At 57.5% G+C, this 115,343-nt stretch carries 99 protein-coding genes (1 of these 99 running past the window's edge); 32 read left to right on the top strand and 67 right to left on the bottom strand.

Going from position 1 to position 115,343, the window contains the following annotated elements; genetic code table 11:
• Positions 1 to 47: 47 nt before the first annotated feature.
• The 6 genes from AVCG78_RS19005 to AVCG78_RS18980 all read right to left on the bottom strand — a co-directional run bounded on the left by AVCG78_RS19005 (position 48) and on the right by AVCG78_RS18980 (position 6,403).
• On the bottom strand, positions 48 to 1,148 hold the full coding sequence (locus AVCG78_RS19005) for an ABC transporter ATP-binding protein (protein ID WP_071206791.1): 1,101 nt from the start codon (positions 1,146 to 1,148) through the stop codon (positions 48 to 50).
• The gene (locus AVCG78_RS19000; RefSeq protein WP_071206792.1) at positions 1,145 to 1,972 is read right to left on the bottom strand and encodes a carbohydrate ABC transporter permease; all 828 of its coding nucleotides are present in this window, start codon (positions 1,970 to 1,972) and stop codon (positions 1,145 to 1,147) included. Before AVCG78_RS19000 ends, AVCG78_RS19005 begins: the two co-directional genes overlap by 4 nt.
• Positions 1,969 to 2,871, bottom strand: coding sequence for a carbohydrate ABC transporter permease (locus AVCG78_RS18995; RefSeq protein WP_071206793.1), 903 nt, complete (start codon positions 2,869 to 2,871; stop codon positions 1,969 to 1,971). Before AVCG78_RS18995 ends, AVCG78_RS19000 begins: the two co-directional genes overlap by 4 nt.
• A 238-nt stretch (positions 2,872 to 3,109) precedes the next feature.
• The gene (locus AVCG78_RS18990; protein ID WP_071206794.1) at positions 3,110 to 4,342 is read right to left on the bottom strand and encodes an ABC transporter substrate-binding protein; all 1,233 of its coding nucleotides are present in this window, start codon (positions 4,340 to 4,342) and stop codon (positions 3,110 to 3,112) included.
• Between the two features lie 75 nt (positions 4,343 to 4,417).
• Positions 4,418 to 5,350 carry a sugar phosphate isomerase/epimerase family protein gene (locus AVCG78_RS18985; protein WP_071207234.1) on the bottom strand — a complete coding sequence of 311 codons (933 nt, stop codon included), beginning with the start codon at positions 5,348 to 5,350 and terminating at the stop codon, positions 4,418 to 4,420.
• 12 nt (positions 5,351 to 5,362) lie between these two features.
• Positions 5,363 to 6,403 carry a Gfo/Idh/MocA family protein gene (locus tag AVCG78_RS18980; RefSeq protein WP_071207236.1) on the bottom strand — a complete coding sequence of 347 codons (1,041 nt, stop codon included), beginning with the start codon at positions 6,401 to 6,403 and terminating at the stop codon, positions 5,363 to 5,365.
• A 355-nt stretch (positions 6,404 to 6,758) separates the two neighbouring features.
• Between AVCG78_RS18980 and AVCG78_RS18975 the strand changes: the two genes are divergently transcribed.
• The 6 genes from AVCG78_RS18975 (at position 6,759) to fucP (ending at position 13,505) form a co-directional block, all read left to right on the top strand.
• A complete protein-coding gene (locus tag AVCG78_RS18975) occupies positions 6,759 to 7,796 on the top strand; it encodes a LacI family DNA-binding transcriptional regulator (RefSeq protein WP_012653769.1) in 1,038 nt (345 codons plus the stop codon).
• Between the two features lie 253 nt (positions 7,797 to 8,049).
• Positions 8,050 to 9,006, top strand: a complete 957-nt coding sequence (locus tag AVCG78_RS18970) for a sulfate ABC transporter substrate-binding protein (protein ID WP_409065499.1) — start codon at positions 8,050 to 8,052, stop codon at positions 9,004 to 9,006.
• A gap of 27 nt (positions 9,007 to 9,033) precedes the next feature.
• The gene (cysT, locus tag AVCG78_RS18965) at positions 9,034 to 9,891 is read left to right on the top strand and encodes a sulfate ABC transporter permease subunit CysT (RefSeq protein ID WP_012653767.1); all 858 of its coding nucleotides are present in this window, start codon (positions 9,034 to 9,036) and stop codon (positions 9,889 to 9,891) included.
• Complete coding sequence (gene cysW / locus AVCG78_RS18960) at positions 9,878 to 10,747, top strand: sulfate ABC transporter permease subunit CysW (RefSeq protein WP_012653766.1); 870 nt, start codon at positions 9,878 to 9,880, stop codon at positions 10,745 to 10,747. The genes cysT and cysW overlap by 14 nt, the downstream gene beginning before the upstream one ends.
• 14 nt (positions 10,748 to 10,761) lie before the next feature.
• Positions 10,762 to 11,799, top strand: coding sequence for a sulfate/molybdate ABC transporter ATP-binding protein (locus AVCG78_RS18955; RefSeq protein WP_012653765.1), 1,038 nt, complete (start codon positions 10,762 to 10,764; stop codon positions 11,797 to 11,799).
• Between the two features lie 431 nt (positions 11,800 to 12,230).
• Positions 12,231 to 13,505, top strand: coding sequence for an L-fucose:H+ symporter permease (fucP, locus tag AVCG78_RS18950; RefSeq protein WP_012653764.1), 1,275 nt, complete (start codon positions 12,231 to 12,233; stop codon positions 13,503 to 13,505).
• A gap of 60 nt (positions 13,506 to 13,565) precedes the next feature.
• Here the strand turns inward: fucP and AVCG78_RS18945 are convergent, their stop codons facing one another.
• Entirely contained in the window at positions 13,566 to 13,961 is a 396-nt protein-coding gene (locus AVCG78_RS18945) for an SgcJ/EcaC family oxidoreductase (RefSeq protein ID WP_234617674.1), read from the bottom strand.
• A gap of 372 nt (positions 13,962 to 14,333) precedes the next feature.
• Between AVCG78_RS18945 and AVCG78_RS18940 the strand changes: the two genes are divergently transcribed.
• Genes AVCG78_RS18940 through AVCG78_RS18925 form a run of 4 tightly spaced genes read left to right on the top strand, consistent with a single transcriptional unit; the run spans position 14,334 to position 18,754 of the window.
• Entirely contained in the window at positions 14,334 to 15,239 is a 906-nt protein-coding gene (locus tag AVCG78_RS18940; RefSeq protein WP_156601493.1) for a sensor histidine kinase, read from the top strand.
• Positions 15,240 to 15,276: 37 nt separating this feature from the next.
• Positions 15,277 to 15,927 carry a response regulator gene (locus AVCG78_RS18935; RefSeq protein ID WP_012653761.1) on the top strand — a complete coding sequence of 217 codons (651 nt, stop codon included), beginning with the start codon at positions 15,277 to 15,279 and terminating at the stop codon, positions 15,925 to 15,927.
• On the top strand, positions 15,924 to 18,281 hold the full coding sequence (locus AVCG78_RS18930) for a PAS domain S-box protein (protein ID WP_234665024.1): 2,358 nt from the start codon (positions 15,924 to 15,926) through the stop codon (positions 18,279 to 18,281). Before AVCG78_RS18935 ends, AVCG78_RS18930 begins: the two co-directional genes overlap by 4 nt.
• The gene (locus AVCG78_RS18925) at positions 18,278 to 18,754 is read left to right on the top strand and encodes a response regulator (RefSeq protein ID WP_071206798.1); all 477 of its coding nucleotides are present in this window, start codon (positions 18,278 to 18,280) and stop codon (positions 18,752 to 18,754) included. The genes AVCG78_RS18930 and AVCG78_RS18925 overlap by 4 nt, the downstream gene beginning before the upstream one ends.
• 18 nt (positions 18,755 to 18,772) lie before the next feature.
• Here the strand turns inward: AVCG78_RS18925 and AVCG78_RS18920 are convergent, their stop codons facing one another.
• From AVCG78_RS18920 to AVCG78_RS18880, 9 genes are all read right to left on the bottom strand, one after another.
• Complete coding sequence (locus AVCG78_RS18920) at positions 18,773 to 20,347, bottom strand: ABC transporter substrate-binding protein (RefSeq protein WP_071584476.1); 1,575 nt, start codon at positions 20,345 to 20,347, stop codon at positions 18,773 to 18,775.
• A gap of 41 nt (positions 20,348 to 20,388) precedes the next feature.
• Positions 20,389 to 21,465, bottom strand: coding sequence for a DUF917 domain-containing protein (locus AVCG78_RS18915; protein ID WP_156601495.1), 1,077 nt, complete (start codon positions 21,463 to 21,465; stop codon positions 20,389 to 20,391).
• A gap of 2 nt (positions 21,466 to 21,467) precedes the next feature.
• On the bottom strand, positions 21,468 to 22,592 hold the full coding sequence (locus tag AVCG78_RS18910) for a DUF917 domain-containing protein (RefSeq protein ID WP_087729935.1): 1,125 nt from the start codon (positions 22,590 to 22,592) through the stop codon (positions 21,468 to 21,470).
• The gene (locus AVCG78_RS18905; protein WP_071206801.1) at positions 22,589 to 24,154 is read right to left on the bottom strand and encodes a hydantoinase/oxoprolinase N-terminal domain-containing protein; all 1,566 of its coding nucleotides are present in this window, start codon (positions 24,152 to 24,154) and stop codon (positions 22,589 to 22,591) included. The genes AVCG78_RS18910 and AVCG78_RS18905 overlap by 4 nt, the downstream gene beginning before the upstream one ends.
• A 25-nt stretch (positions 24,155 to 24,179) precedes the next feature.
• Positions 24,180 to 25,847: a nickel ABC transporter ATP-binding protein NikE gene (nikE, locus tag AVCG78_RS18900; protein ID WP_071206802.1), complete on the bottom strand. Its 1,668-nt coding sequence runs from the start codon at positions 25,845 to 25,847 to the stop codon at positions 24,180 to 24,182.
• Positions 25,848 to 25,849: 2 nt separating this feature from the next.
• Positions 25,850 to 26,710, bottom strand: coding sequence for an ABC transporter permease (locus AVCG78_RS18895; RefSeq protein WP_071206803.1), 861 nt, complete (start codon positions 26,708 to 26,710; stop codon positions 25,850 to 25,852).
• A complete protein-coding gene (locus AVCG78_RS18890) occupies positions 26,707 to 27,735 on the bottom strand; it encodes an ABC transporter permease (protein ID WP_071206804.1) in 1,029 nt (342 codons plus the stop codon). The genes AVCG78_RS18895 and AVCG78_RS18890 overlap by 4 nt, the downstream gene beginning before the upstream one ends.
• Before the next feature lie 169 nt (positions 27,736 to 27,904).
• Positions 27,905 to 30,220: a helix-turn-helix transcriptional regulator gene (locus AVCG78_RS18885; protein WP_071584477.1), complete on the bottom strand. Its 2,316-nt coding sequence runs from the start codon at positions 30,218 to 30,220 to the stop codon at positions 27,905 to 27,907.
• Positions 30,221 to 30,294: 74 nt separating this feature from the next.
• Entirely contained in the window at positions 30,295 to 30,945 is a 651-nt protein-coding gene (locus tag AVCG78_RS18880; RefSeq protein WP_071207244.1) for a GntR family transcriptional regulator, read from the bottom strand.
• A 168-nt stretch (positions 30,946 to 31,113) separates the two neighbouring features.
• On the opposite strand from AVCG78_RS18880, the gene AVCG78_RS18875 reads away from it, so the two are divergent.
• The 3 genes from AVCG78_RS18875 to AVCG78_RS18865 all read left to right on the top strand — a co-directional run bounded on the left by AVCG78_RS18875 (position 31,114) and on the right by AVCG78_RS18865 (position 35,598).
• Positions 31,114 to 32,511: a malonyl-CoA decarboxylase gene (locus AVCG78_RS18875; RefSeq protein ID WP_071206806.1), complete on the top strand. Its 1,398-nt coding sequence runs from the start codon at positions 31,114 to 31,116 to the stop codon at positions 32,509 to 32,511.
• Between the two features lie 97 nt (positions 32,512 to 32,608).
• On the top strand, positions 32,609 to 34,123 hold the full coding sequence (locus AVCG78_RS18870) for a malonate--CoA ligase (RefSeq protein WP_071584478.1): 1,515 nt from the start codon (positions 32,609 to 32,611) through the stop codon (positions 34,121 to 34,123).
• A 128-nt stretch (positions 34,124 to 34,251) separates the two neighbouring features.
• Positions 34,252 to 35,598: an SLC13 family permease gene (locus AVCG78_RS18865; protein ID WP_071206808.1), complete on the top strand. Its 1,347-nt coding sequence runs from the start codon at positions 34,252 to 34,254 to the stop codon at positions 35,596 to 35,598.
• 91 nt (positions 35,599 to 35,689) lie between these two features.
• Here AVCG78_RS18865 and AVCG78_RS18860 read toward each other — a convergent pair whose 3' ends face one another.
• Together AVCG78_RS18860 and AVCG78_RS18855 are read right to left on the bottom strand one after the other, a co-directional pair.
• A complete protein-coding gene (locus AVCG78_RS18860; protein WP_071206809.1) occupies positions 35,690 to 36,427 on the bottom strand; it encodes a PspA/IM30 family protein in 738 nt (245 codons plus the stop codon).
• Positions 36,424 to 36,870 carry a YjfI family protein gene (locus AVCG78_RS18855; protein ID WP_071206810.1) on the bottom strand — a complete coding sequence of 149 codons (447 nt, stop codon included), beginning with the start codon at positions 36,868 to 36,870 and terminating at the stop codon, positions 36,424 to 36,426. The genes AVCG78_RS18860 and AVCG78_RS18855 overlap by 4 nt, the downstream gene beginning before the upstream one ends.
• Before the next feature lie 279 nt (positions 36,871 to 37,149).
• On the opposite strand from AVCG78_RS18855, the gene AVCG78_RS18850 reads away from it, so the two are divergent.
• The 4 genes from AVCG78_RS18850 to AVCG78_RS18835 are packed head-to-tail and all read left to right on the top strand — an operon-like array spanning position 37,150 to position 40,007.
• Positions 37,150 to 37,809 (top strand): YjfK family protein, encoded by a 660-nt coding sequence (locus tag AVCG78_RS18850; protein ID WP_071206811.1) that lies wholly within the window; start codon positions 37,150 to 37,152, stop codon positions 37,807 to 37,809.
• A 27-nt stretch (positions 37,810 to 37,836) separates the two neighbouring features.
• A complete protein-coding gene (locus tag AVCG78_RS18845) occupies positions 37,837 to 38,238 on the top strand; it encodes a DUF350 domain-containing protein (protein ID WP_071206812.1) in 402 nt (133 codons plus the stop codon).
• Between the two features lie 10 nt (positions 38,239 to 38,248).
• On the top strand, positions 38,249 to 38,851 hold the full coding sequence (locus AVCG78_RS18840; protein WP_071584479.1) for a DUF1190 domain-containing protein: 603 nt from the start codon (positions 38,249 to 38,251) through the stop codon (positions 38,849 to 38,851).
• A 1-nt stretch (position 38,852) separates the two neighbouring features.
• Positions 38,853 to 40,007, top strand: coding sequence for a glutathionylspermidine synthase family protein (locus AVCG78_RS18835; protein WP_071206814.1), 1,155 nt, complete (start codon positions 38,853 to 38,855; stop codon positions 40,005 to 40,007).
• Between the two features lie 27 nt (positions 40,008 to 40,034).
• Here the strand turns inward: AVCG78_RS18835 and AVCG78_RS18830 are convergent, their stop codons facing one another.
• The 12 genes from AVCG78_RS18830 to AVCG78_RS18775 all read right to left on the bottom strand — a co-directional run bounded on the left by AVCG78_RS18830 (position 40,035) and on the right by AVCG78_RS18775 (position 55,204).
• Positions 40,035 to 41,870, bottom strand: coding sequence for an ABC transporter ATP-binding protein (locus tag AVCG78_RS18830; protein WP_071206815.1), 1,836 nt, complete (start codon positions 41,868 to 41,870; stop codon positions 40,035 to 40,037).
• A 43-nt stretch (positions 41,871 to 41,913) separates the two neighbouring features.
• A complete protein-coding gene (locus AVCG78_RS18825) occupies positions 41,914 to 43,698 on the bottom strand; it encodes a gamma-glutamyltransferase family protein (RefSeq protein ID WP_071206816.1) in 1,785 nt (594 codons plus the stop codon).
• 47 nt (positions 43,699 to 43,745) lie between these two features.
• A complete protein-coding gene (locus AVCG78_RS18820) occupies positions 43,746 to 44,615 on the bottom strand; it encodes an ABC transporter permease (protein ID WP_071206817.1) in 870 nt (289 codons plus the stop codon).
• The gene (locus AVCG78_RS18815; RefSeq protein WP_012653737.1) at positions 44,612 to 45,559 is read right to left on the bottom strand and encodes an ABC transporter permease; all 948 of its coding nucleotides are present in this window, start codon (positions 45,557 to 45,559) and stop codon (positions 44,612 to 44,614) included. Before AVCG78_RS18815 ends, AVCG78_RS18820 begins: the two co-directional genes overlap by 4 nt.
• Positions 45,560 to 45,659: 100 nt before the next feature.
• On the bottom strand, positions 45,660 to 47,168 hold the full coding sequence (locus AVCG78_RS18810) for an ABC transporter substrate-binding protein (protein ID WP_071206818.1): 1,509 nt from the start codon (positions 47,166 to 47,168) through the stop codon (positions 45,660 to 45,662).
• 51 nt (positions 47,169 to 47,219) lie between these two features.
• The gene (locus tag AVCG78_RS18805; protein WP_071206819.1) at positions 47,220 to 47,936 is read right to left on the bottom strand and encodes a FadR/GntR family transcriptional regulator; all 717 of its coding nucleotides are present in this window, start codon (positions 47,934 to 47,936) and stop codon (positions 47,220 to 47,222) included.
• A gap of 116 nt (positions 47,937 to 48,052) precedes the next feature.
• On the bottom strand, positions 48,053 to 49,198 hold the full coding sequence (locus AVCG78_RS18800) for a M24 family metallopeptidase (protein WP_071206820.1): 1,146 nt from the start codon (positions 49,196 to 49,198) through the stop codon (positions 48,053 to 48,055).
• A 20-nt stretch (positions 49,199 to 49,218) separates the two neighbouring features.
• Positions 49,219 to 50,193 carry an ABC transporter ATP-binding protein gene (locus AVCG78_RS18795; protein WP_071206821.1) on the bottom strand — a complete coding sequence of 325 codons (975 nt, stop codon included), beginning with the start codon at positions 50,191 to 50,193 and terminating at the stop codon, positions 49,219 to 49,221.
• Entirely contained in the window at positions 50,190 to 51,242 is a 1,053-nt protein-coding gene (locus AVCG78_RS18790) for an ABC transporter ATP-binding protein (protein WP_071584480.1), read from the bottom strand. The genes AVCG78_RS18795 and AVCG78_RS18790 overlap by 4 nt, the downstream gene beginning before the upstream one ends.
• Positions 51,214 to 52,167, bottom strand: coding sequence for an ABC transporter permease (locus AVCG78_RS18785; RefSeq protein ID WP_012653731.1), 954 nt, complete (start codon positions 52,165 to 52,167; stop codon positions 51,214 to 51,216). Before AVCG78_RS18785 ends, AVCG78_RS18790 begins: the two co-directional genes overlap by 29 nt.
• An 8-nt stretch (positions 52,168 to 52,175) precedes the next feature.
• On the bottom strand, positions 52,176 to 53,255 hold the full coding sequence (locus tag AVCG78_RS18780; RefSeq protein ID WP_071206823.1) for an ABC transporter permease: 1,080 nt from the start codon (positions 53,253 to 53,255) through the stop codon (positions 52,176 to 52,178).
• Positions 53,256 to 53,584: 329 nt separating this feature from the next.
• On the bottom strand, positions 53,585 to 55,204 hold the full coding sequence (locus tag AVCG78_RS18775) for an ABC transporter substrate-binding protein (protein ID WP_071206824.1): 1,620 nt from the start codon (positions 55,202 to 55,204) through the stop codon (positions 53,585 to 53,587).
• A 230-nt stretch (positions 55,205 to 55,434) separates the two neighbouring features.
• Here AVCG78_RS18775 and AVCG78_RS18770 point away from each other — a divergent pair, with 230 nt between their 5' ends.
• From AVCG78_RS18770 to AVCG78_RS18760, 3 genes are read left to right on the top strand one after another with little or no spacing between them, the layout of a single operon-like run.
• A complete protein-coding gene (locus AVCG78_RS18770) occupies positions 55,435 to 56,163 on the top strand; it encodes a FadR/GntR family transcriptional regulator (RefSeq protein WP_071207246.1) in 729 nt (242 codons plus the stop codon).
• Entirely contained in the window at positions 56,160 to 57,332 is a 1,173-nt protein-coding gene (locus AVCG78_RS18765) for a PLP-dependent transferase (protein ID WP_071206825.1), read from the top strand. Before AVCG78_RS18770 ends, AVCG78_RS18765 begins: the two co-directional genes overlap by 4 nt.
• A gap of 42 nt (positions 57,333 to 57,374) precedes the next feature.
• Positions 57,375 to 58,781, top strand: a complete 1,407-nt coding sequence (locus AVCG78_RS18760; RefSeq protein WP_071584481.1) for a M20/M25/M40 family metallo-hydrolase — start codon at positions 57,375 to 57,377, stop codon at positions 58,779 to 58,781.
• On the opposite strand, the gene AVCG78_RS18755 is transcribed toward AVCG78_RS18760, so the two are convergent.
• The 5 genes from AVCG78_RS18755 to AVCG78_RS18735 form a co-directional block, all read right to left on the bottom strand.
• Positions 58,768 to 59,496 carry an SDR family oxidoreductase gene (locus tag AVCG78_RS18755; RefSeq protein ID WP_071206827.1) on the bottom strand — a complete coding sequence of 243 codons (729 nt, stop codon included), beginning with the start codon at positions 59,494 to 59,496 and terminating at the stop codon, positions 58,768 to 58,770. The genes AVCG78_RS18760 and AVCG78_RS18755 overlap by 14 nt on opposite strands.
• Before the next feature lie 40 nt (positions 59,497 to 59,536).
• Complete coding sequence (locus AVCG78_RS18750) at positions 59,537 to 60,286, bottom strand: ATP-binding cassette domain-containing protein (protein ID WP_012653724.1); 750 nt, start codon at positions 60,284 to 60,286, stop codon at positions 59,537 to 59,539.
• The gene (locus AVCG78_RS18745; protein WP_071207248.1) at positions 60,276 to 61,322 is read right to left on the bottom strand and encodes an ABC transporter permease subunit; all 1,047 of its coding nucleotides are present in this window, start codon (positions 61,320 to 61,322) and stop codon (positions 60,276 to 60,278) included. Before AVCG78_RS18745 ends, AVCG78_RS18750 begins: the two co-directional genes overlap by 11 nt.
• 121 nt (positions 61,323 to 61,443) lie before the next feature.
• The gene (locus AVCG78_RS18740) at positions 61,444 to 62,433 is read right to left on the bottom strand and encodes an ABC transporter substrate-binding protein (RefSeq protein ID WP_071206828.1); all 990 of its coding nucleotides are present in this window, start codon (positions 62,431 to 62,433) and stop codon (positions 61,444 to 61,446) included.
• 111 nt (positions 62,434 to 62,544) lie between these two features.
• The gene (locus AVCG78_RS18735) at positions 62,545 to 63,486 is read right to left on the bottom strand and encodes a sugar-binding transcriptional regulator (RefSeq protein ID WP_071206829.1); all 942 of its coding nucleotides are present in this window, start codon (positions 63,484 to 63,486) and stop codon (positions 62,545 to 62,547) included.
• 275 nt (positions 63,487 to 63,761) lie between these two features.
• Here AVCG78_RS18735 and AVCG78_RS18730 point away from each other — a divergent pair, with 275 nt between their 5' ends.
• From AVCG78_RS18730 to AVCG78_RS18720, 3 genes are all read left to right on the top strand, one after another.
• Positions 63,762 to 64,676: a tagatose-bisphosphate aldolase gene (locus tag AVCG78_RS18730; protein WP_071206830.1), complete on the top strand. Its 915-nt coding sequence runs from the start codon at positions 63,762 to 63,764 to the stop codon at positions 64,674 to 64,676.
• Between the two features lie 14 nt (positions 64,677 to 64,690).
• Entirely contained in the window at positions 64,691 to 66,127 is a 1,437-nt protein-coding gene (locus tag AVCG78_RS18725) for an ROK family protein (protein ID WP_071206831.1), read from the top strand.
• Between the two features lie 227 nt (positions 66,128 to 66,354).
• Positions 66,355 to 67,830, top strand: coding sequence for an aldehyde dehydrogenase family protein (locus AVCG78_RS18720; protein ID WP_087729903.1), 1,476 nt, complete (start codon positions 66,355 to 66,357; stop codon positions 67,828 to 67,830).
• Between the two features lie 117 nt (positions 67,831 to 67,947).
• Here the strand turns inward: AVCG78_RS18720 and AVCG78_RS18715 are convergent, their stop codons facing one another.
• A complete protein-coding gene (locus AVCG78_RS18715) occupies positions 67,948 to 68,748 on the bottom strand; it encodes a phosphodiesterase (protein ID WP_071206832.1) in 801 nt (266 codons plus the stop codon).
• On the opposite strand from AVCG78_RS18715, the gene AVCG78_RS27225 reads away from it, so the two are divergent.
• Positions 68,719 to 68,841 (top strand): hypothetical protein, encoded by a 123-nt coding sequence (locus AVCG78_RS27225; RefSeq protein ID WP_267889531.1) that lies wholly within the window; start codon positions 68,719 to 68,721, stop codon positions 68,839 to 68,841. The two genes, AVCG78_RS18715 and AVCG78_RS27225, sit on opposite strands and share 30 nt — an antisense overlap.
• 8 nt (positions 68,842 to 68,849) lie before the next feature.
• On the opposite strand, the gene AVCG78_RS18710 is transcribed toward AVCG78_RS27225, so the two are convergent.
• Genes AVCG78_RS18710 through AVCG78_RS18695 form a run of 4 tightly spaced genes read right to left on the bottom strand, consistent with a single transcriptional unit; the run spans position 68,850 to position 73,108 of the window.
• On the bottom strand, positions 68,850 to 70,145 hold the full coding sequence (locus tag AVCG78_RS18710; RefSeq protein ID WP_071206833.1) for an ABC transporter substrate-binding protein: 1,296 nt from the start codon (positions 70,143 to 70,145) through the stop codon (positions 68,850 to 68,852).
• 43 nt (positions 70,146 to 70,188) lie between these two features.
• Complete coding sequence (locus tag AVCG78_RS18705) at positions 70,189 to 71,010, bottom strand: carbohydrate ABC transporter permease (RefSeq protein ID WP_071206834.1); 822 nt, start codon at positions 71,008 to 71,010, stop codon at positions 70,189 to 70,191.
• Complete coding sequence (locus AVCG78_RS18700) at positions 71,010 to 71,936, bottom strand: carbohydrate ABC transporter permease (protein ID WP_012653715.1); 927 nt, start codon at positions 71,934 to 71,936, stop codon at positions 71,010 to 71,012. Before AVCG78_RS18700 ends, AVCG78_RS18705 begins: the two co-directional genes overlap by 1 nt.
• Positions 71,933 to 73,108 carry an ABC transporter ATP-binding protein gene (locus tag AVCG78_RS18695; RefSeq protein ID WP_071206835.1) on the bottom strand — a complete coding sequence of 392 codons (1,176 nt, stop codon included), beginning with the start codon at positions 73,106 to 73,108 and terminating at the stop codon, positions 71,933 to 71,935. The genes AVCG78_RS18700 and AVCG78_RS18695 overlap by 4 nt, the downstream gene beginning before the upstream one ends.
• Before the next feature lie 370 nt (positions 73,109 to 73,478).
• Here AVCG78_RS18695 and AVCG78_RS18690 point away from each other — a divergent pair, with 370 nt between their 5' ends.
• The 6 genes from AVCG78_RS18690 to AVCG78_RS18665 all read left to right on the top strand — a co-directional run bounded on the left by AVCG78_RS18690 (position 73,479) and on the right by AVCG78_RS18665 (position 82,019).
• Positions 73,479 to 75,083 (top strand): inorganic phosphate transporter, encoded by a 1,605-nt coding sequence (locus AVCG78_RS18690; RefSeq protein WP_071206836.1) that lies wholly within the window; start codon positions 73,479 to 73,481, stop codon positions 75,081 to 75,083.
• A 162-nt stretch (positions 75,084 to 75,245) separates the two neighbouring features.
• Complete coding sequence (gene katE, locus AVCG78_RS18685; protein ID WP_071584482.1) at positions 75,246 to 77,402, top strand: catalase; 2,157 nt, start codon at positions 75,246 to 75,248, stop codon at positions 77,400 to 77,402.
• Positions 77,403 to 77,644: 242 nt separating this feature from the next.
• Positions 77,645 to 77,848 (top strand): hypothetical protein, encoded by a 204-nt coding sequence (locus tag AVCG78_RS18680; RefSeq protein WP_071206838.1) that lies wholly within the window; start codon positions 77,645 to 77,647, stop codon positions 77,846 to 77,848.
• 69 nt (positions 77,849 to 77,917) lie between these two features.
• A complete protein-coding gene (locus tag AVCG78_RS18675; protein WP_234902117.1) occupies positions 77,918 to 78,271 on the top strand; it encodes a hypothetical protein in 354 nt (117 codons plus the stop codon).
• A gap of 119 nt (positions 78,272 to 78,390) precedes the next feature.
• Positions 78,391 to 80,670 carry a glycosyltransferase family 4 protein gene (locus tag AVCG78_RS18670; protein WP_071206839.1) on the top strand — a complete coding sequence of 760 codons (2,280 nt, stop codon included), beginning with the start codon at positions 78,391 to 78,393 and terminating at the stop codon, positions 80,668 to 80,670.
• Positions 80,671 to 80,705: 35 nt separating this feature from the next.
• The gene (locus tag AVCG78_RS18665) at positions 80,706 to 82,019 is read left to right on the top strand and encodes a glycoside hydrolase family 130 protein (protein WP_071206840.1); all 1,314 of its coding nucleotides are present in this window, start codon (positions 80,706 to 80,708) and stop codon (positions 82,017 to 82,019) included.
• 17 nt (positions 82,020 to 82,036) lie between these two features.
• Here the strand turns inward: AVCG78_RS18665 and AVCG78_RS18660 are convergent, their stop codons facing one another.
• The 10 genes from AVCG78_RS18660 to AVCG78_RS18615 form a co-directional block, all read right to left on the bottom strand.
• Positions 82,037 to 83,167 carry a PQQ-dependent sugar dehydrogenase gene (locus tag AVCG78_RS18660; RefSeq protein ID WP_071206841.1) on the bottom strand — a complete coding sequence of 377 codons (1,131 nt, stop codon included), beginning with the start codon at positions 83,165 to 83,167 and terminating at the stop codon, positions 82,037 to 82,039.
• Between the two features lie 176 nt (positions 83,168 to 83,343).
• Complete coding sequence (locus AVCG78_RS18655) at positions 83,344 to 84,195, bottom strand: fumarylacetoacetate hydrolase family protein (RefSeq protein WP_071206842.1); 852 nt, start codon at positions 84,193 to 84,195, stop codon at positions 83,344 to 83,346.
• A 15-nt stretch (positions 84,196 to 84,210) separates the two neighbouring features.
• Positions 84,211 to 84,984, bottom strand: coding sequence for an acetoacetate decarboxylase family protein (locus AVCG78_RS18650; protein ID WP_409065497.1), 774 nt, complete (start codon positions 84,982 to 84,984; stop codon positions 84,211 to 84,213).
• A 332-nt stretch (positions 84,985 to 85,316) separates the two neighbouring features.
• Positions 85,317 to 86,216, bottom strand: coding sequence for a VOC family protein (locus AVCG78_RS18645; protein ID WP_012653705.1), 900 nt, complete (start codon positions 86,214 to 86,216; stop codon positions 85,317 to 85,319).
• A 12-nt stretch (positions 86,217 to 86,228) separates the two neighbouring features.
• Positions 86,229 to 86,819 carry a glutathione transferase GstA gene (gene gstA / locus AVCG78_RS18640; protein ID WP_071207252.1) on the bottom strand — a complete coding sequence of 197 codons (591 nt, stop codon included), beginning with the start codon at positions 86,817 to 86,819 and terminating at the stop codon, positions 86,229 to 86,231.
• 72 nt (positions 86,820 to 86,891) lie between these two features.
• The gene (locus AVCG78_RS18635) at positions 86,892 to 87,311 is read right to left on the bottom strand and encodes a nuclear transport factor 2 family protein (RefSeq protein ID WP_012653703.1); all 420 of its coding nucleotides are present in this window, start codon (positions 87,309 to 87,311) and stop codon (positions 86,892 to 86,894) included.
• A gap of 62 nt (positions 87,312 to 87,373) precedes the next feature.
• Positions 87,374 to 88,753 (bottom strand): carbohydrate porin, encoded by a 1,380-nt coding sequence (locus AVCG78_RS18630; protein ID WP_071206844.1) that lies wholly within the window; start codon positions 88,751 to 88,753, stop codon positions 87,374 to 87,376.
• Positions 88,754 to 88,779: 26 nt separating this feature from the next.
• Positions 88,780 to 90,102, bottom strand: coding sequence for an MFS transporter (locus AVCG78_RS18625; RefSeq protein ID WP_071584483.1), 1,323 nt, complete (start codon positions 90,100 to 90,102; stop codon positions 88,780 to 88,782).
• Between the two features lie 72 nt (positions 90,103 to 90,174).
• The gene (locus tag AVCG78_RS18620; protein ID WP_012653700.1) at positions 90,175 to 91,458 is read right to left on the bottom strand and encodes an acyl-CoA dehydrogenase family protein; all 1,284 of its coding nucleotides are present in this window, start codon (positions 91,456 to 91,458) and stop codon (positions 90,175 to 90,177) included.
• 220 nt (positions 91,459 to 91,678) lie between these two features.
• Entirely contained in the window at positions 91,679 to 92,224 is a 546-nt protein-coding gene (locus AVCG78_RS18615) for a flavin reductase family protein (RefSeq protein ID WP_071206847.1), read from the bottom strand.
• A gap of 321 nt (positions 92,225 to 92,545) precedes the next feature.
• On the opposite strand from AVCG78_RS18615, the gene AVCG78_RS18610 reads away from it, so the two are divergent.
• Complete coding sequence (locus tag AVCG78_RS18610) at positions 92,546 to 92,899, top strand: MarR family winged helix-turn-helix transcriptional regulator (protein ID WP_234617656.1); 354 nt, start codon at positions 92,546 to 92,548, stop codon at positions 92,897 to 92,899.
• A 96-nt stretch (positions 92,900 to 92,995) separates the two neighbouring features.
• On the opposite strand, the gene AVCG78_RS18605 is transcribed toward AVCG78_RS18610, so the two are convergent.
• The 17 genes from AVCG78_RS18605 to AVCG78_RS18525 form a co-directional block, all read right to left on the bottom strand.
• Positions 92,996 to 93,766, bottom strand: a complete 771-nt coding sequence (locus AVCG78_RS18605) for an SDR family NAD(P)-dependent oxidoreductase (RefSeq protein ID WP_012653697.1) — start codon at positions 93,764 to 93,766, stop codon at positions 92,996 to 92,998.
• Positions 93,763 to 94,758, bottom strand: a complete 996-nt coding sequence (locus AVCG78_RS18600) for an ABC transporter permease (RefSeq protein WP_071584569.1) — start codon at positions 94,756 to 94,758, stop codon at positions 93,763 to 93,765. The genes AVCG78_RS18605 and AVCG78_RS18600 overlap by 4 nt, the downstream gene beginning before the upstream one ends.
• A 61-nt stretch (positions 94,759 to 94,819) precedes the next feature.
• The gene (locus AVCG78_RS18595; protein ID WP_071206849.1) at positions 94,820 to 95,860 is read right to left on the bottom strand and encodes a sugar ABC transporter substrate-binding protein; all 1,041 of its coding nucleotides are present in this window, start codon (positions 95,858 to 95,860) and stop codon (positions 94,820 to 94,822) included.
• Positions 95,861 to 95,896: 36 nt separating this feature from the next.
• Positions 95,897 to 96,664 (bottom strand): ATP-binding cassette domain-containing protein, encoded by a 768-nt coding sequence (locus tag AVCG78_RS18590; RefSeq protein WP_071206850.1) that lies wholly within the window; start codon positions 96,662 to 96,664, stop codon positions 95,897 to 95,899.
• A gap of 133 nt (positions 96,665 to 96,797) precedes the next feature.
• Positions 96,798 to 97,925 carry an ROK family transcriptional regulator gene (locus AVCG78_RS18585; RefSeq protein ID WP_071206851.1) on the bottom strand — a complete coding sequence of 376 codons (1,128 nt, stop codon included), beginning with the start codon at positions 97,923 to 97,925 and terminating at the stop codon, positions 96,798 to 96,800.
• Between the two features lie 233 nt (positions 97,926 to 98,158).
• Positions 98,159 to 99,049 (bottom strand): ABC transporter permease, encoded by an 891-nt coding sequence (locus AVCG78_RS18580; protein ID WP_071206852.1) that lies wholly within the window; start codon positions 99,047 to 99,049, stop codon positions 98,159 to 98,161.
• A gap of 32 nt (positions 99,050 to 99,081) precedes the next feature.
• Positions 99,082 to 100,032, bottom strand: coding sequence for an ABC transporter permease (locus tag AVCG78_RS18575; RefSeq protein ID WP_071206853.1), 951 nt, complete (start codon positions 100,030 to 100,032; stop codon positions 99,082 to 99,084).
• Between the two features lie 175 nt (positions 100,033 to 100,207).
• Complete coding sequence (locus AVCG78_RS18570) at positions 100,208 to 101,887, bottom strand: peptide ABC transporter substrate-binding protein (protein WP_071206854.1); 1,680 nt, start codon at positions 101,885 to 101,887, stop codon at positions 100,208 to 100,210.
• Positions 101,888 to 102,090: 203 nt separating this feature from the next.
• The gene (locus AVCG78_RS18565; RefSeq protein ID WP_071206855.1) at positions 102,091 to 103,422 is read right to left on the bottom strand and encodes an NAD(P)/FAD-dependent oxidoreductase; all 1,332 of its coding nucleotides are present in this window, start codon (positions 103,420 to 103,422) and stop codon (positions 102,091 to 102,093) included.
• A gap of 66 nt (positions 103,423 to 103,488) precedes the next feature.
• Positions 103,489 to 103,968, bottom strand: coding sequence for a MarR family winged helix-turn-helix transcriptional regulator (locus AVCG78_RS18560; RefSeq protein ID WP_234796108.1), 480 nt, complete (start codon positions 103,966 to 103,968; stop codon positions 103,489 to 103,491).
• A gap of 366 nt (positions 103,969 to 104,334) precedes the next feature.
• A complete protein-coding gene (locus tag AVCG78_RS18555) occupies positions 104,335 to 105,984 on the bottom strand; it encodes an ABC transporter ATP-binding protein (RefSeq protein WP_071206857.1) in 1,650 nt (549 codons plus the stop codon).
• Between the two features lie 86 nt (positions 105,985 to 106,070).
• Positions 106,071 to 106,955 (bottom strand): ATP-binding cassette domain-containing protein, encoded by an 885-nt coding sequence (locus tag AVCG78_RS18550; RefSeq protein ID WP_071206858.1) that lies wholly within the window; start codon positions 106,953 to 106,955, stop codon positions 106,071 to 106,073.
• Complete coding sequence (locus AVCG78_RS18545; protein ID WP_071206859.1) at positions 106,952 to 107,785, bottom strand: ABC transporter ATP-binding protein; 834 nt, start codon at positions 107,783 to 107,785, stop codon at positions 106,952 to 106,954. The genes AVCG78_RS18550 and AVCG78_RS18545 overlap by 4 nt, the downstream gene beginning before the upstream one ends.
• A complete protein-coding gene (locus tag AVCG78_RS18540; protein WP_071206860.1) occupies positions 107,782 to 108,630 on the bottom strand; it encodes an ABC transporter permease in 849 nt (282 codons plus the stop codon). The genes AVCG78_RS18545 and AVCG78_RS18540 overlap by 4 nt, the downstream gene beginning before the upstream one ends.
• Positions 108,627 to 109,550, bottom strand: a complete 924-nt coding sequence (locus AVCG78_RS18535; protein ID WP_071584484.1) for an ABC transporter permease — start codon at positions 109,548 to 109,550, stop codon at positions 108,627 to 108,629. The genes AVCG78_RS18540 and AVCG78_RS18535 overlap by 4 nt, the downstream gene beginning before the upstream one ends.
• Before the next feature lie 55 nt (positions 109,551 to 109,605).
• Entirely contained in the window at positions 109,606 to 111,159 is a 1,554-nt protein-coding gene (locus tag AVCG78_RS18530) for an ABC transporter substrate-binding protein (RefSeq protein ID WP_071206862.1), read from the bottom strand.
• Positions 111,160 to 111,199: 40 nt separating this feature from the next.
• On the bottom strand, positions 111,200 to 112,621 hold the full coding sequence (locus AVCG78_RS18525; RefSeq protein WP_156582597.1) for an amidase: 1,422 nt from the start codon (positions 112,619 to 112,621) through the stop codon (positions 111,200 to 111,202).
• A gap of 180 nt (positions 112,622 to 112,801) precedes the next feature.
• On the opposite strand from AVCG78_RS18525, the gene AVCG78_RS18520 reads away from it, so the two are divergent.
• Positions 112,802 to 115,343: the 5' portion of a LuxR C-terminal-related transcriptional regulator gene (locus AVCG78_RS18520; protein ID WP_071584486.1), read on the top strand. Its footprint extends 44 nt past the window's final position; the window shows 2,542 of its 2,586 coding nt (coding positions 1-2,542); its start codon is at positions 112,802 to 112,804; its stop codon lies off the right edge, out of view.

Below are 115,343 nucleotides of genomic sequence, written 5' to 3'. Positions count from 1 at the left end.
CAAAAAATAAGCGCTCTAATAAAGAGAACACAACAAGCGGAAAATTCTTATCGCGCTCCCTCGAAATCCAGCCGCAAACCGGTCTGCGCATCATAAAGATGCACGGTCTGCGGATCGATCCGGACACCCAGCCGGTCGCCGGAGCGAAGGCCGCGACCGCCCGAAACGACAATGGTCAATTCCGGCTCGGTTCTGGTCGTCACATAGGTTGACGATCCCGTCGATTCGACCAGCGCCACCTCGACGTCGAACGCGCCTTCGCCGGGAGGCGTCAGCGACAGGTGTTCCGGCCGCAGGCCAAGGGTTAGTGGCTGGCCTGGCGCAAGGCCATCAGTCATTCCGGCTGCAAATTTCAGAAGCTCCGCCTTCCCGACAAAATCAAGTTCCAGACCAAGCCCATCCGTCGAGACCCGCGCGGGAATGAAATTCATCGCCGGGGAACCGATAAAACCGGCAACGAAGCGGTTTGCAGGCCGGTCGTAAAGGTCCAGAGGTCGGCCCTGCTGCTCGATGACGCCATCGCGCATCACCACAACATGATCGGCCATGGTCATCGCCTCAACCTGATCGTGGGTGACATAGACGGAGGTGGCCTTCAACCGGTCATGCAGCAACCGGATCTCTTTTCGCATGTGCACCCGCAAGGAGGCATCGAGATTGGACAGCGGCTCGTCGAACAGGAAGGCCTTGGGATTGCGGATGATCGCCCGGCTCATGGCGACGCGCTGGCGCTGACCGCCGGACAACTCACGCGGATAGCGTTTCAACAGCGGCATCAGCCCGGTCGTTGTCGCCACCGCCTCGGCGGCCTGGCGCGCCTCTGCCTTGCCGACCCCTTTAATGCGCAGGCTATAGGTCAGGTTTTCCTCAACTGTCATATGCGGATAGAGCGCGTAGGACTGGAACACCATGGCGATGTCGCGCTTGCGCGGCGGCACATTGGTCATCAGGTTTCCAGCAATCTTCATTTCACCGGCGGAAATCTTTTCCAATCCGGCCAGTGACCGCAACAGTGTGGACTTGCCGCAGCCGGATGGGCCAACCAGGGCGACGAAACTGCCCTTTTCGATGGCGAGATTGATATTCTTCAGGGCATGGAAAGCGCCATAATGCTTGTTGACGCCATTCAATTCGATCTGGATGGTCATTTCAGGGCTCCCGAAGTGAGGCCGGAGACGATGCGGCGCTGTAAAAGAACGAAAATGGCGAGGATCGGCGTCACATAGATCGAGGCATAGGCCATGATCCCGTTCCATTCATTGGTATTGGGGCCCATGAAACTGTTCAGCCCGACGCTGGCCGGTTGCAGGTCCACCGATTGGATCATTGATTTGGAATAGACGAATTCCCCAAAGGCCTGCATGAAGATCAGGATGGCGCTGACGAGAATACCATTGCGGGCCAGAGGAAGGACGATGCTGAAAAACGCCCCGATCCGCGAATTGCCATCGACCATGGCCGCTTCCTCCAGCTCGATCGGCACCGTCATGAAGCTGGAACGCACCAGAACCACGAAGAACGGCATGCTTTTCGCCGCCACCGCCAACATCACGGCAAAGCGCGGCGTGTTCAGCAGGCCAAGCTGCGAAAAGCCGACGAAGATCGGGGTGATCATCAGCGAAGCCGGCAGAACCTGCAGCATCAGGATCAGGAACAGCCCGGCATCGACCCAACCATTGCGATAGCGCGCCAGCACATAGGCGCAGCCTGTCCCCAGGGTGCAGATGATACTGACCGAACCCAGCGCGATCACGGTCGAATTCCACAGATATCGGCCCATATTGCGGCTTTGCCAGACGTCGCTATAGACACCCCATTGCGGATCGTCAGGCCAGAAATGCGGCGGGGTGGCAAACATTGCCGAGCCGGTTTTCAGTGCTGTGACATACATCCAGTAGAGCGGGAAGAGATAGATCGCTGCCATGACGAGGGCGATGGCAAGCATCAGGCGGTTACGAACTGTTTCGCTCATCCGCGCACCTCATGACGTGTGGAGCGGACATAGACGAGCGATGCCAGAAGCACGAAGACGGTCATGATCACTGAAACAGTCGCCCCCTTGGCGAAGTCATATTGCCGGAAAGACAGGTCCCAGGCCCAATATTGCGCGACATTCGAGGCATTCGCCGGTCCGCCGGAGGTAATGGCGGCAAACAGGTCGAATTGCTGCAAGGTAAAGATCAGCCCCAGCGACACCAGCGCACCGATGGACGAGCGCATCATGGGCAGGGTGATGGTGTAGAACCGTTGCAACACGGTCGCGCCGTCCAGTTGCGCCGCTTCATACAGATCCTTGGGGATGCCTGATAGCCCGACCGACAGCAGGATCATGTTGAAGGACGTCCCAAGCCAGATATTGGCGATAATCACCGCCCACAGCGCATAGGCAGGGTCGGACCGCCAGAAGATATTGGCGCTGATCAGCCCGGTTTCGCGCAACATATAATTGAACACACCGAAATCGCCTGAGAGGATCCAGTTCCAGGTCGCGCCGACGACGAGGCCGGGCATGATCCAGGATACCAGGAACAGGCCGCGCAACCAGGAGGAACCGGGGAATCCCACCCCGAAAAACAGCGCCAGACCAAAGCCCAGAAGGAATTGCCCGGCAATCGACGCCACGACGAAAATCGCCGTATTAATAAAAATAGGCAGGGTTTCCGGCTGCGCCATCAAGTCGATATAGTTCTGAAAACCGACAAAGGGACGGGAGAAGGTTCCAAGGCTGAACATATCAACCTCCTGAAAGCTCATCACGATATTATAGAGCAGCGGCAGACCCGACATGACCAGCAGAAAGGCCAGCGGCACCCCGGCAAGACCGAAGTCAAAGCCACGCCCATCGACAATACTCGACATGATCCGTTTCATGAGACCTCTTTCTCCATTCGGAGCGCCGTCCAGGGGCCGCATTCTCACAGGAGACATGCAGCCCCGGCCGGGAGGAAAGGATAGTCATGCCACCCGGATTTTAAGCGAATGGCATGAACGCGGGATGGGCTTAGAGTTTGTCAGGGAAAAGTGGACTCCGGTTTTCCCGAAAAGACAAACGAAAACAAGAGAATCTAGAGTCTGTCTGGTTCAATCTGAACCTGACAGACTCTAGAGTTCAACCCAGGGCGGCTTTGATCTTTTTCTGCGCCTGGTCCAGCGCATCCTTGGGCGTCATCTGGCCGGTCAATGCGGCCTGGATCGCATCCTGGATCGCCTTGGAGATTTTCGGCCAGGCTGGATGTGGTCCGCGCGGTTTGGCATATTTCATCTGCTCGAGAAACACTTGCAGCGCCGCATCCTTCAGGGGCGAGCCCGTCGGCGGAATGGCGATATCGGACCGGGCTGGCAGCTGTCCGAAATTCTTGAACATATCCTTGTCCTGCGAGGCGAAGAACTCCAGCGCCTTGAAGGCTTCCGCCGGATGCTTGGTGCTGGAAAAGATCGCCCAGTTGAAGTCACCCATGCCCGACGACCGTTCAGCACCCGGACTTGGCACCGGCAACAGAGCGACACCCCAGTCGAATTTGGCCTCTTTCAGCATCCGGTCCAGCTCCCAAGGACCCGAAATCGCCATGGCGGCATTGCCGGAATTAAACGTGCCGGTCGAATCCCACTGGCCGCGCGTTAGCGTATCCGGCGAGGCCAGTTTTTCGGTCATGATGGTTTTCCAGGTCTCCAGCGCCTTTACCGCGCCCGGAGCATTGATATGGTCATAACCGCCGCCACCCATCTGCGCCCAGGGCAGGAACTGGAACGTTCCCTCTTCACTGGCCTTGGCGGAAAAAGCGAGGCCGTAGACATTCTTGGCCGGGTCGTTCAGCTTGCGGGCAGCGGCCAGAAGTTCGTCCCAGGTCTGCGGTGGCTTGAGTGGATCGAGACCCTTAGCCTTGAACATATCGCGGTTATAGTAGAGCGCGATGGTGTTGGTGGCTTTCGGCACGCCGAAATAGCGGTCTTTCCAGGTCACAGACGCCAACGGCCCCGGAAAATAGTTCGCGGGCTTGATCACATCCGACTTGGCGATCATGTCGGTAAGATCAAGGAAGGCGCCCCGTGAGGCAAACAGCGCATGTTCCGGATTATCGACCGCAATGATATCTGGCGCCTGACCGGTTGAATAGGCGCGCATCGCTTCCGTCACGACATCGTCGAACTGAAGGAGCCGATACTCGATCTTGATGCCATTGTTGAGCGCGTTGAATTGCTTGACCAGATTGGGTGCCGGCTGAATATCCTTGTCGAGCGACCAGAGATTGAGCGTAACATCTTCCGCCCGGGCGGTCGATGCAAGCGGGCAAGCCGTGGCAAGAGCCAGCACAGCGATCAAGGCACGTCTGTTGATGATCATGGGTTTCCTCCTCCGTTTCTATATCGTCCTCCAATCGCCCCACACCTCCATGCCGGACGATCTCGAGGCCTCATGCTATTTCAGCGAGGGATCGCCTCCGCCATAAGCTGCCATCTCGTCGATAAAATCGCCGCCACGCGCCTGTTTCAGATGGTTTAGGGCATGCACCTGACCGGTCATTTCCAAGGCATCGCGGTAGACCGGATCGTGCCAGCCTTCGATATCGATAGAGCCGCTATAGCCAGCCAGCCGTAATTCGCTGATCACATTGGTCCAATTGCTGTCGCCAAAGCCCGGTGTGCGCATGAACACGAACGGCTCCTTGCCGAAAATGCCGTGTTCACGAATAACGTCCCAGCGAATGGTGGCGTCCTTGCCATGCACGTGGAAAATCTTGGATGCCCATTTGCGGATCTGCGGCAGGGGATCAATCAGATAGACCATCTGATGGCAGGGTTCCCATTCAAGGCCGACATTGTCATCAGGCGTCTCGTTGAACATCAATTCCCAGGCGTCGGGGTTATGGGCGATATTCCAGTCGCCGCTCTGCCAATTGCCGTCCATGGCGCAGTTTTCAAAGGCGATGCGAATGCCCTTGTCGGCAGCGCGCTTCGCCAACTCGCTCCAGATTTCGCGGTAGCGTGGCAGGCTGTCCGTCAACACCTTGCCTCGCAGCCGCCCGGTAAAGCCTGCAACGCAACTCGCACCGAAATGATGGGCATTATCGATACACTGTTTCCAGCCCTCCAGCGTCTCAAAGTCGATGTCGGTTTCCTCAAGCGGATTGCCGAACATGCCGAGCGTCGAAATGGTGATATCGCGGTCGCCGATGGCATCGACGCAGCGCTTGCCAAGTTCGGCAAGGTTCTGGCCCTTGGTCGTCTGCCAGAAAAACGGCTCAAAACTTTCAAAGCCAAGACCGGCAATTTCCCGGATGCGGGTGGCCGCATCGCCGTTATTGCCGCTGATCATGGTGCCGATACGAATGGATTTTGCAGGATTGCTCACAGTCATGGTCCCTTATAGCGAAGCTGAAATGTCGATACGCTTGCCGCTCTTGGCGCTTTCGATGGCGGCAAACACCATGGCAAGACTGTTGATATTGTCGAAACCGGCAGTCTCAGGCGGCTCGCCACCGGCAACCGCTGCAATGAAGCTTTCCAGCACGCTGGCATGGCCATGCGTCTCAGCTGGCGCAACGTCATCAGAAACGTTTACGGTCGTATATCCACGTAACAGGCCGGGCTCGTCTGCGGCAATGGAGGCCTCAAACGCCTCTTCTCCGTCCCAGGTCAGCATGCCTTTGCTGCCGACCAGCCGCCACGCACTTTCCCAACTGGTCCTGCGCCCTTCAGCGCACCAGGAGCCGCGATAGGTGAAGACCACGTCGTCCGTGAACTCGAAGATCGCATTGGCGCTGGCGCCATGGGCATACCAGGAACCATGCGGATTGCGCTCCACGCAATAGGCCGCCAGCGGCTGACGATTGGCAATGAAGCGCGCCGCATCGAAGGTGTGAATTGCCATGTCGAGCAGCAGGACATGCTCCATCTCGTCCCGGAACCCACCGAAATGCGGCGCCAGGAAAAAATCACAATGCACTGCCGTCAACTCACCGATGGCACCGCTGTCCAGGAATTGCCGCATCCGGCGAACCCCTTGAATGAAGCGGCGGTTCTGCACAACGGCGTGGATACGCCCGGTCTCCGTGGCAAGCCTAATCAGGGCTTTCGCCTCTTGCAGCGAATTGGCCATGGGCTTTTCGCTGAGCACGTGGCATCCGGCTTTCAGCGCGGTGGAGACGATATCGAAGCGGGCAGCCGGGATGACGACATCGAAGACCAGATCGGCTGCCGTCCGCTCAAGAACATCGGCAAGAATACTGCCCTTCACCGCACCTTCAAGGCCGAATTCCTCTGCAAGGGACTCGGCTGCCGAGATGTTGACGTCAACGAGCCCGACAACGGAAATCCGCTCGGCAAGCGAGGGCGTGTCGGCAATGGCCCGAAGCCAGCCTTTGGCCATCGCTCCGCACCCGCATAAAACGGCTTTGAATTGCAAGATATCCTCCCTTGCATCCCATCCGGTCGCTATCGCGCCAGACATGGTTTCAGTTTCCGGTTTTCGATAGGCCGAAACAGCAAACGCTCTTTCGATAGCCTCAGCCGCGCAAACTCCTCTTTGCATCGACTTCCGTAAACGTTTACGATACTAATCGTGGTTTTCGTCTCATGTCAATACGCGACGCCGTTATTGCACTCGGCAGCACGATAAACCGCGCCAAGTTCAAGGGAAAAACCGATTCCTGCTTGCGAAATTTTGCAGTACACCGGACAAGGCAGAGCATGGAATTTACAACCCGCTTGCTATTCATAGCGTCACTTGGTGAGGTCGCTTCAGGGAGAGATTATCTGACATGAAGGGCATACATCAGCTTGCAAAACATCTCGACATCTCTATCGGGACCGTGTCGCGCGCGCTGAATGGACGCCCCGACGTCAACGCGGAAACGCGACGGCGGGTACTGGAGGCCGCTGAGGAACTGGGCTATGTCGCCAATCAGTCGGGCCGCAGCCTGCGCAAGGGGTCAACCAACGTCATCGGACTGATGATCGAGTCCGGCAAGGACAATGCCGACAACAGCGACAACTTCTTTTTCGGCGTCATGGACGGTTTGCAGACGGTGTTTGCCCGGCACAATCTCGACCTCGTCCTGCTCCCCTGCCCTGCCGACGAAGACCCCCTGGAATATCTTCAGCGCATGGTGGCCCGCCGCCTGGTCGATGCGATGATCATTTCGGCTACGCAGAGGGTCGATAAGCGTATTGATCTGTTGATCAAAACCAAAATACCCTTTGTAACCTTGGGGCGCAGCACGTCGGGCGGCAGCCATACCTGGATCGACCTGGATTTTGCCGGTGTCGCCAATTCCGCCGTGGATCGACTGGTGTCGAAAGGTCACCGTCGCATCGCCATCGCCGCCCCCTGCACTGATATCAACCTCGGCACCGTGTTTACCGACGCCTATCAGGCCGCGCTGGAGCGCAACGGCCTGGCCTTCGATCCGGCCTTGGTGCTGCGGGCGAAATCCAGCGAAAGCGGCGGCTATAGCGTGGGCAGCGAGCTGCTGGCGCTCGATCCGCGCCCGACCGCCATCATCCTGATTTACGAACTCATGGCGATCGGCCTCTACAGGCGGCTGGCTGAGGCCGGCGTCATCCCCGGCCGGGATATGGCCGTTATCGGGTTTCGTGAAGCGCCCCGCGCCCGGTTTCTGCAACCCGCTCTGACCTGCTACCGCCTTTCCCTGGAGGATCTCGGGGTGGAACTGGCCGAAACCTTGCTCGCCTCAATGCCGGATTATGCGGAAACATACAGAACCCATGCCCGCAATCGCCTCTGGCCACTAGAACTGGTTCCGGGCGAAAGCGATGCCTTCGACCTGCTGACATAGACCTGCCATAAGACTGTGCCTTGAGATCATCCTTGACCGTGCCGCAAAAATCCTCCCCGCCTCGCTGGAATTACGCTTGAAATTGCTAAGTTAGCAGCGGCCAGGGGCATGTTCTCTCTCGAATTGGCCTTGGCCGTTGACATACTCTACAACCTCAATAGATTTTGAAGTCTTAGGGGTTAAGGAGATCGCAATGTCCCGTTTTCGTACCGTGAAGATCATTGCCACGCTGGCGATAGCCGCAAGCCTCGCCATGCCCGCTGTTGCGGCCAATGTGACATTGCTCAACGTCAGCTACGACCCGACGCGCGAGCTGTACAAGGATTTCAATCCGGCATTCGCCGCCTATTGGAAGCAAAAGACCGGCGACAGCGTTTCTGTGAGAATGTCGCATGGCGGTTCGGGCGCCCAGGCCCGCTCGGTGATCGACGGTCTTGAGGCCGACGTGGTGACGCTGGCATTGGAAGCGGATATTTCCGCCATCGCCGAAAAGACCGGCAAGATCCCCGCCGACTGGAAAACCAAACTGCCAAGCAGCAGTTCGCCCTATACATCCACCATCGTCTTCCTGGTGCGCAAGGGCAATCCGAAAGGCATCAAGGACTGGGCCGACCTTACCAAGGACGGGATTGAGGTGATCACCCCCAATCCGAAAACCTCGGGCGGTGCCCGCTGGAACGTGCTGGCCGCTTGGGGCTGGGCGCTGAAAGCCAACAATGGCGATCAGCAGAAGGCCAAGGAATACCTGAGCGCCCTGTTCAAGCATGTGCCAGTGCTGGATACCGGTGCGCGCGGCTCCACTACCACCTTCGTGCAGCGTGGCATCGGCGATGTTCTGCTTGCTTGGGAGAACGAAGCCTTCCTATCGATTGATGAACTCGGCCCTGACAAATTCGACATCATCGTGCCGTCCGTTTCGGTCAAGGCGGAGCCGCCGGTCGCCGTCGTCGAGGGCAATGCCAAAGCCCATGGGACAGAAGCGGTCGCCAAGGCCTATCTCGATTATCTCTATTCCGACGCCGGACAAAAGATCGCTGCCAAGCATTACTATCGCCCTGCAAAGCCTGAATTGGCCGATCCTGCCGACTTGAAGCGGTTCCCGTCGGTTGATCTCGTCACCATCGAGGATTTCGGTGGCTGGGCAAAAGTGCAGCCGCAATTCTTCGCTGATGGTGGCCTGTTCGACCAGATCTACCAGCCCGGAAAGTAAGACTGCTCAGAAAGTAAGAAAATCAGAATGGCCCATAGTCCTGTTCAAGGCAGGTGGCAATTCCGTCAGCCGAGCGTTCTTCCCGGATTCGGGTTGACGTTCGGCTTTACGGTGTTTTACCTCGCCCTCATCGTTCTCATTCCCCTGTCCGGTCTGGTTTGGCGTTCCGCCGAATTGGGCTGGGCGGATTTCTGGCATATCGCGTCCGACCGCAGGACGCTTGGCGCCCTGAAGGTCAGCTTCGGCTCGGCCATCCTGGCGGCTATCCTCAATGTCGTATTCGGCGTGCTGGTCGCCTGGGTGCTGGTGCGCTACAATTTCTGGGGGCGGCGGATCATCGACGCGATGGTCGATCTGCCGTTTGCGCTGCCGACCGCCGTTGCCGGTATCGCCCTTGCCTCGCTCTACGCGCCAAACGGTTGGATCGGCTCGCTTCTTGCGCCGCTTGGCCTGAAAGTCGCCTATACCCAGGCTGGCATCGTCGTTGCCATGGTGTTTATCGGCCTGCCCTTCGTGGTGCGCACCGTGCAACCGGTCATGGAAGAAATCGACCGCGACGTGGAGGAAGCCGCGGCAACGCTGGGTGCCAGCCGCTTTGCAACAATATTCAAAGTGCTGCTGCCGGGTCTGGCACCGGCCATCATGACCGGCTTTGCCCTTGCACTGGCGCGCGGGGTCGGGGAATATGGATCGGTGATCTTCGTGGCCGGCAATGTCCCCTATGTCTCGGAAATCGCACCACTTCTCATCGTCATCCGGCTGGAGGAGTTCAACTATGCGGGCGCAACCGCCGTCGGTGCGGTAATGCTGGCGATTTCCTTTGCCATGCTTCTGTTGATCAATCTCATTCAGGCCGCAAGCCGGAGAAAATATGGCAATGACTGACCGCCGCTCCCCTACCTTTCATCGAGCGACGACCGAAACCCCCGTCGTCCAATGTCTGCTCATCCTCGTCTCGCTGCTATTCCTATTGCTGTTCCTCATGCTTCCGCTGGTGGCGGTGTTTTCCGAGGCATTCCGCAATGGCGCGAGCGCCTGGCTGGAAGCACTTGTCGAACCAGACGCCCTCTCGGCCATGCGGTTGACGCTGCTGGTTGCAGCGATTGCCGTTCCCGCCAACGTGATCTTCGGCGTTGCTGCTGCATGGGCGATTGCGAAATTCGAATTTCGCGGCAAGGCCTTCCTGATTACCCTGATCGACTTGCCGTTTTCGGTGTCACCGGTCATATCAGGTCTGGTCTATGTGCTGCTGTTCGGCTCCAACAGCCTGCTTGGGCCGTGGTTGCGCACGCATGGCGTCGAGATCCTGTTTGCCGTACCGGGCATCGTGCTGGCGACGATTTTCGTCACCTTCCCTTTCGTGGCGCGCGAACTGATCCCGGTCATGCAGGAACAAGGCACTGGCGATGAAGAGGCCGCGATCAGCCTCGGCGCCAGTGGCTGGCAGACCTTCTGGCGGGTGACGCTGCCCAATATCCGCTGGGGGCTGCTCTATGGCGTGCTGCTCTGCAACGCCCGGGCCATGGGCGAATTCGGCGCGGTCTCGGTTGTATCAGGCCATATCCGGGGCGTAACCAATACCATGCCGCTGCATATCGAAATTCTCTATAACGAATATAACTTCGCCGCCGCCTTCGCGGTCGCTTCACTGCTGGCAGGGCTGGCATTGGTCACACTCGTCCTCAAGACAACCATTGAACTGCGCTATGCCGACCAATTGTCGGCTGCCCGTGGGCATTGATCGGGAATTCGCTCATGGAACTGAATATTCGCAATATCCGCAAGGACTTCAACGCGACCGCCGCCCTCCACGAACTGTCGCTGGACATCCGCTCCGGCGAGTTGATCGCGCTTGTCGGCCCCTCCGGTTCGGGAAAAACCACCTTGCTGCGGCTAATCGCCGGGCTTGAGCGGCCAAGTGCTGGCCAGATTTTCTTCGGCGACGACGATGCGTCGCGCAAGACCGTGCAGGAACGGCAAGTCGGCTTCGTGTTCCAGCACTATGCGCTGTTCAAGCATATGACCGTGCTGGAAAATGTCGGCTTCGGCCTCACCGTTCGACCAAAGTCGTCGCGTCCGCCCAAGGCGGAAATCCGCAAACGCGCCTTGGAACTGCTCGATTTCGTGCAGCTGTCGGGCCTTGAAAAACGCTATCCGGCCCAGCTCTCCGGTGGTCAGCGTCAGCGCGTCGCGTTGGCCCGCGCCATGGCAATCGAGCCAAAGGTGCTGCTGCTGGACGAGCCTTTCGGCGCTCTCGACGCCCAGGTCCGCAAGGATTTGCGGCGCTGGCTGCGGGAAATTCATGATCGCACCGGCCATACCACCGTATTCGTCACCCACGATCAGGAAGAGGCACTGGAACTTGCCGACCGCGTCGTGGTGATGAGCCAGGGCCGCATCGAGCAGGTCGGCACCGCCGACGACGTCTATGACAATCCGGCGGCCCCATTCGTTCATCGCTTCATCGGTGAATCCTCGGCGCTGCCGGTGCGCATCGAATCCGGCGAGATCTGGCTTGATGACCGGCCGACCGGGTTGAAATCCGAAGGCAACGGCAATGCGACGCTGTTCTTCAGGCCGCAGGAAGTCGAGATTGTCGATGGGTGTGGCGGCTGCTTTGCCGGAACGGTGATCAGCAGCCGAAGACTGTCGGGAACCCGCCGTCTGGAACTGGAGCTTGGCGGCGCACGGCATCTGGCGGAAATCGACGTTCCCGTCGATCATCCCGCCGCCACCCGAACCGGGATATCCTTCCGCCCCAAACGCTGGAAAGTCTATCCGGCAAGCGCCTGACCCAGGCGTCACAAGGCACCAGCATCGTGCGGCAAACTGGAAACCGCACGATGCTGGAGGATGTTTACACATCTTCGCCTTGTATAAATTATCAATATCTCAAACACATAGAGAAAACCGGGCCGAAAGGCTCGGTCCCTCAAATTGCACGGGATTACACCCTGCATCTTCTTGCGGTGCCCTATCAGGAGCGATAAGCCAACAGGGCTTACAACTGATCGTCCTCCCAAGCGGACAGTTGTCAGTCGCGGTTGCCCGCAGCCAACACGCCGAAATTACGGTCAGGCTTTTTTGCGGAACAATCACGTTCTCCTCCGCGTTGCGGGCCGGCACTTGCGTATTCAAGCCGCAGCCACGGCCATCGCTCCGCCAGATCGTTAATCCATGCCGCAGTATTCCCGCTGCGCCGCATCAAGAAAAAAGAACCGAAAATGGCAGGAATTCAAACAGGCGCGCCGCAAACCGCGCACGCAGGAGCCAGCCGCTCCTATACCGGTCCGCTGATCGCGCTGACCTCTCTTTTCTTCCTCTGGGGCTTCATCACCTGCCTCAACGATATTCTCATCCCACATCTGAAAAACGTATTTCAGCTGAATTACACGCAGACCATGTTGATCCAGCTGTGCTTCTTCGGCGCTTATTTTATCGTTTCCTTGCCCGCAGGGGCTCTCGTCAAACGCATCAGCTATAAATGGGGTATTGTTACGGGTCTTCTCGTTGCCGCCATCGGTTGCGCTTTGTTCATCCCCGCCGCAAGCCTGCGGGTCTATGGCCTGTTTCTCGGCGCGCTGTTCGTGCTGGCGGCGGGCGTCACTATTCTCCAGGTGGCGGCAAACCCCTATGTCACCGTGCTGGGCGCACCCGAAACGGCATCGAGCCGTCTCACCCTAACCCAGGCCTTCAATTCGCTGGGCACCACCGTCGCGCCGATTTTCGGTGCCTTCCTCATTCTGTCTTCGGCAACGGCTGCCGTTGAAAATGCCACACCGGAGCAGATGGACGCCCTGCGCATGGCGGAAGCCGCAGCGGTCAAATTTCCGTATCTGATGCTGGCTATCGCCTTCCTTGTTCTCGCTGCCATTTTCGCAGCATTGAAATTGCCAGCGGTTGAGGCAGAAGAAGATGCCAAGTCCAGCGATGTGTCCGGCTCCGCCTGGGGCTATCGCCACCTGGTTCTCGGCGCGGTCGGCATTTTTCTTTATGTCGGCGCGGAAGTCAGCATTGGCAGCTTCCTGGTCAATTTCATGGCCGAACCCAGCATTGCCGGGCTGCCTGAACAGACGGCTGCCCATTACGTCTCCTATTTCTGGGGCGGCGCCATGATCGGGCGTTTCATCGGTTCCGCCGTGATGCGCTATATGGATGACGGCAAGGTTCTGGCCTTCAATGCGGTCGCAGCCGGTATTTTGCTGCTGGTCACCGTGCTGACAACAGGCCATGTCGCCATGTGGTGCGTGTTGTCGATTGGCTTCTTCAACTCGATCATGTTCCCGACCATTTTCAGCCTGGCGCTGAAGGGTCTGGGTCGCCATACCAGCCAGGGTTCCGGCATTCTTTGCCTCGCCATTGTCGGCGGCGCTTTGTTGCCCCTGGTACAGGGCGGTCTTGCCGATACGGTCGGCATCCACCTCGCCTTCCTGATGCCGATCCTCTGCTATGTCTATATCGCCTATTATGGCGCTCTCGGTTCAAGAACCGCAGCATAAACAGATGTCATGACATGTCGCCGTGCGTTCCCAGCGCGGCGACATGTCCATAACTTGCCTTTACGACGTGCGTTCCGGCATTGCCGAAGAGTGATGGGAGGAGATCAGCCATTTTCCGCCATCATAGTCATAGGTGAAGGTGTAGCGGGCCGGAACCTTTGTGCCATCCCCCAGGGTGAACGTGTAGACGCCGGTATCGATGGCCGTGTTGCAGCCCAGCTTGATCGTCCGGTTATCGACCACGCCCTGAGGCTTCTTTTTCAGAAAATCGACAAAATACGCGCGACGCTCTTCCTGCGTCAGCCGCGGCTGGTTCGACAGGGTTGCGAGGAGAACTGCATCATCCTCATAATTCGCGACAACTTTCTCCGGATCGAGCGTCGCAAGAGAGGCATTCCAACGATCAAACAACTTTTCCACCTGCTGCTGGGTCACTGGCGCGCATTCCTGTGCCATCGCGGGTGCGGCAAAAGACGATATCGAAAGACCGGCGATTACACCGAATGCCAAAAGAATTTTCTGCATAAGACAGCTCCTTTATCAAGCCCGAGCCAAGCCCAACGCCGGTCGGTTGCTTAGAAAAGTGGCTATGAAGAGAGGCTGTTACGTCTGCCGCATGGTGTCGAAAGGATATGCCGAATGGCCTATGTAAACTGGTCCTTCTGTGTCCTATCTCTCACATCGGCTACTGCATAATTCTTTAAACCGGAATCGGTTTAAAGAGAAAATTATGCAGCAGATATAAAGCGCTACAGCGAACCTTTGTGCGCCATATATGGCGCACGGCGCTGTAGGCGAACGCGCCTTGATACAGGAGCATGAGGACGAATGATGACGGCGACGGACCCGGAACACCTTGCCTCTCCCATCCAGGAATTGCGGACACTTTACCGGGAGGCGGAAGCCAGGGCCAGCCGGTTACGTCTCATCGTCGAAACACGCGCCAGCCTTGATCAATACCCTCTCCCCCGGGCGATCACTGATATCACCGGATTGATCGGCAGCTTTTGCGGCGGTGCGGCAATTCATTTGCGCACCCCAACAGATCAACACCAGACGATTGCCAATAATGCCATGGCCAGTAAGGATGGCCGGGTGCTCGTCATCTTCGAGGATCAGGCCATCGCAAGGATGGGCGACGAGGATAAAACCAGCCTTCAGATCGTCGCCGACCTTGTCGCCGCAGCCGTTTTCGCCGATGACAGAGAACAGGAGCGGGAAGCCCTGCTCCTGATGCTTGCCGAGCGCGAAAAGCAGCTTGCTCAATTGGTCGCCGCCATTCTCTCCACACAGGAACGGGAGCGCGCCCATATTGCCTATGACCTGCACGATGGCGTGGCCCAGACCCTGGTTAGTCTGCTGCATCACTTGCAGGCATTGGAAGCTGACCCGGGTTTGACGGCGGTCCTCGCGAATAAGGTCGATCAATGCAGTGAGATTGCCCGCCTGGCGATCCAGGATATCCGCCACGCGATTGCCGACTTGCGGCCCGCCGAACTCGATGACCTTGGCCTGCCAGCCGCCATCAGTGGAAAGCTCGACACCGTCGATGAAATCGCCTGTCGGCTGGACAACCGGCTACCGGATGGCCGTCTGCCTCAAGCCATTGAAATCGTTCTTTATCGTGTGGCGCAGGAAGCGATTACCAATGCCCGCAAACATGCGGGCTGCCAAAACCTGCTGTCAACGGGACGCTGGACATCATCAGCCCACTCAATGAAGGCACGAGGCTGATCGCCCGGGTTCCTCTGACCGAGAAAGGCGAAAGCCGATGACCAAAGCGCGGATTCTGATTGCCGACGACCACGACTTGGCCCGATCCGGTATTATTTCGGTGCTGTCGGGTGCGCCAGATCTGGAGGTCGTGGCCGAAGCGCGAGATGGCCTGGAAGCAATCACGCTAGCAGCACAGCTTTTGCCTGACATCGCCTTGCTCGATGTCCGGATGACACCGATGGACGGGTTGACGGCGGCGACAGAAATCCGCCGCGTATCACCATCGACGCGGATCATGATGCTGACGATGCATGACAGCCTCGACTATCTGGAAGCGGCAGTGAAGGCTGGAGCCAGTGGCTACGCGTTGAAGGATGTGCGGCGCGACACATTGTTGCGGATGATCCGGGCCGTTCTGGACGGTCAGGAATTTTTCGATACCGGATTGGTGCGGCGGATGCTGACCCGCGTATCGCGCACATCGCCAGCCGAGGACGCTATTTCTCAGCTGACCACCCGTGAGCGGGAAATTTTACAGGAAGTGGCAAGGGGCGCGACCAACAAGGAAATCGCCCGCAGACTGTCCATCGCTCCGGGCACGGTCAAGGTCCATGTCGAGCGCATCATTGCGAAATTGCGGGTGGGCGACCGAACCCAGGCAGCCGTGCTGGCAGCGCAGGCCGGATTGGTTGAGGGAGAGGCATGATGACGGAGTTCCCGGCAAAGACGATGATCTCCGCCCACAGTCGCTTTCGCTTTCTCAACCAACCTTTGGCCGTCAAAGGCCTGATCGTAATCGCATTGCCTCTGGCCTGTCTTCTGATTGCCCTCGGCTCCGTCTTTCTCGCTGACCGTGAAAGCCGAAAGGCAGAAAATTACGTGCGCGTCACCTTCGCCATTCAACAGGACATTCTGGAGCTACACGCTTTGCTGGCCGAAGGTGCCTCCGGCGTGCGGGGATATCTTCTCACCCGCGATGAGACCTTCCTTGCCCCCTACAAGAAAGCCGTGACGGAATTGCCTGCGGTGTTTGCCGCAATGCGGCCACTGATCATTGATGCGGAACAGCTTGAGCGGCTGAACCGGATGGAGCCTCTGGTTGACAAAAAGCTGAAGGGTCTTGCCTCCCTGATGCAAGGTTCGGTTTCGAATAACCAGATTCCGGAAGCTTTGCGGCAGACATTGATTGCCAACAAGGCCTTTCTGGACGAGTTGCGCCTGCAGATTGCCGAGATGCGGCTAAGGGAGGACGCCCTTCTGGCGCAACGAACGGCAAAGGCCGATGAAATCCGGGCGCTGTCGCAAAGAATTACCCTGTTGGGCGCGATCGCTGGTGTCATCGGATGCATCGGCGCTATCGTATTGATGTCAAAAGGCATTGTCCGGCGGGTCGATAGACTGAAACAGGCCGCCAGCCGCCTCGCCCAGGGCCAAAGCCTGAGACTGGCAGAACATGCAACGGACGAAATCGGCGAATTGTCGAGCGCGCTCGAAGAGGCAAGCCGCCTGCTGACGGCACGCGAGGAGGCTCTGCGGGAAAGCGAGGAACGCTTCCGGCTGCTCGTCGATGGCGTCCATGACTATGGTATTTTCGGGCTGGATGCAGATGGCACTGTGGTGAGCTGGAATGCCGGTGCAGAGCGTATCAAGGGGTATCGTGCAGACGAAATCATCGGTCAGCACTTTTCTCGCTTCTATCCTCTCGAGCATCGAGACACACGGCCGCTTCAGGAAATGGCGCAAGCCGCCGCCTTTGGCCGCGTCGAAGACGAGGGATGGCGGTTGCGCAAAGATGGCAGCCGGTTCTGGGCCAATGTGGTGATGACAGCCCTGCGCGATAAGCAAGGGCAATTGCGGGGCTTTTCCAAGATCACCCGCGATGTAACGGACCGGAAACGAACCGAAGAGGCCCTGTTGACCGCACGGCGTGACGCCGAACGGGCCAGCCAAGCCAAAAGCGAGTTTCTGTCGCGCATGAGCCATGAATTGCGCACGCCGCTGAATTCCGTTCTGGGCTTTGCACAGATCCTCGACATGGACATTGAGGATCGGGAGATGCGCGAAAGTCTGGCGCAAATCCTCAGAGCTGGACGGCATCTGCTCAGCCTGATCGATGAAGTTCTCGATATCGCCCGGATCGAGGCAGGCCGCATGGAACTGTTGATAGAGCCGGTCGGGTTGGACGATATCGTCACGGAAGCCATTGCCCTGGCGGCTCCCTTGGCCGAACCAAAGCGATTGACGATCAGTGTGGAGATGCAGGCCGCGGGCCAAACCATTGTCGCAGTCGATCGTCGCCGGTTTTTGCAAGTGCTGCTGAACCTGCTTTCAAATGCGGTGAAATTCAACAGGGATGGCGGTGAGATCCGATTATCCGCTCAATTACTGACTAACACCATGATCGCAATTGATATTGCCGACACGGGCTGTGGAATTGCGGATGTGGATAGGGACCGGCTCTTCAAGCCTTTCGAGAGGCTTGGCACCGACCGAAATGCAACGACCGGCACAGGCCTTGGCCTTGCCCTGTCGGTCAATCTGATGCAGGCCATGGATGGCGATCTTTTCTTGACCGAGAGTGACGCGACCGGCTCGGTGTTCTCCATCCATATTCCCGTGTCACACGCCCCTTACGCCGTGGCAGAAGCGGTGAAAACAGACGAGAAACGGGCAGTGGCAAGCGGACCGACAGGCAAAGCCACGGTCCTTTGCATTGAGGACAACCTTGTCAATCTCAACCTGATCGAAAACCTCGTGCGCCGCCGTTTAAAGACCAGGATCATTCCGGCCATGTTGGGTGGTCTCGGCCTGACGCTTGCCTTTGAGCACCGTCCCGATCTTGTTTTGCTCGACGTCGATCTGCCTGACATGAATGGGCTATGGGTTCTTGCCGCCTTGCGCGCCGATCCTCGGACGCAAACCACCCCGGTCGTTGTGATAAGCGCCGATGCCACGGAAAAAACACGCATGCTGGCGATGGAAAAAGGCGCAACGCATTACATGACCAAACCGCTGGACGTACGCCGCCTGATGAAAACCCTGGATGAGGTTCTGACGTGAATTTTCCCTTCGACCTTGCCTCAGAGGCGCAGATACTGATCATCGATGACGAACCCGCCAATATTGCCCTGTTGGAAAGGCTTTTGCGGCGCGAGCGTTTCGACCGGATTGCATCGACCACCGACCCGCGCGAGGCCACTGCTCTTTTTACAAAGCACAAAGCCGATATTATCCTGCTCGATCTTCTGATGCCGCATCTGGATGGTTTTGCCCTGCTTGACCAATTCACGCGGCTGATCGGACCGGATGATTTCGTTCCCATCCTTGTGCTGACAGCTGATGTGACAACAGAAACACGCCGCCGCGCCCTCTCGCTGGGCGCAAAGGACTTCCTGGTCAAGCCGATCGATACGGTGGAGACGGTTTTGCGTATCGTCAATCTGTTGGAAACGCGCTTTCTGTTCAAGGCGTTGAAGACGGCAACCCTGGAAAATCCGGCTGCCCAGCCCAACGATTTTCCAGGGTTGAAGTAGTCTCAAACAGACCCCGGATTATTTGGCCGGGCACGTCCATGTCAGATTGTGGAAATTGTAATCCCAGCTTTGCATTGGCACAAATTTATAGCCCGAGATGCACTTGCTGAAGGCCACCTTCTGCACTTTCGTCAGCAAATTCACGTCCGGTGCCTTATCGGAAATCGCCTGCTGGATCTGCTTGTAGATCGCATTCTGCTTCGCGCTATCGGTGGTGGAGCGGGCGTCATCGATCAATTTATCGACCTCGGCATCCTGCAACCATTCCATGGAGGCCCATGTTCCCGCCGATTTGGAATGATATTGCACGTAGAATACGCTATCTGGCGAGGGATAGGTTGGGCCATAGAACACTTGCGTGGCCGCAGGCGTGGTTTCCGGCTTGGCGGCCAGTTCGGTGATGCGGTTCCAGGGTTCGGGTTTGATGTCCACATCCACGCCGATCTGCGAAAGATTGGATTGCATCAGAAGCGCAATATCCTCTTCAAACGACAGGCCTGCCACGTAGGTCAGCGTCAGCTTGATCGGCTTTCCCGCATATTTGGACTTGGCAAGTTCCTCCTTGGCCTTTTCAAGATCAAATTCCGGCGCCTTCAGCGTATCGAGATAGGCATCCTTGAACACCGGAGCCAGCGGCCCCGCCAGCGTGTCACCGGTCATAATCTGTGTCTGGATGGTTTTGTAATCGGTGGCATATTGCAAGGCGCGACGCACATGCACATCGTCTGTCGGCGTGGCCTTGGTGTTGAGTTTCAAATAAAAACCGGTGGCCGTTGGTGTGGTCTGGACCACATAACCGTCGGTTTTGGCCAGAGCATCATAGGTCTCGTTGGCCTGGGTGGTGGAGGAAATGCCCAATTGGCCAGATGTCGCCAGCGCTTTGACGGTTGCCTCGTCATTGGTCTGCACAAAGCGCACTTCATCAATCGGGTTTGTTGGCCAGCCCGCGTAATATTTTTCATAGCGGCTGATGACCATTTCCGAGCCGCGCTGCCAGCTGGACAGCACATAAGGCCCTGCCCCCATGGATTTTTCGCCAACAACATCCTCACCCCAGGGCTGCTTGGAAGCGGCCTTGACGGCATCCTCATTGATAACAAGCAGAAGCGGCGTGGTGGTCAAGAATGGCGCATAGACCTTGTTGAGGGTGATAGTGACAGTGTGGGCATCCACCGCTTTCACATTGTCGGGGTTGATCAGCGTTGCAAACAGATAGGCAGGCCCCTTGTTGATCGCCAGCAGGCGCTGGACGGTATAAACAACATCCTTGGCCTCAACCGGAGAGCCATCCTGAAATGTTGCGTCCTTGCGCAGATGGAAGGTGTAGGTCAGGTTATCGCTGGACACATCCCAGCTCTCGGCCAGTTCCGGGATGATCTTGCCGGTGCTGTCCACGGTGGTCAGGCCATCGTAGAGGTTCACAGCGGCCAGATACTGGGTGTAATCGGTGATCTTGGCCGGATCAATGGTGCCAAACACCTGCGTTACATTCATCACGGTGGAGGTTTTTGCCATGGCCACGTGTGGCACGACAATGGCGGTTCCCATCGCCAAAACCACCGCAAGGTGCCTTAAAGTCTGTGTTGCGTTCATCTCATTCCCCTTTTTTTGACAGTTCGCTGTATTTTAAAAAATCATGCAGAGAGTGGCTTTGCGCTGTCGCCGTAGCCAAAATAGCCCGGCCCCGCGAGCGCCAGTCCTTCTGGCGTATGCCATTGCGGATCGGCGGGGATGCCGGTGAATTCCACCATCAAGCCGTAGCGCATCTGTTCAGTGGTCACAGGCAGGCCCATATCGGCATCAAGGGCGCAAATCAGGTCCGGCGTTGCCCAGACGGTTTCGCCATTTTCGCCCTCAGCCAGCAGAAACTCGTTTTGGAAATGCACAGCAAAGCGCTGGCCTGCAAAGCGATCCACACCGCGCAAGATCAGCTTTCCACGGGCAAAACCACCTGTTGTGGCGCGTTCCACATCCACCACGCGTCCGGTGAAAAGATGGGTGCCGCCAAGCTTTTCGCGCAAAGCCTGCCCGGCATGGCGGGAGCGGGCACGCTCATTCAGAATGGTCTCGCCAATGGTACGGATCTGCGTCATCGTGCCGTGCAAAAGCGCCTGTTTCATCTGCTTGCCACTCATGGCATAGGCGGCAACCAACGCAGCACCACCCATTTGAATGGTCACGGCGCGGGCCATTTTCTCGGTCCACAAGTTGGAGACCGCTGAAAACAGCGAGGAATTGCCCTTGTCATCGACCAAGACTAGCGGGCTTGCCGAGATACCATGCAGGGTAAAACTCACCATCTGCAATTCCGGGAAGGCGCGGCCCATGCCATCACCATCCACCAAGGGGAGACCAGTGACGGCCGCCACCATATAGGGAATGGTGGAGTTCAACCCGCCCGCCTCAACGCAGAGAATGGCTCCGGCTTTGCGGCCCAAAAACTGCTCCAGTTCATGCAGCGCTTTCAGCACTTCAGCACCAGATGGCAGTTTTTCCAGCATGACGGTGGGCGCACCCATCATAAAGACGGAAATGCACAATGTGTCGTCATCCACTTCGTCTGCGGCAACCACTGTGACGGGTCCGTGCTCGCGAAGGGCCGCTTGCGCCATCAGCTTGCCAATATAGGGATCACCGCCGCCGCCCGTGCCGAGATAGGCACCGCCAAGGGCAATGGCCTCCAGATCATGTTCTTGCACCTGATAGGCCATGATCACGATCCTTTCATCGGGGTGTAGACAATGCCATCCAGCCCAAAAGCTTTGGGGCCAACCACATCCAGCGCCTCGCGGGAACGCAGCAGCCCATGGCACGGCAAGGCAACGATGGCGACGCGCTGGCCATAGCGCAGCATTTCGGTGGTGATGGCTTCGCCGCTATCCACATCCAGCACCAGAATCAGGTCCGGCACGCAGCATTCCATCTCACCATCGTGGAAGAACACCAAATTTTCATTCTGGATCAGCACCGAGCCGGTTTCGCCATTGTGGGCATCAATGCCGGAAAGCTGCACTTCGCCACGCACAAAACCGCCGCGCAAGTGACGCTTCAAATCGCTGATCTTGCCGGTGAACAGCTTTTTGCCGTTCTCCTTTTTGCAAATGGCTTCAATCGGGTCATCATGGTTTTTCTGCGCAAGCCTGACCGCCTGCCCAAGGCTGACGGCTTGCGTGTAGGAATTGGGAATGCCGAATTGCTTGACAAAAGCCCCGGTCATCGGTGCAGACGCCAGTGTAGATGCCCCCCCTTGCGCCACCACGCAGGCCCGCGCCATGCGCTCGTGCCAAAGCTCGGATACCGCATGCTGAAACAGCACAACATTGCCATGCACATCGCACATGGCCGATGGCGTAGAGCTATGGCCGTAGATGGAAAACGTGGTCATCTGCATTTCCGGGAAGGCCCGGCCCATGCCGTCGCAATCAATCACCGGCACACCCGTGAGAGCGGCCACCACCAACGGTTCCATGGAATTGGACCCACCGATTTCCTCGCAGACAATGGCGTCTATGGTCATATCCAGATGCGCTTCCAGCGCGCGGATGCAGCGCAGGCCCTCACGACCTTCACGCAAGCGCTCAATACCAACGACAGGCGCACCAATACCACCCACGGAAACGCAAAGCGCATCATCATGGATTTTCTGGTGTGGCAGAACCGAGAGCGTATAGCCCTCATCCAGCAACTGGCGGGCACGCAGCTTGCCAATATAGGGATTGCCACCGCCGCCTGTGCCAAGAATGCCAGCGCCGATTTCAAGCGACAAGAGATCATCGTGATCGAGAATCCAGAGGTCTTTCGGGTCAAAATAGTCTTTTGGGGAGATAATCGCGCTCATGCCTGTTCCCCGCTCTGGCCACCCATCTCGCCAACAACCTTCACGTGGATGCGCGTGGCATTGCCCGGCAAATAGGCCAAAGGCACATCTTCACGCTCAATCACCTGAATGGTGGTGGGATCGGCTCCTGCGGCCACAGCGTTTTTCGTCGCTTCCTCTTCGGCTTGCTTCAGGCACAGCTCGCGGGTAAGGCCATTTTCAAGCGCAAAGACCCGGTCCACTTCGCCGGAAATCTGGGCAATGGCAGCGCCCACAGCATTGGCAACCGAGAAATTCTCAGGCCGGATGATCTGAAAATCTCCGAGCTTATCCGGCATCAGGATAGAGCCGCCGCCAACGGCGATGACAGGGATTGGCTCTGGCGAGACCCGGCTGCGCTCAATGGCATTTTCCAACATATGATGGATACGGGCAAGCGCTGCCTTGGCAAGCGCGGGTGAGACATCGGCCACCTTGCTCTTATCGCCGACATCGGCGTGGCCAGCGGCCACGGCAATATCGGTCGCCGTCAGCGTTGCGCCGCCAAACACCTTGGCCTCAGACGTAATGCGATAGCCCACCGATTGCGGACCAACGGTAACCGTTTCCGCATCACCACGCACCAGCGAACCACCGCCCAGACCGATGGAAAACACATCCGGCATACGGAAATTAGTGCGCACGCCGCCGACATCCACCACCGTTGCCGCCTGACGCGGAAAGCCCAGATGCAGCGCCCCGACATCAGACGTCGTGCCGCCAATATCAACAACAATGGCTTCCTGCACCCCGGTGAGGAAGGCCGCACCGCGCATGGAATTGGTGGGGCCTGAGGCGAAGGTCAGAACCGGAAAGTCTTTCACTGTCTCTGCCGCCATCAGCGTGCCGTCGTTCTGGGTGATGTGGAAGGGGCACGTGAGACCAGCACTTTTGAGCGCTTCGCCAAAGGCCCGCACGGTTTTATAGGCCAGCTCCAACAGGCTGGCGTTCATGATCGCCGCACTCTCGCGCTCCAGCAACCCAATGCGGCCAATGTCGGTGGACATCACCACCGGCAAGCCGGGGCAATGCTCCTGCAAGATCGCTTTGGTCCGCTGCTCCATCGCCGCATTGATCGGGCCGAACACGCAGGTGACGGCTGCGGCCTTGAGATTGTTAGCGCGGATTTCACCGGCGATGCGCTTGATCTCATCTTCATCCAGCGGCGAGATTTCGCGGCCATCAAATTCATAACCGCCGCGCACCATATAGCCATGCTTGCCCACCACGGGCTTCAGGTCTTCCGGCCAGTCGATGGCTGGCGGCAGGCAGGCGGTGGCGGGCAGGCCGAGGCGGATGGCGGCAACCGGGGTCATATGCTTGCGCTCAATCACGGCATTGGTGAAATGGGTGGTGCCGATCATCACATTGGTCACAAGACTGCGGTCAATGCCTGCGGCTTTGATAGCCCCTTCCATGGCCTCGACAACGCCGGTTGTAACGTCCTCCGACGTTGGAGCCTTGATACCCGACAGAACCTTGCCGCCCTGCATGACAACGGCATCCGTATTGGTGCCGCCCACATCTATTCCCAATCGGTACACGTGTGTTTTCCTTTCAACAACGGGTTCACAGTCCGGTGGCGTGCACCAAAAAGCGGCCTCGTTCCTCTTCACTAATGGTGGGTTTCAACGCCTCTTGCGCATCGGTCAAAACCGGAATGGCGGCAATCAGGGCGCGGGTGTAAGCGTGGTGGGCTGTCGCGAACACTTCGGCAGGTGTGCCCTGTTCGACGATCTCGCCCTTGTACATGATGACAATGCGCGAGCAGAAATTTCGCATCAAAGACAGATCATGGGAAATGATCACATAGGTCAGGCCGAGCTTTGCGCGCAGGTCCAACAGCAGCTCAATCACGGTTTTCTGCACCGACACATCCAGCGCCGATGTCGGCTCATCCAGAATGATGATCTGCGGATTGGCCGCCAAGGCGCGAGCAATGGCGACGCGCTGCTTTTGCCCGCCGGAGAGCTCATGCGGATATTTGGAGACGAAATTGGCAGGCAGGCGCACGAGGTCGAGAAGCTCGACAATCCGGGCTTTCCGCTCGTCCTTGTCGAGACCCACATGGGCCAGCGGCACAGCCAGAATCTGCGCAACGGTGCGTTTGGGGTTCAGCGATGTACCGGGATTCTGATAAACAATCTGGCTGAGCCGCAAAGCGCCATCTCGGGGCGTGCCACGCACGACAATCTCGCCATCGGTCGGCTGCAACAGGTTCATCATCATCCGCGCCAGCGTGGTTTTGCCAGAGCCGCTTTCTCCGGCAAGGCCGAAGATTTCGCCTTCGTTGACCTGAAGATTGATGTTGTTGACGGCCAAATGGCCGCGGCTTTGGCCAAACAGCGCCCGCTTGGCATAGAGCTTGCGCACATTGCGCAAGGAGATGATCGGAGCCTTGTCGCTCACCGGCTGATCAATCACCCCTTCGCCATAGAGCGGCGGCACCGCCGCCATCAGCTCGCGGGTATAGGCCTGCTGTGGAGCTTGAAACACGGATTTCAATGCGCCTTGCTCAACAATGCGGCCATGCTGCATCACAATCACCCGGTCTGCCGTCTGGCGCACCACACCGAGATTGTGGGTAATCATCAGCAGTGACAGGCCTTCTTCGGTCACCAGACGATTAATCAGCCGCAGAATTTCATCCTGCGTGGTCACATCCAGCGCCGTGCCCGGTTCGTCGGCAATCAACAGATCGGGTTGATGCAAAAGAGCTAGCGCGATCAGCACCCGTTGGCGCATACCGCCGGACAGCTCAAATGGCCAGGCGTTGAACACCCGCTCAACATCGCCCAATTGCACCTTGCGCAACACCTCGAAAATCCGCTGTTTGCGGCCCTTCGGCGTGTCATAGATGCCCTGATTGCGATCAGCATAATGCATCACGTCTTCCAGATGCCGACCAATGCGAAACACCGGATTGAAGGAGGACAGCGGGTCCTGCATGATGATGGAAAAGGCAGTCCCTTTCAGCTTGTTGCGCTCACCGGATGGAAGCGTCAACAATTGCCGCCCGCGATAGGCAATTGCGCCCGCCTCCACCTTGGCATTGCTGGGCAAAGTGCCCAGAATAGCCTTGGATGTCACGGATTTGCCCGATCCGGTTTCGCCAATCAGCGCAACCCGCTCTCCGGCCTCAATGGTGAAAGAGATGTCGTGCAACACCCGGTTCACCCGACCATAGCCGGAGAAGGCAACGGTCAAATCCTGCACGCTCAGCAAGGGATCAGCCATGGTTATGCCTCCACATCAAACATGTCGCGCAAGCCATCGCCCAGCAGGTTAAAGCCAAGGGTGGCGTAGAAAATCGCGCCACCGGGGGCCAGCACTTCCCACCATTTTTCTGGCAGAAACTGACGGCCATCGGCCACCATCGAGCCAAGGTCTGGCGTTGGCGGCTTCACCCCAAAACCGAGGAAGGACAGCGTTGCGCCAAACAAGATGACAAAGGCTGCATCCAGCGTGGTCTTCACCGAAATCACGGCAATGCAATTGGGCAGAATTTCCCGAAACAGGATATGGATGGGGCCAGCCCCGGCGAGACGCGCCGCCTCGATAAAATCCTCACCGGCAATGGAGACCGTGACGCGGTAGACAAGCCGCGCATGCCAGGTCCACCATAAAAGCGTAATCGCAATCATGGCATTGATCAGATTGGGCTCCAGCACATTGCCTATCGCCAGCGCCATCACCAGCGGCGGAATGGCCAGCATGATATTGGTAAATCCGGTGATCAACCGCTCGGTCCAGCCGCCGAAATAGCCAGCACACAGGCCCAGCACGGCACCGATGGGAACAGAAATCCCCAACACGCCAAACACCAGCAGCAAGGAGACGCGAAAACCAAAAATGGTGCGGGTGAACAGATCACGGCCCACCTTGTCGGTTCCAAACCAGTTGGTGAGGTTTGGCGGATTGTGGCGGTGGCGAAAATCAACAACAGAGCCGATATGGCTGGGAAACGGCGTGATCAGCGGCGCAACAACGGCCATCACGATGACTGAGAGCACAATCAAAGCGCCGAGCAAGGCGGCAGGATTGCGGGAAAAGCGGTACCAGCTCATGTAACCGGCTGAGAGATCTTGTTCGCTCATCATTCGCCTCCCCGAAAACGCAGACGCGGATCAATCAGGCTGACAACGAGATCGATGACCAGATTGGCGAGGATGAAAAACAGGCCGGAAATCAGCACCACAGCCATCAGGGCGTTCAGGTCTTTTTGCAAAATCGCATTGAGACCGTAGGAAGCAAACCCGCCCCAGCCAAACACCATTTCCACCACAAAGGCATTGCCAATCAGCGAGGCAAATTCCAGCCCCATGATGGTCAGGGGCGCAACAGACGACAGCTTGAGCAGGTAGCGAAAGGTCACGACATAATCCGGCACGCCAAAACTCAGCAGTGTCAACACATGGTCCTTGCGCTGATTTTCAATCATCGCCGAGCGCATGATGCGGGTGATCTGGCCAATGCCGGCCATGGCCAATGCCAATGCGGGAAAAACCAGATGCTGAAGGGCATCGGTGAACACATCAAACCGGCCATGGATCAGGCTATCGACCAGCAGAAAGCCGGTTGGCCCAGCGGGGGCGTGAAGATCGAAATTCACCTGCCCCAACAGAGGCCAACCCGGCAGAAAATTCGCCGCAAACAATTGCAGGCCAATGGCAAATAGAAAGGACGGAACCGTGACGCCGACCATGGAAAACAGCCGTCCGATATTATCGATCCAGGTGTTGCGATGGCGTGCGGTGATGACGCCAAGGGGAATGGCAATCAGCAGATCGAGAATGACCGTCACCACCACAAGCTCCAGCGTGGCGGGGAGAAATTCAACAACATCCTGAATGACGGGACGATGCGACGACAGCGATTGGCCAAGATCACCTTGCAGGGCATTCGTGATGTAGCGGCCATATTGCACGAGGACAGGCTGATCGAGCCCCATTTCACGGGCAAGCGCCGTGACCTGTTCCTGCGATGCCGACGGCCCCAGCGCCATGCGGGCCGGATCGCCGGGTACCACGCGGGCCAGCGCAAAAATCATCAAAGACAGCACGAACAGCACCATGACCACGGAAAACACCCGCCTCACGATCTGCTCGACAACATGCAAAATCATCCCGCCATTCCCTCTTTGCGCCATGGTGGCTTGGAAGGACTGGCAAGAGCAATGTGGGCGAAGGATAGGTTTTTACAAAATAAGGATAGGTTTTAAGATGTTTCAGCTGTGATCGGACCCCGCTTTGCGGGCGCAAGGCAAAGATCTAAAGTATTTCAGTGAGGAGAGATTAGCGCACCCAACCCAGCGCCCTCGCCGCCGCAATCGCCTCGTGACGCCGGGAGCAGCCAAGTTTGCGATAGACATTTTTCAGATGAAATTTCACCGTGGGCTCTGAAATGCCGCTGTTGCGGGCAATCAGCTTGTTGGAGGCCCCTTCCGCCAGCATGGTCAGGATTTTCAGCTCCTGCTGGGTCAGCCGGGTTCGGGCCGCCGCAAGACTGCTGTGACGCCCCTTGTCCAGCCGCCGCAGGATAGCCCGCGCCGGGGTGGCCGCCATCACGAATTCAACTATCCGCTTGTCTTGCAGCAGGTGATCGAGAAACAGCCATTCCTCTGAGAGGGCCGTCAGTCCGCCATGGCTTGCGCAGCGTTCAAACACCTGTCGCAGCAGAGTGCGGGCTCTGGAATTTTGCTGCGTTTGCCGCAAGACGAAGGCCAGCCAGAGGGAAACCGCAATTTCCTGCCTGACCAGCAGATGCGGGTTGGTCAGCATCACCTCAAGCTTGCGGTCGAGATGGGGAAAGGCCGGGCGCTCGTAGGAGATTTGCCGCAGCCAGCTCAAGGCCAGCGTAATCTCGTCTCGACCCGCCAGGCGGGCCAGAGCCTCCTGCGCGCTTTCAATCCACACCCGATCAAACCCGGCCCGCAACGGCGCAAGCAGACGGGTCGCATCGCCCCAGCAATTGCCGCTTTGCAGGATCTGCGCCTTACGCACATCCAGCGAGAGACGAAACTGCCGGTTCATCGGCTGGTAAACGCTCCAGCCATCGAGAAAGCGAAGAGCGACGCGGGTGGACATGTGGACACTTAAGGCGTGGCTGCCGTAGTAGATCGCGACATCGGCCAGACTTGGCCATAACTCGCCCGCAATCATTGCGGCCATCTCTTCCTGTAAAAAGCCAAGCAGCACCGCTGGCTCGCCGTTTTCATAGGCCATGCAAGCTGTCAGCAGATCAAGAAAGCGACGATCTCCGGGACTGTCAAAGCCTGTTTTTGCCAGCATGTCCTCGGCAAGCCGCAAAGACTGGCCCATCCGGTTGAAATCAGAGGTCAAAAGGCTGAGCACCGATTGATGCAGCGCTATATAGAAGCACAGAATGGGACAATCCGCCTGCCGATAGGCCTTCATGGCCTTTTCGGCCATGCCATTTGCCTCTTCATAGCGCCGGAGCCGAAGGAAAAACTCCAGCATGGCATTGTAAAACGATCCGCGCTGCTCCGGCTCGTCCAGCGGCAACTCGCCGCCAATCTCAAACAGTGCCTCCAGCAATCTGTCGGTCGGCGTAACATCCTCATAGATCAGCACCGTGATACGAAACAGCCTGACACGTAGGGAAAGCGTACTATCGCGCGAGAAAACGCCCAATACATTGCGCATTTCCACCCCGAAGCGCTGGACCAGAAATTGCATTGCCCATGCCACATCACCGGCTTTGATCATCAGAAAGGCGCGACTGATGGCCAGTTCTTCCGGCAGGTCATCACAGCCCGCCTCAAGACCTGTCACCACACGCAAGAAGGCCTCATGGCCCAGCCGATAATAGAGAAACCAGCCGCCTGCCTTGCAAAACAGGGACAGTGCATCCTTGCCCTGATTGCACGCCAGCAACCGCAGGATCACCGCCTCCAGATTTCGCGGGTTGCAGCGTAAAGCCTGCGCCAGAACCCCGGATGGGTCGGCAGCCCTTGACGGATCGACAAGACGTCGGAGCATTTCTTGCTCCAGCGCGCCGGGCAAGGCGCTCTTGATCCTTTGGCAGGCTGCGGTGGCGGAGTGGGCAAGCGGTGGCAGCCGCATGGCAAGCCAGGACGGCCAATTCTCTCCACAAACCAGAAGCGCCGACATATCAGCATCATCCAGGCCCACCAGACAGTCTTCGGCCAGAAACGTCGAAAGCCGGCTCTGTCCAGCTAGCGCATCCTGACACTTTATCCCCGGCGACAACAGGACCGGCCAGCCGGCACATCTGTCCCAATCACGATGGCTCAATCCACCCTGCGACAGAACAAGATCCTCACCATCAAGATCCAGCACCTGACCATAGAGGCGCAGCCGGTCCAGCCCAGGCAAGCTCTCGCCGGGGCGCAGGGCAATGGCATAGCGGTGTCCTTGCTCAAGCCGCGAAAGGTCAGGAGAGATGGTTGGGCGATCATATACTGTCCATAAGGCGGCATCAGCCCCAAGCGCCGCGATCAAGGCCTGAAGAAGCCAGGTTTTGCCGAAGCCTGCGGGCGCAGTCACGACGATGACAGGGCGGATGTCATCACCAATGCGCGCGATCAGATCGCTTCGCCCAATCGGCGCATCGAGTGGTGCGGTCATGGATTTCGCATTATGCTTCGACATCAGCGCTTACAGTCAGCCCAAGAGACCAAAGCGCCATTATGACATACTCATCACCGGGCAGCCATGTTGGCAACGAGGTCGCTGAACCTTTCACCCTGAACGGCCACATGCATTCCGAGCAACCGTCTTGTCTCCTCTATATCGCCTCGAAAAAGCGCCTCGACAATCGCCCCATGTTCGGAAAATGACGTCGGCAGGCGGTTGCGCACCCGCAATTGCAGCCGCCTGTAGGGTCGCAGACGGCGATGCAGTTGGTTACATTGCTCCTCCAGAAATTCGCTCCGGCTTGCCGCATAGATCGCCTTGTGAAAGGCTTCGTTGTCATAATAATAGCTATCACTGTCGCCAGCGCCCGCGGAGATTTCACACCGCTTATGAGCCTCAAGAATGGCCTCTTTGGATTGCTCATCCAGCCGACGGGCAGCAAGCGAACCAGCCAGACCTTCCAGCTCGGCCATGACCTCGAACATTTGATAGATACGGTGCGGCCCCGGATCTATAACGACGGCCCCACGGCGCGGACGGATCTCGATGAGGCCAATGGCGTTCAGCTGCATCAGCGCCTCGCGCACCGGTGTGCGCGACACACCGAACCGATTGGCCAGCAAGGTCTCATCCAAGCGGAGACCGGGCGCAAATTCATGAGACAAAATCGCATTTTCAATTTCGTCCCGCAGCCAACGCCCCGCGTTTTCAGACATGCATCTGGCCTCCATAATGCAATTTTTCCATTCTTGTATACAAGACTGTTGACACCGTGCACATTGTGGGCCAGCTTACATACCATATTGCGGTGGATATTGAATAGACAATGATAATAAAAGGGGCAGCGCGGGGGGGCGCCGTCCTGATGATCGGAGGAATTTTGGATGGCCGGAACCTCTTTTCTCAGTGACCTGCTTTCGGGCGTCACGGAACGCGGTCGCGCGCTGCTGTTTTCGGGATCGAAGGCGCGCGACAGGGTCGTCGATACCGACATCGAAACCCTGTGCGAAATGCTGCTTTCAAGTCGCGGCGAAGCCTCGGGCATGGCAATCGCGGCGGAAATCCTGGATCGCTGGAGCCGTTTCAATGCCGCAGAGGCCGTCCAGTTTCTGCACATGCTGTCTGACCGTTTCGGCGCGGAAGCCGCAGCGCTCGACAAGGCGATAGACGCCTATCGGACCGACAAAAGCCCCATGGCCGTCATCGCGCTGCACAATGCAGCCGAACCGCGCCGGCAGGAACTTTTGCGCCGCCTCAACCTTGCGCCCAACGGCACGCAAAAGCTTGTCCGCATGCGCGAACGCCTGCTGGAGACCAAGGAGGATCGCGCCGATCTTGGCGCTGTGGATACCGATTTCGCCCATCTTTTCAGTTCCTGGTTCAACCGTGGCTTCCTGACGCTGCAACCCATCGACTGGACGACACCGGCGCATATCCTGGAAAAAATCATCAAATACGAGGCCGTACACGAGATTGCAGGGTGGGAAGAATTGCGGCGGCGGCTCGCGCCGGCAGACCGGCGCTGCTTCGCCTTTTTCCATCCGCGCCTGCGCGATGACCCGCTTGTCTTTGTCGAAGTCGCGCTGACCCGTTCGATACCAAGCGCCATCGCTGATGTGCTTGATGAAAGCCGGGATCATATCGGCGCCGATACCGCAACGACTGCGGTCTTCTATTCGATTTCCAACTGCCAGGACGGCCTTCGCGGCATTTCCTTCGGAAACTTTCTCATCAAGCAGGTGGTGGAAGACCTGCGGCGGGATCTGCCCGGCCTCAAGGAATTCGTCACGCTCTCGCCAGTTCCGGGGTTTGCCCGCTGGATTTCGAAGATCAGGGATCCGAAATCCGGTTTCCCGCTGTCGCAAGACGACCGCAACACGCTGGCCTTGCTGGATGATCCGACATGGCCTGAGGATAAGGCCAGAGCGGATGTCGTGGAGCGCGTGCTGCTGCCGCTCGCGGCACGATATTTCATCACCGAAAGAACGCCGGACAACCGCCCGGTCGATCCCGTTGCCCGCTTCCATCTTGGCAATGGCGCCAGGCTGGAGCGGCTCAACTTTCTGGGCGACCGGTCAGTGAAGGCGATGCGGCAGGCGCATGGGCTGATGGTCAACTACCTCTACAAGCTGGAGGACATCGAGACCAATCATGAGGCCTTGGCACAGCGCGGAGAAGTGGCAGCATCGCCAGCCGTTAAAGCCTTGCAGGGAAAAATCGAGCTGGGCCTTCCTGAAAAAACCAAGGATATCAAAAAAGCGGAGAGCCTGTCCGGTTCTTAAACAAACTGGAGAAAGACCCGCACGCTGCTTGGAGCCAGGACGGATTTAAGGTCCACGGCACAGACGGCGATCACCATGATCGGAGGAGTAGAGTCATATGAGCAACCATCTTTTTGATGCCATCAAAGCCGCAGCACGGCCCAGTTCACCATTCATTCTGATCAATGGCGGACGGATCTGGACGTATGACGATGCGATTGCGCTTTCCGGACAGATTGCTGGCGCTATTGCCAAGCTCGGCATTCAGCCCGGCGACCGGATTGCCGTGCAGATCGAGAAGAGCCCGGAAGCGCTGATCCTCTACCTGGCCTGCCTTCGCGCCGGCGCGGTCTACCTGCCTCTGAACACGGCCTATACGCTTGCCGAACTGGACTATTTCATTGGCGATGCCGAGCCGAAGCTGGTGGTTGTCTCCTCCTCCGCGCTGGAACCCATCAGAAAAGTGGCTGCCCCCTATGGAGCGCATGTCGAAACGCTGAATGCGGACGGCTCAGGCTCGCTGATCGATCTTGCCCGCATAGAACCGACCGATTTCGCCAATGTCGCCCGCGCGCCCGACGATCTCGCCGCCATCCTTTATACGTCGGGAACGACCGGTCGCTCCAAAGGCGCGATGCTGACCCATGACAATCTCCTGTCGAATGCCTTGACCCTGCGCGAGTTCTGGCGCGTCACAAGCGATGACCGGCTGATCCACGCCCTGCCGATTTTCCATACGCACGGGCTGTTCGTCGCCACCAATGTGACCCTGCTGTCTGGCGCGTCAATGATCCTGTTGCCAAAATTCGATCCTGACGAAGTGCTGTCGTTGATGCCGAATGCCACGCTTCTCATGGGCGTTCCGACCTTTTATGTACGCCTCCTGCAAAGCCAGAAACTGGACCGGGAGATTACGGCCAATATACGCCTTTTCATCTCCGGTTCTGCGCCACTGCTGGCCGAGACCCATGTCGAATTCGGCAAGCGCACAGGCAAAGCGATCCTTGAGCGCTATGGCATGACCGAAACCAATATGAATACATCCAATCCCTATGACGGAGACCGGGTTCCGGGAACCGTCGGCCTGCCGCTGCCGGGCGTAACGGTGCGCATCACCGATCCCGCAAATGGCACAATTTTGCCAGCGGGTGAAACAGGGTCCATCGAAATCAAGGGGCCGAATGTCTTCAAGGGCTATTGGCGGATGCCTGAAAAGACAGCCGCGGAATTCACCGCGGACGGCTTCTTCATCAGCGGCGATCTCGGCAAGATCGATGAGAACGGCTATGTCCATATCGTTGGGCGCGGCAAGGATCTGGTGATCTCAGGCGGATACAATATCTACCCCAAGGAAGTCGAAAGCGAAATCGACCAGCTTGAGGGCGTCGTCGAAAGTGCTGTTATCGGCGTACCCCACCCGGATTTTGGCGAGGGCGTAACCGCCATTGTCATCTGCAAGCCGGGCTTCTCGCTCGATGAGAAGGCAATTCTCAATGCGCTTCAGGATCGGCTTGCCCGCTACAAGCAGCCCAAGCGCATTATTTTCCTGGAAGACCTGCCGCGCAATACGATGGGCAAGGTCCAAAAGAATGTTCTGCGCCAGCAATATGCCGATCTTTACGCGGCAGCCTGATTAAGCCTGGGAGCGCGCTCCAATTGCTCCCAGGTTAAGCCGCGTCATTTGGGAGGGGCGCGTGCAGAGATATCCAATCTGAATATACACACGCTGCCGGCACTCATCACGCCGCAGGGAGGGGACTTATGAACATTGAAATCCTATCTATAGGGCTGTTGGTTGCGATCTTCATTATCGCGACGATCCAGCCAATCAATATGGGTGTTCTGGCCTTTGGCTGCACCTTCGTCCTGGGCTCGCTGATTATCGGCATGAAGCCCGCCGACATTTTTGCGGGTTTTCCCGCCGACCTGTTCCTCACACTGGTGGCCGTCACCTATCTCTTTGCTATCGCTCAGATTAACGGAACCATCGACTGGCTTGTGGAGAAGTCTGTCCGGATGGTTCGCGGGCGTGTCGGGTGGATACCCTGGGTGATGTTCCTCGTTGCAGCAATCATCACCGGCTTTGGCGCCCTTGGGCCAGCAGCCGTTGCTATCCTCGCTCCCGTGGCACTCAGCTTTGCCGTTCAATACAGGATCCATCCGGTTTTGATGGGGCTGATGGTCATTCACGGCGCACAGGCTGGCGGCTTCTCGCCGATCAGCATCTATGGCGGCATTACCAACCAGATCGTCGCCAAGGCAGGTCTTCCTTTTGCGCCGACCTCGCTATTTCTCTCCAGCTTCTTCTTCAATCTGGCAATTGCCGTTCTCATCTTCTTCGTTTTCGGCGGCCTTTCCATCCTGAAACAGAGATCTGCTGTCAAAGGCCCCCTGCCCGAGCTTCATCCTGAAGGCATCTCGGCCTCTATAAAAGGCCACGGCGGCACGCCTGCAAAGCCGTTCCGCGAACATGCCTATGGTACCGCCGCAGACACGCAGTCAAAGGTCCGGCTGACGACCGAGAAGGTGACGACGCTTATTGGCCTTACCGCGCTTGGCGTCGGAGCCCTGGTCTTCAAGTTCAATGTTGGTCTGGTGGCAATCACCGTTGCGGTGCTGCTGGCTCTGCTTTCGCCCACAACGCAAAAGGCCGCCATCGACAAGGTCAGTTGGTCAACCGTGCTGCTGATCTCCGGCATTATCACCTATGTCGGCGTGATGGAGAAAGCTGGCACAATCGATTACGTCGCCCATGGCATCTCCAGCCTTGGCATGCCGCTGCTGGTGGCGTTGCTGCTGTGCTTCACCGGCGCCATCGTCTCGGCCTTCGCTTCATCGACTGCTTTGCTTGGGGCTATTATCCCGCTCGCCGTTCCCTTCCTGCTGCAAGGGCATATCAGCGCTGTCGGCGTGGTGGCGGCCATTGCGATCTCGACAACGATTGTCGATACCAGCCCGTTCTCAACCAATGGAGCCCTGGTCGTTGCCAATGCGCCAGATGACCAACGCGACAAGGTCATGCGCCAGATGCTGATCTACAGCGCACTGATCGCGCTGATCGGACCGGTCATCGCCTGGCTTGTCTTCGTCGTGCCGGGTATTATTTAATGCAAAAACCGGGTGGAACGTATCAGCGTTCCACCCGGATTGTTTTGGGTTCTCTCGACTTGGTTTCTTTGCCAGAAGGCAGGAGTCCTGCCTAGCGCTCAAGCTTCTCAGCGGGCGCAGGCAGAAGAACCTGGGCACTGGACCCGCTGGGGGCCATCAACTGCTTCAGCACATCGTCCGCCGATTGGCTGGAGCCACCAATGCCTGCTTCCCGCAGTTGGCGATCAAGATCACTGCCATTTTCCAGCGCCGCCAGTTCCGCACCGGCCTCGATACGGCCAGCGGTGATTTCCTGGCGTTTCTTGATCCGTTCAAGGCTTTCCACTGCACTGCCAAGACGGGTGTTAATGCCAGACTGGCTATGTGAAATGGCCGATTGCGCCCGCAGCAGCGATTCATTTGCCTTCACATTTTCCACTTCGCGCTTCATCTGGGTAATGCGCGCCTCGGTGTCCTGGATGGTGCGCAGCATCTGTTGCTGGCGCGGCAGCAGGCGGTTCAGTTCCTCTTCATCGCGCTGAATTTCGCCACGGATAGTGGCGATGCGCTGCGCCAAGCCTTGGGCAAGGTCCATACGGCCAGCATTGAAGGCGGCGCGCGCGCTGTCGCTATCCTTCAGCTCCTTGGCGCGGGCTTCTTCCAGCCGGCGCATGACGCTTTTGTTGGATGCCATGATCCCGGCCAAATCCGAGCGCGCCCGGCGCAAGGACTGCTCGGCGTCCCGAAGTTCCTGATCCAGAATACGCATGGACTGACTATCGGCAGCAGCCTCTGCCACCTCGTTGACGCCGCCGCGAATGGCGGTGAAAATCTTTGCCCAGGTGCTCATGCCGCCATCTCCCCGTTCTTCCATTCGTCGATCATCACCGCCGCATCCACCGCATTGGCCGCCAGAATGGCCACTTCCTCGACCACCGTTTCGGCCCGCGAGCGCGTGGAAAGTGAACCGAACAGCTCATACCATTCTTCACCATCAATAATGGTAATGCCGAAACTGGATAGCGGCACGAATTTATGGGTCTTCAGAACCATGCGCTCGAAATCCGCGCGGTTCGGCACGTCATTGCATGGCACCAAAACGATGCTGGCGAGAATATCACGTTCGCCGCTCACGGCGACGAAGACATCCATGTCTCCCTTTTCCTTTAGCGTTACGCAGATCACGTCGCCGCTCTGGGGAACGGTCACATCGACATCGCCCAGCGCCTCGGGATCGGCTGCAAACAGACGGGTCAAGCTCGTCAAAGTCCAGGGTTCCAAACATTCCTCCATCGGTTGAAATTCTGAGCATTATCTGGGTATTCCGGCAGGCAGTTAAAAGCCTGTTATGCTAAATAGTTTGCGTGGAAAACGCCGTAAAGACAGGGGCTAAGTGATGACGTCTGTGCCCTTGCTGGTCTTTCCCTCTCCTTGTTTTCAAGGGCCGATCTCCATCTTGCCGCTCAATCCTGCCGGTTTTCCACGACGATAGAATGATGGTCAAGGTTGCTCTTTTCAATCTTGATGCCATATTCACCGCAGCTATCGATTGCGCCTTATAGGAGATGCTTGATGTTGGGTTGGTTCAGCGGACGCAAGACCGAAAAGCCGATGCAAAAAGAACTCGGCCCCCTGGGTGCCGTGATCGGTGGTGCGCTCGATCTTGATTTCCTCTCACTGGAAGCCGATGCGCTGGGGGCTCAACCGGCCATGCCGCTGCCTCAAAGCGGCGCTTTCATTATTGCCGCTTATGGGGAAGTCCGGCTCGATGCAGCATCGGTCCTGTCGCGCTATTACGATGAAAATCACCAGATGATCCAGGTGATGTCCCCATCCGGCAAGCCGGGCGATGGCATAGAGGATATCAGCTTCTACCGGCCCTGGGATAGCGTCGTGCCGGTCAGCCAGAGCGAATGGAACCGCTGGACAGGACCATCAGGCATGATTGGTGCTTCAACTTACGATGCCGATGGCATTCTGTTCAACCGGTTCTGGGGCGAAGGTCCGGAGCGGGCCGAGACCGTTCAATTCGTTGAAGAGGTAGAGGATGGCGAGACCAGACGCTCGATCCATCAATCCTGCATGCTGTATTACCGGCCCCTTGGGTCCACGCAGGAAATGCTGCTGATCAATGTGGAACGTGATCTCGATCCCTCCCAGGCCCAGGCGGGCCGCTCTGTCGAATTTCTGATTGGCTATGGTATCGGTGCCGCCGATGTCCGTCGCGTCTGACCAAAACCTTTCCTGAGGGGATATTTCATGCTGCATTATATGGCGGGGCTTCCGGCCTTTCTGGGTTATTTCTTCATTGGCATAGCGGCCTATGGCGTTTTTGCAGCGATTTACACATGGCTGACGCCCCATAAGGAAGTTGAATTGATCCGGGCTGGCAATCTGGCTGCCGTCACGGCATTTCTGGGCGCTCTCATGGGGTTCAGCCTGCCGCTTGCCTCGGCGGCGGCCAATTCCGTCAGCATGATCGACTATATTCTCTGGGCATTTGTCGGCATTCTCGTGCAGATTTTCGCGTTTTTTATCGCCAATTTCACCATGAAGGATCTGCATGAGAAAATCACCGCCGGTGATATTGCCGCAGGTCTTTGGGGCGGTGGCATAGCGCTGATCATCGGCATTCTCAATGCTGCCTGCATGACCTATTGAGGAGGCCAGAATGCGCAGACGTTTAAGCGGGCGAAGGCCCCCGATCCTCGCCCTTGGCACCATCGCCGCCTCCAGCCTGTTGCTCTCCGGCTGCGGCGAGGATGCGCCCACTGAGCGCACATTCACCTCCGTCGATCAATGCATCTCTCAAGGGATGGATCGGGAAGTGTGTCAGACGGCCTACCAGGATGCCGTCAAAGCCCATATGGCCAACGCACCGCGCTTTGACGGCATGGCCGCCTGCGAGGCCGAATATGGCGCAAAACAATGCGTGCAGCAGACAGCATCCAATACCGATGGGACCAATGGGAGTGGCAGCTTTTTCATGCCCTTCATGGCTGGCTACCTGCTGTCTTCGACCATTAACAATATTGGCGACTATAATCGATACCGGCGGGAATCGACGCAAGGCAGCAGCTATGGCGGAGGCAGCTTTGGCGGAGGCGGCACGCCGATTTATCGCAACCGCAGCGGCCAGACCGTGACCATCAACAAAGGCCGCGACACGATCCTTGCTCCGTCAAGCCAAGGCTCCAAGCCCGCCAATGTCAATACCCGCACGGTGAGCCGCCAGGGCTTCGGGGGACGGTCCTCCTTCAGTTTCGGCGGTTGATATGAAGCGCATTACCATTGCGGAACGTTCCGATTGGCGCGACAAGGCGCGCGCCGTCGGCTTTGGTTTTCATGAAATGTATGGCGAGCCCTATTGGGTGGACGATGCCGCCTATGTGTTTTCCCTGGAAGAAATCGAGACTCGCATAGAGGCACCAAGCCAGGAACTGCACGATATGTGCATGGACCTGATCGGCGACATCGTTGAAAACGAGGAGGTCCTCGACCGGCTGGCCATTCCAGACGATCTCCGCGACGTGGTCCGCAGATCCTGGCAACGCCAGGACCGGCATCTCTATGGGCGTTTCGATCTTGCCTATGATGGCGAAGGCCCCGCCAAGCTGCTGGAATATAACGCCGATACGCCGACATCCGTCTTTGAGACCGCCTATTTCCAGTTCAATTGGCTCACCGATCAGCAGGCGCTTGGCGCGCTTCCAGCCGATGCCGACCAGTATAACCTGTTGCAGGAAAGCCTTGTGGAGGCATTCGAGCAGTTTCCGAAACAGCCGATTTTCCATTTCGCGGCGATGACCGAGAATGAGGAAGATCGCGGCACCACGGTCTATCTGATGGATTGCGCCCTCCAGGCCGGGCACCGCGTCGAGCTTCTCGATATCGGCGATATCGGCATCGATGCAGAAGGGCGCTTTACGGATCTGCAAGACCGGGTGATCGACCAGTGTTTCAAGCTCTACCCCTGGGAATTCATGCTGCGTGAACCGTTTTCCCGGCAATTGGCACGGTCCGGCGATGTGTTTGTCGAACCCGCCTGGAAATCAATCTTGTCTAACAAGGGGCTGCTACCCTTGCTGTGGCAGCGTCACCCTAATCACCCCAATCTATTGCCGAGCTTTTTTGCCGACGATCCAGCCGCCTCAGGTCTTGGAGACTACGTGCGAAAGCCGCTCTTGTCGCGCGAAGGTGAAAACGTCACGCTTTTCCAAGATGGCACGGAATCTCTTGTCTCTCCAGGTGGTTACGGCGAGGAAGGATTTATTGTTCAAGCCTATGCGCCGCTGTTTAAGAGCGAGGCGGGCTTTGCAGTCCTCGGCAGCTGGATTGTCGGTGACAGAGCCTGCGCCCTTGGCATCCGGGAAGACCGATCCCGCATCACCGCCAATCTCTCGCGCTTTGTGCCGCATGTGATCATCTGAAATTTTGCAGCGGATTTGTCCGAAATCCTATCCTACCCTCGCTTCATCCCGCATGACCATGTGGCCCGGGGAGACCAGTTCATAGCGTCTTTTGGGCGGTTGGTATCCGAGCGGGCGCACCGGGCTTTTCAGCTCTTCGCTGTCCAGATCGCGCCGGATATTTCGGCGGGAAGGATCGGGCACCGGCACGGCTTTCATCAGTTTTCGGGTATAGGGATGTTGCGGGTTGGAGAACACCGCAGCTCTCGGGCCGATCTCGACGATTTCGCCGAGATACATCACAGCGACCCTATGGCTGACCCGCTCCACCACCGCCATGTCGTGGGAAATGAACAGAAAAGCGATTTTCAGGCTGGCTTGCAGATCCATCAGCAGATTGCAGACCTGCGCCTTGATGGAGACATCAAGCGCCGAGACGCTTTCATCGGCGACGATGACTTTCGGGTCCAGCGCCAGCGCCCGGGCAATGGCAATGCGTTGGCGCTGCCCGCCGGAAAACTCGTGCGGATAGCGGTTGGCCATATCGGCGCTGAGGCCCACCCGCTCCATCAGGTCGGCGGCTTTGTCGCGCGCCTGCCGGTGCGTGGCAAGCCGATGGGTGGTGATCGGCTCCGCAACCGAAGCACCCACCGTCATGCGCGGATTGAGGCTGGCGAAAGGGTCTTGAAAAATCATCTGAATGGAGCGGCGCATCCGGTTGATATCGGGGCCTCGCAGCGACAGAACATCATAGCCATCCAATTGGACCGAGCCGCTGAGTGGATCGATCAACCGCATGACGGAACGTCCGGTGGTCGATTTTCCGCAGCCCGATTCTCCTACAAGCGATAATGTTTCACCCTGGAAAAGATCGAAGGAGACATCCTCCACGGCATGGATCACGCCGGTTTTTCTGCCGAACAACCCACCCTTGATGTCGAAACGCGTCACCAAATCCCTTACCTGGAGAACCGGTGTCAGACCCCGCTCGACAGTATCAGCGACGACTGTGGGCTCCACCCGTTCGCCGGTCGCCATATCGACGACCGGAAAGCGCCGTGGCCAGGCGGCATCGCCCATTTCCCCCAGGCGTGGAACAGCAGAGAGCAAAGCGCGGGTATAGGGATGCCGGCCCTTGTGAAAAACATCGCCCGTCGTGCCGGTTTCCACCACATCACCGCGAAACATCACCATGGTGCGGTCGGCAATTTCGGCCACCACGCCCATGTCATGGGTGATGAACAGCACCGACATGCCCTCTTCCGCCTGCAATTGCTTGATGAGATCAAGGATTTGGCCCTGGATCGTCACGTCAAGGGCCGTGGTCGGCTCGTCAGCGATCAGGATTTTCGGTTTCAGCGCCAGCGCCATGGCGATCATCACCCGCTGGCGCATTCCGCCCGAGAATTGATGCGGATAATCATCAAACCGCGCCCCGGCATTGGGAATGCGAACCTTGTCCAGCAGGTGGATGGTCTGCGCCCGCGCTTCGCCTTTGGAAAGACCACCATGGGCAATCAAGGCCTCGGAAATCTGCCGGCCGATGGTGAAAATCGGATTGAGGCTGGTCATCGGCTCCTGAAAGATCATCGCCATGTCCCTGCCGCGTACGTTGCGCATGGCCTTTCGGGATAAAGCCATCAGATCCCGGCCCTCCAGCATGATCCTCCCGGTCGTCCGGCTGCTCTGTTCAGCCAGCAGCCGCATGATCGATAGCGATGTCACACTCTTGCCCGATCCACTCTCCCCGACAATGGCGAGCGTTTCACCCGCCATCACATCAAATGACACATCGCGGACCACGGTTTTCCAGCGTCCATCCACCAGAAAAGCGGTGTTCAGCCCCTCTACGGACAAGATCGGTGCAGGTGTTTGCGCGCTCATGACAGGTCCTCGTTGGTGATCGGGTCTTAGCCCCAGGCGTGACTTATCGTCCAACCGCATAGGCCTGCATCAGCCTTGGCGTGGCCGCCGCCCGCAACAGTCCATCGGCATCGCGCCGCGCTGCGGTCAACCGGCCGATAGACCATGGTTCGGCAACGGTCAGGGCATGGCCGCGTCTGGCCAGTTCGGCAATCGTCGCTTCCGGAAAATTCTTCTCCACCATCAGGCTGCCCGGCTCACGGGTGCGCGGATAAAACGAGCCGGGGAAATGCGAGGTGTGGAACAGCGGCTGATCGATAGCCGCCTGAAGATTGAAGCCATGATGAACATAGCGCAGGAAGAACGACAGCTGCCATTGATCCTGCTGGTCGCCGCCCGGCGTGCCAAACGACAGGGTGGGACGGCCTTCATACAGCGCGATCGATGGCGTCAGGGTGGTGCGCGGGCGCTTGCCCGGTTGCAGTGAGGTGGGCAGTCCGGGTTTGAGCCAGAACATCTGCGCCCGTGAGTTAAGGCAGAAGCCCAGTCCCGGCACAATCGGCGAGGATTGCAGCCAGCCACCGGATGGCGTGACGGAGACCATATTGCCGTCGCGGTCGATCACATCGATATGCACGGTGTCGCCGCGTTTTTCGCTCAAATGCGCCATGGTCGGCTCAAACACCGCCCCGGTTTTCGACGTGGCACCCAACATCTCCATGGTGCGGGTATATTGATCTTCAAAGCCGGCAACCCGGCCCGGCACCAGATCGAAAGACGCCGTCTCGCCGATCAATGTGCGTCGCTCAGCGGCATAGGCCTCGCTCAGCAAATGCTGCATCGGCACGGTGGCGAAGGCCGGATCGCCATAATAAATCTCGCGGTCGGCATAGGCCAGCTTCATGGCCTCGGTGACGGTGTGAACAAAATCGGGGCCGTCCGAGGCCATGGCCGCAATATCGAAGCCTTTCAGGAGGGACAGGGCCTGCAACAGCACCGGTCCCTGCCCCCATGGTCCGGTCTTGGCCACGGTCCAGCCATGATAATCAAAGGTTTGCGGCTCTTCTATCGTCGCAGACCAATTGGCCATGTCGTCCGCCGTCAGCACGCCTTTGTGGCACGCGCCACTTGCATCCATCACTGCCGTGGACTGGACATAGCGATCGATCTGTTCAGCGACAAAACCACGGTAGAAGGCGTCGCGCGCTGCTTCAATCTGCGCCTCGCGACCGGATTTGGCCTCGGCTTCAGCAATGATCCGCTTCCAGGTCTCGGCCAGAACCGGATTGGTAAACAGGCTATTCGGCTCCGGGGCGAAGCCGCCCGGCAACCAGGTCTGGTGCGAGGTTGGCCAATGCTGTTCGAAGAAACTGCCAAGTCCTTTGATGGTGGCCGAAACTCTGGCCAGAACCGGATGGCCTTTTTCGGCATAATAAATGGCTGGTTCCAGCACGTCACGCACGCTCATCGTGCCGTAATCGCGCAGCATCAGCATCCAGCCGTCGAAGGCGCCGGGAATAACGGTTGCCAGCAGGCCATCGCCGGGAATGAGATCCAGCCCTTCCGCCGTGTAGTGCTCGATGGTGGCACCCGCCGGTGCAGGTCCCTGGGCGCAGATGACCTCAACCTTGTCCTTCTTTTTTGAGTAGATCACGGCTGGCATATCGCCGCCCGGACCACACAGATGCGGCTCGACAACTTGCAGCACGAAGCCGGTGGCGACGGCAGCATCGAAGGCGTTGCCGCCCTTTTCCAGTACGGCCATGCCGACGGCAGAGGCAATCCAGTGGGTGGAGGTAACAACGCCAAAGGTGCCGAGAATTTCAGGCCGGGTGGTAAAGTCAGTCATAGCATATATCCCAGAATTGAAATGATGATGTATCTTAGCTGTTTGCGTCAGGACGAGCGCGGATCGAGAACGTCACGCAGCCCGTCCCCCAGGAGATTGAACCCAATGACGACGAGAAAAATCGCACCGCCCGGCCAAATGGCCATCCACGGCGCCTGACTGAGGAAATTCTTGGCGACATTCAGCATCGAGCCCCAGCTGGGCGCTGGCGGCTGCTGTCCAAGCCCCAGAAAAGACAGGCTGGCTTCAGCGATGATCGCAGTGGCGACCGTCAGCGTTGCCTGCACCAGAACCGGCGCCAGGATATTGGGAAAGATGTAACGGCTCATGATTGCAACATGTCCAAGGCCAATGGAGCGGGCGCCCTCCACATAATCCTCCGTCTTGACGGCCAAAACCTGACCTCGGCTCAACCGGATGAAAGTTGGCAGTGCCGAAAGGCCGATGGCGATCATCGCATTGGTCAGGCTTGGCCCAAGAAAGGCGGCAAGAGCGATGGCCATGATCAGAAAAGGCATTGCCAGGAAGGCCTCGGTGACGCGGGAAATGACCATATCGATCCAGCCGCCGAAATAACCGGAGAGGATGCCAAGGGGAACACCGAGGATGGTGGCAATCGCCACGGAAAAAATCCCTGCGGCCAGCGAAGCCCGCGCCCCCCAGATCATCCTGGACATGATATCGCGGCCAAGATCATCCGTGCCGAACGGGTGGGCAATCGACGGTGCCTTGCGAATGGCTGACCAGCTCGATGCCAAGGGATCGGCGATGGGCAGCAGCGGCGCCAGCAGCGCCACCACCAGAAAGAACAGGATGATGCCAAGGCCAACCAACGCCGCCTTGTTGGCTTTCAATTTTCGCCAGCCTCTGCCGGATTGGTGGGACGGGGCGGTTGCGGCCCCACTCATGGCGGTCATAGGCTGGCCCTCATCCGAGGATTGAGAAGAAGATAGAGACAATCGGCCATCAGGTTCATCAGGATGAAGCCGATGGCGGTGCAGAGCACGACGCCCTGTACGACGGCATAGTCGCGATTGAACACCGCATCGACGATCAGCTTGCCAAAGCCGGGAATGGTGAAAATCTGCTCCGTCAGCACCGCACCGGCCAGCAATTCGCCAAACAGCAAGGCGGTCAGGGTGACGATGGGCAAAACAGCATTGCGAAAACTGTGAGACAAGATGACCGAACGTTCGGGCATGCCCTTGGCGCGAGCGGTACGCACATAATCCGAACTGAGAACCCCTAGCATGGCCGAGCGCGTGTGGCGCATGATCGATGCTGCCAAGGCATTGCCGAGCACGAAAGACGGCATCAGCATGGTTTTCATCGACATCCATGGGTCGGAGAAGAACGGTTGATAACCGGAGGCCGGCAGCCAGCCGAGCCGGACCGAAACCAGAAGAATGAGCATTATGCCGAGCCAGAAATTCGGGATCGACAGGCCAGATAGCGCCACCACGCTAGCCAGGTAATCGATCAGCGTATTCTTCTTGACCGCGGCCAGAATGCCGAGGGGAATGCCGAGGGTGAGAGCAAAGATCATCGACATGATGGCCAGTTGGCAGGTGACGGGCAGTTTCTCGCCGATCAGTTCCAGCACGGGCTGGTTGGTCCGCAATGACATGCCGAGATCACCCTTCAGCGCGGCGCCAAGCCACATTACATATTGAACGGGCATCGGATCATTCAGGTGGTATTTCTCGCGCAGGCTTTCCATCACAGCGGGATCGCGGTCTTCTCCCGCCATGATCAGCACCGGATCACCCGGCAAAAGCTTTTGCAGCGAAAAAACGAAGACAGAAATGATCAGCAGCGTCGGTATGGCCAGCAACAGGCGCCGGGCAAGGAAAGTGGGCATGACGGTCTCCGAATGAATGAGACATTCGTGTCAGGCGGCGGACCTGCCGCCTGACAACAGATCGCTTCCGTGACAGGTTCATCAGGGCGAAAAGGTCAGTTCAATTGGCCTTTTGCATGCCCGTCAGGCGGATCATTCCATCCGGTGACGGCACAAAACCGGTGATCTTCTTGCTGGACGCCCAGAGCCAGGACTGATGACCGAGATAGATGATCGGCAAATCATCGTTCAGGATTTCATCAGCCGCATCATATTTCTGCTTGCGCACGGCGTCGTCGGTGGATTGCCGCGCTTCGTTCAACAGCGTATCGACGGCGGGATTGCAATATTTGGTATCGTTGATGCCACCCTTGCAGGTGACGAACTGATGCAGATTGCCATCCGGGTCCACGCGCCCGGACCAATCCGAGCGGCTGATCTGGTAATTTCCAGCCGTTTGCTCGTTGAGCATAGTGGCAAATTCCATCGTCTTCAGCGTCACGTCAAAACCTGCCCCAGAGACCATCGATTGCACGACCTGCATCATCTGCAACACAGTCGCGCTGTTGGACACCTGGAGTTCAATCGGCACCCGGTCAAAGCCAGCGGCTTTGATCAGGGCTTTCGCCTTTTCGACATCGCGGGCAGGCACGGGAATCCGCTTGTCATACCAGGGGCTCACCGGCGGAAATGGCTGATTGCCCGCCAGAGCCGTCCCCTCAAAGACGATCTGATTCAGTGCTTCGCGATCGATGGCCAGCGAGAAGGCCTGACGCAGGCGCTTGTCCTTGCCAAGCGGGTTATTGGCGCGAGGACCATTGCCGATATTAACATACATCGCCATGTAACCGACACCGACCGCCTGTTCAAAGTCCAGCTTACCATCGGACTTGATGGAGGCGGCATCGGTCGGCGCCACCCGCTCGATCATGTCGAGATCGCCGGAGCGCAAATTGGCGAGGCGCACCGTGCTATCGACAATCGGCAGATAGGTGAGCTTGTTGATGAAGACCTGATCCTTGTTCCAGTAATCGGCAAATTTCTCCAGCACGATCCGGTCCTGCTGCACCCGCTCGACGAATTTGAACGGCCCGGCGCAGACGGGATGGCTGCCGAAATTAGCGCCCAATTCCTTGGCGGCCTTGGGCGAGACGATCATCCCGGCCCGATCTGACAATTGTGCTAGCAGGGTCGAATCCGGGGCCTTGAGGGTGAATTTCACCGTATCGCTGCCGATAGCCTCGACCTTTTCAACCGAGGCAAGCTCGCTCTTGCGCCGCGATTCCGGCATGGTCATGTTGCGCTGGATGGTGGCGACAACCGCTTCCGCGTTGAAGGGTGTTTCGTCGTGAAACTTCACGCCCTGGCGCAGCGTCATGGTCAAAACCTTGCCGCCTTCGCTCCAGGCCCAGCCGGTGGCAAGCTGCGGGATGATCTTCAGGTCGGGCGAGACATCGACCAGTTTGTCGCACATGGCCGTATAAACGATACGTCCCACGAACGTGCGCGACTGCGCGGGATCGAGAACATCGGGGTCTTCCGACAACCCGATTTTGAGGTCTGCGGCCACAACAGGTGCGGCAAAAGCGGCGATGACGAGCAGCGCGGTCAATATTCTGTTCAGTTTCATGCCATTCCCCTCATTGTTGTTTTTATGCTGATGATAGGCGGTTCTCAGCCGTCATGCCTCTGCGAGTTGGACGGCGGTATCAATCGACGTGATGCGGATCAGGCTCTCTTGCAGGGTGAGAAGGTGGACCCGCATGGCTTCGCCGGCTCCGATCGGGTCGCGCGAGGCAATACGGTCGATAATGGCGAGATGCTGGCCATGGGTGACAGGGCGTGTTTGCGCAAACGCCCGCGCCTGTTCACGAATATTCTGCCAGGCCGGGTCCTGCCGCGTCCGGTTCATCACATCGAACAGCGCCAGGAAAAGGCTGTTACCAGCGCATTGGGCAATCTTTCGATGCAGCGCCCCATCCCAAAGCTCCCGCCCATCGGCATCCTTGCTGGCGCCGATCTTTGCGACAAGATCATACATGGCCTGCACATCTGTCGCATTGGCACGCAGAGCCGCCAACTGCGCCAGTTGCGGCTCAAGCCGGAGACGCACTTCCATGACTTCCAACGGATCGGTTCCAGCAACCAAGGCACCGACATAGTCATCAAATGCGTCAGGGCGCGCACCGGCAAACGTGCCGGAACCCTGCCGCCGCCAGATTAGCCCTTCTGCTTCCAGAACCTCAAGGGCCCGGCGAACGGAACGGCGGCCAAGACAAAGTTCCTCGCACAATGACCGCTCTGTCGGCAGTTTCTCGCCTGCACTGAACCGGCCAGAGCTCAGCAGTTCACGCAATTTGTTGAGGGCGAGATTGGAATTGTCGTGATCGTCAATCATGCATTGGTTCGAACCAATTGATAATTGGTTCATACTCAGACGAACGAAGAGATGAGTCAATCCGACTCTGCATATTTTTTCATGCTGCTTTTATTTTAGGCAGACAGATACTGTCCTTATCCTGACCAAGGCTCCGTCGGCCCCTTGGCGGGCTGGGTAAACCATTTCGGCCCATCGGAGGTCATGTAAATGATGTCTTCCAGACGCAGGCCAAATTGTCCGGGCAGGACAATCATCGGTTCGCAGGAAAAGCACATTCCCTCTTCAAGACGGACAGTATTGCCGCGCACGATATAGGGCTCCTCATGTCCCTCAAGGCCAAGACCATGACCGGCGCGATGGGGCAGTCCGGGAAGCTGGTAATCCGGGCCGAGGCCGTGGCGGGTCAGCACGTCGCGGGCGGCATCATCCAGGCTACCACAGGTCGCGCCAATCCGGGCCGCATCAAAAACAGCTTGCTGCGCTGCCCGCTCGATATCCCAGATGCGGGCAAACTCGGCTGTTGGCTCCTCCAGCATATAGGTGCGGGTGATGTCGGAGTTATAGCCATCAATGCGGCAACCGGTATCGACCAGCACCACATCGCCCGGCTGGTAATATTGCTCGCCATCGGCCCCATGCGGCAGGGACGTGGTCTCGCCAAAGGAGACGATGCAGAAGGTGGAGCCGTTGCTGGCGCCTAGGCGTCGGTGTTCGTCATCAATAAAACGCACCACTTCGGATGCCGCAATGCCGGGGCGGATCATGGCGTGGGCTTTGCGCTGCACATCCAGTGTCAGGTTCATCGCATATTGGATGATGGCGATTTCTGTAGCGGATTTTCGCAGGCGTTGACCGCGCAACAACGGTCCGCCATCGATCAGCCGATCTGCCGTGATTTCGCGCTTGAGCGCATTGTAGACGAAAAGCGGTACGGAATCGTCCACGGCAAGGATGCTCGCGAGAGGCAGGACGGACGCGACAAGGGCGGCGCTGCTTTCATCTTCTTCCCACACCCTGATGTCGCCGGGAAGATGCGGCAATGTCTCCACCCGGCTGCGCTCAAAGCCCGGCACCACATAAACGAGATCCGATGCCGTAATCACCGCACCCACAAGCCGCTCGCTGCCATGCCAGACCAGCCCGGTGAAATAGCGCAGGCTCTCGGTGGAGCCGATCAGCACTGCGCCAATATTCTGCTCCGCCATGGTCTTGCGCAGGGTCTCTAATCGCAGAACGCGCTCTTCCATAGAGATTTTCGGGGCTGATAGAGGTGGGGACATAGTCTGCTTCCTTGGTGAATTTAAGCCCGACCTTCTTCAACGGCATGACAGGCAACCCTGACCGTGTCCGTCATGGTCATCAGCGGCATCTCCGCCTTGCAGCGGTCGTTGGCCAGTGTGCAACGAGGATGGAAGGGACAGCCCGTGGGTGGATTGAGCGGGGATGGCATTTCGCCAACCAGCTTGATCCGCTCGCCGCGTCGGTCTGGATCGGCAATCAGCGTCGCGGAGAGAAGCGCCTTGGTGTAGGGATGGCGCGGATTGGTAAACAGCGCTTCCACCGGACCAAGTTCCACCGCATGGCCGAGATACATCACCACCACGTCATCGGCGATGTGGCGCACCACGGCCAGATTGTGGGAAATGAACATCATGGTCAGGTTGAGCTGGGTTTTCAGCCGCTTCAAAAGATTGAGGATTTGCGCCTGTACCGACACATCCAGTGCAGAGGTTGGCTCATCACACACCAGAAATTCCGGCTGGAGAATGAGGGCGCGGGCGATGCCGATACGCTGGCGCTGACCGCCTGAAAACTCATGCGGATAGCGGTCCGCAGCCTGCGGCGGCAGGCCGACCAGTTCCAGCATATCGGCAACCGCCTTGCGACGACTGGCCTTGTCACCAATGCCATGGATGACCAGGCCTTCGGCAATGGAGTCACCAATCGGCAGCCGTGGATCCAGCGAGGAATAGGGGTCTTGAAAGACAATCTGGATGCGGCGGCTGGAGGCAAAATCAACGCCCATGCCGGGTCCGGCAATCTGCTTTTCATCAAAGATGATTTCGCCTGCGGTCGGCGCAAACAGACCCACCACGATACGGGCCAGTGTGGATTTTCCGCAGCCGCTTTCGCCCACCACGCCCAGAGTGCGGCCACGCTCAATCGTCAGGCTGACATCATTGACGGCGTTGACATAGCCTTTCACCCGCTGGAAAGCCCCACCGGTCACGGCGAAAGCCATTTTGATGCCGTTCATTTCGATCAGGGCGCTCATGCGGGCTGTACCTCTTGTTCACCGGCAAGCGTCGCCGGTTCGGTCAGCCAGCATCGACAGTGATGGGCCTTGTGGATTTCGGTCAGTGCAGGAACATCGGTCAGACAGCGCGGTTCATTGGCCTCGCGCCGGGCTGTGCAACGCGGCGCGAACAGACAGCCCTGCGGCAGATGGGTCAATTGCGGCACACGACCATCGATGACTTCCAGCATATCAGGAGATTCGCCCAGCACCGGCACTGAGCGCAAAAGCGCTTGCGTGTAGGGATGCTTGGGCGACTTGAACAGTGTTCGGACATCGGCAAGCTCAACCACCTGCCCCGCATACATCACGGCGACATGATCGGCCATTTCGGCAACCACACCGAGATCATGGGTGATCAGAATGATAGCGGTGCCGAAATCACGCTGCAAATCGCGCATCAAATCCAGAATTTGCGCCTGAATGGTCACATCCAGCGCGGTGGTCGGCTCATCGGCAATCAACACTTCCGGCTGGCAGGCCAGCGCCATGGCAATCATCACCCGCTGCGCCATGCCACCGGACATTTCATGCGGATAGGCCTTCATACGTCGTTGGGGATCGGGAATGCCGACGGCTTTCAGCATGGCGATTGCTGCCACTTCCGCCTCCTGCTTGCCCATGTTTTTATGCAGGCGGTAAGCCTCGGCAATCTGCCGCCCGACGGTATGGACCGGATTGAGCGAGGACGACGGATCTTGAAAGATCATCGAAATCCGGTTGCCGCGCACCTTGCTGAGGTCCATCGGCGACATGCTGCGCAGATCGGCTCCATCCAGCAGCACTTCGCCGCCGATGATTTTGCCGGGATAAGGCACCAGCCCCATGATGCTCAGCGCGGTGATCGATTTGCCGCAGCCGCTCTCGCCGACAACGCAGAGCGTTTGTCCCGCCTCCAGCGACAGCGAAACCTTATCGACGGCGCGGGCGGTGCCGGATCGGGTTTGGAAATGGGTGGTGAGATCGCGGATCTCCAGAATAGGCCGGGTCATGCTGTCCTCACGTATGGAGCCGCGGATCAAGGGCATCACGCAGCCCGTCTCCGAGAAGGTTGAAGCCAAGCACGGTCAGCATGATGGCAAGGCCAGGAAAGAACACCAGATGCGGCGCGGAAAAGATCTCGTTGCGGGCAGCCCCCAGCATCGTCCCCCATTCCGGCGTTGGCGGCTGTGCGCCAAGGCCAAGGAAGCTGAGACCGGCGGCATCGAGAATGGCGGTGGCCACTCCAAGCGTTGCCAGCACCACAATCGGCGTGATGGCATTGGGCAGCACTCTTTGAAACAGGATGCGCCACTTGCTGCCACCCAGCACCCGCGTAGCCGCGACAAAATCGAAGGTTTTCACCGACAGAACACTGGCACGGGTGACGCGGGCATAGGCGGGAACCGAGACGATGGAGATAGCCAGCAATGCATTGCGAATGCCCGGTCCCAGAACCGCAACGATGGCAATCGCCAGCAGCAAAGACGGAAAGCCGAGGATCACATCCATGATCCGCATGATGATATTGTCCACCCAACCCCGGAAATACCCGGCAATCGCCCCCAGTAGAACGCCAAAGAACAGCGCGCAGGTAACGGTGGTCAGCCCAATGACCAGACTGACGCGCGTACCATAGAGAATACGCGAGAAGGAATCACGGGCATTGCCATCGATACCCATGATATGCTGCGGACGGCTGGCGTCACATCCAAGCAGATGCACACAGGGCGGCTCGCGGCGCTTGACCTGCTCGACACCGATCAACACCTGATCGGGATCATAAGGAGCAAGAACCGGTGCGAAAATGGCAATCAGGATCAGCATGCCAATGATGAACAAGCCGACCTGCCCGGAGCGCAGTCTGAGCAGCCGTCCCCAGGTTCTCCGCCATTGGGCGACCGGTTCACCAATCAGGCCATCTTCGAGAATGGCCTCTGCTGCACTGGCCGATACACTATTCAAGCGCGTCATGAACTGTCCTATTGTGGGCGAATGCGAGGATCGAGATAGGTGTAGGAAAGGTCCACCAGCAGGTTGATAGCCACGTAGGACACGGCAATCATCACCGTGAAGGCCTGCACGACTGGATAGTCCCGCGCAAAAATCGCCTCAACCAGCATACGCCCCACGCCGGACAGGCCAAAAACAGTTTCGGTCAACACGGCGCCACTGAGCAGGGCGCCCATTTGCAAGCCCAGAATGGTGACAACCGGCAACAGCGCATTGCCCAGCGCATGTTCGCTGACCACACGTTTTTCTGGCACGCCCTTGGCGCGGGCGGTGCGGACATAATCACGCCCCAGCACATCCAGCAGCGAGGAGCGGGTCATGCGGGCAATCACCGCCATCGGGATGGTGGAGAGCGCCATGACCGGCAAGATCATGTGGCGTATGGCATCCCAGAACACCGTCCAATTGCCGGTGATCAAGGCGTTCAGAATATAAAAGTTGGAGAAGAATTCGAGCACCTTGCTCCAGCCGCTCTCCGCCGCCAATTGCCAGTGCCAGACCTCGTAAAAGGGAATGGAATTGACACCGGCGGAAAGCCGCCCGGATGGCGGCAGCCAGAAGGGCGTGCCGCGCAGCATCACCCCGAACAGATAGGCCAGCATCAACCCCAGCCAGAACACCGGCATGGAAATGCCGGCATTGGCAACGATCATGGTGCCGACATCGGCTGCTGAATTATGACGACGGGCGGCAATAACCCCGAGCCCGACACCGATAATGGTCGCGGTGATCAGCGCCAGCACGGCAAGCTCGGCGGTCATCGGCAGGCGCTCGATAATGATCTGCGTCACAGGCCGCGAGAAGCGTACCGATGTGCCGAAATCACCCCGCAGCATATCGCCCATATAAATGAAAAACTGCGTTGGCAGCGGCTTATCGAAGCCGTAGCGCGTGATGAAACCAGCGCAAGTCTCGGCGGTGGCTTTTTCTCCCAGCATGGCCTTGCAGGGATCGCCAGGAATTAACCGGGCAAGCGCGAAGGTCACGATCAGAATGCCGAAAATCACCGGGATGGAAATCAGCAGGCGTTTGGCTGCATATCCAAGCATCGCAGGTCCTCATTACCAGATTTTACAGCGCCGTTTGGTTTGGTCAGGTGTCATCAACAGGCGGCTGCGCCAGGATACCCCCCTCTGCCCTGCCGGGCATCTCCCCCTCAAGGGGGGAGGTCGCTTTGGAGTTTACCCTTTGCTCGAAATCTCACGCATCAAAATTTTCTGCGTGTTCGAGGAAATGGATGATCTAACTCACCCTGATCTCCCCCCGTGAGGGGGAGATGGCTGGCAAGCCAGAGGGGGTAGCCACGTATAAAAACGACCCCGTCAGACACGCCGGGCCAGACATTTACGCCTAGCCCGAAGCGCCGAAATCCTCACGTTTACTTCTTGGCGTTCATCAACCCGCCCCAGAGGGAGGAGAAATAGTCGAAGGAGCCGGTATTGCCGACATGGGCCGGATTGGATGCATCAATGCCCGCCGCCCAGGATACCACCACGTCATTGGCGGTAAAATCAGAGCCGTCGGTGAATTTCACGCCGGTCCGCAGCTTGCAGGTCCAAACGGTCGAATCCCCATTGGCATCACAGCTGGTGGCCAGAGCGGGAACAATATCGCCGCTGTCCTTTGCGTAATCCAGCAGCGCTTCCGTAATCGGCGTGCAGGCATTCAGCGTTTCGCCATCCGTTTCATCGCCGCAATAGAGGCTGATCGGCTCGGCATTCTGCATGAAGACCAGCGTATCCTTGCCCGGATTGGAATCCTGCAACAACGGCGAGCCAAAGGGGCGGACGATGGCATTCTTCAAGGTCGCCCGTGCAGCATAGGCGGCGGCGCCATGGACAATCGGCACCATCGGCACATGCTGGCGGATGGCATCGTTGACGGCCGCATAGATCGGTTCGGCGGTCTTTGTCTCGGCAATCGTTCCGCCTTTGGTCAACCCCTCGGTAATTTCCGGGAAGGTGGTGCCGAACATTTTCGATGTCTTGCCGAAGTGATAATCGAGGAAGTTGGTGACATGCGGATAGTCAGCCCCCCAACCCAGCAGATAGAGCCCATCGATCCGGCCAGCGGAGGTATCATCAATGAATTTACCCGATTCAATCGGAACCACTTCCGCATCGATGCCGAGATTTTTCTTCAGCTGTGTCTGGAATTCGACAGCCACGACGCTTGGTTCCGGCAGGTAAGCGCGGAACACATCGCGGTAGTAGATCTTGGTCTTGAACCCATTCGGGTATCCGGCATCGGCCAGCAGTTTTTTAGCCGCGCTCGCATCAAACCCGTACCAATCCTTGCCAGCGCAGCCATTGGGCAGCGAACAGGGCGTGAAATGGCTGGCGACGACCGAACCTTTTGGATAGAAATTATCGACGATGCGCTGGCGATCGATGCCCATGGCAATCGCCTGACGCACCTTCTCATTGTCGAAGGGCTTGGCGGTGTTGACCATGCCGAGATAGAGAATGTTCGGGCTTTCCTGCGGCAGGAATTGCAGGTCCGGATCGTTCTTGACGCTGTCGAAATCATCAGGGCTGATATTGGTGATTTCATCGACCGTGCCGGAGCGCAACTCATTCAGGCGGCCCGCGCCGGACTGGTTCCAGCGAAACACCAGCTTGTCGAAAGCCGGTTTGGCACCCCAGTAATTCTCGTTGCGGGTCATGGTGATGGAATCGCCGCGATTCCAGCTTTCCAGTTTGAAGGGTCCAGTGCCGATCGGATTGTCGAGCAGCTTCTTCTTCGGTCCAGCTTCTTCGATATGCTTGGCGGGCTGGATACCGAAGGGTACGAAGGCCGCCTTGGCTTTGAAGGCCGGATCGGGCGAGCACATGGAGAAGGTCACCGTGTGCTCATCGGTCGCCACGATGGACTTGATCTTGCCACCATAATTGCAATCGGGCGCCACAACGCTTCTGCCTTCAAAAGCAACAGCCGGGCTGGTGAGCAAAGCAGCAACCGACACGGCCACAGCTCCGCCGAATAAACGAAATTTCATGCCTTTAATCCCCAGTTTGTTTGTTCGCGCCTTTGCGGCACCCTCATTTTTTATGTGTGCGGATAAATTATTGTTTTCATTTCTTCCGCCGTATCCGCGACGATGAAATTCAGTTTTTGGAGTAGACCAAATGCCCCTTCGGTCGCCTTGACATTGTTCGTGGGCGGCATACTGCTAAGATGTCAGACCAATTGTCAAGCGGTCGGCAGGAGGAAGAAATATCAATGACGATGCGCACCGGAAACGCGCTGAACGACACCCAGCATATCGCCGCACTGCCACCGCTGGACCGTGTCCAGCAGGTAAGTGGGGCCATGGTCGGCTATATCAACAAGGCCGGTCTCAAGCGTGGAGATCGCCTGCCGACGGAACGCGAATTGATGAACGCGCTCGGTGTTGGCCGTTCAACAGTGCGTGAAGTGATCGGGCGGTTTCAGGCCTTGGGCGTGGTGGAGACCCGAAAAGGCAGCGGTACCTATCTTTTGCAGCCCGTAAGTGCTGCGACGGTCCACATGCCGCTGATGCTGGAGACGGTGAATTTACGCGACGCTCTTTTGCAAACCTTGGAAGTCCGACGCGGCATTGAGGTTGAGGCCGGAGCCTTGGCCGCGATGCGCCGAACGGAAGACGATCTGCGGATCATCGAGGAAAAGCTTGATGAAATGGAGCGGGTACATCTGGCCAAGGGCACATCCGGCAAGGAAGATCTAGCCTTCCATGTGGCGATCTACGATGCCACGCATAACCCGCTGTTCAAACAGCTTCTGGAACAGATGCGCGAAGCCTTCGAGCGATTCTGGCATAAGCCGTTCGATAGGCCCGATTTTGCCCGCCGCTCCTTCCCCTTTCATCGCACCTTGTTCAGCGCCATTGCTGACCAGGACAGTGAAGGTGCGCGCCGTGAAACCCTCAAAATTCTTGCCGTGGTGGAAGAAGACATCAAGGAAATGTCCAAATGAGCGACGCTCTCGATTATCTGCAACAGGCATCGCTGATCACGGCGCATGATGAGGCCAATGCTTATGATGCGGTGGTGCCACCGATTGTGCAGACGTCGCTGTTCACCTTCAGCGACTATGACGAGATGGTCGCGACCTATCGCGGTGAAAAACTTCGACCGGTTTATTCACGCGGGCTAAACCCCACGGTGCGGATTTTCGAGGAGATGCTGGCACGGCTGGAAGGTGCCGAGGATGCGCTGGCCTTTGCCAGTGGCATGGCGACGATATCCTCGACCGTCCTGAGCTTTATCGAGCCGGGAGATCGGATCGTTGCCGTTCGCCACCTCTATCCCGATGCCTACAGGTTCTTTGAGACCATGCTGAAGCGCATGCGCATCGAGGTGACTTATGTCGATGGCCGCGATGAGGATGCCGTGGCCAAGGCGCTTCCGGGCGCAAAGCTTCTCTATCTGGAAAGCCCCACCAGTTGGGTGATGGACGCCCATGATGTCGGCGCGCTGGCCGCTCTTGCCAAACAGCACGGCGTGTTGTCGGTGATTGACAACAGCTGGGCAAGCCCGGTGTTCCAGAAGCCATTATCGCTCGGCGTCGATCTCGTCCTGCATTCGGCCTCGAAATATCTCGGCGGTCACAGCGATGTTGTCGCCGGTGTGGTGGCGGGTCCCAAGGAGCTGATCAATCGTATCCGCAATGAAACGCTGCCTTATCTCGGTGGAAAACTATCTCCCTTCGATGCCTGGCTGCTGATCCGGGGTATGCGCACATTGCCAATCCGCATGAAGGCGCATGAGGCCTCAGCGCTGGAGATTGCCCATCGCTTGCAGGCGCTCGATATCGTCGAAAAAGTCTGCCATCCGGCGCTGAACAATGTCTTGCCGCCGGGCCTGCATGGCACGTCCGGGCTGTTTTCCTTCATCTTCAAGGATGTCATCCATATTCAAACCTTCTGTGACCATTTGCAGCTGTTCAAACTGGGCGTCAGCTGGGGTGGTCATGAAAGCCTTGTCGTCCCCGGCGATGTGGTGGCCAACCAGAAAGCGCCGCCGAGTTTCGCGGATGCCTTCGGCGTCGATCCGCTGTCTGTGCGTCTCCATGTCGGGCTTGAGGGGACCGAGGCGCTGTGGAGCGATTTGCAGGCGGCGATGGCGGCGGCCCGAACAGACTGATCTTTGCAAACATCCATCCCATGACCGACTGGAAATCTGCCCATGACCGAAATTGATACCGTGCTCGCCCGTGTCGATGACAATCTGCCCTCCAGTCTGGAAACACTGTTCGATCTGGTGCGTATCCCCTCGATTTCCACCGATCCGGCCTATAGCCGGCATTGCCGCAAGGCTGCGGATTTCCTGGCGACCTATCTGAGCGGATTGGGCTTTGCCGCATCCGTGCGCGACACGTCAGGCCATCCGATGGTGGTTGCTCATCATGAGGGGCAGCGCGCGGACTGCCCGCATGTACTGTTCTACGGCCATTACGATGTTCAGCCGGTGGACCCGCTGAACTTATGGCAAAACGACCCGTTCGACCCAGCCATTCTTGACGGTTCAACCGGAGAAAAGATCATCACCGGACGCGGTACCTCGGATGACAAGGGACAGCTCCTGACCTTCATCGAAGCTTTGCGCGCCTTCAAGGACATCAAGGGTGGGCTGCCGGTGCGTGTGACCATTCTCTTCGAAGGCGAGGAAGAATCAGGATCGCCGTCGCTTCAGCCTTTTCTCGAGGCCAATGCCCAGGAGTTAAGGGCCGATTTTGCCATGGTCTGCGACACCGGCATGTGGGACACGCAAACACCGGCGATCTGCGCCAGCCTTCGTGGTCTGGTCGGTGAGGAAATCACCATCAAGGCCGCCAGCCGCGACCTCCATTCGGGCGGATATGGTGGCGTCGCAGCCAATCCGTTGCATGTCCTGAGCGACATCATGGCTGGCCTGCATGATGAAACCGGTGCCGTGACCCTGCCCGGCTTTTACGATGGCGTTGAAGAAACACCGCCCGATATCAAGGCCGTCTGGGCGGATCTGGAGAAGACCCAACCATCATTCCTAACGGATATCGGCCTTTCCGTACCCTCCGGCGAAAAAGGCCGTAGCGTTCTGGAATTGCTCTGGGCCCGCCCGACCGCCGAGATCAACGGCATGTCCGGCGGCTATACTGGCAAGGGCTTCAAGACCGTGATTGCTGCCGAGGCCATGGCCAAGGTATCCTTCCGTCTGGTGGGAAAACAGGACCCGCAAAAAATCCGCGACAGTTTTCGCGCCTATGTAACCTCAAAGTTACCTAGGGATTGCCGGGTTGAATTTCACGCCGAAGGAGCCTCGCCTGCCATTCAATTGCCCTATGACTCGCCGATCCTCGCTACGGCCAAGGCGGCTCTTTCACAGGAATGGCCAAAGCCCGCCATTGTTGTCGGCGGCGGCGGATCGATCCCGATTGTCGGCAGCTTTCAGTCCATGCTCGGCATGGACTCCTTGTTGGTAGGCTTTTCGCTGGACGATGACTGCGTTCACTCGCCCAATGAAAAATACAACCTCACCTCTTTTCACAAAGGCACCAGATCCTGGGTGCGGATCTTGCACGGCCTGAGCGATGAGGCGATCAACAGGCTGTAAAGCCACCGTCAATTGGGAGAGAGACACCGGTGATCATTGACGCCTCCTCACTCAACAAGAAGCGGATCGGCTTTGCGATGTCATCGACGGTCGCCCATCGTCCCAACGGCATTTTTTGCAGGAAGGGTTCGCCTATCTCCGCGCGACCCCAATAAAATGCGGACATCTCCGTCATAACCACCGTGGGATTGACGCTATTGACCCGAATTTTGTATTTGCCAAGCTCAAGCGCGCTGACACGGGTAATGCTGTCCAGTGCCGCTTTGGAAGACGCATAGGAGACATGGCCCGGCAATGCTGCCAGTGCTGCCTGGCTCGAGACATTGACGATCGACCCGCCCTTGCCTTCTTTGATCATTGAGCGCGATGCGTATTTGGTGACGAGAAGCGCGCCTCTCACATTGATGGCAATGGCTTTGTCGAAGATAGAAATGTCGGTTTCCTGCGGGGTGGCGATTTCGCCGCCAAAGCCACCACAGTTCACCACCCCCCACAATGGTAAACCCTCTATTGCCCTGCGAATTTCGTCCTCCGAGGTGAGATCGAAAATCAACGTTTCACAACCGGTTTGCGCGGCCAGCTTTTCAAGCTCGTCTCGTGACCTTCCGGCCGCATAGACCTTGGCCCCGGCGTCTTTCAGCTTCGTCACTGTCGCGCCACCGATTCCACCGCTGGCACCAGTGACGAGGATTGCTTTCCCATCAAGTTCCCACATGAGTATAATCCCGCGTTGATTTGCTTGCTGACTTCTAGGATTAGCCACCAATCATCAGCTTGACGACTTCGTCGTGGTTGGTATCGGCAATATTGCGCGTTCCCGCGACAACACCCCGTCTCAGGACAACGATACGGTCCGATACCGCGAATATGTCCTGCAAATTATGGGAGATGAAAATAACGCCCCTACCTTGGGCTTTCAGGGATTTGATCAGCGCAACAACCTTACGCTGCTCCGGCACGCCCAACGCTGCTGTCGGTTCGTCCATGATCAGGATCTTGGCATTCCAGTAAACGGCCCGACCGATTGCCACCGCCTGGCGCTGCCCGCCCGAAAAATTGCTGACCGGGGCATCCAGTCGCTTCACATGGAAGTCGAGGAGAGCCATCGTATCAGCTGCGGCTTTGGCCATCGCCTTCCGGTCAAGGACCGGAATAAAGCCAAAAGCGCGTTTCATGGGTTCGCGTCCGAGGAAAATATTGGCACCGATGGAAAGATTATCGGCAAGCGCCAAGTCCTGATAGATCGTCTCAATCCCTTTTTCCCGCGCATCCTGCGGCGAGGAAAAAGCAACCGGGGAGCCATCGATCAGAATTTCGCCCGACGTGGGCGAATAGACACCCGAGATCGCCTTGATCATGGTGGTCTTTCCGGCGCCATTGTCTCCGGCCAAGGCCACGACTTCACCGGCACCGACGGTTAGCGAGCAATTATCAAGAGCTTTCACAGCGCCGAAATACCGGGAAAAATTACGGACTTCCAGAAGGGGTGCGACATTACTCAGCATGTTTGACTCCACTGAAGCGGCGTTGCGCCTGGTCGATAAGAACGGAAATGATGATGACGACGCCAACGGCAATGAATTGCCAGAATGGCTCAACATTCATGAAGACCAGGCCATACTGGATGACCGCGATGACCAGGGCTCCCGCCACCGTTCCGATGATTGTTCCCGAGCCGCCAAACAGGCTGGCACCGCCAATCACCACGGCCGCTACGCTGTCGAGAAGCAAGGGTTCCCCGGCCTGGGCAGCGCCTGCCGTGAAACGCGCGGCGTATAATGCGCCGCCAAGACCCGCGCAGACCGAGGACAGGATATAAAGCCGCAAGATATGGCCTTTGATATCGATGCCTGCCCGGCGTGAGGCCTGGGCATTGGCGCCAATCGCATAATTATGCTGCCCAAACCGTGTCTGGCTGAGAATGTAATGCATCAACAGCACGAAAACGGCGGTCACCAGAACGAGATAAGGGATACCTTCTATCCGTCCATTCCCAAGCGCTGCGAAATAGGAGTTTTTGACGGGTACCGTTGTTCCTCCGGCAAGAAGGAAAGCCGCTCCTCTGGCAACGCCGAACATGCCGAGCGTGCCGATAAAGGGGGGTACGTTGAGCCTGGAGATCAGCAGCCCGTTGATAATGCCTGGAATAGTCGCGGCGAGGATGGCGACGAGGATGCCGCATACCATGGCAGCCGGCAAAGGCATGAAAACCCCGAAATAATTGGTGGCATGGGCAGCGACAACCGCCGCAAGCCCCATGATGAAACCTGCGGAAAGATCGATGCCGCCAGAGATGATGACGAAGGTCTGGCCGATTGCCAACAGAAGGGGCGCAACGGCAAAGACCGCAACGGATTGCCAATTGAAAGGTGAACCAACGAACGTCCCTCCAAAATCTGTCTGCGCCCAAATCTCGAAGATCACAATAAGGGCAGCCAGAAAGACCCACGCCCGCAACTGAGCGATACGCTGCACGATCGTCTTGGTAACGTCGGCGTGGTCTGCCTGAGGTGCGACGGCGTGGGTGTTCTCGGGCGCCATGGTCTGGTTTTCCAGCATGAATTCCATCCTGAGTTCTGGTCAGCTGTCAATGAAGGGACTCGGAAGCCTTATCCTGGCGTCCGGTCAGCCTTGGCTGACGTTTTAACGAGGCCGTGGAGGTCTATTCAGCGTAGATGAACCGAGCGACGGCTGGATCAGTCACGTTGCTTCTGTTGATGACAGTAAAGCCAGTCCCAATCTTGGTTGGGATGGACTGCCCGGTCAGGTGCGCATAGGCGGAGATCACCCCGTAATAGCCGATTTCCGCAGGATGCTGGGCGATTGCAAAATCGATAAGGCCGGATTTCAGATTATCCACCACTGACCCTGGCGCATCGAAAGCCACAACCTTGATTGCGCCGGATTGGCCAGCCTGCTGGACACCGTTCGCCGATCCAAGCCCGGAAAAGAGATTGGCACCAAATACACCGGCCAAATCTGGATTGCGGGCATAGACCGCCTGGAGCTGAGATGCGGCCTTGTTAGCGTCATTGTCATTGAACTGCGTTTCGAGAACCGTGATGCCGGGATGTTTGGCCATCTCGGATTTGAACCCTTGCTCTCGCTGGTCCGTTGTCGAGACTCCTGGCTTGACGTTGGAGACGTAGACCTTTCCCTTGTCCCCAATGGCCGACGCCAGAGAGCGCGCTGCAATTTCGCCGCCCAGAACATTGTCCGATGCGATATAGGACAACGGAAAGTCCCCGTCCCCTGCACCCGTTTGATAGTCACCTGTCCCGATGAATGTATCGACCGTGATCAGCGGAATGCCCGCATCCGCTGCCTTTTTCAACGGCTGCACCAGCTGTGTGGTATCGGTTGGTGCGATGAGAATGGCATCCGGCTTTTTCGCAATGACCGCATCAAGAACCGGAACCTGTGTCACAGGGTTGAAATCTGGAGCGCCTTGAAAAATAATCTGTGCGCCAATGGCAGCTGCTGCTGCTTCTGCGCCCTTATGCATCGTGATATAAAACGCGTCGGTCGTCAGACCCGGAATCAGCGCAATTCTGAATTTTTTATTTTCGGCCTGAGCACGCGTAACCGCCAGAACAGCCGGTGCGGACAAGGCAAGCGCGGTCGCAGATTGAAGAAAACGCCGACGTTCCATGTTTCTCTCCTCCCAAATCGAAACAGTCATCTCCCGTGAATTAAGCATTCAATTCACGACAGCATCATCACGCCGTTTTCAGTCTGCCGTCAAGAAATTTTTTTCAGAAACTTATTTCTTTTTCGCTTTTATTTGTTTTTCCGCCGCCTGGGAGGGCGCATCTTGCTGGAGAAGATTGAGAATTGCGATGCAGGTATTGGCATCGGTGACCAGGGAATTGATCATTCCGGAGCGAACAGCACCGATGATTCCAGCCGCTTTTTCAACGGTCGCGGCCACACCGATAGACAGTTTGGCTTTGCAAAGCTGCTGGCTGGATGCCGCAATCATTCGCTCTTCCCCATCCCAGGACAAAAGCTTGCCGTTGATATCGACATAGTGCCTGATGACGTCACCAACCGCGCCTCCAATGGCGCGCTCATTCACTGTCGCAGCACTCGCCTCAGGCGGATTGATAGCATGCGGCAGCCCTATGCCGACAATCGCGCAATCCAGGCGATCCCAAAGCTTCGTCGTTTCCTGCACGAATGCATCAGCAAGAAAGGCATCCTTCAATTCGGCTGAAGAAAGATAAGGCGCATGTAGAAAATGGGCGCTGCCACCCAACTGATCGGCGGCCTGGCGGACAAATTCGCTAATCTGGAAATGCGGCGCTGATTGCTGGAGACCACCGTTCAACGCAACGGCGATAATGCCAGGAATACGCGGCAAGCCAGCGGCAATAACCTCACGTATGGCACGACCCCAACCGATGCCGATGACCGACCCTGCGGCCAGACCTTCTTCCTTGAGCAGATCGCCCAATGGCTTTGCCAGCGCACCCAGAACACCTGTCGATGGCGTATCGATCACCGCCGCCCTCTTCAGGGACAGCGCCTCAATCAATTCCTGGGTTAGACCGGCGGGCGAGACAAGGTCAAGCACCTCGATCTTGACGATCCCAAGCACCCTGGCCCGTTGAAGCAAACGGGAGACGGTCGCGGTCGAGATTCCAAGCTTGCGCGCGATCTCAACCTGAGACATTTCCGCTTCGTAATGCAGCTTTGCGACCATATGCAATGTCGCCCGGGACGCCGTATCCTGTGAAGTTTGCGGAAGCAGCTTGCAATTCCTTTCTGAAATGTGTTACACGAAACGGGAAGGCTACACTGAAACGGCTCCGGACTCAATGCAATACGGCGCCCTTCCCTGTGACTTCCCAGGCCCTATGACGTCCATGGCCCTGCGACTTTCAAGGCATCATCAAATCACCTGACGCAGGAGGGCTCGCGCATGGCTAAAGCTTTGCGCTGTCCGCTTTTGCCTGCAATTTCTTTCGGAGTGGACACATGACGGCAATGACAACGGCAGAAAGACGCGGATACCATCAAATTTGCAACGGTAGCGGATCTATGATGGTTATTGCATGTGATCAGCGCGGCGGTATGCGATCCATTCTTGCCGCGACCCCGGAAGAACAAGCGAAAATCGGCAATGATATTCTTGGAGAAACCAAGGCTGACATTGCACGCTATCTGGCCTCTCATGCCGGCTGCGTGCTCGTAGACCCGGTCTGTGCGGTGCCCGGGTTGATCGATAACGATATCCTTCCCAGGGATACGGCACTTCTGATCGGTATCGATGCCTCCGGATGGGACACGTCACCAGAAGGCTATCGCATTTCCAAGATGGTGGAAGGTGTCGATGCGCGGCGCGTTCGCGCTCTTGGCGCCACCGGTGGCAAAATCATGGTCTATCTGCGAATGGATACCCCGGCGGCCAATGTTGCAAACCTTGAAACCCTGAAGAGGACCATTGAGGATTTCGCCCGCGAGGACTTTCTTCTGGTCGTCGAGTTCCTGACCTACCAGCTTGAAGGTGAAAGCCGTGAAGACTATCAGGCCAAGATTCCGCAGCTTATCGTCGAAGGCTCACGCGCCTGCCTGGAACTGGGGTCCAAAGTTCTGAAAATTCCTTATCCTGGCTCTGAAAAAGCCTGCGCCGAAGTCACGAAGGTTGCCGGAGACGTCCCTTGGGCCGTTCTTTCGGCGGGTGTCGACCATGAAACATTCCTTCTCCAGGTCGAGGCGGCCATGAAGAACGGGGCCTCCGGCGTCATCGCTGGCCGCTCCCTTTGGAAAGACTGCATCGACCTCGACCGAAATATCTCGAAAGAGAAGCTTTCGACAATTGCCGTGTCCCGATTGCATGATATTCAAGACATTATCGGGCGCTATCGCAACAAGCAGAGAGTTGCGGCGTAAGATCGGCGGATGTCATGTCTCTTCCATTGTTTTCTATCGGCATCGACGTCGGCGGAACCAACATGCGTGCGGCACAGATTTCGCCGAAAGGCGAAATCATCCGTAAGACGTCGGTTACAGGCAGCCGCGACCCCTCCAAGGCTGTCACTCTTATAAAGAGCCTGATCCACGAGATGGATGGGGAGCGCGCCACGGCGATTGGAATAGGAATACCCGGCCGTGTCGATGGATGGACAGGAGAGATCATATCGGGTGGATTTCTGAATCTATCCGGCTGTGATCTCCAGTCTGAGATGTCAGCAACATCAGGTCGTCCCGTGACCGTTGCAAATGATTGCAGCATGGCCCTGATCGGCGAGGCCCGCGTGGGTGCTGCGCGGGGCATGAACAGTTCTGTCATGCTGACCATCGGAACCGGGATTGGCGGCGCCGTCATGGAAAATGGCCGGATCGTCAATGGCAGACGATGCGCTGGCCAATTGGGCCATCTTGTCGTCAATCTCCATGGCCAGCCATGTCCCTGCGGTCAACGCGGCTGTATTGAAACGGAATCCTCGGGAACCGCCTTGCAACGTCATCTCCGCGAGGCAGGCTACGCACCTGAAACACGATTTGAAGCCATCCTGGCTTTTGCGGAATCAGGAGATAAGGTTGCATTGCAGGTGATGACAGCATGGGCCGCGCCCCTGAAGTCAGCCATCAACACGCTCTCCGCCGCCTTCGACCCGGACGTGGTTCTGCTGGGTGGAGGCATGGGCAAGGCAGCGTTAGCCGCCCTCAATTTTCTGCCTCGCAGCGAGACCTGGTATGAAGCGGATATCAGGGGAGCGCGCCTCGATGACGATGCCGGTGTCATCGGGTGCGGGCTGGCCGCCTTTGACCTCCTCAACGCCGATCATCCTGGCAAACCTGCCCATGGCAAGAGACTGGTCATGGTAAACGGCGTACCCGCCTCCGGCAAAAGCGCGATCTCCCATAAAATCGCCCGTGAAACCGGCTGGCAGGTGTTGAGCCTGGATGAGATCAAAAACCCTTTTCTGGAATTGATTGACGATGTCGACCGCCCCTTCAATCGCCTCCTGGGACGCGCGAGCTACAAGTCGATTTTCTCCATCATCCGCGATGCCGCACCGGGAACCACCTTCATCGTCGATGCCTGGTTTGGATTTCAGCCAGCAGATGTTCTGAAAGAGCATATCGCGATGGCTGGCATCACGCAGATCGTTGAACTCTGGTGCCACGCCCCCACAGAAACGATAGGCGAGCGCTATAGATCAAGGCTTGAAAACCGCCTTCCCGGACATCCCGGCGCATCCTATATCCCGGAACTTATCGAACTCGCGCAGCGTGCGGAACCCATCGGGCTTGCTCCGGTTCTGGATATCGACACGACACAACCAAAGGACGCCAAAGCCATCCTGGATTGGATGGTGAAGGCCTTTGAAAACTAAGGACGTCAAAAGCCTCTGGCTTAAGCGCCTTATAAACTCATTTATTGATACAATAAAAATTATGAATTACCATTTTTATCATAAATCAATAATTCATATTGATTGACTGAGGCTTTCGCCGTATTCTTCCCGCCGCAAAGAGATAGACCGCCTTCGTTTACCGCCATCCTATGCTGGCGGCATTGGCGTGGCGAAGGCGCGTAAAACCGGCAAGAGGAGGAGACGTCTTGCAACAGAATATTGGTCAGTCCGCATTCCAACCACAGGCCTATGAAGGATTTTCCGGGCAGTATATTGCCGGTCGCTGGGTGGAAGGCACCGAGGGAAAGACGGCCCTTGATCGCAATCCTTACGATGATACGGTTGTGGCGGAAATATCCCAGGCAAGCCTTGACGACCTTAATCGTGCCTTCGGTGCAGCCAAGGCTGCCCAAACCGAATGGGCGCGGGTATTGCCGAGCGAGCGCGCAGCGGTGTTTCTGAGAGCGGTCTCGATTCTTGACGCCCGCAAGGAAGAAATCATTAGCTGGATTATTCGTGAATCCGGCAGTACACGCATCAAGGCTGGCATAGAATGGGGCGCGGTGCGCGCTGGCATGCTGGAAGCCGTCACCTTGCCCGCTGCCGCCCAGGGACATATCATTCCGGTCGACAAGCCAGGCAAGGAAGCGCGGGTTTACAAAAAGCCCGTCGGCGTCGTCGGTGTTATCAGCCCGTGGAATTTTCCGCTGCATCTGTCGAACCGTTCTGTCGCACCGGCGCTTGCGCTTGGAAACGCCGTCGTTTTGAAACCGTCGAACGACACGCCGGTCACAGGCGGCCTTCTGTTGGCCAAGATCTATGAGGAAGCTGGCCTGCCAGCAGGCTTGCTCAATGTCGTGGTCGGTAGCTCGAGCGTCATCGGCGACGCTTTCTCGCGTCATCCGGTTCCTCGCGTCCTCACCTTTACCGGCTCCACACCCGTTGGACGCCATATCGCCCAGGTGGCGGGTGAATCCTCCCTGCTCAAGCGTGTAGGCCTTGAGCTTGGCGGCAATGCGCCGCTGGTGGTTCTCGATGATGCCGATCTGGAAAAGGCTGTTGGAGCGGCACTGATCGGTCGTTTCATGCATCAAGGCCAAATCTGCATGAGCACGAACCGCATCATCGTCGACGCCTCGATTTATGACAACTTCGTCGAGGCTTTTACTGCTGCGGTAAAGACAATCAAATTCGGAAACCCGAACGAGCCGGATACCTTGATCGGCCCGCTTTGCAACGACAGCCAGCTGCGCAGCGTGACCGCAAGCATTGCGCGGGCGCGCGACAGCGGCTTCCGCGAATGCGTATCCGGCCCCATTGAGGGACGGGTGGTGGCACCGCATGTCTTTGCCGATGTGACCAACGATTCCGACTTCGCCCGCAATGAGATCTTCGGCCCGGTCGCACCGATCATCCGCGCTCAAGACGAAGCACAGGCTTTGGCCTTCGCCAATGACACCGAATTTGGCCTTTCCAGCGCCGTCTTCACCCGTGACGAGGCCCGTGGATTGGCCTTTGCTCAGCAGATCGAAGCTGGAATGTCCCATATCAACGACATCACCATCCATGACTATCCGCATGTGATGTTTGGTGGAGAGAAAAACTCCGGTCTCGGACGCTTTAACGGCAAATGGGCCGTTGAAGAGTTCACAACGGATCATTTCATCTCGGTACAGCGATAAGACGATAACGAAAACCGCACCGCTGGAGACAGCGGTGCGGTTTTCGGATTTAAAAAAATGCGAGCAGAGAAAAACGACTGCCCGCGATTTATCCTGAAATGATTGGCAGGAATTCGATCACGGTCCTTCGCAAATGGATGCTTGTCCGAGGATAGCCTCACCCACTTCGGCGCTATAGGCACGCAGCCCGTGATTATCGAGGCAGATGATCCGATAGCAGGGATTGCCGCCGGTCCAGAGCGGGTCGGGCGCATCGAGATCGGTGATGAAGCGGTGCGCGCAGGCCTGGCCTGAACTGTAGCTGATGCCTTCGGCGCTCGTGCCGGCAAGCGGCACGTGAATATGGCCGAACACAATATGACGGATCCCTGCGCTGTGGGCGCTGAGGTGGCGCATCAGCGCGCCATCGTCATGCAGGCCGATCCTTTCGAAATGCCGGATACCGCAGTCCATCGGGGGATGATGGATGAAAACCGTGACGGGCAAATCGCCAGCGCTTTCCAAGGTAGCATCGAGCCATGCAAGGCGGTCGGCACCGTACATGCCGCCGATGACGTCCGCTTCGTGACTGTCCAGGAACAGCAGCCGTCCGAATTCTGTATCCAAAAAGGACTGGACATAACCATTTCTATCGGATGGTTGCCCCGGAAAGGCAGCCTGGAATTCCGGCCTGCGATCATGGTTGCCCAGCATCAGGCGGATGTCGAACGGTATTGGCGCCAGAATATCGCGTAGAAGCGCGTAGGCTTCGGGGTCGCCGTAGTTACACAGATCACCGGTCATCACCAGAAGATCTGCATCGGCATGTTTTTTAACAATGTCGCCCACCGCCGCACGCAGCTGTTTTTCGGGATCGACTCCGTTCACCACCATGCCCGGCGGCATAAGATGGGTATCGGTGATCTGGATGATCTTCATTATCCGTCTTTCTGGAAAAGAGCTGCGGAGAACATTCCCCGCAGCCTTGCCGTTCTTGAAAAGGACGATGCACAAGCATCGTCGATGCCCTGACCGATTGGTTATTTCAACAAGGCATTGGTCTGATCGACCATCTGCTTCAGGCCAGCCTCCGGCGTCACTTCACCGCGCATGACCGTGCCGATAATGTCGCGCTGAGTGCGCCAGACGCGAACGGAATCGCCGCCTGGGTAACCGGCCCAAGGCAAGGACCGGTCTGCCTGGAGCGAGGCGGTCTTTACATTCGGATGCTCGGCATAATAAGGCGCCAGATAGTCGGCACCGGTGGCAAGCTTGTTGGTTGGCAGATAGCCGGTGATCCGCACGATGGTGTTCTGCGCCTCAGGACCGGTGATCCATTTCAGATATTTCCAGGCGGCGTCCTGCTTGGCCTTGTCCTGCGTCAGGATCACGGCCGAGTTGCCGCCCGTCGGTACGCCACCCTTTTCCGGGTTGTCCAGCGGGAAGGTTGCCGTCTTCAGCTTGAAACGGTCGCCCACCAGTCCCTCGATCGTCTGAACATGGGCCGGTGTCGAGAAGATGAAACCAGTGAGACCAGCACCAAATTGCTGACGGGACTGGTCCCAGTCGAGCAGGGTCTGACCACCCTCGGTCACGAACTGGCGAACCATTTTCAGAGCATTGAGGCCAATCTCGTTGTCAAAAGCCACAGTCTTGGTCTTTTCGTTGACCAATGTGCCGCCCTGCTCGAGAACCAATGCCTGCCAAAGCCAGTCATCCGGCCAACCATTGATGTCGTAGCCCATGCCGGAGATTTTCGGATCGAGCGCGTGGATCTTCTTGGCCAGCGAGATCAGTTCGGGAAAGGTTTTGGGCATATTGTCTGGATCGCCGCCAGCCTTCTTTACCAGATCAGCATTGATATAGATGATTGGCGAGGAGGCATTGACGGGCAAGCCGTATTGCTTGCCATCGATCTGGCCGAGGGCCGCCATTTTCGGGTTGTAATTTTTGTCGAGGAAGGCCTGGCCGCCTTCCGCCGCGATGAAGGGCGCCAGATCAGTGATCTGGTTGCGGGGTGCCAGTGTGTGAACCAGCTCCGCGGTCAGGTTGAAGCCTGAGAAATAAACATCCGGCAGATTGCCGGTCACGGCAGCGCGCAGGACCTGCTGCTGACCCTCGTTATAGCCTGGAGCGGGCGCCAGAAAATTGATCTTTACATTCGGATTGTTCTTCATGAACGCATCGGCCAGCGGCTGATGGAATTTCGTGAAGCCCGGCAGATTGTAAAGCACGTTGAGCGTGACTTCGTCGGCAGCCAGCACGGGCGTGGAAAGCCCGGCAGCAGCCAGGCCCAAAGCCAGACCGCTCACCACAGTGCGTCGGTTGATTTTCATTGTCGTCTCCGAAAAGGTTGGGAGGAGGAGCATGTGAACGACGTCACTTAACGCCGGTCATGGTGATACCCGCGATGAAGTGCCGCCGTGCCAGGAGGAAGCACAGCACCATCGGCGCGGTAATCAGTGTAGCGCCAGCCATCAGCGCACCGTAATTCGCGCCGGATTCAACATCCGCGAACAACAGCATACCCAGAGGCGGCGGAGCCAGATTGGTGTCGGAAATCACGATCATCGGCCAATAGAGATCGTTCCAATGGGCAACCAGCGAAAAGACCGCAAAAGCCGCGAGCGACGGCAACGAGCCGCGCAAGACCAGGCCCCAGCAGATTTCCATCTCGGAAAAACCATCCATCCGCGCCGCCTCGATGATTTCATCGGGATAGCTGCGGAAGGATTGGTGGAACAGGAAGATTGCGAAAACTGACAGGAAGAAGGGCGCCATCATGGCGAAATAGGTGTTGAGGAGCTGTGCCTTCGCCAGTCCGACAAACAGCGGCAGAGCCAGCGCCTGGATCGGCACGCAGAGTGCGGCAATCACCAGCGTCAACAACAGTTTTCGCCCCGGAAAGCGAAGTTTAGCCAAAGCATAGGCTGCGGGAACCGCAGTCAGAACCTGGACGAACAGGATGCCAAAACAGACGATGACGCCATTTAGCATGAAGCGGGCCATCGGCACCTGACTGGCGGCTCTTGCGTAGTTTTCCACGCCCTCGAATTTTTCCGGGATCGGCCAGAGGGAAACATTGAATATTTCCGATGGCGAACGGATCGAGGTCAAAACCATCCAGTAGAACGGCAAGAGCATGACGAAAGCGCCAGCGGCCAGGACAACATGCGGAAGATAGGTACGAAACCGGGTCATCAATAATGTACCTTCCGGTCCATATGCAGAGTCTGGCCAATCGACAGGATCAGGACGATGGCCAGAAAGAGCAGTGTCAAAGCTGCGGCGTAGCCAGTATTCGAATACTCGAACCCTTCGAGATAGAGATCGAACAACAAGGTTTCCGAGCCGGACCGGCCCTTGGTCAGTACCGCCACCGTCTCGAAAACCTTGAAAGCCGAGATCGATGTTGTGACAACCACGAACAGGGTCGTTGGTCCCAGCATTGGCCAGGTGACGGTGAAAAACCGGTCGATGGAATTTTTGGCGCCATCCAACCGCACCGCCTCATGTAGATCTTTAGGAATGGCCGTCAGCCCGGCAAGAAACAGCACCATGTTGAAACCGAGAACCTGCCAGACACCAATCCATGCCATGGTTGGAATGAGCAGCATCGGATTGGACAGGAAGGCGACGGGCTCGAATCCCAGCCATTTGATTGCCGCATTCACCGGCCCGAGTGAGGGGTGCAGCAGGAATTGCCAGACGGTTGCCATCGCCACAAGCGTAGCGGTGACCGGAAGAAAATAGGCGACTTCCCAGAAGGCCCGGCTGCGCTTGCGATTATGCACCAGAAGCGCCACGCCAAGCGCCAGGAAAACGCCGAGAGGAATGACGATCACGGCATAGATCGCCGTATTGATCACTGCCCGAATGAAGACGGGATCGTGAAACGCCTTGATGAAATTGCCGAGCCCGACAAAGTGAATGGTGAGAGCACCGAGTTGGTAATCCGTGACAGAAAAGGCGGCCAGCACAAGCATTGGAACGATATAAATCGCCAGCAACAGCAAAACGGCCGGGGCCGCAAACAACAGACCACGGCGAACCATCCGGCGCTCGGCTGTTTGCCAGCTTGCACGAGGCTTAGCCGTAAGCGCCATTGAGGACGAGCCAGCAGTCATGCCGCCACCCGTTCACGAACAGAAACGGCGCAGCGCGTGCCATCTGCGCCAAACAGATGAGCACGCTCAGGTGCAAAGCCAATGGTCATCAGACCATGTGCATCAGCACCGAGGACGTCGCGCGCGCCTTGCCGCATGGTCACCACGACCGTTTCATCATCGATAAGGCGGCAGGTTACGAACCGGTCGGCGCCATGGGTCTCGCTGCGCTGGACGCGCACGGCAAAGCCGTTGCCGCTTGCACGCAGATCTTGGGCCCTAAGATCTTGGACGCGCAGGTCTTCTGCCCGAAGCCCAAGCGTTGCCGGTCCGCCATCCTGGTCTAATGCCCGCAGGTCGAGGTCTTTTCCGAAAGCGGTAACCTGTCCCTGCATGCCGATCATGACAGGCAGAAGGTTGATTGATGGGGTGCCTATGAAGCGCGCCACCGTCAATGTCGCTGGCCGGTGGTACAGTTCATCGGGTGTGCCCAATTGCTCGATGCGGCCCTCATGCATCAGCGCGACACGATCCGACATGGTCATGGCCTCGATCTGATCATGGGTGACATAGATGAAGGTAGCGCCAAGGCGGCGATGCAGGCCGACAAGCTCATCGCGCATATGGGCGCGAAGCTTGGCATCGAGATTGGAAAGTGGCTCATCCATCAAGAAGGCAGCAGGCGAACGCACCAGCGCCCGCGCCAGCGCCACACGCTGCCGCTGGCCACCTGAAAGCTGAGCAGGTCTCCGGTCCAGAAGATGCGCAATCTGCAATGTCTCCGCAGCCTCTTCAACGCTGCGCTTGATGTCCTTGACAATCTCGGAAGGCGCTACCAGACGCCCGATCAGCGGCAATCGACCCGCAAGCGACAAACGCCGCATCCGCAGCGGTGTGGCGATGTTCTGCCGCACGGTCATATGGGGATAGAGCGCATAGGACTGGAACACCATCGCCAGATTGCGGTCGCTCGGATCCATGTCGGTCACATCCGAATTATCGATCAGAACCTGACCGCGATCGGGCCGCTCCAACCCAGCGATGATCCGCAACAGGGTCGACTTGCCACAGCCGGACATGCCAACAAGCGACAAGAACTCGCCGGGATGCACCTCGAGATCAATATTCTTCAGAATATCATCAGCCGCGAAGCTTTTTCCAATTCCAGCCAGTTTTAGAGAATGTTGCATCATTATGCGCTCCTTCGACGGAGCGTGTAATGGGGCGGCATTATGACAGCCAAACAACGGATCTGCGAATGTTTAGTGAAAGGTCACGGTACAATGACAATAAATATACTTATTGCTCACTCACGCTTTGAAACAGAAGAAACAAGCCGCCTGTATGACTTTGGGCAACCACAAATTAAATAATCGCTTAAATTGTATCCATCTCAACCACTCAAATTTCCGGAAAGGGTTTTGCTTACCCAACGCCTAGAATAAATGCGCTTTTGCATTCACCTCTTTCATTGAAGAGAAAGCTGTGGCGAGGTGGGTGTCATGAAAGGTTCACTCAAAGCCGCCAAAACTCCTTAACAAATATCAAATGTGAGGACCTTGAATGGCTGAATTAGCGCCTTCGAATTCGCCGCTCAATAGCGCGGGCCATCCCCTTGACCGGGCGCATGGATCGGGCAAGTGGTTCATGCCGGTGTTCGGCGTGGTACTGTTGGTCGGACTAGGCTATATCGGCTACGCTCTTGGCCAGGATCTGACCAGCACCGTCGCGGTTCCCTGGATATTTTTGGGGCTTGCGCTTCTGATCGCGCTCGGGTTTGAGTTCGTCAACGGCTTCCACGATACGGCCAATGCAGTCGCCACCGTGATCTACACACGCTCGATGCCCGCTGAATTCGCGGTCATGTGGTCGGGATTTTTCAATTTCCTCGGTGTTCTAACATCCAGCGGCGCCGTTGCCTTTGGCATCCTTTCCCTTTTGCCCGTAGAGTTGATCCTTCAGGTCGGCTCCGGCTCCGGCCTTGCCATGGTGTTTGCCCTGTTGATCGCTGCCATCGTCTGGAACCTTGGCACCTGGTATCTGGGCCTGCCCTCCTCCAGCTCGCACACCCTGGTCGGCTCGATTATCGGCGTCGGTCTCGCCAATCAGTTTCTGGCACCAGCCGGTTCGGCAACGAGTGGCGTCGACTGGTCGCAGGCGACCAATATCGGCCTGTCCCTGCTGATCTCACCTCTGATCGGCTTTGGCTTTTCTGCCATCCTGTTGTTGGCCATGAAGCTGTTCGTGAAGAACAAGGCGCTTTACCAGGAGCCGAAAACCAATCAGCCGCCGCCGCTCTGGATCAGAGGCCTGTTGATCTTCACCTGTACCGGTGTCAGTTTTGCGCATGGATCGAACGACGGCCAGAAAGGCATGGGCTTGATCATGCTGATTCTGATCGGCCTGGTGCCAACGGCTTTCGCGCTCAATCGCACGCCAGATGTGAATTATCTCGAAGCCTATAAATCTTCCTCGGCGCAGGTCGAAACCGCGCTCGGCAAATATGTCAAGCCGGGTGTGTCCGTCGCAGATGCAAAAGCCACCGTGGCGGATGCCGTCAAGACCAAGGCCTGGAGCGACACCACGACACTCGCCCTCCAGCAATATATCCACGCGACAAGCGCGGAAGTCGCCGCTTTCCCAACGCTGGAAGCCGTTCCAAACCATCTGGTGCAAAATATCAGAAACGATATTTACCTGATCGGTGAGGCCTTGAAGCTGATCGACAAGCAGAAGCTGCTGCCGATGGAGGCAAGCGATCTTGCTGCTGTCAGCGCCTATCACAAGGCGGTCGACAATGCGACGAAGTTCATTCCGACCTGGGTGAAGGTTGCTGTGGCGCTGGCGCTCGGTCTGGGAACGATGATCGGCTGGCGGCGCATCGTTGTCACGGTCGGTGAAAAGATCGGCAAGACCCATCTCACCTATGGCCAGGGTGCTGCCGCTGAAATCGTCGCCATGGTAACGATCGGGGCCGCCGACCATTTCGGCCTGCCGGTATCGACAACCCATGTCCTGTCATCGGGTGTTGCCGGCACGATGACCGCCAACGGGTCCGGCCTGCAATGGTCCACCGTCCGCAATATGCTGATGGCCTGGGTCTTGACACTCCCTGCCTCGATTGCCATCGCCTTTGTGCTTTACGTGGTCCTGCGCCAAGTGTTTTGAAGCCACCCCAAACAGAGAGAGCCTGGCATGATTTCTGATGGTGACGGAATGCGACGCGGCAGATGTCCGCGTCGCATTGTGACCGGTTGCGCGTGAAAATAATGGAACCAACAGCTGCGTATTCAGTTCGCTTTTGTACATCAACAAAATCGCGGAGAGAATATGCCAAAGCAACGGTCCCAAAACCAAGGCAAGAATGCGGCTGCAATCTCGAATGAGGCCACCATCCACGATCAGAAACTTGTGCGCGGCAAGGGCGGCGAACTTCACCAGATCGCTGAAAATGATCAGGTTTTGACCACAGCCCAGGGAGGGCCTGTCGCAGACGATCAGAACTCCCTTCGTATCGGTGATCGTGGTCCGCTTGTCGTTGACGACTTCCATTTCAGAGAAAAGATTTTCCACTTCGACCATGAGCGCATTCCAGAGCGCGTCGTTCATGCCCGAGGCTACGGTGCCCACGGCTTCTTTGAAACCTACGAATCCTTGGCGGAGTACACGCGCGCCGACGTGTTCCAGCGGCCCGGTGAAAAAACCCCTGTTTTCGTTCGGTTTTCGACGGTGGCGGGAAACAAGGGCTCAGCCGACCTTGCCCGCGACGTACGCGGCTTTGCGGTGAAAATGTACACCAAGGAAGGCAATTGGGATCTGGTTGGCAACAACATTCCCGTCTTTTTCATACAGGATGCCATCAAGTTTCCCGATCTTATCCACGCCGCGAAACAGGAGCCGGACCGTGCATTTCCCCAGGCACAGACCGCCCATGACAATTTCTGGGATTTCATTTCTCTGACGCCCGAGAGCATGAACATGATCATGTGGATCATGTCGGATCGGACAATTCCAAGATCATTGCGCTTTATGGAAGGTTTCGGCGTCCATACGTTCCGCTTCGTCAATGCCAATGACGAATCCACCTTCGTCAAGTTTCATTGGAAACCGAAGCTCGGCCTTCAATCGGTGGCCTGGAACGAAGCGGTCAAAATCAATGGCGCCGATCCGGATTTCCATCGACGCGATCTGTGGCATGCAATCAAGTCTGGAAACTTTCCCGAATGGGAATTGCAGGTCCAGCTGTTCGATCAGGAATTTGCCGACAGCTTTGATTTCGACGTGCTAGACCCGACCAAAATCATCCCGGAAGAAATATTGCCGCCGAAGGCAATCGGTCGTCTGGTGCTGGATCGGATGCCGGACAACTTTTTTGCAGAGACCGAGCAAGTCGCATTCATGACGCAGAATGTTCCGCCGGGGATTGATTTCAGCAATGACCCCCTGCTGCAAGGCCGCAATTTTTCCTATCTCGACACCCAGCTGAAACGCCTGGGCGGACCGAATTTCACCCATCTGCCGATCAATGCACCAAAGTGTCCCTTCGCGAATTTCCAGCAGGATGGCCATATGGCGATGCGCAATCCGGTGGGTCGAGCGAATTATCAGCCGAACTCATTTGGCGAGGGACCCCGGGAATCGCCAACGCGCGGCTATCGTCACTTTCCTGCGGAGGAACAGGGTACCAAGGTCCGCCTGCGCCCGGAAAGCTTCGCCGATCACTACAGCCAGGCCCGGCAATTCTATATCAGCCAAACGCCCCCGGAACAGCGCCACATTGCAGCCGCTCTCACGTTCGAGCTAAGCAAAGTGGAAATGCCTGTCATCCGGGAGCGGATGGTGGCGCATCTGATGAATATCGATGAAACGCTGGCCACGACCGTCGCGGAAAAACTGGGCTTTAAAAGCATGCCCAAGCCGGCTGATGCTGCTGTGCCGACACGCGACGACCTTGAGCCGTCCCCTGTACTCAGCATCATCAAGCGAGGCCCCAAGCGCTTCGAAGGCCGCAAACTCGGCATCCTTATCACCGATGGCGTCGACGTGAAGCTTCTCAAGGCGCTGACGGACGCTGTCACCACGGCAAAAGCCGAATTCGAGTTGATTGCCCCAAAGGTTGGCGGCGTGACGGGTTCCGACGGCACCTGGATCGAAGCGCATCATATGATCGATGGAGGACCATCCGTCCTGTTTGACGCCGTGGCGGTTCTGACCTCAGATGCTGGCATGGCAGATCTTGTGAAGGAAGCAACGGCCCGGGATTTCGTTGCCGACGCCTTTCAGCACTGCAAGTTCATCGGTTATACCCAAAGCGCCATGCCCCTTTTCGAGAAGGCTGGCATAACCGAAGATCTCGATGAAGGCACCATTGGTCTTCCAGGTGAAGATGGTATTGCCGATTTCATCGAAAAGCTGGGCAAGCTTCGCGTCTGGGCGCGGGAGCCCTCTGTAAAACTCGGGAAAGCATCCGTGCCTCTGGACGATTGATCGGAAAAAGTCCCATCTCCGCTCCCAAAATGAGCGTAACCGCTGATGTCAGCGGTTACGCCAAGCGAGAAAAGGTTAGAATAACTTGGAAACCCATGATTGAGGGATGTGCCACGAGATAAATCACAATCGCGCCTTGCAATCTCGACGCAGAACCCCACTTCTATCCTGATGTCAGCCATTGTAAGGGCACTGTCATTTTCTGGGCGGCACGCACCCTGGCCCCAATAAAGGAGGACAACATGTCTTCCGACAGTCTTTTCGAGTCAATCGACCCTTTCAAGCCAATTGGCAACGTGCGCCTCGGCCTGACACCAACGGCTTCACAAAGCGCTTGCCTAAAATCTCTCACGACCAAACCGGGTCTGCGCCGAAACGTCACCCGTTTTATGATGGCTCCATCTGCGCAAGACATTCGCTTTGTCGGTCATGATGGCTTTCGATAAAACAGTTTCAGCCGCGCTACGGAACGGCCGGATTGCAGCTCACAGTCTATAGATGCGGCGCCTCCATTGTTGGAATTGCGCAACACGGTTCATGCCGTGCCGAACCCGCTGTGCCAGCTTGCTATCCTGTCATGCCAGTTCAAGGAAGCCAGATCGATGTTTACCAGAACCAAGACACGCATCGTGCATTTCGAATGCCCTTTCACCCTTCCTGGCCTTGAGGGTACGCAGCCCGCCGGTGACTATCAGGTCAAGGATGATGAAGAACAGATTACTGGCATTTCCTGGCTCGCCTATCGGCGGGTGGCAACGCTGATCGAAATTGCCAAGGGATCGACAACAAGCCTTGTCGCCATCGACAATTTGGATCTGGACGCCGCCATCGAGAAGGATCGGATGACATCCATCACCGCAACTGGATAGCCACGCCAGGTTCAAGAGGAACCGGAAAGACACTCACTGTTCACACCATCGCAGGCTCCCAATCCAGGGACGAGCCGGCAGTCAACCCACCGGCGACGGCGTTCTGAAGGGAACCTCTGATGATCAAGACCAAGCGTATCGCATTTATCGGTAATTCGCTTCCAAGGCAGTGCGGGATCGCCACGTTCACCACCGACCTCAGCCACGCCATGTCCAATCCGTCACAGGGTATAGAGACCAGCATCATCGCGATGACCGATGACAAACTGAACTACGCCTATCCGGCCAACGTGGTGTTTGACGTCCGCGATGGTGAGATTGAGGACTATGTGACCGCTGCCCGTATCCTGAATAATGGGGATTACAGGGCCGTCTCATTGCAGCACGAGTTCGGCATCTTCGGTGGCCCGGACGGCGAGTTCATTCTTACCCTGCTGTCACACCTGCGAATTCCCGTCATCACGACATTTCACACCATCCTTGCCGAGCCGACACCATCCCAGAAACGGGTGTTGCAACAGGTGGCTGGGGCATCGAGCCGTGTCGTGGTCATGGCAGAAAAGGGGCGGGAGTTTCTCGAAAATGTCTATGGCGTGGCCCCCGGCAAGATCGATGTCATCGCCCACGGCATTCCCGACAAACCCTTCCATGACCCGGAGCTTGCCAAAGGCAAGATGGGCTATAGCGGACGGCAGATCATTCTGACCTTTGGACTTCTCTCCCCCAACAAGGGTATCGAGGTGGTCATCGATGCCATGCCGGCCATTCTGAAAATGCAGCCCGACGCGCTGTATATTGTGCTTGGAGCGACACATCCCACGCTGCTGCGCCGGGAGAAGGAAGCGTATCGTGACAGCCTGCGCATCCGCGCTGAACAACTCGGCGTCGAACGATCCGTCGTCTTTCTCAACCAATTCGTCGATGTGCCGACGCTCCTTGATTTCATCGCCATGTGCGATGTGTATGTGACGCCCTATCGTGATGAGGCGCAAATGACGTCTGGAACGCTCGCCTACAGTTTCGGCATGGGCAGCGCTGTGGTATCGACCCCTTACTGGCACGCCCGTGAGCTTCTAGACGACCATCGCGGCATTCTTGTCCCGTTCAGCGATGCGCAGGCGACAGGCGAGGCGATTGCACGATTGTTGGGTGACGATCAGGCGCGTCAGGCGATGCGCAAGGCCGCCTATGAGACGGGCCGGTCGATGATCTGGCCGCATATCGCATCGCTCTATCTGAAAAGCATCGAGACGGCCCGCGCAGCCTACCGGCCGCGCCTGATCCGCGATCTCATAACGCAAAGCATGACCCGCCCGCAGCAAGGCACGACCCTGAAACTCGGTCATTTCAATACCATGTGCGACGACACTGGCATCTTCCAGCATGCGGTCTTCTCCGTGCCGGACCGTGCGCATGGCTACTGCGTCGATGACAATGCGCGCGCGCTGATCCTTGCCTGCCATCTGGCGGGAGCCGGAGAAACCGGCATCCATGACGGCAGAACCGCCTCTTTCGCCAGCTTCATCCAGCATGCCTGGAACCCCGACCTGAAACAGTTTCGCAACTTCATGAGCTTTGACCGCCGGTGGCTGGAAGACAAAGGCTCCGAAGACAGCCATGGCCGAACGCTCTGGTCGCTCGGCATCTGCGCCTCCTCCGACAGCGACCGGCCGCGCCGTCGCTGGGCAGCGGCCCTGTTTGCCAAAGCGGCCCCTGTGGTCGAACATTTCCATTCGCCACGGGCCTGGGCCTTCACTCTGATCGGCCTCGATGCCTATTGCAGGGTCACGCCAGAGGACGACGCGGCAGTACAACTGCGCACAGTACTTGCTGAGCGTCTGGTGCGGCTCGAACGCCAGGTATCGACAGCCGACCGCCATTGGTTTGAAGAGGGGCTTTCCTATGAAAACGCCCGAATTCCGCAAGCCCTGATCGCCACAGGCATGGCAACCGGCTCGGACGAACTCATGGATACCGGCCTCAGAACGCTAGGCTGGCTCATGCAGCAGCAGACGGCTTCCGGTGGCCAGTTCAGGCCGGTCGGCACCGATGGCTTTTTCGATGTGGGCGAAGCGCCCAAGCTCTTCGACCAGCAGCCGGTGGAAGCGACAGCGACAATTTCCGCCTGCCTTGCCGCCTATGATGCTACCCGCGACAAGACATGGCTAGAGGCCGCCACACGTACCTTTACCTGGTTTACCGGCAGCAATGATCACGGGGTTTCCCTTGTCGATCCGGAAACCGGCAGTTGCCGGGACGGACTGCATCCGGATCGAGCCAACGAAAACCGCGGAGCGGAATCCGTGCTCTGCTACTTGATCTCCTGCTTTGAAGTTGGCCGGGCATCCCGCCTGACGCATGCCGCACCGAAGCTGGCGGAGCTTCAGCAGCTTTCTTAAGCACTCTTCCAGCGCCAATCAAAAAAGGATCAGCCTTGCCCAATTCAAGCCTCCTCAATCGGCAGGCCCTCTATCTCCGGCCTGATCCCACCCGTGTCATCGTCCGACCGTTCAAGCCATCGACGGAACCACGCCACCTGAACCCCCGTGACAAAAGCCGGGCCAATGAAATTGTCGACCGCGTCCTGTCTCTCGATCCGACCGGTACGACTAACCAGCTGCGAGACATTCTCGATAATTTCGAAGGCCGGCACCGTAACTTGCTGCGCAAGTTCGAGCTACGCGCCGATGCGATGGAGGATGCCTTCTCCCAACATCAAAGCTTCAGTCAGCAGCAGAGACAATTGGTCGGGGCGTATTTCATGAACGAATATTCGTTCGAATCCGCGGCCCTCTTCAATCCGAGCATCGTAGCACATCCCGACCAGACAGGTATGGCGCAAGGGTGCTGCCGGTTGATCATCAGCCTGCGCGCGGTTGGGGAAGGACACATTTCCTCCATGACTTTCCGAACCGGCATGATCGATGCCGAGGGAGCCGTCACCATCGATCCGCCGGTTCGCCTCGCGGGTCTGCCGCACATCCATGCCAGTGATGGCCTGTCACCGGCAGGTTGCATCGGCATCAGCTTCGACAGTGAAAGCGATCTCAGCGAACGGGTGATCTTTCCGGTCACGGAAGCTCAATCGAACGGGATAGAGGATGCCCGGTTCGTGGCTTTCGATGACGATGGCAAGACCGTCTATTTTGCCACCTATACAGCGTATAGCGGCTCATCGATCCGCTCGGAGCTTCTGGAAACCCAGGATTTTCTGAGTTTCACGCTGACGCCACTGCGCGGTCCGGCAGCCCGCAACAAGGGCATGGCGCTTTTTCCTCGGCGCATCAATGGGCGCTTTGCGATGATTGCGCGCCAGGACAGCGAAAACCTTTTCCTGCTGTATTCAGACGACCTGCATCACTGGGACGAGGGTCTTGTTCTGATGAAACCGGAATTCGCCTGGCAGTTTGTACAGATCGGCAATTGCGGATCACCCGTCGAGATTGATGAGGGATGGCTGCTCTTCACCCATGGGGTCGGCCCGATGCGGCGCTATTCGATTGGGGTCACCCTTCTCGATAAGGAGGACCCCAGCATCATCCTGGCGCGCACGGTCGAGCCTTTGTTGCAACCGGAACCGACCGAGCGTGAAGGCTATGTGCCCAATGTCGTCTATTCCTGCGGCGCCATGCGCCACGGCGATCTCATCGCCCTGCCCTATGCCGTATCGGACACCTATTCAAACTTCAGCACTGTGCAGATCAGCGCGCTCCTGAGCTCAATGCACCCCGCCGGGCAAACTGGGTGACGATCACCAATAATTCTTCACCCTTTGACGGGCGTCAAACGCAATAGGCGCCCCTCACTATCGTCCTCGATAACCCACACCGCCCCATCAGGGGCGACCGCGACATCGCGGATGCGCGCCTCCATATCGAAGCGATCCGCCTCTTCTGCTCCACCAGAAGCGTCGAATGTCACCCTAATCAAAGCCATGGATGCAAGGCCGCCAATCAGGGCCGAACCGCGCCATTGCGGAAACATTGGGCCGTCATAGATCGCAAGGCCAGCGGGAGCGATCACCGGGTTCCAGTAAAGAGCCGGGGCAATAAACTCCGGCCTCGTCGAATGGCGCGGTATCCGTGTGCCGCTGTAATTGTCGCCATTTGACACCAGCGGCCAGCCATAATTGCCATTGGCTTTGATCAGATTGAGCTCGTCGCCGCCGCGCGGTCCCATTTCATGCAGCCACAGTTTTCCATCGAGCCCGAAAGCAAGACCGTAGGGATTGCGATGACCGGTCGTAAAGGTTTGGGCTTTCACGCCGCCTTGATCCGCATGCGGGTTATCCGCAGGCGTCGAGCCATCCAGATTGAGCCGCAGAAGTTTGCCGCGCGCCTGGTCGGGGTCCTGTGCCGTATCCGGGCGCATCCGGTCACCAACCGTCAGGTAAAGATGCGTGCCATCAGGATCGAAAGCGATAATGCCACCGGATTGCCCGCCACCGCCGGCTGGCGTCTGGCGCCAGATCACCTTGATGTCTTCCAGCGATGCGCTTGTACCGGATGCCGCCAATTGCGCGCGGGACAGAACGAGACGGCTGCCGGAAGCTCCTGGCTCCGAATAGGTAAAATAGACCTCGCGGTTCTTTTCAAAGCTCGGTGAAATTGCGATGTCGAGAAGACCGTTCTGGCCTTCGGCGGCCACGGCTGGGACATTGGCAACCGGGGTTTTCCGCCCGTTTTGAAGCACAAGAAAGATCAGGCCCGGCTTTTCTGTCACCAGCATTCGACCGTCAGGCAGAAAGGCAATCGCCCATGGGGTGTCGAAGCGTGCGACCTCTTTAGCGCTGAAGGGCTTGGTCGAGGAGACAGGATGATTGCCAGCATTGATGCTTTGTGCGTGAGCCGAGGTGATCCATGCAGCCCAGACGATCATCACAGATAGAAACTTCATGTCTCCTCCCTATACAAAAACGAAGATGCCACCGCATCCTCGCCTTGAAGAAGGCATTGCAAATATCTCAGATGCGGCAGAGGCTTGAGATATTTGCAAAAGGAATACGAAATGCCATCTTTAATGACTCTTCGTAGGATGTAGTGCGTTATGGTTTGGATTAAACCAGAAGGGTCCTAGTTTTCCGCAACGCAACGGTTTTCAATGCCCCCTAAGCCCTGCACTTCAACGCGGACGACGTCACCGGGCTTCAGAAATGTCTGTGTCGCAATTCCGACGTTTGATGGTGTCCCTGTGATAATGACGTCACCAGGCTCCAATGTCATGACCGTCGATAAATAGACGATCTGATCATAGATGTCGTAAATCATGTCGCCTGTCGATGAGCGCTGGCGCTCCTGTCCATTCAACGACAAGGTCAACGTCAGGTCATGCGGATCGGCAATTTCGTCATCCGTGGTGATCCAGGGGCCGATGGGGCCATGGGTATCGAATGATTTGCCCAATGTGTAGGTGGGCGAACGGAATTGCCAGTCGCGGGCAGTCACATCGTTTGCGACAAGATAGCCGGCGATCACGCTGCGAGCAGCTTCACGGCTCACATGGCGGCAACGTTTACCGATCACGAAACCAAGTTCTGCCTCGTAATCCACCATCTTTGAAACACCGGGCACGACGACATCACCGTAAGGTCCATTTATGCAACTGACCTGTTTGTTGAACCACAATTGGCTTTCAGGGGTCTTGATACCTGCCGCAGCCGCTTCTTCGGCATGGGCCTGATAATTCATGCCGATGGCCAGGAATTTTTGTGGATCGGCGACCGGCGCTTCCAGCCGCACATCGGCAAGCAGATAAGACGGCTCAGTGGCCGCCTCCAACGCTGGCCGCAGTGTGGGATAGGCCTCCAAAAGCAGGCGCATTGAATGGCCATATTCTGGAACAACGGCAGTCAGATCGACGATCCGCTGATTATCGACTTTGCCCAGACGGGTGACGCCGTCGATTGTGAATCTTGCCAATTTCATAAAAATATTCCCTGTCTAAGACGGCTCAACCGCGCGCATTGAATTGACTGAAACGGCAATACCGGGGCCGGAAAAGGCCACCATCTGCACTTTCGTAACCTCAAGAATGTCGAGATAGGCCATTCCATTGACGACATGGGCGCTGAGCGGCAATTGTTCGAATGTCGCCCGGTGCCACGCCACGCTGCCTTTTGCCGTCCAGCGTTTGAAATCGAAGCCATCGAAATTGATATTGCTGACCCTGCCGCCAGTCTCGGGCGGTGCTGCTGCGGTGGTCACATAAGCAATATCGGCACCCTCCCGTCCGCCGGGACTGGTGCGTGGGACATATTTATAATACATCGACGGACCATTATCGGCACCGGGAAGTGCCGGCTCATTGCCAGCCTCAACCAGATCCGTCAGGGCGATATCGAAGAATTTAAAGCCCATCCAGGACGCAGAGCAGGTGGCGGTGCCTTGTGCCTTATCGTGCTCGATTTCCGGAATGTCGGCAAACATTTTGGGAAAGCCAAGCTCATCGCGCCCGGTCATGATGGCGTCAGGCGCGCCTTCCCACAGGACGGGGCAGAAGGTGCCTTCAAGCGTCTCGGTCTTGCCGCGATAGGTGACGGGAAAATCCACAACGACAATCCCGTAGCCGCGGCCCGCAAGCCAGTAGAGATTTTTGAACCATGCGCAAGAAACCGTCACCAGAGGCTCGCCGCGCAGTTCCATGCCTGGCGGAAGCAATGCCTCGAGCTTTTCAGGCAAGGTTCTGTAGGTAACGGCCATCCACTCGGCGTTCATTCGGCCTGTCTCCTCGGCCGCCCACATGCCGCCGCCGGGCTTTTGGCGCGGTCCAGGAGCTGGTCCGAAGGACAGTGGCATTCGATACCGGAATGCAGGATTTAATGTAAAACTCATTTTTTAACCTCTCCCAGCCAGCCAGGACGCCAGCATGACCGTTAAATACCAAGTCTCGACGATATTGACCACATCCAGACCCTGAGAAAACTTCGAATATCTCAAATCTATCAAGGACTTGAGATATTCAAGAGCGAAATACGAACTACCATTTTCAGTGATACTTCGCATAAATCTCAGCCAGAAAACGCCGAAACGGCCTTCCCTGAAAAAATCTAGATGGTCGGATCGAAAGCGATCCCCGGACGCAGGAACGAGGGAGTGGGTGGCGTGCCCCAGAGATTGAGCCAGCGACCCGCCAACCCCTCCGAAATATCCCAGCTGCGCGGTTCATAGGTTGCATCATTGTCGATCCGATCAAGCTCGATCGAGTTCTCGACCAGGCATCCATGCGGATCGGCATAATAGGTGAAGACATTGCCACCCGCCCCGTGACGGCCCGGACCCCAGACCAGAGCGCGCTCTTTTCCGGCAAGATTGTCGGCGATCGTCTGAAGATCCTGAAGTGAGTGCAGATCGAAAGCATAGTGATGCAATCCGCTTTCGCCCGGCCCCATGGCGATGGTGTGATGGTAGCCATCTTCGGCGCGGTACCAGCGCAAGGCACCGTCTTCCGTCATATCCGACAGCTTCAGACCCAGAACTTTGACGCAGAAATCCCCATAGGCAGCGGTATCCGGTGCGAAGGAATTGATGTGTTCAATCCGGCGCGGACGGGCGCCCGGTGTCGAATAACTGTAGTGACGGGGCTGGTTACGGGCGATTGGCGTATGGACTTCGAAAATCGTCCCGCCGGGTGCAACAAGGCGAACGGCGCGGTCATAATGTTTGCCCAGAGGCCTGTCCGACAATATCTCCAGCCCATCGGATTTTGCACGCCGATAGACCTCGTCTACGGCATCCGCATTGACAGCCTCTAGCCCGCAGGCAACAGCCTTTCCGTCGCCCTTGATATAGGTGACTTCGTGGTGGCGGTCGTTGCTGGAAAGATAGACGGTTTCGCCGTCAACTTCCGTGATCCTCAAGCCAACGACATCGCAAAGATCCTGTGCCGCGCCCAGAGGATCCGGCGAGGAGATGATCACGTGGCCCATTTGTCTGATAAGATAGGTCATGGCTTTCTCCACTTACTGTAGCGATTGGACGGATGGACGGCTCTCTATCCGCTTGAGATAGGCCTGGATATTCGGCCAGGCCGCCAGATCGATGGCCTGTAGCTTTGCCCATCCGAGAATGACGAACGCATAGGCATCCGCGATCGAAAATGTTGCCCCGGCAAGATAATCACTTAGCCCCAGACGGCGATCGAGAGTGCCGAAAACGCGCGGCAACAACGCCGTTTTGGTGATTTCGGCAAAGTCCGGTGGCGTATTGGGCCGCATTAGGGGGGGGAAGGTCTTGTGCAATTCGGTTGCCACGTAATTGGTCCATTCCAGCACGCGGTAGCGGGCAAGATCGCCGGGCGGTGGCAAAAGGCCGCTTTCCGGGGCCTGATCAGCCAGATATTGCAGGATGATCGCGCCTTCCGTCAGCACGTCGCCATCGTCGAGCACAAGGGCGGGAACCTGGCCCTTTGGGTTCACCTGAAGATAGCTCGTTCCATCCGGAAGCGTTTTTTCCCTCAGATTGACTGGAATGGAAGAGGCGGCGATACCGGTTTCCTGCAGAACGATGCGGGATGCCGTGGAGCAGGTGCCGGGCGTATGGTAGAGTTGCATGCTGTAATCCTGATGAATGGTGGTCGATGGTTGCCGGTATGCTGCCTGCGATGACAGCATACCGCTGTGCCGTCAGGGCTGTTTTGGGGGCGCGATCTTGTTCACGCCGCTCCAATGCTCCGCCAGACGCTCGTCTCGAAGCCGATAGGCATCGAAAACGAAATAATCGTAGGTTTCGCCCGGCTTGTCGGGGTCTGGCTGCGGCAGATAGGCGGCGACCACGACCATGTCGCCTTCCGCCACCATGAAGGCGGGAGGGATGCGCATCTCGGCCGGCTCGGGGACTGGTCCGTTTGGAAATACCGATTGCACAAACCGTTCCAAGCCTTCGCGGCCGGTCGGAATATGGCGGCTGTGCTGCTTATAATCCTCTGTGACGAAATCCTTGACGGCTGCCGGGTTCTGGCCATCGAACACCCGGCGGTAAAATTCCCGGACCAGATGTTTGTGGCGTTCAAGTTTCGCATGGTCATGGGTCTTCGTGTCGTGCATGACGTCGATCTCCTGTCGATAAAGTGATTGTGAAAGTGCCGCCGGTTCAGATCGAACCAAGCTCAAGGCCCCTTGCGGGGGGAAAGACCGAGGCTGCCGCCCAGGTCGAAAGCCAATGCCGCGTAAATGACGACACCGTTCTTTTCTCTTCCGGTTGAGTAATCAGCCAGAATGGAATTGTTTGGATTGATGATATAGGCAGCGCCGAAATCGAGAATCCCGTTGCCAAAGAAGCCTGTACTTGCATGCACGTCGACCATGAACGTGTCCTGCGGCTGTTTCTCGTTGACGCCCGAAAAGAACCGCCGGGCATTCTGTTCATACTGCGCGCGCTCTTCACTCAAGCGGATGTAGTGAACGGAGGCACCGACTGTTGCGAGCGGGTTTTCCTTCCAGAAGCCTGAATACTCGACACCGGCATAAGCCTCCCAGGGATAAGCCTGGCCATCGCCGAACGTATGGAACAGGCCGCCATAGACGGCGAGGTTTTCGGGAATCGGGCTACCGGACGCCTCACTCCACACGACCTTGCGAACCTGCCCGTAAACGCCGCTCGTTCCGCCGTCGTGATTGACAATCCTGGTATTGGCTCCAAAGGTCGGGTTGCCCCAACCGCTATTGTAAAGTGCGTCTTCATACGAGGTGGAACGGTGGTAAGCGCCGACCTCGTATTTCAAAGGATTGGCATTCTGCATGAAGGTTTCGTCATGGCTGATATTGGCAATGGCGATATAGCCTTTGGCATCGCCGGTTCCCCAATCCCATCCATCGCCATTCTGCCAATTGTCAGAATTGTCCTCGATGGCTCCAAATCCCAGCGTCGTGGTCTGATCGAGCCGATAGGCCAGTCTCCCACCCCAGACAGACAGTGCTTCGCCTGGCATATTGAGGGTGATTGCCGGCGTTGAGGGCACGCAGCCAATGCCGCCGCAGAAGCCTTTTTTCATGAAGTCGCGATTAAGGCCCATCCGTCCCGCTTCAACAGTCAACCGATCGTTGAAAAGGTCGCCTTCAATGGTGAAACGGGTCAGATCGGTGTCCGAATTCACGATCGGGACGGGGAAAAAGGCATTCGAAAGATCAAACAGATAATTGTCGACATTTTGAGTCGGGGCGTTGATTGTCTCAACCAAATTGATCCGAAGATCCGGTGTCAGATTACCGGTAACACCTAAAATGAACATGCCATAATTGGCTGATGAGCCACCCGCAGCCCCAAAAGACGGCGCATTCTGATAGAAATCGACAAAGTCGAGTTGAAGGTCGATACCGTTGTCATGCAGCGTTCTCCCCACGCTGGCCAAGGGGCCGGAATAGACCGGACCGGGCATGCCTCCCTCGCCAGGTGGTGTGTCGCTTGACGGCAGCGCCGTATCGGCTGCTGCGGCCGGCAGCAAGGATGCAAGCAGCAAAGGCACTGCCAGCAGATTTAAAGTTCGCATTGTCACCCTCCCATTTTTATCATTTGTTATTCCGCTGCGATTGGACTGCCGGAGACCTCCTCTTTGTTGCCCCGGTTTTGCGGTGGTGATGCTGCAAGAATGGCAAAGAACGCGACCACGCACAGGGTGATGATCGTGATAAACACCCATTCATATGTGCCGGTTTGATCGAAAACCGCCCCTGCCGACCCCGCGCCAATCGCCGCGCAGAGCGTCGATACCGGCATCATCGAACCCAGAATGGCGGAAAACGATGCCTTGCCAAAATAATTGCCCAGAAGAGCCATCAGGCAGACCTGCGAGGCACCGTAGCCAATGCCGGCAGGAAGCGCGTAGAGCAGGATGCCGGTAAAGCCAACGGGCTTGATGACCATGCAAAAGCCGAAAACAATCAATGCCATGCTGGCGGCTGAGATGAGCGATGGTGAAATACGATCACCCAGGAAACCAGCGGTCATATTGCCAATGAACGAGGCGACGATAATGACCGCGACGGCGTTAGCGGCTTCAGCAGGCGAATAGCCGATATCACGCAGATGCACCACGCCATGAGCCATCAGGAAAATCCAGGCGACCCCGGCAATGCTCATGTAAATCAGAATAAGCCAGTAAGCCTTGGTTCCCAGTGCTTCCCGAAGGGTCCAGTGGGTCGTGCTTTTGAATACCTTGCTGTTTTCGCGTGCGAAGGAAGGAGCAGGATTTCGGGAAATGTAATTTTCGACCCGCCGCTCATCGAGCGCTACATAGGCCGTTATCATCGCGATGAGCGCCGATCCGGCAATAAGCCACCAAGCTGTGCGCCAATCGCCTGATATCGCCATCAGTCTTTCAAGCGCAGGTGGAGAAAAGAAACCGCCAATTTCGACTGCTGAAAATACGATGGAGACAGCCAAGGCCCGGCGTGCGTGAAACCATCTCGTTACGATTGTCTGGGCTGGCAGCATGCCGGCAATGCAGACGCCGGAACCGGCCAACAAACCAAATGCCACGGCATATTGCCAGCCATTGTGCACGACAGTCGCCATGGCAACCGATCCCAGGAACAGCACAAGGCATCCGAAAGCAACTGTTGACCGATAACCGAATTTGCGGATCAACACCGCGACGACAGGGGCCTGAAAGCCCATCATCATCACGAAAAGGCCAAAGCCCATACCGAAGACCGCTCGATCCATATTGAGATCGGTGATCATTCGGGCGTTGACAACGGCGGTACCGATACTTGGCACCGCCACGACCAGCAGCACGATTGCCCATAGCGCGCCCAACACCTTGGCAGCCTGAAAACTGTATTCGAAACCTTTATTTGCCCGAAAATTGGCAGGGGCATGCGTCTTATTCGACTGCATAAAAAATCCTCCTCTTGTTAACCGTCGACGGGCCGCCTCCACAGCCCGCCTACAGCTCAAATCCGTCGCGGGCTAAGCGGCGCGATCAGGCAATCCACCTGCAAACATCGAAAATGGCGCAAGCCCCATCATCCGGCGCCCGAAAATCTCGGCTGTTGGCTCCAGCCTGACAGCCCCGTGCAGCATTGCCACCCGGATATCGCGCACGAACCGTTGGAACGGATTGCTCTCATGCGCGGTTGCGGAGCCGATATTGAGCTGCAGGATGCTGACGGCATTGTCCAAGGTGTGCGCGGCGTAGACATTTTCCATCATCGTCGCCTGTTCCAACTCTTCCGAAACCTCGCGCCCTTCCGTTGCGTGGCGATCCAGAAGATCGGCGGCGCAAAGGGCGGTGGTTTCCGCCATCTTGATCATCGCATAGGCTTTTGCAGCACAGACCTGCGTCGATGCCATTTCGGCTACCCGGGGATAAGGCAGATTGAAGGGCTGCTGCTTTCTGGCCATGTCGATGTAGGATTCCAGCGCGCCACGAGCCATCCCCAGCACGATCGCCATATGGGTGAGATTGGTCATGATCATCAGACCACGGCCATCGAACTTGCTGGCAAAGCCCTGGAAACGCTTGCGTGTCCCATCCATGCGAACCGGGAAATCGGCCATGTCCATAAAACGGTGATCGGGAACAAACTGCTCTTCGGTCACCGTCAGGCTATTGGAAGAAGTGGCCTTCATGCCCATGACATGCCAGTTGTCGATGATTTTAACCTGCTCGGCCTTCAAAACCGCCATGGCGCGGCCCATGTGACCCGGCGCAACCTCATAATCGACGCCCACCGCAATCCATTTGGCATGTTTGCAACCGCTGCCGAAATGCCAGGAGCCACTGACCATCCAGCCGCCCTCGACCCGCCGCGCCGAGCCAACCTTGGTGGCAAAAATCGACGCTCCGGCGGCCAGTGGGCCAACCCAGTCACGCCCATCCGCAAAGATTTCATTCACAGCCTGATCGGGAAACGCCAGGATATTGCGAAGGCCACCGGCGACAAATGCCATCCAGCCCGCCGCGCCATCGCCTCGGCCAAATTCGGTGACGATCTCAACCACATCGCGCGCTCCAAGCGCATGCCCGCCAAAATCCGTTGGCAATGTAAGTTTGAACGCACCAATATCGCTGAGGGCTTTCAAGCTTTCAGGCGCCAGGGCCCCCAACTCCTCGCCTTCCTGGGCGTGTTTGCGCAAGAGCGGCACCAATGCCGCAGCTTTGGCACGGATCTCACGGCCAACCTCAGTGCTATAAGGAGAGATGGGTGGATTGGGCAGTACATAGTCAAACTGCTTCGCGTTCATTTCCATGGGATTTCCTCACTTTAAAACAGGAATTTTCGAGTGCGCACGACCATGGCACTGGCGCAAGCACGCCATCCATACCATCGTGGACCGGATGTTTTTGAGCGAATGTCTCCAAGCGCGGCGACAGCCGGGTTCGGATCGATGCACTAAAGTCTGTTGTTTTCGTTTGTCTTTTCAGGAAAACTGAGCTGCACTTTTCCCAATGCAAATCTAGGCGACAAATCTAGGCGGCTGGCCGCGGTTCGCAGATGTGAAAACGCCGATTAAACCATGCGACGGGTGTTGTGTCCCGCTCAACTGTCGATACATCGACAATACGGCCGATCAGCAATTGATGGTCCCCTGCCGACTGGGCCCGCTCAAGGGCACAGTGAAAACACGTGTCGAATTCACTCAGAATTGGCACGCCACATGGCGACAATTTAAAATCGATATCGCTGAACTTGTCTGCACGGCTGGACGCAAAGCGCATAGCAATATCCTGCTGCGGCTCAGCAACGACATGGACCGCGAAATGCCCATGGTCGAGGATGGCAGAAAGCGTTGTGGAACTTTGCGCCAAACCAAGCATGACGAGAGGGGGTGTGAATGACAAAGAGGTGAAACTGCTCACAGTTGCACCAACCATCTCACCGCCACAACCCTGGCTCGTCACGATGACAACGCCAGATGGAAGCTGGCCAAACGCGATCTTCAAATTATCAATATCAGGAAAATTTGCTGCTGATCCCTCCTCCGGATCATGCAGCTTCGCCGAACTCGAAACCATCGAATATCTCCTCCATATTCCTTAGAAGTATCTTAGCACTAAGATAACTTTCGTCAATTGAAAATGTTTGGAGGGGTCGCGTTCTTATGGCGCATTGCGTGAAGCGCCCGAAAACATTAAGAAGTTTAGGACGTCACAAAATGACGTGTTTTAGCCATGAGATAAAAGTGAAGCGCAATGCCACAAGCCGAAGGATTATTTTCGGACCTTATTAGTCAGTGGGAAGAGGATTTCCCGGGGGAAGACAGCAGTCCCATCGCGATTGCCATGAGGCTTCGGCATCTTTACCTCCTGGACCAGGCCTCCCTGGAGGAGGTGCTGGTGGCATTCGATATCGGCATCGGCGAAGTCGATGTTCTCACCCATCTTCGGCATCAATCCCCACCCTACCGTTTGCGGCCAAGCGATCTTGCCGAGCTTTGCATGGTCACGACTGGGGCTATAACAGGCCGTATCACCAGATTGGAAGACAAAGGGTTCGTCGAGCGCGTCCCGTCTCTGTCAGATAAACGCACGGTCTATGTACAAATGACCGAAAGCGGTGAAAAGCTGTTGCGAGAGACGCGGGTTCAGGTGGCCAGGTCCTCGCATTTTCTGGACGGCATTCGCAGCCTTTCCGCGCCTGAACGCACCCGCTTGGACCGGCTTCTTGCCAAATTGATCCAGGTTCTGTGACGCCCATCCTGTCAGAATGGGCGAAAAGCAAAGCTCGGAGCTATCAACGCATCCTCACGCCTTGAATAGTAGGCATCAGCGCAGCCGGAAATACGATCAGGATGGCAAGATCCTGAAGTCGGCACCCTCAGGCAGAAGTTGTCCCCCATCGACAACGATGGTTGTGCCGGTCACGTAGCTCGCATCATCAGAGGCGAGGAACAGGAAGGCATTGGCCACATCCCGAGGGGACCCAAGACGCGCGAGCGGGATCGCGTCCTCCATATTCTTGATGAAGGCGGCGCTTCGATGCAACTGTATGGCCTCCGTCATGATGTTGCCCGGCTCGACCCCATTGACATTGATGCCATAGGACGAAAATTCCAGTGCGGCTGAGCGAATGAACCCGTTGATACCAGCCTTGCTTGCCGCATAATGGCCATGGCCCGGACTGGTGACATGTGGACCGGTGATCGATGACGTAAAGAGAATGCGCCCCGATCCTTGCGTCTTCATCGGCGCAAGTGCCGCCCGCGCGGCATTGAAACAGCCCCGCAGATTGACCGCCATCACCTGATCCCAATCATCCGGACTGGTATGCTCGATCAATTGCCAGGGATAGATGCCAGCATTCTGTACGATGATATCGATCCGACCATGGCGTTCAACAGTGAACTCAACGGCAGCAACCGCATCCTGCATGCTAGCGATATCGGTGCGGATAAAATCGATGCCGAGTTCGTCGGCTGCGGCCTTGCCTTCCTCCGCATTGAAATCGGCGAGCACGAGTTTCGCGCCCTCCTCTTTGAACCGCACGGCAATCGCTTTGCCGATGCCGCGAGATGCACCGATCACCAGTGCGACCTTGTCTTTCAATCTGTCTGTCATGCGAGCCTCTGGCGGAGCCTTTGTTTGAACGTATCGAGAAGAACGGCTGCGAGCACCAGGAAACCATGAATGACCTGGGTATAATTCGCTGGCAGCCCCATCAGGTTGATGGCTGTATTGATGGAAGAGAGCAGCAGCACCCCGGCATAGACGCCCGGCAGAGCGCCGACGCCGCCCTTGAGGCTGACACCGCCAATCACCACCGCTGCAAAAGCATTGAACAGCAGGCCAACACCGAGATTGGCGGTCGCACCCGATGTGCGAACGGCCAGCAGCCAGCCAGCAAGACCGGCAATGGCACCGGCCATGACGAAGGCGATAATCAGATTGCGGGTGACGCGGATGCCAGCCCGAAAGGTTGCCGTCTCATTGCCGCCGATCATCACCAGATGACGACCGAACGGCGTCTTTGCCATCATCACCGAGAAGATCAGGAAGCAGGCAATAGCGATCCAGGCTGTCAGCGGAATGCCGATAAAGCGTTCGATGGCAAACCAGCGGATGGCAGGGGCCAGATCCTGGGCCGAGCGTCCGCCGGACACGGCCAACACGATACCGCGCACCCAGATAAAGGAGGCGAGCGTGATGATGAAAGCGCTCATCTTCAGTTTGACGACGAGAACGCCGTTGATAAGCCCGATCAGTCCACCGATGGCGCAGGCCACCAACAGCGAGACCGGAATCATCAGCCATTCGGGCGAAAGCTTGATACCAAGGCCGATGCCTGCCGAGCAGAACAGAATGCCGACCGCCATGGCCGACAGAGCTGCGACAGACTCGACGGACAGATCCATATGGCCGGTGATGATCACCAGGGCGAGACCAATCGACATCACTCCCAATACGCTCGATGCTTCGATGATATTGGTGAAGATACCGATCTGGAAATAGTTCGGGATCAGCACTGAGAACATGGCCAGCACCAGGATGAGCATGAACCAGACGAGATTGTCGAGGACGAATTCAAGGGTTTTGCGTGTATGAGGCGTCATGCGGCGCATCCGGATTGGAGAAGGGGAATCCGGGGCCATCAGGCCCCGGAATGAAGGCCGTTCACTCGACGGATTTGATCGCAGCTGTCGGCGGCTTCAGATTGCCCCAGAAGGATGGGTTATCGACATTCTCCTTGGTGATGGCAGAGCCAGGGATCTTGATGTTCGGTCCCCAGGTTTCCATGGTCACAACGCTCTTGAGACCGAGCACATCATAGTCTCCAGCCTTGATCGGCTTTTTGCCGACGACCTTGTCCATGAACATCGCAATGGCTGCTGCCTGTGCATAGAGCGGTTGCTCGACTTCGACATTCAGCCAGCCCTTACGGATCAGGTCGAGGCCAACGGGCGCACCGTTGGAACTCATCAACATCACGTCGCCCGGCTTCTTGCCGGCAGCCTCAAGCGAGGCAACGGCAGCGACCGAAAGATGGGCAGCATGCAGGAAGATCAGATCGATGTCAGGATTGGCAAGCATCTGGTCGGAAACGATTGTTCCGGCGGCACTGGCTTCCCATTGCACGGCGGGTACCGATATGATTTTGACGCCGGGGAAGGCCTTGATTTTCTCCTCGAAACCCTTCTGGATATCGAGCGTGTAGGGATCGCCGGGATCGCCGAGAACCTGAAGGATCTTCCCTTTTACATCCCCATTTTTGCCCTTGAGCAAGCTGATCGCGTGGTCACCGGCGATATGGCCAATCTCGACCGTGCCCGCAACCGAGGTGAAATCCGAGGGTGTCGATGTGATCTGCCGGTCGAATTCGACGACGGGAATGCCTGCGGCGCGTGCGGCCTCAATCGACGGCTTGAGCGCGTTGAAGTCTACTGCGGCCAGGATGATGGCCGCGGGCTTCAGCGCAATCACGTCATTCATCTGCGATTGCTGGGCGTCTGTCTTGTTGTCGGCATTGAGTGTTTTCATATCATAGCCGACCTGACCCAGGAACATGCTCAGCGCGTTCACCGAGCCGGTCTGGAATTCATCCAGCAAGGTCGGAACGAGGTAATAAACCATCCCTTTTGTTTGGGCGGCAGCCGATGTCCATGCCGCGAGGTTGAGCATCAGAATGCCCAGCAAGACTGTTAATAGTCGTTTCATTGGTTTCTCTCCAGTTCACCGGACCCCTTTTCATTTTTATTGGCTCACCGGTCCGGCTCCGGCGAGGGTTTGCCCTGTGATCATTTCGATCACTGCATCCGGGCTTGTCTGGCTTCGCTCTACATCACCGGCAACAACACCGTGGCGGATGACGACAATGCGATCTGCGACCTGAAAGGCCTGCTGCATGATATGGGTGATGATGACGACGCCGATGCCCTGGCTGGCGACATGACGGATCATCTCCAGTCCGCGCCGGGTCTGTTCGACGCCAAGGGCTGCAAACGGTTCATCGAGCAAGACCAGCTTGCCACCCCAATGCACGAAGCGGTTGAGCTCGATGGCCTGGCGCTGGCCGCCGGACAGGTGCTCGACCTTGGTGCGCATGGAGGGAATACGGGTTCCCGCGCTGGCCAGCGCCTTGGCTGTAATGTCTTCCATGGCGCGTTCATCCAGAAAGGGAATGCCTGCCACCTTGCGGGTCAGCTCGCGGCCCATGAAGAAATTACCGACCACATCGACATTGGTGCAGAGCGACAGGTCCTGATAGACAGTTTCGATACCAGCGGCCTTGGCCTCGGCAGGCCTTTTTGCCTGAAAAGGCTCGCCTTCGAACAGCATGCGTCCCGAGGTCGGCTGCAAGCCGCCCGAAATGATTTTCACCAGCGTCGATTTTCCCGCACCATTATCCCCGAGCAGGGCCACGACTTCGCCCTTGCCGATTGAGAAACTGATGCCCTTCAGGGCTTCGATTGCGCCGAAATTCATGCGGATATCGTCGAGGACGAGGAGGTTTTCGGTCATACGGCAATCCCTTTCTCTGGCGCTTCATACCAAGTCTCGAAGATGCTCACGCATCCTCGACTTGAGGAATTTCGAATATCTCAAATGCATCAGAGGCTTGAGATATTCGAAAGCGGAATACCAAGATCATTTTTCAATGATCTTTCGTATCAAACATCTGACCAAAGCGCGGCGACAGAACACCGAAGACCGCGAGGGCCGCAGCCCCCCGCAGCGCCGAGCGCTGACAGTCGCTGGCAACCACAACCCGTGGAACGGTGCGGTTAGTGCGGGCGGAAATCGAGTTGGTGAGACCCTCACTAAGCGTCACCAGCCGCTCGATCAGGGATTGCGGCGCAAGACCGCCCAGCACGATGGTTTCCGGGTCGAACAGGTTTTCGATCGTGCGGATCGCGCTGCGGAAAATCGGTGCTATCGCATCGACCCAATCCTCCTCAGACAAACCACTTCTCTTGAATGCATCAAGCGACAGATAGCGCTCCAGGCAGCCGCAGTTTCCGCAATGACACACCTCACCATCGGGAACGGCGGCGATATGGCCGATTTCACCGGCATTGCCCCAGGCTCCCCGCATCACGACGCCGTCATGCATCATGGCACCCCCGAGACCAACGCTGAAAAACAGATAGAAATAATCCGAAAACTGTTGTCCGAGACCATACAACTGCTCGCCCAAAGCCGCCGCTGCCATGTCGTTTTCCATGAAGGCTGGCAGACCCGTCGCATCGGCAAGCCGCTGACGGATATCGACATTCTTCCAGCCCGCCATGGTGGTCGGCCCAACGAAGCTCATGGAGTCCACATCGAACGGGCCAGGCAGGGCCAGACCGGCACCCAGCAACCGCCCCCGGCGCGGGCTTGCCTTCAGGTCTGCGACCATGTCGCCAATCAAGGCAAAAGCCTCGTCCGGCATGGCATTCGGCGCCGAGCGCTGGCGGCTTTCGACCACTTCGCCACGAAGATTGACGAGCGCTGCTTCAATGCCGAGCGGCGTGAGGTGAATGCCGACAGCATGCCCGCCTTCCGGGTTGATGGTCAGTGCCGACGGCGGAATCCCGCGCCCCTTTGGTTTTTCCCGTACAGAAAGGAGAAGCCCCTGATCCTCAAGTTCGCGCACAATGGTGGAGACAGTCTGGACCGTCAGGCCCACCCGTTCGGCGATATCGCCGCGTGTTGTCGGCCCATGCAGCCGGATCGATTCCAAAACAATCCGCCGATTATACGGCCTTCCTGATTCTTGATTGGTGCCACGCAAAGCCATGTCGAAAGCCCCCTGGATGACAGAAGAGTGACACCGGTTTTTTATTTAGTCAAATGGTTTTCAAAAAAGAATCTAGAGTCTGTCAGGTTCGGATTGAACCTGACAGACTCTCGCTTTTCTTGTTTTAGTTTGTCTTTGCGGGAAAACCGGATTCCACTTTTCCCTGACAAACTCTGGCTATTTCAATGGGTGCGGGTGAGTTCTTCCAGGAGCATCAACAGGAGAAAGCTGGCTCATGGATTGTCGCTGCGCGCGTCGAGCGCATCACGCAAACCATCGCCAATGAAGTTGAAGCTGGTGACGGCAAGCGTGATGGCGACACCCGGCACGATGGCGAGCCAAGGCGCGCTTCCCAGATATTGCTGCGCACTGTTGAGCATATTACCCCAGCTCGGCAAGGGCGGCTGGATACCATAGCCGAGGAAGCTGACATAGGCCTCGAGCAGGATGGCGCGGGCCACCGTCAGCGTGGCGGCAACGATAATCGGACCGACCGCATTGGGCAGGAGTTCGTGGATCATGATATGGCTGTTGCGCAGCCCCAGCATTCGGGCGGCCATAACGAAATCGCGCTCGCGCAGCGAACGCACCTCCGCTTCAACGATCCGGGCAACTTCCATCCAGCATGTCACCGCGATGATGACCGTGATCATCAATGGGCTTGGCCTGATAAAGGCGGCAAGTGCCAGCAGCAAAAAGATCGACGGAAAGGACAGAAAGGCATCGACGAAGCGCATCAGCACCGTGCCAATCAATCCACCGCGATATCCCGCGACAACGCCAACGACGGCACCGATAGCCGTGGACATCAGCATGGCGAAGAAACCAATCAACAGCGAAATACGCCCGGCATTGAACAACCTTGCGGCGATGTCGCGCCCCAGCGGATCGGTGCCGAAGATGTGGGCGCCGGTCAGCGGCGGCGCAAAGCGGGCGCGCAGATCGATAAACAGCTCGTCATAGGGCAAAAGAGAGGGACCGACTACGCAGGCAAAGATCAACAGCGTGATCATCACCAGGCCGACAAGGGCGAGTTTGTGACGGAAGAACCGGCGTGCGACGCGGCTCCGCCACCAGCGCGAAGGCCGCGCGGGCGGGACCGGAGACGGAATAGCAATGGACATGGGTTTCTCCTTCGGTTCGCGACAGGGTTTCGTCAACCGAGCCGAATGCGGGGATCGACGAATGCGACCAGAAGATCGGCGACAAGGCTGCCGATCAGTGCGAAGACGGCGGTAAACATCAGCAGGCCCATCACGACCGGATAGTCATGATAGCCGAGGCTGTCGAGAAACAGCCGTCCCATACCCGGCCAGGTAAACACCGTCTCGGTGACGAGCGCCCCGCCCAGCACGATGGGAAGCTGCATGCCGGCCAGCGTGATCGTCGGCAGCAACGCATTGCCGACGACATGTTTCATCAGCACGCGGCGGGGGGAGACGCCCTTGGCCTTGGCGGTCCGCACGAAATCCTGGTTGATCACCTCCAGTGTGGCAGACCGCATATAGCGGCTCCACACGGCGATATCGACCAGCGCCAGCACAAGGCTCGGCATGACCAGATGGATGGCATAATCGGACAGGGAGCCATTGCCGATCGTATACATATTACCGGCTGGCAACCATTTCAGCTTCAACGCGAACACATAGATTGCCACGAGACCAAACCAGAACGTCGGAATGGAAAGTGCCACCATGGCGCCGACAGTTGCCGCATAGTCGAAAAGGGAATAGCGACGGGTGGCGCCCTTGATACCAATCCACACCCCGAGAATGACGGCAATGACGGTCGATGTTCCCATCAAAAGCAGGGTGGCGAAGAAATGACTTGATATGATCGACAGCACCGGCTGCTGATCGCGGTAGGATTTCCCCCAGTCGCCTTGCAGCAGGCGCCAAACCCAATCGAGATACTGGATGGGCAGGGGCCGGTCGAGACCCATCTGATGGGCGATCCGGTCCATTGCCTCGCGCGTCATGCCCGGCGTCAGCGCATATTGCGACAGCGGGCCGCCGGGCGCGAGATTGAGGATGGCAAATCCGATGATCGAAACGAGCAGCAGCAGAACAAGGCTCTGCATCAGCCGGTTGAAAAGATAAGAGAGCATAGGCAGGCTCCGCTTCATGGGTGAACGGGCTCAGGCATGCCGGACGCCGAGGCGTCCGGCGCACTACAGCGCCGTGCGCCATATATGCGCACAAAGCATCGCTGTAGCTCCTTATATTTGTTGCATAATTTTCTCTTTAAACCGATTCCGATTTAAAGAATGATACACTATGTCGTCAGGCCCAGCGCCAGGTGGCGACGTTCCAGGTGTCGATACGCACATTCACGTTGGGCGTCACGTTCTCGACGCCCTGCTTGTGGCCGCGCACGGTCGCATACTGGAACATTGGCAGGAGCGGCAGTTCCTTGCGCATGATCTCCTGGATCTTCAGGTAGACGGCCTTGCGCTCCTCCGGTACGAACAGCTCGCCGCCCTTGGTGAGCAGCTCGTCTACTTGCTGGTTGGAAAACTGCCAGGTGTTCTGGCCGGAACCGCCCTTGGCCGGGATCGCCGTAGACCGGAAGAAATTGGAAGTGTCGGGATCGGACCCCGTCAGGAAATCCAGGCCAACGATGACGGCGTCGAACTTCGACAGCGTCCAATAATCGCCCCACATCACCGCTGGCGGCAGGTTGGAAATGGTCATTTCCACCCCGATATCCTTGAAGGACTGTTGCAGGAATTGCTGGACCTGTTCGCGGATATGGTTGCCCGCCGTCGTTGAGCAGGTGAAGGACAGTTTAACCCCACCCTTGGCGCGAATGCCGTCGCTACCAGCCACCCAGCCGGCATCATCCAGCAGCTTCTTGGCCTTGGCGATGTCATATTCATGCTTCGGCAGGTCAGGATTGAAGTAGAAGGATTGCTGCGGCACATAGCTTTCGGTGGGGGTCGGCAGGCCGTAATAGAGCGCTTCGATAATCGACTGCTTGTCGATGGCGGCATACAGAGCCTCGCGCACCGCCGCTTCCTTGAACTGTGGGCGCTCCATGTTGAAGGTGAAGGATTCAACCGTCGAACCCGGCACCACATTGACCACCTTGCCGTCCAGCCCCTTGGCTTCCTCGTAGTGATCGGGCGTGATCCACTGCAACCCGACCACATCAATATCGCCCGTCTTGAACTGGGTGTACATGACATTCAGATCGGGAACGTATTTGTAAATCAGCTTTTCGACATAGGGGCCGTCACCAAAATAATCCGGGTTGGCAGCCAGCAGGATATGGTCTCCGGCGACCCGCTCAGCCCATTTGAACGGACCGGTGCCAACCGGCGCGGTGTTGAACGGCGCATTGTTCGGATCGGCGCTGGCCGACAGAAGATGTTTCGGCGTGATGAAGGTCGAGGCCAGAATGGAAGGATAGGGCGCAAAGGGCTTGTCCATCCGCCAGGTGATTTCCGTGGGCGATACGACAGTCAGGTCACGGACGAATTCATGGCCGGTTTTACGCCAACTGCGGAAATTGGCATCGACCAGCAGTTCGAGCGTTGCCTTGACGTCTTCAGCAGTGAACGGCTTGCCGTCATGCCATGTCACGCCATCGCGCAGCTTGATCTTCCACTTCAGGCCATCGGCTGAGATGCCGCCGTTTTCGACGCTCGGCACTTCCACGGCCAGTCCCGGAACGAATTTGCCGGCGGCATCAACGCTGAACAGCGTATCGAATATGCTGAAATGAATGCCTTCATCCACTTCGATATGAGGCATATGCGGATTGAAAACCGTCGGCTCCTGGGAAAAGCCGACAGTCAGCTGTCCCTTGATCGATTTGGTCGCGGCACTGGCCGCGCGAATGCCTATAAGCTCCGAGATTGGCAGCCCCGAGAGAAGCACGCCGGACGCTCCAAGCGCCATGAGGCCAAGCGCCTGGCGACGCGTGGGATGCGGTATCGAATTGCGTTCCTTATCGGACATTGCATGTTCCCTTTTTTCTGGTGGTTATCGACCTTCATCCTGCTCGCTCTCTGCCGGAGCGATTTAATATGGCAAACCATTGAAAATGGTGCGCCGTATTGCATGTTCGAATATCTCAAGCCTCTGATGCATTTGAGATATTCGAACTATGAAGGCGAGGATGCGTGAGCATCTTCGAAGCCTTCGCGTAAGCCATGCCGCATTCAAAAGCCGCTGATCAGTTCGATTTTCGAGCCATCGCTAAAGCGGCTGAACCGGAAGTCCTTGCGATCGACAATCGGGTTGCGTCCCGTGACGATATCGGCCATCAGCCGACCGGCAGCCGGTCCGATACCGAAACCATGGCCGGAAAAGCCAGTGGCGACGTGAAAGCCGGGAATGGCGTCGATGGCATCGATGACCGGAATGGCATCGGGTGTCACATCGATCATGCCCGCCCAGCGCTGCGAAATCTCCGCCTTTTCGAAGACGGGGAAAGCCTTCTTAAGTTGGGCCAGCGCACCGTCGGTCATCGCCTTTGATGGCACAGGGTCCAGCACGCGGTTGTATTCGAACGGAGACGCCTCATCGAGCGACCAGCGGCGCGGAATGCGCCATTCATCGAAGAACCGGCCCGTCAGCCGCAGATCGAGAGAACGCCATTCATGGCGCAGCGCGGGCAGGAAATTGCGCGCATACCGGAAAGAGGCTGGCACGATATCGACGATATTCTGAAAGCCGTTGGCAATCGTGTAGCCGCCATCCGACCGCTTGCGAATGGCAAAGCCGTTTGACCAGATGGCCTCCTCCGGGCCACCCTCCAGCGGTTTGGTGCGCAGCACGGAATTCATCACCTTCAACTGCGGAAGGTCGAGGCCGTTATTGCCGCAGAACAGGTTGGACCATGCACCGCCCGCCAGGACGACGGACTGGCAGGCAATCTCACCGCGCTCCGTCACCACACCCGACACTTTGCCGCCGGAAAGCTGAAGACCGCGCACCGCGCATTCGGTAAGGATGAAGGCGCCCCGGTCGCGGGCCGCCTCGGCAATGGCGGGTGCGGCCTTCTGCGGTTCGGCGCGGCAGTCACCCGCTGTGTAAAGCGCACCGGCAATATTCATGTCGGAGCCTGGATATTTCTCCCGGAACTCCTTGGCGCTCAGCATCCGGCTTTCGATCTGGTAGCCGTCCAGATTGCTGTTCCAGCGCGCGTGTTCGGCAAATTCCTTCTCGGTGGCGCAGGTAAACACGATGCCCGAACGCTTGAAGCCGGTTTCCCGGCCCGTGCGGCGGTTAAGATCGGCCCAGATGCGCAGCGACTCGGCCATCAACGGCACTTCGCGCGGATCGCGTCTCGAAATCCGAACCCAACCCCAGTTGCGGCTGGACTGTTCGTGGCCGATGCCGCCTTTTTCGCAGAGCGCCACTCTCAATCCCTGATCGGCGAGTTCAAGTGCGGTGGATGTGCCGATAATGCCGCCGCCGATAACAACGACATCCACGTGGCTCGGTAGTTCCGCATCCCCATGGACGGGAACAACATAGGGACCTGGCATGTCAGAAAAACTCCTTAAGCTGGCAGTCGTTGTTTGTCTTTTCAGGAAAATCGGCTTCCACTTTTCCTAAGGCAAACTCTCAAGACCAATAATGCGCCGATAGGTACGCCCGAGTATCGAGATCAGCATCTGATGTTCTTCGTCGGTAATATCGGGAAAGAAATCCCTCGATTGTTTCACGACAAGGGGACGAACACGCTTTGCCAGCGCAGCACCCTTGGGCGTGATGAACAGGCCTTGGGCACGGTTGTCGCCGTCATCCACCTCGCGGCGCAGGAGTTCCTGCTCTTCCATCTGATCAACCAACCGCACCATGGCCGAACGATCCTTCAGGATCAGTTGCGCGATGGCGGAGGACCGGATGCCTGGATGGCTATCGACCAACAACAGCGTCGTGATCTTGCCGGTCCCCTTGGCAACCTCGAGCTTACCAAGTTTCTGATCGAGATCGCGGGAAACCGCCATGTTGATCGTACGGATGTAATAGCTGAGGACATTTTCCAGAACATCCAGTTCCACTACCGCCATCTGGTCGCCCTGTCCCATTGTCATCACCAAAAACACCCCGCCGCAGAGCTATTTAAGCGAAAGCACAATTAATCGATTTCCAGTTAACTCCCGAAAACACAATTTTGTCAGCGCGTTGAATGTTGGATATGGACGAAAGAGCGTGGGGGCCATTCTATCGTCTATTCTTTGCTTAAGAGGATTGAACGCCCATTAATGGACATTTGCAACTATTTTTTTGACATTGAAGATGCAAATTTACGCATCCGACAATACCGCCCAAAATATAGCCGCCCAGCCAGCAGACATGCCCTTTCCTGCACGATTGGCAAGCAGACGCGCCTCGTTCAAAGACAGGCGTCCAAGGTCATTTCAAGCTGAATCCAGGCCAGGCCAATGTGGGAATTACACCATCACGGCAGGCTCCCATTCGGTTCCGGGAATAGCGGAAACGAGTTGGCGGGTATAATCATGGGTAGGGTTGCGGAAGATCTGCGAGGGTCGTCCGTATTCGACAATACGGCCCTTATACATCACCGCGATCTCATCGCAGATCTGGCTGGCGACGCGCAGATCATGGGTGATAAAGGCCATGGCCAGTTTCATTTCCTGCTGCACTTCCGTCAGCAGCTGAAGGATCTGCGCCTGGATCGAAACATCGAGCGCCGAAACGGCTTCATCCGCGACAATCAGCATGGGATTGAACATCAATGCGCGGGCTATGCCGATACGCTGGCGCTGGCCGCCTGAAAACTCATGCGGATACCGATCATAGGCGCCTGCATCGAGGCCAACCCGTTCCAGAAGCCGCATCGCGCGTGTTCGCGCCTCGTGAATGGGCGTCGCCTGAGCCACTGGTCCGACGGTCAAGATGCGACCGATGGTCTGGCGCGGATTGAGGGAGGCGAAAGGATCTTGAAAGATCATCTGGATATAGGGCCGCATCGAGCGGAAAGCCTCTTCCGACAGGGGTGCAATATCACGGCCACCGAAGAGGATTTCGCCGGAATCGCTGTTCATCAGTTTGACGAGAAGACGGCCGAGCGATGATTTCCCCGACCCGGATTCCCCGACAATACCCAGCGTCCGGCCTTTGGCGATCGTGAAGGAGACATCATCGACCGCCTTGATCACCCGGCCCTTCGACAGGAAACCTGAACCAGTCCCATAGGTCTTGCAGAGATTGCGGGCCTCCAGAACAACAGGGGTATCCGTCTCATTCTCACGGTCGCTTGCGCGCATCCGCGGCACGGCCGCGATCAGCCGTTGCGTATAGGGATGATCAGGGCTTTTCAGCACCACGGATGCCGGCCCTTGTTCGACGACATGCCCCTTTTCCATGACAATCACACGGTCGGCAATCTCGGCCACCACGCCGAAATCATGGGTGATGAACATCACACTCATCTGCTTGCGGCGCTGGATAGACGCGATCAGCTCAAGAATCTGCGCCTGTGTCGTCACGTCGAGGGCGGTGGTCGGCTCATCAGCGATCAACACCTTCGGTTCAAGCGCCAGCGCCATGGCAATCATCACGCGCTGTCGTTGACCGCCGGACAATCGGAAGGGATATTGATGCTGCATCAGTTCCGGGTCCGGCAGCCCCACCTCGGTGATCAGGTCGAGAACACGCGCCCGGCGCTCCTGCTGCGTGCCAATGCCGTGGGCTTCCATGACCTCGGCGATCTGATCGCCCACGGTCATCAGGGGATTGAGCGCCGACAACGGGTCCTGGAAAATCATCGAAACGATCCGGCCACGCAACGCGCGCAAGGTGGCGGCATCGGCACCGACCAGTTCCTGGCCCTCCAGCACGATGCTGCCGGACACAATGTGCAAAGATGACGCCAGAAGTCCCATCGTGGCATTGGCCGTCACGGATTTTCCCGAACCGGACTCGCCGATAATGCACAGAATTTCTCCAGCCTTCAGGTCGAAGGACATATCTTCCACCGCATATCGACGGTCCATGCCCGGCGGCAAGCCGACAGTCAATCCTTGCACGGACAGCAGCTTATCTGCCTCGCTTACATCGTCTTGAACAGATTTCGGCATGAGTTACCCCTTATTGTTGCGCGTCTCGTTCTTTTGAAAAGACAGATGCAAGAAAGGTGCCGTAACGCCGCAGGGTCCCCAATCCATTACATAGGGCTATGCGCCAAGACCCAATGGCCGGGCGAAACCGCCTCATAGGAATCATCATCCCCATGGGTGGGCAGCGCGACGGGCACACGTCTCTCGCCGCTACGGCGGCGGCCAAGGCGCGGAACGGCTTCCAGCAGGCTCTTCGTATAAGGATGCCGGGCATGTTCAACAATCGCTTCGACCGGGCCATATTCCACGATACGACCATGATGCATCACGGCAACCCGGTCGCAGAGATGGGCAACGACGGCCATGTCATGCGAAATGAACAGGTAGGAGAGAAAATTCTCTTTCTGCAAATCCGCCAGCAGGTCGAGAATCTGGGCCTGAATACTGACATCGAGGGCAGAAACAGGTTCATCGGCAATCACCACCTGCGGCCCTGGCGCAAGCGCACGGGCAATGGCGATACGTTGACGCTGGCCACCGGAAAACTCATGCGGATAGCGATCCGCATAGTCCCGCTTGAGCCCGACTTTCTCCAGAAGATCCGCAACGCTCTCGCCGATCTCTTTCCAATTGGCGACGCCGGTAGCGTAGATCCCCTCCCCGATCTGGCGACCGATCGTCAGTCTGGGATTGAGGGAGGAATAGGGGTCCTGGAAGATCATCTGGCAATGGCGAAACGCCTCTCGGCGCAAGGGCGCTGAAAGACCGGCAATATCGGTGCCGCCGATGCGGATCGTGCCTTTATCAGCGGTTTCAAGCCCGACGGCGATACGGCCCAGCGTCGATTTACCGGAACCGCTTTCGCCGATCACCCCGAGCGTTTCGCCGCGCCCGAGACTGAGAGACACACCGTTGAGCGCCCTCACCTCTCGCCCGTTCGCGGAAAATACCTTGCGGATAGTCTCAAGGGCCAGGATTGGTTCTGTGGTCATCTGGCATTGGCCTTTGTCTTGTCGCGGCGCTGCCGCATTGCCCGTTCGACGGTCAGATGCGAGGCCAGCAACGCTTTGGTATAGTCATGCTGCGGCGCAGACAGAATTTGCGCGACCGGGCCGGTTTCAACGATGCGCCCGCCGCGCATGACCGCGACACGATCCGCCGTTTCGGCAACCACACCGATGTCATGGGTGATCAGTAGAATGCCTGACCCATGGCGCAGTTTGAGATCAACAAGCAGATCCAGCACCTGCGCCTGGACTGTCACGTCAAGCGCCGTGGTCGGCTCATCGGCAATCAGCACGCCGGGCTTGAGGGTCAGAGCAGCGGCAATCATCACGCGCTGGCGCATCCCGCCGGACAATTGATGCGGATACTGTCCGAGAATACGCTGGGGTTCGGGAATGCGGACATCCTCAAGGGCGGCAATGGCGTGCTCCAGCGCCAGACGACGCGCCATGCCCTTATGACGGATCAAGCCTTCGCTCATCTGGCGACCAATGGTCAGGACCGGATTGAGCGACGTCATCGGCTCCTGGAAGATCATGCCAATTTTGGCGCCGCGCACATCTTCCATGTCCCGGCGCTGAAGCCCGGCAATATTCTGCCCATCGATCTCGATCGTGCCTGACATTGTCCCCGCCTCCGGCAGAAGACGCATGATCGACAGCGACGTCATGCTCTTGCCGCTGCCGGATTCGCCGACAAGGGCGAGGATCTCTCCCCGGGCAAGGTCGAACCCGACACCATCGACTGCGGTGAACGGCCCTTGCCTGGTGGGGAAGGCAACCGTCAGATCGCGGACTCGCAGATAAGGTTGCGTCATGGTCTTGCCTTTCGGCGGGGGTCGATGAGGTCCCTGAGGCTGTCACCGATCAGATTGAAGGAAAGCACGGTGAGGCAGATCGCCAATCCCGGAAAGATCAGAATCCACGGGGCTTTGGTAATATAATTGCGCCCCGAGGCAAGGATGGCGCCCCATTCCGGCGATGGCGGTTGGACCCCAAGCCCCAGAAACGAAAGCCCGGCGGCGGACAGGATGGCGGACGAAAATCCAAGTGTTGCCATGACGATCAGGCTTTGCACAATATTCGGCATGACATGGACGCGGACCAGCCGGGCGGACCGGGTGCCTGCAAGTCTGGCGGCCTCGATATAGGGTTTTGCCCGCTCGGCAGCCGCAAGGCCGTAGGCCACCCGCGCGTAAAAGGGAACGAGGCTGATCGCAATCGCCAGCGTTGCGTTCTCTATTCCCGGCCCGAGAAAAGCGACCAGCGCAAGGGCGATCAACGTATCGGGAAACGAGTAGAGCACATCGATAAGCCGCAACAGCAAAGCCTCGACAACCCGGCCACCGAAAGCGGCGATCAGACCAATGAGACCGCCAATCACCAGACCGCTGACGACAGCGCTGAGGCCGATGCCAAGCGACAACCGCCCGCCGAGCAGCACGCGGCTGAAAAGGTCGCGGCCAAATTCGTCGGTTCCGAAAAGATGCGCTGCCGATGGCGCCGACAACCGGGGGCCTGACGCCATCCTCATCGGATCGAACGGAGCAATATAGGATGACAGCAGAGAAAGCAGCACGATGACAAGTGCCAAGGCCAGCCCTATCGTCACACTGACAGGCAATCTGAGAGAGAACATGCTGCGTTTTGCTATGCTGGTCATCTTTGCCTCATGCGGGGATCAAGAAAGCCGTAGAGAATGTCGATCAGCATCGAAACGATGACAACCGAACTGGCGAAGACGACAATGAAGCCCTGGATCATCGGATAGTCACGCTCCAGCATGGCCTGGACGGCCAGCCGACCGATGCCATTCCACGAAAAGACGTTCTCGATGATCACCTGACCGCCGAGAAGATAGGCAAAGACCAGTCCGACCACCGTAACGATGCTGATCAGCGCCGGTTTCAGGGCATGAACCAACAGCACCTGATACTCCCGAAGCCCGCGCGCGCGGGCCGTGCGGATATAGTCCTCGGCCAGGACCTCGACGAGGGCCGAGCGTGTCATGCGCGCCACCAGGGCGCAATAGGTCAGACCCAGTGTCAGGGCTGGCAGGATGATGTTGCGCAAACCCGAGCCCGCAACCGGCAACCAGCCGAGCTTCAGCGAAAACACCTGGATCATGATCAGACCCAACCAGAAACCGGGGATGGAGACACCCAGAACCGCAATCACCATGACCGCCGTATCGGTCAGTTTTCCGCGGTGGATTGCCGCTAGAAAACCCAGCGGTATGCCAATGGCAAGGGCAACGCCGAGCCCTGAAACCGCCAGAACAAAGGTGTTCGGCAACCGCTGGAGCAGCAATCTTGCGACAGGTTCGTTGCCGCGGATCGTCATGCCAAGATCACCCTGGAAAACGTGCAAGGTATAGAGCCCCACCTGCTGCCATACTGGCAGGTCGAGCCCCAGCCTAGCCCGCATTTGCGCCATCGCTTCCGGACTTGCGGTTACGGATTGCGCCATCATCGCGGTGACCGGATCGCCAGGGACGATATGGATGAGAATGCCCGACAGGATAATGACAGACACAACCGTCGCCAGGGCAATGAGCAGCCGTTTTAAAATGAGAACAAGCATTGGAACCCGTCTGTATCGGAAGGCTGCCCCGGCCAGGCCGGAGCAGCGGCTCCCATTATGGCTTAACGCTCACGTCGTTGAACAGCAGCGACACCATGAAGCCCATCTTGAAGCCATCGACTTTCGATGTCGATGCCATCAGCCAGCCCCAACCAGGTGACAGCAGCGGGATCGCATAGGCATTCTCCATCAGATATTTTTCAATATCATGGATCTTGGCGACGCGAGCATCACCTGAAAGCTTGCGCTGCTCGTCCATCATGCCATCGAGGTCGGCATTGATGCCCATATTGACAAAACCCGGACGTTTCCAAAGGAAAGTGAGGTAGTCCGGATCGACACCCGACATGCCCATGGTCCAGACGGCAGGTTCGCCATCGGTACGTTCGTTAACGCCCTTCATATAGTCAAAATAAGCGGCCACTTCGCGGGTCTCGATCTCGGCCTGAACGCCGATGGCTGCCAGATCCTGTTGCATGATCTGGTGCATCTGGTCCCAGCCCGGCAGCTTGTGAACGAGAAGCTTCACCTTCAGCGGTTTTTCCGGCGTGTAGCCCGCCTTGGCCATCAAAGCCTTGGCGGCTTCGGGGTCATATTTGACGCCCCAGCTGGCGCAAAGCGCCTCATCGGTCGAGAACAGGTTCGGTGCCACAGGGCAATTGGCGGTGTTGACGAGGCCTTCAAAGGCAATCGACGCATAGGCGTCACGGTTCATTGCCATGCCGATCGCCTTGCGGATATCCGGGTTGTCGAGCGGCTTGATCTTCCAGGTGAAGGCGGCCAGCATTTGCTGGCCGGACAGCTCGGCTGCGTAGACCTTGAAATTGCTGTCGGCCTTCAGGTCGGCAGCTTCTTCCAGAGACGGTTCGACCATATCGACTTCGCCTGAGCGCAGGGCAGCCATTCTGGCCACAGCTTCCGGGATGACCTTGAAGGTCAGCTTGTCAATATGCGGCTTGCCGGGATTTTCGATCAGCGGGTTAACGTTCTGGTAATCGGCATTCGCCTCCAGCTGGATGCTGTCATTGCGGGTCCAGTTGACGAATTTGAACGGGCCGGTGCCAATCGGCTTGAATTCCTTGGCCGATGCCGAGGACGGGCAGATAAAACCCGCCTGGATGCTGGTCAGGAAGGATGTGAAGGGACCATAGGGTTCGGACAGAGTGACTTTCAGCACCTTGCCCTCGACGCTGCTTTTGGTAATTGGGCCCCAGGCCGAGAGGTTCGGATTAACGGTCGCAGGATCGAGCGCCCGGTCGAGGCTGGCCTTGGCCGCAGCGGCATCAAACGTGCTGCCATCGTGGCACTTGATGCCGTCGCGGATGGTGAAATCATAGGATTTGCCGTCCGGCGCCATCGTCCAGGCACTGGCCAGGCCCGGATGGACGGAACCATCCTTGGCCATCGTCAGCAATGTATCGAAGATCAGGTTGGTGATCTGCAAAGACTGTGTCGTGCTTGCCTTTTGCGGATCGAGTCCGTCGGCATCGACAGAGCGCGCAACAGTCAGATCAGCAGCACTGGCTGAAAACCCGGTGAGAGCTGCGGCAAGTGCGACCACGGCAACGGTGCTGCGGGCAAGCGGGGATTTGTCTGGTTTGTGGTTCATGCATCGTTCCCTTTGTTTTGTATTTTTATGCGTTTCAGTTTCATGCGACCGAAATCTGCGGTCGTCGATTGCTCCATGGACGAGCGGCCTCGAGCTGCGCGGCAAGTCTGAACAACAGACCTTCGCCAGTCGGTGCAGCCGCAAACTGAACGCCAATCGGCAGGCCTTCGTCGTTCCAGACGAGCGGCACCGACATGGCCGGTGATCCATTGACGTTGAAGATATGCGTATAAGGCATCCAAGACAGATAAAACGCATAGTGTCCGCGCATCGAGGTCGAAGCCGGAAAAGCCTCATGCGGAAGTGGGGGTTGAGCAAGCGTTGGCGACAGGAAGAGATCGAAGGTTTTAAACGTCGAGGAAACGGCTGAGGCCACGTCATGCAGGCGTGTCGTTGCGATATTGACGTCGACCGCGCTGATGCGATTTCCTGCCTCGATCATGTCCCACAGCATCTGCGGAAAATCACCCTGCGTCAGTTTGCGCCCGAGGACACCTTCCTCAAGACGCATGTCGGTTGCGTATTCGGCAAGAATATAGGTCTCAAAAGCATCCCAGCCGTCATCAGGCAAGTCGATATCGAAAGGCTCGCAATGATGACCTAGGCTTTCGAGCAGCGTGACGGTCTCGGCGACCGCGGCCTTGCAATCGGCATGGGTTTCTGCGCCATAGGGTGCCCTGGTCGAAACGCCAATTCTCAGCTTGCCCGGATCGCGTCCCACCTCGGCAGCGAATTGCCCCCCTGCGGGACTGTTGAAGAATTGCCCCCTATGCGGTCCGGCGGTCGCATCCAGAAGGGCGGCGCTGTCGCGGACGGAGCGGGTTAGTGCATGTTCCACCAGCATGCCCTGCCAGGTGCTTCCCGCAGGTGCAACCGGATTGCGGCCCCGGCTTGGCTTCATGCCGAAACATCCACAGACGGAGGATGGCACACGGATCGAACCGCCACCGTCATTGCCATGTCCCATCGGCACGATGCCCGCGGCAACCGCCGCTGCGGTGCCACCGCTGGACGTTCCCGCAGTGCGATCCGGATTCCATGGATTATTGGTGACGCCATGCGCCCGCGAACGGGTCGTCCAGTCCATGGCCAGCTCCGGCACAGCCGTCTTGGCAAAGGTGACAAGCCCGGCCTTCTTGAAGCGACGCACCAATTCGCTGTCTTGCTGCGGCGTAACAGAGGCGCGAGGCGGCCATCCAGCACCCGTTGGCTGTCCAGCATAATGCGCGGTGAGGTCCTTCAGAACGAAAGGGACGCCTTTGAACGGGCCATCCTTCAGCTCTTCCTTTATGAAGCGTCGAGCCTCGTCTTCGAATGTTGCGACAATGGCATTCAATGCAGGATTGGTCGCCGCTACGCCGGCAAGCGCGGTTTCCAGCAGTTCGGTTGGCTGAACGTCTCCCTTTCTAACAAGCTCTGCCAGCCCAGTCGCATCATAGGTTCGATATTCGCTTAACTGCAATTTTCCGGTCTCCAATGGCGAAGTTGCCTAAAAATACGGCCAGCACTTATTTTTGGCATGATCCCGAAGGGTGAGATGCTAAAATTTTCCAATCTCACCCTAAAGAGTGATAGGCTCAGCGAACTCAATGATTTTCAGGGGAGACCTGTGCAACGAACGCGCCTTTTAAACAGACGATCTGTGCCGCCCAGCGCTTCGACAGGCCTGATCGACCGTCCGCGCCTGACGCGCCTGTCGCAGCTTCTCAGCAAACACCGGCTGGCGCTCGTCCATGCCCCGGCTGGCTCCGGCAAGACCACGCTTCTGGCACAATGGCATCGGAGCCTGTCGGATGCCGGGTTTTCGACCGTCTGGTATTCGGCAAGCGAAGACGACAAAGATCCGTTAAATTTCGCCGAGGGCCTGCTCCAGGCACTTCAGCAATCGATCGCTGATAATCGCGATCATCTGCCCTCCCTTGATCGCGCCGACGCGCTACAACGCTTGACGGCTCTGCTCACCGATCAATCCATCCGCCAGCCACTGGCTTTGTTTATCGACGATTACCATCTGGCCGAAGGCGGCGATGGTGGTGAGGCGATCAATACGATCCTCGCCAGCCGCTTGCCGAGCCTGACCGTCGTGCTCGCCAGCCGCAACCGGCCTGCCATACCCGTTGGCCGGTACCGGGCCAATGGTGAGATGATCGACATTGCCGTAGAAGACCTGCATTTCAGCGCGGAGGAGACCGAGGCGTTTTTTCGCACCGCCTCCAATGTTGCCTTGACGGCAGACGAAAGCCGCCAGATGCACGACCATACCGAGGGTTGGGCAGTCGGCTTGCGGCTAGCGGCCCTGGTTACGGGGCGGGCGACGGGCAATTTCGTCGCCGCTGCGCCATCTGGAAGCCATCGCGCATTTGCCGACTATTTCCTGGAGGAAGTCATTGCCGGATTGCCTGCCGAGATTTGCGACTTCCTCGCCAAGACCTCCCTCTTGGAAACGCTGAATGCCGACCTCTGCAACGCCGTGACCGGTCGGCTTGACGGAGACCGAATGCTGGCCTTCCTGGAGCAAAGCCAATTGTTTGTCGTTGAGCTTCCGGGAACCCAGCGGTGGTACAAGTATCATCATCTGTTTCAGGAGTTTCTGCAAACCCGACTTTATGGCGATGATCGGCCTGCTGTCGAAGGCATTCACGCCCGCGCCGCGCAATGGTTCATCGACAATGGGTCGCCCGTCGATGCCGTCCGTCATGCCTTTCTCGCGCGCCAGTCCAAATGGGCGGCGGAGCTGATCGAAACCTATTGCCTGTACGACTATCTCAGCCATGGCCGTTTCGACACCTATTCCCGTTGGATGCAGCAACTGCCCCGGGATGCCCGCGAGGAAAGGCCGCTGCTGCTTTTCCTGCACGTGTGGCGATCCATCAACATGCGCCGCTTTCTGCAAGCCGAACAAACCCTTCAGACGATAGAGGCCGCGGCCAGCGACCCGAACAGTCCAGTATCCCTCATCGCGGCCCGAACGGGTCTCGATATCAGCGGACGGCTCCATCTCATGCGGGCGCTTATCGGTGCCTATGGCGGTGATTTCACAGTCGGAAGCTTTCACCTCTCTCAACTGGCCGGAAAAGAGCTTGACCGGCTGGCCTTCGGACAGGTCGATCTCGATTCCATTCACAGCTATTTCGCCTTCAATCTGGGCAAGCTGGATCTGGCGGAACGGCTGACATGGCGGGCAAACGGTGTCTATGACGACATGGCCTGCCATTGGGGCGGGATTCATTCCCGCTGCATTGCCGCCATGTCCTACCTCGCCCGTGCGCTGTTTCAGGAAGCCCGGCATGTGATTGTCGAAGCCCTGGCGATTGCCGAGCAGAATTTCGGGGAACACTCCTACATGGTCGCCCTGCCCTCGGCGCTTTTGGGACTGATTGCCTATGACGACAATGATCTTGAAAAGGCCGAGCGCCTGTGGCGGCGGGCGATCCCGGCGGAAAAGGCAACGGATGTTTCCGGGTTGTGCGAACGGATCCTGATTGCCACAACCGGTCTCGTGCGGCTTCTCGATATAACTGGCCGGGTCGAGGAGGCAACGGCACTTCTGGTTCGTGCCAGCAGGAGAGCCTATGAGGCGGAAGATTTTCGCCTCGAATTCCAGCTCGGTATAGAGCGGGCCGACCGGGCCTTTCGTCTCAACAGCCCCGCAGAGGGCCGCCGCGAATGGGAACGGCTGTCGCTGCAATTGCCCGAGGCGCGCAACAGGTTTCCCTCTTCCGCCTGGCAGATATGGGACCCATTTCGCATTGTCGAGGCCAGAATCCTGCGCAATGCCGGACAGATCGATGCGGCTGCGGAAAAACTTCGGACGCTTGCCGCAGGGGCGCGGCAGGAAGGCCGTATTCTGATGGCGCGACAGGCGGAAGCGCTCGCCAAGATCATTGCGCCCGCCCATAAGGCCGAGGAGACGCAGCCTGCGGATCTTGAGGATGACACCATGGCCACCCGGCGCATCTTACGTGATTTCATTTCACCCGTTGCCGCGTCTCCGAACCCCGGCGGAGTGCAAAGGCAGGAGGCCCGGCTCAGTCTGCGTGGCTCCCTCACCGAGTTGACGCAGCGGGAAGACGACGTGCTGCAATTGATGCGGTGGGGGCTTTCCAACAGCGAAATCGCCACCAGGCTCGATATCAATTTGAATACCGTGAAATCGCACGCCAAGAACATTTTTGCCAAGCTCG

Origin of the sequence: Gillisella vitis, assembly GCF_021559775.1 — a bacterium.
Classification (GTDB): Bacteria; Pseudomonadota; Alphaproteobacteria; order Rhizobiales; family Rhizobiaceae; genus Allorhizobium; species Allorhizobium ampelinum.
This window is presented reverse-complemented; position numbering and strand designations above follow the sequence as displayed.

Coding starts and splice junctions, on each gene's coding strand:
- AVCG78_RS19005 (WP_071206791.1), bottom strand. CDS start 1,148: ATGACCATCCAGATCGAATTGAATGGCGTCAACAAGCATTATGGCGCT.
- AVCG78_RS19000 (WP_071206792.1), bottom strand. CDS start 1,972: ATGAGCGAAACAGTTCGTAACCGCCTGATGCTTGCCATCGCCCTCGTC.
- AVCG78_RS18995 (WP_071206793.1), bottom strand. CDS start 2,871: ATGAAACGGATCATGTCGAGTATTGTCGATGGGCGTGGCTTTGACTTC.
- AVCG78_RS18990 (WP_071206794.1), bottom strand. CDS start 4,342: ATGATCATCAACAGACGTGCCTTGATCGCTGTGCTGGCTCTTGCCACG.
- AVCG78_RS18975 (WP_012653769.1), top strand. CDS start 6,759: ATGAAGGGCATACATCAGCTTGCAAAACATCTCGACATCTCTATCGGG.
- AVCG78_RS18970 (WP_409065499.1), top strand. CDS start 8,050: ATGCCCGCTGTTGCGGCCAATGTGACATTGCTCAACGTCAGCTACGAC.
- cysT (WP_012653767.1), top strand. CDS start 9,034: ATGGCCCATAGTCCTGTTCAAGGCAGGTGGCAATTCCGTCAGCCGAGC.
- cysW (WP_012653766.1), top strand. CDS start 9,878: ATGGCAATGACTGACCGCCGCTCCCCTACCTTTCATCGAGCGACGACC.
- AVCG78_RS18955 (WP_012653765.1), top strand. CDS start 10,762: ATGGAACTGAATATTCGCAATATCCGCAAGGACTTCAACGCGACCGCC.
- fucP (WP_012653764.1), top strand. CDS start 12,231: ATGGCAGGAATTCAAACAGGCGCGCCGCAAACCGCGCACGCAGGAGCC.
- AVCG78_RS18945 (WP_234617674.1), bottom strand. CDS start 13,961: ATGGCACAGGAATGCGCGCCAGTGACCCAGCAGCAGGTGGAAAAGTTG.
- AVCG78_RS18940 (WP_156601493.1), top strand. CDS start 14,334: ATGATGACGGCGACGGACCCGGAACACCTTGCCTCTCCCATCCAGGAA.
- AVCG78_RS18935 (WP_012653761.1), top strand. CDS start 15,277: ATGACCAAAGCGCGGATTCTGATTGCCGACGACCACGACTTGGCCCGA.
- AVCG78_RS18930 (WP_234665024.1), top strand. CDS start 15,924: ATGATGACGGAGTTCCCGGCAAAGACGATGATCTCCGCCCACAGTCGC.
- AVCG78_RS18920 (WP_071584476.1), bottom strand. CDS start 20,347: ATGAACGCAACACAGACTTTAAGGCACCTTGCGGTGGTTTTGGCGATG.
- AVCG78_RS18915 (WP_156601495.1), bottom strand. CDS start 21,465: ATGGCCTATCAGGTGCAAGAACATGATCTGGAGGCCATTGCCCTTGGC.
- AVCG78_RS18910 (WP_087729935.1), bottom strand. CDS start 22,592: ATGAGCGCGATTATCTCCCCAAAAGACTATTTTGACCCGAAAGACCTC.
- nikE (WP_071206802.1), bottom strand. CDS start 25,847: ATGGCTGATCCCTTGCTGAGCGTGCAGGATTTGACCGTTGCCTTCTCC.
- AVCG78_RS18895 (WP_071206803.1), bottom strand. CDS start 26,710: ATGATGAGCGAACAAGATCTCTCAGCCGGTTACATGAGCTGGTACCGC.
- AVCG78_RS18890 (WP_071206804.1), bottom strand. CDS start 27,735: ATGATTTTGCATGTTGTCGAGCAGATCGTGAGGCGGGTGTTTTCCGTG.
- AVCG78_RS18885 (WP_071584477.1), bottom strand. CDS start 30,220: ATGACCGCACCACTCGATGCGCCGATTGGGCGAAGCGATCTGATCGCG.
- AVCG78_RS18880 (WP_071207244.1), bottom strand. CDS start 30,945: ATGTCTGAAAACGCGGGGCGTTGGCTGCGGGACGAAATTGAAAATGCG.
- AVCG78_RS18875 (WP_071206806.1), top strand. CDS start 31,114: ATGGCCGGAACCTCTTTTCTCAGTGACCTGCTTTCGGGCGTCACGGAA.
- AVCG78_RS18870 (WP_071584478.1), top strand. CDS start 32,609: ATGAGCAACCATCTTTTTGATGCCATCAAAGCCGCAGCACGGCCCAGT.
- AVCG78_RS18865 (WP_071206808.1), top strand. CDS start 34,252: ATGAACATTGAAATCCTATCTATAGGGCTGTTGGTTGCGATCTTCATT.
- AVCG78_RS18860 (WP_071206809.1), bottom strand. CDS start 36,427: ATGAGCACCTGGGCAAAGATTTTCACCGCCATTCGCGGCGGCGTCAAC.
- AVCG78_RS18855 (WP_071206810.1), bottom strand. CDS start 36,870: ATGGAGGAATGTTTGGAACCCTGGACTTTGACGAGCTTGACCCGTCTG.
- AVCG78_RS18850 (WP_071206811.1), top strand. CDS start 37,150: ATGTTGGGTTGGTTCAGCGGACGCAAGACCGAAAAGCCGATGCAAAAA.
- AVCG78_RS18845 (WP_071206812.1), top strand. CDS start 37,837: ATGCTGCATTATATGGCGGGGCTTCCGGCCTTTCTGGGTTATTTCTTC.
- AVCG78_RS18840 (WP_071584479.1), top strand. CDS start 38,249: ATGCGCAGACGTTTAAGCGGGCGAAGGCCCCCGATCCTCGCCCTTGGC.
- AVCG78_RS18835 (WP_071206814.1), top strand. CDS start 38,853: ATGAAGCGCATTACCATTGCGGAACGTTCCGATTGGCGCGACAAGGCG.
- AVCG78_RS18830 (WP_071206815.1), bottom strand. CDS start 41,870: ATGAGCGCGCAAACACCTGCACCGATCTTGTCCGTAGAGGGGCTGAAC.
- AVCG78_RS18825 (WP_071206816.1), bottom strand. CDS start 43,698: ATGACTGACTTTACCACCCGGCCTGAAATTCTCGGCACCTTTGGCGTT.
- AVCG78_RS18820 (WP_071206817.1), bottom strand. CDS start 44,615: ATGACCGCCATGAGTGGGGCCGCAACCGCCCCGTCCCACCAATCCGGC.
- AVCG78_RS18815 (WP_012653737.1), bottom strand. CDS start 45,559: ATGCCCACTTTCCTTGCCCGGCGCCTGTTGCTGGCCATACCGACGCTG.
- AVCG78_RS18810 (WP_071206818.1), bottom strand. CDS start 47,168: ATGAAACTGAACAGAATATTGACCGCGCTGCTCGTCATCGCCGCTTTT.
- AVCG78_RS18805 (WP_071206819.1), bottom strand. CDS start 47,936: ATGATTGACGATCACGACAATTCCAATCTCGCCCTCAACAAATTGCGT.
- AVCG78_RS18800 (WP_071206820.1), bottom strand. CDS start 49,198: ATGTCCCCACCTCTATCAGCCCCGAAAATCTCTATGGAAGAGCGCGTT.
- AVCG78_RS18795 (WP_071206821.1), bottom strand. CDS start 50,193: ATGAGCGCCCTGATCGAAATGAACGGCATCAAAATGGCTTTCGCCGTG.
- AVCG78_RS18790 (WP_071584480.1), bottom strand. CDS start 51,242: ATGCCCTTGATCCGCGGCTCCATACGTGAGGACAGCATGACCCGGCCT.
- AVCG78_RS18785 (WP_012653731.1), bottom strand. CDS start 52,167: ATGACGCGCTTGAATAGTGTATCGGCCAGTGCAGCAGAGGCCATTCTC.
- AVCG78_RS18780 (WP_071206823.1), bottom strand. CDS start 53,255: ATGCTTGGATATGCAGCCAAACGCCTGCTGATTTCCATCCCGGTGATT.
- AVCG78_RS18775 (WP_071206824.1), bottom strand. CDS start 55,204: ATGAAATTTCGTTTATTCGGCGGAGCTGTGGCCGTGTCGGTTGCTGCT.
- AVCG78_RS18770 (WP_071207246.1), top strand. CDS start 55,435: ATGCGCACCGGAAACGCGCTGAACGACACCCAGCATATCGCCGCACTG.
- AVCG78_RS18765 (WP_071206825.1), top strand. CDS start 56,160: ATGAGCGACGCTCTCGATTATCTGCAACAGGCATCGCTGATCACGGCG.
- AVCG78_RS18760 (WP_071584481.1), top strand. CDS start 57,375: ATGACCGAAATTGATACCGTGCTCGCCCGTGTCGATGACAATCTGCCC.
- AVCG78_RS18755 (WP_071206827.1), bottom strand. CDS start 59,496: ATGTGGGAACTTGATGGGAAAGCAATCCTCGTCACTGGTGCCAGCGGT.
- AVCG78_RS18750 (WP_012653724.1), bottom strand. CDS start 60,286: ATGCTGAGTAATGTCGCACCCCTTCTGGAAGTCCGTAATTTTTCCCGG.
- AVCG78_RS18745 (WP_071207248.1), bottom strand. CDS start 61,322: ATGGCGCCCGAGAACACCCACGCCGTCGCACCTCAGGCAGACCACGCC.
- AVCG78_RS18740 (WP_071206828.1), bottom strand. CDS start 62,433: ATGGAACGTCGGCGTTTTCTTCAATCTGCGACCGCGCTTGCCTTGTCC.
- AVCG78_RS18735 (WP_071206829.1), bottom strand. CDS start 63,486: ATGGTCGCAAAGCTGCATTACGAAGCGGAAATGTCTCAGGTTGAGATC.
- AVCG78_RS18730 (WP_071206830.1), top strand. CDS start 63,762: ATGACGGCAATGACAACGGCAGAAAGACGCGGATACCATCAAATTTGC.
- AVCG78_RS18725 (WP_071206831.1), top strand. CDS start 64,691: ATGTCTCTTCCATTGTTTTCTATCGGCATCGACGTCGGCGGAACCAAC.
- AVCG78_RS27225 (WP_267889531.1), top strand. CDS start 68,719: ATGGGTATCGGTGATCTGGATGATCTTCATTATCCGTCTTTCTGGAAA.
- AVCG78_RS18715 (WP_071206832.1), bottom strand. CDS start 68,748: ATGAAGATCATCCAGATCACCGATACCCATCTTATGCCGCCGGGCATG.
- AVCG78_RS18710 (WP_071206833.1), bottom strand. CDS start 70,145: ATGAAAATCAACCGACGCACTGTGGTGAGCGGTCTGGCTTTGGGCCTG.
- AVCG78_RS18705 (WP_071206834.1), bottom strand. CDS start 71,010: ATGACCCGGTTTCGTACCTATCTTCCGCATGTTGTCCTGGCCGCTGGC.
- AVCG78_RS18700 (WP_012653715.1), bottom strand. CDS start 71,936: ATGACTGCTGGCTCGTCCTCAATGGCGCTTACGGCTAAGCCTCGTGCA.
- AVCG78_RS18695 (WP_071206835.1), bottom strand. CDS start 73,108: ATGATGCAACATTCTCTAAAACTGGCTGGAATTGGAAAAAGCTTCGCG.
- AVCG78_RS18690 (WP_071206836.1), top strand. CDS start 73,479: ATGGCTGAATTAGCGCCTTCGAATTCGCCGCTCAATAGCGCGGGCCAT.
- katE (WP_071584482.1), top strand. CDS start 75,246: ATGCCAAAGCAACGGTCCCAAAACCAAGGCAAGAATGCGGCTGCAATC.
- AVCG78_RS18680 (WP_071206838.1), top strand. CDS start 77,645: ATGTCTTCCGACAGTCTTTTCGAGTCAATCGACCCTTTCAAGCCAATT.
- AVCG78_RS18670 (WP_071206839.1), top strand. CDS start 78,391: ATGATCAAGACCAAGCGTATCGCATTTATCGGTAATTCGCTTCCAAGG.
- AVCG78_RS18660 (WP_071206841.1), bottom strand. CDS start 83,167: ATGAAGTTTCTATCTGTGATGATCGTCTGGGCTGCATGGATCACCTCG.
- AVCG78_RS18655 (WP_071206842.1), bottom strand. CDS start 84,195: ATGAAATTGGCAAGATTCACAATCGACGGCGTCACCCGTCTGGGCAAA.
- AVCG78_RS18650 (WP_409065497.1), bottom strand. CDS start 84,984: ATGAACGCCGAGTGGATGGCCGTTACCTACAGAACCTTGCCTGAAAAG.
- AVCG78_RS18645 (WP_012653705.1), bottom strand. CDS start 86,216: ATGACCTATCTTATCAGACAAATGGGCCACGTGATCATCTCCTCGCCG.
- gstA (WP_071207252.1), bottom strand. CDS start 86,819: ATGCAACTCTACCATACGCCCGGCACCTGCTCCACGGCATCCCGCATC.
- AVCG78_RS18635 (WP_012653703.1), bottom strand. CDS start 87,311: ATGCACGACACGAAGACCCATGACCATGCGAAACTTGAACGCCACAAA.
- AVCG78_RS18630 (WP_071206844.1), bottom strand. CDS start 88,753: ATGCGAACTTTAAATCTGCTGGCAGTGCCTTTGCTGCTTGCATCCTTG.
- AVCG78_RS18625 (WP_071584483.1), bottom strand. CDS start 90,102: ATGCAGTCGAATAAGACGCATGCCCCTGCCAATTTTCGGGCAAATAAA.
- AVCG78_RS18620 (WP_012653700.1), bottom strand. CDS start 91,458: ATGGAAATGAACGCGAAGCAGTTTGACTATGTACTGCCCAATCCACCC.
- AVCG78_RS18615 (WP_071206847.1), bottom strand. CDS start 92,224: ATGGTTTCGAGTTCGGCGAAGCTGCATGATCCGGAGGAGGGATCAGCA.
- AVCG78_RS18605 (WP_012653697.1), bottom strand. CDS start 93,766: ATGACAGACAGATTGAAAGACAAGGTCGCACTGGTGATCGGTGCATCT.
- AVCG78_RS18600 (WP_071584569.1), bottom strand. CDS start 94,758: ATGACGCCTCATACACGCAAAACCCTTGAATTCGTCCTCGACAATCTC.
- AVCG78_RS18595 (WP_071206849.1), bottom strand. CDS start 95,860: ATGAAACGACTATTAACAGTCTTGCTGGGCATTCTGATGCTCAACCTC.
- AVCG78_RS18590 (WP_071206850.1), bottom strand. CDS start 96,664: ATGACCGAAAACCTCCTCGTCCTCGACGATATCCGCATGAATTTCGGC.
- AVCG78_RS18585 (WP_071206851.1), bottom strand. CDS start 97,925: ATGGCTTTGCGTGGCACCAATCAAGAATCAGGAAGGCCGTATAATCGG.
- AVCG78_RS18580 (WP_071206852.1), bottom strand. CDS start 99,049: ATGTCCATTGCTATTCCGTCTCCGGTCCCGCCCGCGCGGCCTTCGCGC.
- AVCG78_RS18575 (WP_071206853.1), bottom strand. CDS start 100,032: ATGCTCTCTTATCTTTTCAACCGGCTGATGCAGAGCCTTGTTCTGCTG.
- AVCG78_RS18570 (WP_071206854.1), bottom strand. CDS start 101,887: ATGTCCGATAAGGAACGCAATTCGATACCGCATCCCACGCGTCGCCAG.
- AVCG78_RS18565 (WP_071206855.1), bottom strand. CDS start 103,422: ATGCCAGGTCCCTATGTTGTTCCCGTCCATGGGGATGCGGAACTACCG.
- AVCG78_RS18560 (WP_234796108.1), bottom strand. CDS start 103,968: ATGGGACAGGGCGACCAGATGGCGGTAGTGGAACTGGATGTTCTGGAA.
- AVCG78_RS18555 (WP_071206857.1), bottom strand. CDS start 105,984: ATGCCGAAATCTGTTCAAGACGATGTAAGCGAGGCAGATAAGCTGCTG.
- AVCG78_RS18550 (WP_071206858.1), bottom strand. CDS start 106,955: ATGACCACAGAACCAATCCTGGCCCTTGAGACTATCCGCAAGGTATTT.
- AVCG78_RS18545 (WP_071206859.1), bottom strand. CDS start 107,785: ATGACGCAACCTTATCTGCGAGTCCGCGATCTGACGGTTGCCTTCCCC.
- AVCG78_RS18540 (WP_071206860.1), bottom strand. CDS start 108,630: ATGACCAGCATAGCAAAACGCAGCATGTTCTCTCTCAGATTGCCTGTC.
- AVCG78_RS18535 (WP_071584484.1), bottom strand. CDS start 109,550: ATGCTTGTTCTCATTTTAAAACGGCTGCTCATTGCCCTGGCGACGGTT.
- AVCG78_RS18530 (WP_071206862.1), bottom strand. CDS start 111,159: ATGAACCACAAACCAGACAAATCCCCGCTTGCCCGCAGCACCGTTGCC.